A 114,127-nucleotide genomic window follows, 5' to 3' on the forward strand; every position below is an offset into this window, starting at 1 on the left:
ATGAAGACCTACAAGATCCTCCGCGACTGCCGCTTACGCGGAGACGGCGTTCACCAAGCCGTCCTCGGCGTGGCCCGACTGCACAACCTGGCCCTCGCCGGGTAGCCCCACCTGGACCAACGATCAGGCCAGCCCTTGCCCGACACCCGCTTACGGGACACCGTTTAGTCGTGCCATGCGACTGCATCGGACTTCCACGGGGCTGTGGAACCGTGCGCCTGCGGCCGGAGGAGCCCGCGTGGGTGGTCCGGACACGGATCGGACATCACCTGAGGCGGCGGGGGTAGAGGAGCTGGGAACGCGAAGAGCGCGTGCTTGGAAGGGGTTTCCATGAGCAATGCGGACAAGGCCAGCAACGCCGCCGACAAGATCAAGGGCAAGGCGAAAGAAGCCGTCGGCAAGGCGATCGGCAACGAGCGCCTGCAAGCAGAAGGCAAGGCCGACCAGGTCGCGGGCGACGTCAAGCAGGCCGGCGAGAAGGCCAAGGACGCGGCGAAGGACATTCTTGGGGACTGAGCCCCATTTCTGGCGAAGGCGGGTCATGGCATCGGGCTGCGGCCCGCCCTGCGCGTGCAGCCCCGGTTCGACAGCCGCGCCGTGCGGCAGCGGGCCGGTGAGACGGATGGCGCCTGGGCAGTTCGTGGGGGAGTACGTGGTCATGGATGACGCTGACGATCGAAAGCACGATTGGTGGGCGGCGCTGCGCCGCACACCGGTGGCCGTCTGGAACGATGACGTCACGGACTGGGCAGCTGCTCTGACCTACTACGCGGTCCTCGCCCTCTTCCCCGTCCTGTTGGTGATCCTCTCGGTTCTGGGGCTGACCATGCCCACGGCGACGCCCGAGGTGATCGACCGGATGACGCGGGTCGTACCGGTCACCTCCCGCGGGCTGCTGCGCAGCGCTCTTCTGCAGATGGCCGGACAGGCGTCCGCGGCATGGATGCTGGTCTTCTTCGGCGTCGTGGGGGCGCTGTGGTCGGGCTGCAGCTATCTGAGTGTCTTCCGCAGGGCCCTGCACGCGATCCACCACGCCGACGCACACCGGCCGGTGTGGCGCACCGCCCCGCGGATCATCATCACCGCGATCCTGCTGATCAGCCTGCTGCTCACCACCACCCTCACCTTGCTGCTGAGCGGCAGCCTGGCCAGGCGCCTGGGCCGTGCACTGAATCTGGGCACCGTTCCCCAGACCGCGTGGGACGCGCTGCGCTGGCCGGTTCTGGCCGTGGTGGCGATCGCGCTGGTGCTGGTGCTCTACCGCTCGGGTCCCGCTTCTTCGCGTCCGGTGCGGAGAATGGCGCCGGGCGGTGGTCTGGCGATCATGCTTCTGCTGACCGTCTCCTTCGGCTTCACCGTCTACGCCTCGCATGTGAGCACCTACTACCGTCTGTACGGCTCGCTGGCGGGCGTGGTGGTCTTCCTCGTCTGGTTGTGGCTGTCCAACCTGGCCCTCTTGATCGGCGCTCAGTTCAACGTGGAGCTGGCGAAAGCCGCCCCGCATCGGCCGACAGCGATCACCGCCTCCGCCTCGCCGACCCCACAGTCTCCGAGCTGAATCGTCTCTTTCCCTTCAGGGCCGTCCTCAGCGCACCGGCACTGTGGCAGGGCCCTGGCATTTGCCTGGTCCCTGGAGCGACCTGTGAAGGGAGCGGCGTCGGCCTCAGCTGTTGATTTCCTTGCGGTCGCTCCCGCCGCTGATGGCGATCTTGCGGGGCATGGCCTGCTCGGCGACCGGGATCCGCAACTTGAGCACGCCGGCCTCGTAGGAGGTGTCGATCTGCTCGGTGTCGAGGGTCTCGCCGAGGAACAACTGCCGCCTGAACGCCCCCGCGGGTCGCTCGGTGATCACCGTTTCCGTGTTGTCGCCGTACGTCGGCTTGCGTGTCGACCACTCCTCACGCGACTGCATCCTTTGGCCTACTACGTTTTCGGCCCTGTGGAGGACGATCTTGCGGCACTGCCGCGAGAGGGTTGATCCGTGCGAACAACCATCGGATACACCGTCGAAAGCATCGGCTACGTCGTGGGAGCGCAGGGGCTCGTCAGCTTCGTTTCGCGGACCTTCTTCGACACGGAGTGGGGCTGGATGCACAAGGTCGTCGACCTTCCGTCCACCGCTGACCTCGGCATCGTCGTCGTGGGGCTGGCGCTCATCGTGGGCGGGGTGAAGGCGCGGAATGCGCCCGAGCGTCAGGAGACCGCCTGACCGGCGGGCACTTCAGCCCGCGACGCCCATGTCCGTGTCGTAGCGGTCGAAGCCCCGAGGCCGCCGCCGCGTGACCCACGCTTACGGCGGGCCCGGCTCACGCCCCGGCCCCAGGACTGGCCGGTGCCGTCGTGCCCGGCGCCGGCCACTGACCTGAGCCAGATCAGCAACGCGGCCGCGGCCGCGGTGACCGTGCCGGGACAGACGTGCCCGCGCTTGTCGTAGCGGGTCGCCACGGCCCGGAACTGCTTCAACTTGTTGATCGCCCGCTCGACGGTGTTGCGTGCCTTGTAGCGGGCCCGGTCGAAAGGCTACCGGGAGCAAAGGCCAGAGCATCACCACCTGCTGACCGCCGGCCAAGCACGTGCCGCCGTCCCGCTCAGCGGCACCGGTGTGAAGCTCGTCAACCGGCCTCGACGCGTACCACCACGGAGTAGGAGCCGAGGCCGAGGAGGCGGTCTCCGGAGACGTCGCCGAGGGCTGTATACAGCGTGACGACCTGTCCGGTCGTGTCGTCGAAGGCGATGTCCTTGACGGTGCCGTGGGCGGTGCCGTGTTCGGTCAGGACGTGGTGTCCGACGGCGTCTTGGTGGGCGAGGAACCTTTGGTGGCCGGGATCGGTGGCGGCACGGAAGTGCACGATGACGGCGTCCCGCCCCATTCCTTCGACCGCGTTCCAGGCGATGGTCGTAGCGTGCTTCGGGGCTCCGGACAGGCGCAGGCAGGCGACGCTTCTGGTGCGCGCGTCGATGGTCAGGCCTTCCACCCGCCCCAGCGGCTCGGCCTCTTCGACGGTGATCACGGGAAGGCCCTGGGCCTGGGAGAACAGCATCATGCGTGGCCCCCTTCTCCGGTAGCGGACGCGTCGGCGTACGGCTCGGCGGTGTGCGCGCGGAAGGCTTCGACCTGGGCGCTGAAGCTGGGCAGGTCGTCGGCGACGAAGTGGCGGGCGTGCGCGGGGACCACCAGGGCCCGGCCGGAGACGGCCAGTGTCTCTCCGCGCGGGATGAACGCCTTCCGCTTCTGGTCGTCCAGGCTTTCGTTGGCGGCGATCTCGAAGCCGATCACCCGTCCACTGCTGCCGGCCTCGATCACGACATCCAGGACCGTGCCGATCTCCGTCCCCTGGTCAGTGAGGACGGGCGCGCCGATGACCTGGCCGCATTCGGCTTCGTCGGCTCCCACGACCAAGTCCCGGTTTCCCAGGGCTGTCTCGCTGAGGATCATCACGGCGGATGGTCCGATGGCGTGCACTTCGGAGAAGGGCAGGCTCCCCTTGAGGGGGCCGGCCAGCAGGCCGCGCCCGCTCAGGGTGAAGCCGGTGATCCGGCCCGCCTGAGCGTCGAAGACGGTGTCCCTGATCTGGGCGACGGCCTCGCCGCCCAGCGTCACGACCACGCGTTTGGTCAATTCCGAGGCCAGCATGAGTGCGATCACTGCCGACCCTCTCGACCGGGCCGGTGGCCTGGACGTACCGCGATCACCGTTCCGCTACGTCGTCTGGCCTGAACCGCCAACGTCGCCGCGGCGAGCAAGCTCACCACCGCGATGAGGAAGACCACCCAGTACCACCACTCCATCGCTGACCTCCTCGTACCGTCCGTCTTTGCCGTTCCGTCTTTGCCGTTGGCCGTCGTTCTGTCCGGCGGTCCCTGGGTTATCCGCTTGCCCGCGGTACGAGTTCGCACGCCTTTCGCGGTGGGAGTCGGCGGACCGGGTCACCCCTGGGAGTGACTCCCACGGGGCAGGCGTACGACAGGGACGACGCGCGCCGGTCTCCTGGTTCAGCAAGCACGGCCACGTCTTCGGTCAGGCTGCCGTAGTCCTCGGCCAGTTCCTCCGCGCTGGGGATGAGCGAGTCGACGAACGCTTCCGGCGGCAGCGATGCGGCCGAGCGGGCCAGGTTCAGCAGCCCCTCTTCACCCAGCCGCTGACGGCCCCGACCGGTTCGGCCCTCGAAGGGACCGTCGGTGAACAGCACGATGCTCATGACTGCGGACAACTCGAGCTCATGTACGGGCCATTCGGCAAGTCGGGGGGCGCGGTGGCCAGCGACTGGTGGGCCTCGGCCAGGGAACGCACCCAGGACAGGTACATCCCCGAAGAGCAATCGGCGACCAGCTCCTCCACCAGCAGGGCGTCCGCCTCGTCGTCCTCGATCAAGAGGATAGAAGGCTCTCGCTCAGCCCAGACCGCTTTCACCGTGGAGGAATTCAGACGCCGCGGATCAAGGCGTTCGCAGGGGGCAGGGCGAGTGGCCCAGCCCAGCCACCAGGGAAGTTCCCGTCGACGCATGCTTGGCGGGCGTGAGGGGCGCCCTGATTGAGTGGTCCGCCGGGGGGTATCTGTGGGTCTGCTGCGCCACACCTGGGGAGGTTGTGGCGCGGTCCCGGGCCTCTGTCTCGTCGTTTTCCCTGTACGACGAGCCAGGGGCCGTGCGCCGCCCTGCGCAGAGCGGCGCATCGGGAGCGGGCCGAGCTGAGGGACACCGTCGTTTGTGCGAAAGCGCTGCCGGTCACCGTCGGCGTACCCGTGCACCATCGACCTCGGAAGGGACTGTATGACGGACGTGGAGGTGGCGGACACCGACAGCAGCAGATCTCGCGGCCCCGAGGCGGCCTCGGTAGGGGCACGATGGCGGGCGTGGCTTCTGCAGGGGTTGAGTGAGCGGACGGCTCGTCACCCTGGCCCGCACCGTACGCCGCACCCCGAGCACGAGGGGCACCGGTGGTGGCGGGTGATGTGCCTGAGCGGCGTCGACTACTTCTCCACGCTCGGCTACCAGCCCGGCATCGCCGCACTGGCGGCCGGCCTGCTGTCTCCCCTCGCCACCCTGGTCCTGATCGCCCTGACCCTGTGCGGTGCACTGCCGGTCTACCGGCGGGTGGCGCGGGAGAGCCCCCACGGCGAGGGGTCGATCGCCATGCTGGAGCGACTGCTGCCGTGGTGGCCCGGGAAGATCTTCGTGCTGGTGCTGCTCTCCTTCGCCGCCACCGACTTCATGATCACCATCACGCTGTCGGCCGCGGACGCCGCCGCACACGTCGTGCAGAACCCCTTCGCCCCGCACTGGCTGCACCACGCGAACTTGGCGATCACCCTCTTCCTGGTCGGCGTACTCGCGGCCGTCTTCCTCAAGGGCTTCCGTGAGGCCATCGGCATCGCGGTGGTCCTGGTGGGCACCTACCTGGCCGTCAACGTCGTCGTGCTCGCCGTCGCCGCCAGGCACGTCGTCGGCCATCCAGTGCGGATCCACAACTGGATGGAGGCGATGACCGCGGCGCACAGCTCCCCGTGGGCCATGGCAGGCGTGGCCTTGCTGGTCTTCCCCAAGCTCGCCCTCGGCATGTCCGGCTTCGAGACCGGCGTCGCGGTGATGCCACAGGTCCAGGGCGATCCGTCGGACACCCGCGAGAAGCCCGAGGGCCGCATCCGCGAGACGCGCCGGCTGCTCACCACGGCCGCCGTCACCATGAGCTGCCTGCTCCTGCTGTCCAGTCTGACGACGACGATCCTCATCCCCCAGGACGCCTTCAAGAGCGGCGGACCGGCCAACGGCCGTGCCCTCGCCTATCTGGCCCACCAGTACCTCGGGGAAGCGGGCGGCACGGCGTACGACGTCGCGACCATCGCCATCCTGTGGTTCGCCGGCGCCTCCGCGCTCGCCGGCCTGCTGAACCTCGTCCCCCGCTACCTCCCGCGCTACGGCATGGCTCCCGAATGGACGCGGGCCGTACGCCCCCTGGTCCTGGTGTTCGCGGGGACGGCCGTCCTCATCACCGTCTGGTTCCACGCCAACGTGGACAAGCAGAGCGGTGCCTACGCGACCGGCATGCTGGTCCTGATGCTGTCGGCATCCTTCGCCTCCACGGTCGCGGCGCGCCGCCGAGGCCACCAGTGGGCAACCATGGGATTCGCCGTGGTCACAGCAGTTTTCGGCTACACCCTGGTCGCCAACGTCGTCGAACGACCCGACGGCATGAAGATCGCGGCAATCTTCATCGTGGCGATTCTGGTCACCTCCTTCGGCTCGCGCGTCCACCGGGCGTTCGAGCTGCGGGTCACGGACGTCCGTCTGGATGAGGAGGCGCGGCGTATCGTCGACCGGGCCGCCGCGGAGGGCCCACTGCGGCTGATCGCCCGCGAGCCGGACGAGGACCGCGGACAGTCCCGGGAGTTCACCTCGCAGCAGCTCACCTCGCCGGAGCTCAGCCGCACCGTCGTCAGTGGGCCGCCTCTCTTCCTCGAAGTATCCGTGCGGGACTCGTCGGACTTCACGGCCGACGTCGCCGTCCACGGCACGGAACAGGACGGAGTGGCCCGGCTGTGGGTGCAGGGCCCGACGGTGCCCAACACCATCGCGGCGATTCTTCTGGTGCTGCGCGACCGTACGGGTGAGTTGCCGCATGTGTACTTCAGCTGGTCCGAGGAGGGCGGGCCCGTCGGGCGGCTGCTCCGCTTTCTCGTCTTCGGCGACGGGGAGGTGGCGACGGTCACCCAGGAGGTGCTGCGCCGCGCCGAGCGGGACCCGGAGCGGCGGCCGCACGTCCACGTGAGCTGAGTTCAGCCGTCCTGGTGAGCGCGGAGGACGAGCATGGAGCGGGCCTCGACCTCCACCTCGCTGCCGCCCTTGATCAGCGGCCGGTACTCGGTGTACGGGATTGCGGTGTCCACTTCCACCGCCCACCACGGATCCAGCCCTTCGGGAACGGTGAAGCCGAGAGCCTGGCTGTGGGCGTTGAAGAGCAGGAGGAACGAGTCGTCCTCCACCCGCAAGCCCCGCAGGTCGGGTTCCGTGATGGCTTTGCCGTTGAGATGGACCATCAGGGACCTGGCGAAGCCGGTCTCCCAGTCGGTGTCGGTCATCTCGCGCCCGGCGGGCGTGAACCAGGCGATGTCCTTCACCGCCTCGCCGGAGGCGTGCGCCGCACGTCCACGGAAGAACCGCCGCCGGCGGAACACGGGGTGCTCGCGGCGCAGGGCGATCAGCTTCCGGGTGAAGTCGAGCAGTTCGCTTCCTTCGGCGACGTTCGGCCAGTCGATCCAGGTCAGGTCGTTGTCCTGGCAGTAGGCGTTGTTGTTGCCGTGCTGGGTACGGCCGAGTTCGTCCCCATGCAGCAGCATGGGCACGCCCTGGGAGAGCAGCAGGGTGGCGAGGAGGTTGCGCTGCTGACGAGCCCGGAGCGCGAGGACGTCCCGGTCGTCGGTGGGGCCTTCTGCACCGCAGTTCCACGAGCGGTTGTGGTCTTCGCCGTCGCGATTGTCCTCGCCGTTGGCGTCGTTGTGCTTGCTGTTGTACGACACCAGGTCGCGCAGGGTGAAGCCGTCGTGCGCGGTGACGAAGTTGATGGAGGCGTAGGGCCGGCGGCCGTCGCTCTGGTACAGGTCGGAGGATCCGGTGAGGCGGGAGGCGAACTCGCCCAGGGTGCCGCCCTCGCCGCGCCAGAAGTCGCGTACGGTATCGCGGTACTTGCCGTTCCACTCGGTCCACAGCGGCGGGAAGTTGCCGACCTGGTAGCCGCCGTCGCCCACATCCCAGGGCTCGGCGATGAGCTTCACCTGGGAGATGACCGGATCCTGCTGGACGAGGTCGAAGAACGACGACAGCCGGTCCACTTCGTGGAATTGGCGGGCCAGGGTGGCGGCCAGGTCGAAACGGAAGCCGTCGACGTGCATCTCGGTGACCCAGTACCGCAGCGAGTCCATGATCAGCTGCAGGGTGTGCGGGTGGTTCATCCGCAGGCTGTTGCCCGTACCGGTGGTGTCCCAGTAGAAGCGCGGATCCTCCTGGGAGAGACGGTAGTACGCCGCGTTGTCCAGGCCGCGCAGCGACAGCACTGGCCCCAGGTGGTTGCCCTCGGCGGTGTGGTTGTAGACGACGTCGAGGATGACCTCGATGCCCGCCGCGTGCAGGGCCTTGACCATCGAGCGGAACTCCTGCACCTGCTCGCCCCGCTGCCCGGACGAGCAGTAGGCGTTGTGCGGGGCGAAGAAGCCGAGGGTGTTGTACCCCCAGTAGTTCGACAGGCCCTTCTGCGTCAACGCGTGGTCGTGGACGAACTGGTGGACCGGCATCAGCTCCACCGCGGTGACGCCCAACGTGACGAAGTAGTCGACCATGGCCGGGTGCGCCAGCGCCGCGTACGTGCCGCGCATGGCCTCCGGGATCGCGGGATGCGTCCTGGTCATGCCCTTCACATGGGCCTCGTAGATGACCGTCTCGTGATACGGGGTGTGCGGCGGATGGTCGTTGCCCCAGTCGAAGAAGGGGTTCACCACCACCGACTTCGGCGCGTACGGGGCGGAGTCGAGGTTGTTGCGCCGGCCCGTGTGGCCGAAGTGGTACGGGAACAGGGCCTCGTTCCACTCGACCTCGCCCTCGATCGCCTTGGCGTAAGGGTCGAGCAGCAGCTTGCTCGGGTTGCAGCGCTCACCACGCTCGGGCCGGTACGGCCCGTGTACCCGGAACCCGTAGCGCCGGCCCGGACCGACGTCCGGCAAGTAGAGGTGATGGACGAAGCCGTCCACCTCTTTCAGCGGAACGCGCTCCTCGGCGCCGTCCTCATCGAAGACACACAGCTCCACACGCTTCGCTACTTCGGAGAACACGGCGAAGTTCGTCCCCGCACCGTCGAAGGTCGCACCCAAGGGCGCCATCTGACCCGGTCGCGGTCCTACCTCGATACTCTCCTGCCAGATACGCACGTCACGCCCCTCCCGAACACGGATGGTGGGCAGCCCCGCACTCGTTCGCTCCCTTTTGCCCGCGTCACCAGTGAGCATGCACGCGCATGCCCGCACGGCGAGGAGAGTGGCGCATACGAAGTCGCAGCACTTCGCGAGCCCCAGCGATTGGCCGGGCTGACCATGACCTACGCCCAAGAGACGCGCAGGAGTGGCGGTCCCTGCTCTCCAGCGCGAGGGTGGGGCATGTGGGCAGCAGCTGTTTCAGTGCGCTCGGGCTGCTGCCCGCAAGCTCTCCGGGGCAGCCTGAGGGACGGGAATTGCGGCGTAGCGTTGGCCAGATTCTTGTCCTGCCCGGTCTTGATCGGTCCTGTTGGTCAGAGCGGCGAGCGGCTACGAGGCACCCGCGCCAAGGGACTCACGACCCCGTACAGCTGGTTGAACGCGTCCCTCAGTACCGGGCGGTCTGGTGCTGCGGCGGTCATCAGTGTCTGTTCCAGGAGTTGCCGGCGGCGCTGACGCGTCGCTTCGAGCACACATGTACCAGCGCCCGTGAGGGAGAACTCGCCGGACGGGAGGCGCCGCACCAGCGTGCGCTGCTCCAAGCCGTCGAGGAACCGCGTCGCCCATGAGACGCTGACACAGAGATCTCGGGCAATCCGGTCAGGATCGGTTGGCCCGCCGCCCAGGATGAGCAGTACGCGCATCTGTTCCTCGGAAACCGTGAGGGCGACGTCCTCATGGGCCTGCTGCCACAACCTGATCATCGTTTCGGCGACATGTTGCGCGGCAGGACTCGCTTCGGCACGTTCGGGTTCCACTGACATGGCTTTCCCCTTCCTCGATGCCGTTGAGTACGCGCTTACCCGCCCGACGGGCCGTCAGCCCCGCCTCTCTGTTCGAAAAGGCCGTGAGCTGGGGCAGGAGGCAAATGAAATGTAGAATTGATCGGTCATCCAGGTGATACGGTCCTCGCGTGGAGGCCGGTATTTCTCTCATTACTCGAATTTCCGCCGAGGCAGCCTGCAAGGTCTGTCGCGGCATCTTCCGCTACAGCGCCGATGAGGCTGGCCGGAGAGGGGTGACGCCGCGGGTGTGAGTTGCCAGCGGGCGGGAATTCGCAGTGCAGTGCACCACAGACGTCACCCGACGACGAGAGCGAAAACCATGCTCGCCATCCTTTCTGCTGTCCTGTTCTTTATCGCCTTTTTGATCAACGCGGCGGATATCTCGACCAACCACACCTTCACCTCCACCAATCTCATGCTCCTGGGTCTCACTGTTCTGGCCCTGCACCTCGCCGGTCTGGGCGGCGGCTGGACCGTCCGCGGTCGCAGACGCTGAAGACCTCTCAGGGAAGAGGGGAGACCGCCAGGCCAGGGCTGCGGCTCGGCACTTCGATCACCACCGCCCGACGCGCGCTGAGGAGGGCTGCTCATGGCACGCAGCTACGGCACTCGCGCTCGCCGACGTGCGCGGGCGGCGAATGGATCGGTGCGGGGAATCCGGGGCACGGGTGGGCCAAGAAGTGGCGGGCAGAGGACGGGAGAACTCGGGATCATCCGGCCACGGCCTGTTGAACGCAGCGGGTCGTGGCTGCGGGCCGGCTTCTCTCCGGGCCTCGGTGCGACTCTGGCCTGGCTGCTGGTGCACACCGTTCTGCAGTCGGAGAGCTGCTGTCATTGTTCTTGGCCGCCGTGTTCGTCGCGATCGGCCTGGAGCCGCTGGTCGCCCTCCTGACCAGGCACCGCGTGCGCCGGGGCCGGGCGGATCTGATCGTGCTTCTCGCCTTCGTGCCGTGTCTGGCGGGGTTCGTCGCGCTCATCGCCCAGCCGGTCGCGGACGAGGTCGACTCGTTGTCGGCGGCGCTCTCCTGGGCATCTTCGGCGCTCTGGTCGCCGTACCGGCAGCCGTCGCCATCGGCATCCTGCTGGACGAGTACGTCTTCCCTCGCATCGACGCATCATGAGGCCGACCCCCTACCGCTGCGACGCCCCTGGCTCAGGCGTGGCTTCGGTGAGTTCGGGTTCCAGGCCCTCGCTCACGGGGGTGCGGTCGAGGCCGGTATCGGCACGCCACGCCTCGAAGGCCCAAGCGGTGCCGGCGACGACGGCCAGGCCGAGGAGCCAGCCGCCCAGAACGTCGCTGAACCAGTGCACGCCGAGGGCGACCCTGGTGAAGCCGACGCCGAGCCCGCTGAACACGGCGATGCACCAGCAGGCAGTCCGCCAGATCCTCGGTACCAGGGGCAGCAGCACCAGCAGGAAGATGGCGAAGGACGTGGTGGCCGTCATCGCGTGGCCGGACGGGAAGGAGTAGCCCGGCGCGTGTGCCACCGGATCTTGAAGAGCTGGTCGGGCACGCTCTACGACCGCCTTGACCAGCAAGCCGATCAGGCCACTGGCCACGGCGGTCACCGCAGCCCAGGCTGCCAGCCGCCATGCCCTGCGGTAGAGCAGCCACACGGTCAGGACCGCGACGGCCGAGCGGAGGGTGACGGGGTCCCAGACCTGGTCGGACAGCAGGTGCAGAACGCTGGTCCAGGCCGGGTGGTGGACGGCGACCTCGTGCAGGCGTTGCGCGGCGCCAGTGTCCATGCGCCGCAGGGGCTTCCACACTCCCTCGACCAGCACCAGGAGCAACCCGAACGGCACTGCGGCCAAAGCGGCGACGGCTGCGGAGGCGAGTAGTCGTACACCGAATCTGCGGTCGGCCTGTCGGCGACGTTCACGAAGCTGCAGCAGGGCGGCCAGCGTGCCCATTCAGACTCCCGGATCTTCTTGGATCGGGCCGGGACGCCGGCCGCGTGCAGCTTCCAGCTGCGCGGCGAAGGACAGTCCGAGGAACAAAGCGATCGAGGTCAGGTACGCCCATAGCAGCAGCGACATGAAGGCGCTGAGCGGGCCGTAGATGGTGTCGAAGGAGCCGCTCACATTGAGGTAGAGGCTCAGCAGCCAGGTCAGCGCCATCCACAGAACCAGGTACACGGCCGCGCCGAAGGCCAGCCAGGTGTAGCCGGGCTGTCGGCGGCGCGGGGAGCGCCGGAAGACGACGCTCGCGGAGATCAGGGCCAGCAGCATCCCCAACGGCCAGCGCAGGATGGACCAGGCCTTCCGGGCGCTGCCGCTGAGGTGGTAGACGGTGACTGCGGCCGAGGCGATGTCGTCGCCGGCGACCATGGCGACGAACCCGAGACCGAGTGGGAGCCCGGCGGTGAAGGACATCACCAGACCGCGCAGGTACTTGTGCTGGAAGGGGCGGTCGCGTTCGTTGCCGTAGATCCGGTTCGCGCCACGCTCGATCTGGCACATGGCGGTGGTGACGTTGACCAGCGAGAAGACGGCGCCGAACCAGAGGGCGACCTCGGCGCCGCCGCCCGACGCGTGGCGGCTGCGGTCGAGGGCGTCGTCGACGACGTCGGCGCTGGGGCCCTGGACGATCCGGTGGATCGTCAGTTCCGCCAGCCTGCCGACATTCTCCGTGTGCAGTGTGGTGGACAGGCCGACGAAGGCGATGGCCATCGGTATGACCGCGAGTACCGTCTGCAGGGCGAGAGCACGGGCGTGGCTGAAGCCATCAGCGTAACGGAAGCGGATGAAGGCATCCCGCAGCAGTGACCAGCCGCCGTAGCGGCGCAGCGCGGCCCAGGCCTCGTCGGCGGACAGTTCCTCTCCGCTCATGTCCCGCGTCTCGGGGACCTTCGTGGCGGTACCCATGTCAGTTGCCCCGATCCGGCAGCAGCATCGTCAGTGCACCCGGCCTGACCTCTGCAGTCAGGCGGCGCCCACGCGTCACTGGATCGCCGTCGAGTTCGCGGAGCTGGGGGGTGTCGAAGGTGATCTCGGCACGCCGGAAGGTGAAGAACTCCACGGGTCCGCGGTCCGCGCGGCCGTCCTCTTCCTCGGCGACGGCCGCGATCGGCGATGGTTCCGTGGCTTCGCCGCGCAGCAGTGTCCATACGGCGCGGATCCAGCCGCCGAGCCCCCGCGGGTCCAGGATCAGCAGGTTGAGCCGTCCATCATCGGGACGGGCGTCCGGGAGCAACGTCATACCGCCCTGTACGGTGCCGATGTTGCCGATGAGCACCATGCGAGCCGTACGGCGCAGGGCCGGCGTGTCATCCAGGCGGATGCTCAGGCTCATACGAGGGGTACGGAGCACGCGGAGAACCGCCACCGCATAGGCGGGCCAGCCCAGAACGGACTTGGTCCGGCCGCCGTCGTTGGCACGGTCCAGCATCGCGGCGTCGAGACCGGCGCCGGACATGGCGGCGAAGTGAGTGGCGGCCAGGCCGTCGCCCTCGATGCGGCCGAGGTCGAAGCGGTGGGGCGTACCGCGTAGCGCGGCATCGAGCGCGTCGGCGGGGGACAGCGGCAGGCCGAGGTTTCGGGCCAGCAGGTTGCCGGTTCCGCAGGGCACCAGGGCGAGGGGGACCTCGCTGCCCGCCAGGGCGTCGGCGGCTGCCCCAAGTGTGCCGTCACCGCCGCAGACCACCACGAGCGTCGCACCCTTGTGGACAGCGTCGGCGCTCTGGCCGCCGCCTGGGTCGTCGGCTGTGGTCTCCATGAACGCCGGTGCGTCATAGCCGTGCCGTTCCAGGACCCGCTGCAGGGCATCGCGGTCGCTCTGGTCCGTGAGTGTGGGATTGAAGATCACGGCCGCGTGACCGGGCTGCCGCTCCGAACGGTCGGCGACGGCGGGTCCCGTGGGGGCGGGGAACTTGGGGACGGGGGGAGCGGTCACGAACCCGTCCGGGAGCAGGGCACGCCCGACGATCAGCAGGGACAGGCCGCCGTTCACGAGACCACCCACGACATCGGTGGGGTGGTGCATGCCCCGGTACAGCCGCGCGACGCCCACCGCCACGGGGATGAGGAACAGCAGGCCGGCCACGCTTCTCCGCCAAGGACCGCGCAACCGGGAGAGCGCCAGCACCGCCAGGCCGCCGTAGAGCGCCGTGGCTGCGCCGGTGTGACCGGAGGTATAGCTGGAGGTGGGCAGAGAGCCGTCGAGACGGTGCACGTCCGGACGGTGACGATCGACCGCCACCGTGATGACCAGGAAGACGAGCGACTGCAACGACACGGCGAGGGCGAGGAAGCCGGCCTGCCGCCACATCGGCAGCTTGGGAATCAGGAGAAGACCCAGACAGCTCAAGAGAGCGACGGCGATCACCGTCGGGGTGTTGCCGGCCTCTGACGCGACCGAGGACAATTCGGTGAGCGGGCCCGTACGTATCCGCTCCAATCCCTCGTCGACCTTGTCCTCGACCGTCAGGGGCCACAGACCTCGGGCGGGACCGGTGATCAGCAGGCCGGTCCCCACCATCAACGCCGCCTGGCAGACGATCAGCGCGCTGATCCATCCAGCGGACCAGCCGATTCCACGCGGCACCGTGGCGCGACTGCTCCCAGCGACGCCTGCACGGTCCCCAGGTCTTTCCCCGGGCAAATCGGCAGGTCTCCCCGATACAGTGGTCGGCATCCGTACCCCCTGATCAACGTCTCACGGCATGTTCGGCTGGAGGAGGTCCTCCGGCTCACCGCCGTATGCCCGCTCAGCGCCGGAGCAGGCAGGCCTACGTCCGGTTCACGCCGCCTCGGGAGGTTGACCCGCCCGACTCGATGCCGTCGATCACCTGGCTCGTCGGCAGGGGTGATGCATGGACCGGATACTCGTGGTCGGAGAAAGCGACTGTCCCGGGATTCCCGCCGCCGGACTGGCCGACTGAACACAGTCATGGAAACCCATCCCCGGAAAGACCGCGCGCATCAGCCCCCGGCCCTCGCCTCTCGGAGGCGGCGGTGAACATCCGGCTACCCGGGCATTTGGGAATAGTCGCTTCCCTTTCCGAGAAGGACCAGTTGGTCGTCTCGCCGACGGCGCGGTAAGCGGCCGTCAGGTGTGAATCGAGCCGGCGCTGCTCTTCTGCCGGCTCGTCCAGCAGGGTGTGTACCTGATGAGCCGCTCGCATCTGCCGATGTCGGGCTGGCACTTGCCGCGCCCGAAACAGCCCACCCGAAGGGCGGAACCGGAGACGGCCGAAGAAGGGTATGTCGAGAGCGTGACTTTGCCCGAGGACTGGAGCAGAGGCGCTGACGCGTGGGTGGGTGCGCGACCGTACGCCGAAGTCGAACGCGCGCTGGACGACCTGGCGGTCCACGGCAGGATGCGCTCGTCGCAGTTCTTCATCGGGGCGGCCGCGGCATACGAGTGGGCCCTCGGGCGTATTGAGAATCCTCCAGTAACCGGTCGAGGCGGCCGGGGCACTCTCGATCTGCCTCAGCTGACAGCTGAGTTGGACGAGGCGGCTGCCATACTCGAAATCCCTGATGATCAGCCCGGTAGCCTTGACTTCCTGCGTGGGGTTCGGACGGCTCTTGCCTGGGTGTGCGGTGATGACCAGGTCTCGGTGACCGACAGGGCGCGAAGTTGATGACGAAGGGCTACGTTCGCAGGATCCCGCCAGGGTGAGCAGGACGCTGCCGCCGCGCGGTTCGCCTCAGCGGATCCGTCCCGCTGTCTCCGCAGAGGTGGTTGCCCGGCGCTTCAGGGTGACCCAGATGTCGGCGAACCGTTGGCGCAGGGCGTTGGCTGCGGGCGGTCGGCAGGCCCTGGTCTCCAAGGGGCCTGGCGGTGCCCGCTGCAAGCTCGGGACGGGTCAACTGCGTTTGCTGGAGGCGGTGTTGGATGCCGGTTCGGCCGCTGCGGGCTGGCGCGACCAGTGCTGGACTCTGGCGAGGATCGCCGAGGTCGTGCGGCGTCGGTTCGGCGTGGAGTACACCCTGGCCGGGCTGGACCTGCTGCTGCACCGCATCGGCTCGAGCGTGCAGGTTCCCTCCCGCAAGGCGGCCGAGCGCGACGAGGAGAAGATCGCCGCCTGGAAGGACGAGCGGTGGCCCGTCATAAAAAGACCGCGGCGGACCTGGGCGCCTGGCTCTGCTTCGAGGACGAAGCCGGCCAGGGGCTGAGGCCGCCCAAAGGCCGCACCTGGGGCCGCCGAGGCCACACGCCTGTCGTGCGGGTCACCGCCGCGGGCACCAAACGCGTCTCCATGGCGGCGCTGATCTGCATCAAGTCCGGCCATCGGTCCCGGCTGATCTACCGCATCCACCTCGACCGCGGCCAGGCCAAGGGCCGGCGCAAGGGCTTCACCGAGACCGACTACGCCCGCCTGCTGGATGCCGCACACCAGCAGCTCGGCGGACCGGCCATCCTGGTCCGGGACAACTTGAACACGCACGTCAGCCGCAGAATGCGGCAGCTGATCGAGGCGCGATTATGGCTGACCGTCTACCAACTGCCGCCGCATACACCCGAGTTCGACCCTTCTAGACTCCGGCACGGTCGAAGGGGCGGTCATGTGTTCACGTGACCGCCCCTTCGCGTGTCCGGTTCTTGCTCTCGTTGCGTCCCTGTCCGCCGCTCAGCGGTTGCCGCGCACATGCCACGCGTGCGGAGGCGTTCGACCAGTCTGAGTGTGGTCGCACTGGTCAGCGCAGCTCGGTGTTGAATCCGCACACCCAGCTGAGCGCCGCGTGGATCCCGCGCAGGTAGTCCTTGCTGTCGGGCGGCTCGGTGGGTGTCTCCAGCCGGACTGTCGCCGCGTCCAGTTCGGCGGTCAGCAGTGGCAGGTCCGGGGCACAAGGAATCCCCCGGACCGTGACTGGCGAACTTTCAGAACGTCCCAGGGCCCACTCGAATGCCACGGCTCCTCCCGTTCGAAACTGCGACGAGCCCGTACCCTGGCCTTCTGACAGGTCGTTGAGTGCGATTTCGACATCGACGCGCTGGCGTACCCCCACGGGTGGGGCCTCGCTGTCGCCGTTGTCGTCGCTGCTCACCCCGCTCCATTTATACCAATTCGCCCACGGGGGAGGCCCGCTCTGCGGGACTACGGCATGAAGCGCCACGTGAGATCGGCAGTTCATGTCAGTGGGCCGGGCTGGTTGGTGTTTTACGACCGCCGGCGTGTTATCGCAGCCTTCGCGCCGCCGATGCGGCCTTCGGCTTGACCGAGGGATGCGCGATCCCCAGAACGGCCGACAACGGCAGTGAGAGGGTGCGAGCGAGTTCCCGCAGTTCGTCGTCGGTGGGATGGATGGGGCCGTTGGCACCGTCTTCTGCGAACGCCTTGACCCGAGGTGTACGAATGCCGGTCTGCTCGGCAACGGCCTGGGCCGTCAAGTGGCGGCGGCGCATCGTTTGCTGGATCAGCTGCGCGAGATCGTCCATCTTCTCTGTCCCGTCCGGTCAGCCACTTGAAGGCCCGGCTCGCGGAGATCGTGGAGCCGCTGCCGCCGGCCCCTGTGACATCCCTGATTCGCTGGGCCGTCCCAGCCTGGAGTGATTTTGCTGTGCTGACGCCTACCCTCGGCGCTGTCAAAAACGCCACGGTCACCCGAACGACTGAGGCCGACGGCTCACGTGACGATGGTGCAGCCCTTCGTCTGGCCGGCAAAGCACCTGAACTCGACGGGCGACACATGAGACGGGCTGCTGGGTGGTAAACGCACTCCCACGGCTTGGGAGCCAGGCGCGACCGTCCGTACCGCGCCGAGGGTGCTCCCGCCGCGCAAATTGTGCGCGAACAAGCGAACGCCGCACGCCGATCGGCGTCATCTCCCTCTACTACACGCTGCCTGCGCAGGTGACATCGCCGCAGCTCGCGCAGGCGCAACGTGCCGCCGAGGTCGCCTTGGACGCACTGCTGCGCTGGCGACACGTACACGCGAGCACAGGCTGCCAGCGCCCAGTGTGGAAAACGGACATGCGTGCGGCTCGCTGGCACCGCATCCACCAGGCTGCCGGGTGTGTCGCGGCACGCGAAGACTGCTCCACGGCGGAGGCGTTGGCCTGGCTGCAAGCAGTCAGTGCGCGTGACGGTCTGTCGCTGCTCGAAGTGGCGGACGGCCTCCTGCAGCCCTCCACCGAGTCAGAGCTCGGCCTGCCGAGGCAGGATGACCGAGCCACCGAGACGGTCTGCCGCGCGTAGCGCGTTTCGTCATCTCGGCGTGGCCGACGTGGGCGAGGTTCCCTCCCGTCAGGGTCATGCCGGGCAAGTTCTCCCCAACGGGTGCACCACCGATGCCCCGGCAGGACGCTGCAGCGTGGTCCACGTGGTCGTCACGGACCTGTTTCCGTGGGCGCGGCAAGTGAGTGGCCGGGGAGATCGTCCGCTGTGGGGCGGTACACGGTCAGCGCCTCGTCGAGCTTGTCGAGGACGAGGGCAGGAGGAGCGTCGGTCACCTCACCGTCGTAGGCGATGCAGGCCTCCTCGGGCAGGCCGGAGATCACAAGACGCTTCGGCGTTGCCGCCGCGTAGAACGGTGTCCGCGCCAGTCGGCCGACGCACGCTGCTGCCAGAAGGCGAGTGCGGGCGAAGCGGCCGGCATGGGCGACCCGCACATCGAGCATGCCGTCGGCCAGGTCGTGGCGTCGGACGGGTGCGACGCCGACGCTGCGGTACACGCCGTTTCCCGCGAAGAGCAGCCACAGCGACCGGCGGTGGCCGTTCACCTCAACCTGGATGGGCCCGGCCTGGCGCAGAATCCGGGTGACCCCGAGGAGGGTGGCCGGGGGACCGCCGATCCTTGGGGACCAACGCTCGCGCAGCCGTACCAGTTCCGGATAGACGCCAATACTGAAGGTGTTGAGGAAGTAGGTCGGATCAGCGTCGCCGCTCGCTGCCCGCAGCGGCCTGATCCGGCCGACGTCGGTGCGTACGGCACGGCCTTGCACCACTGCGGTGCAGGCGTCGGCTACCGTGTCGAGGCCCAGATCGGCGGCGAAGTGGTTGAACGTACCGCCGGGGAGCACCATGAGAGGTACGTCGGCCGCGAGCGCAGCGGTCGCGGCCGCGTTCACGGTGCCGTCGCCTCCGCACACTCCCAGCGCGCCGCCCCGGCGTGCAGCCTCCCGGGCCGCCTTGGCCAGTACCTTGGACAAGGGCCCGGCCTCCTCGTCGTAGAACACGACCTCAGCGCGCGGCAGCAACGCTCTCAGCTGCCTGATGGGGTCCGCCAGCTGAGGCTGACTACCGGAGGACGGGTTGGCGACGACGATCAGTCCCTCCCCGTCGGGCAGTGCGGGGACGTCCGCTCGTGGCCTGGCCGGCGGCGGCATCTGCGAGCGGGAGGGGACCAGTCCGCGCACCGCATAGGCCGCCCCCACCCCGAGAGCCGCACCAGCCAGGACATCGCCTGGATAGTGGACCCCGGTGTAGACGCGGGAGAAGGCAACCGATGCGGCCAGCGGAGCCAATGCGGTGCCCAACCGCGGTGACTCCAAGGCGACGCCTGCCACGAACGCGGCGGCCGAGGCAGCGTGCCCGGAGGGGAAGGAACTGGTGAAGGGCTGACGGGGCAGATGCCGTACGACTGGCACCGAGTCCAGTAGGGGCCTGGCCCGGCCGACAGAGCGTTTGCCGATCGTGTTCACCGTGACGGAGGCCATCGCCAGCGAGGTCACCCCGCGGACGGCGGCCCGACGGCCGCGCGCGCCACCAAGAGCCCACATACCGAGGGCAACCACGCCCCACAACAAACCGTGGTTGGCGCTCCGGCTCAGCCTCGGCAGCACCGATTCGGCTGCCGGCCACTGACGCGCAGCCACGCTCTGGAACAGCGACTGGTCGGCGGCGCGCAGGAGACTCCTGATGCGGGGCCGGGCTCGATCACTCATGGACCCCCTCTACCCCACGGAGCGCCGCGCACCCGTCACGACCGCTGTTCGCGTCACTCGGTCTCCGCCGACAGCGCCCTGCGGCTGTTTTCCGAACCAGCACGGCCTGTCATCCGCGTACCCCTGGCGCAGAAGGCCAGACGCCGGATCACTCTTGTGGCGTGTCCCCCGCTCGGGTCGGCCCGCCAGGCGGGGGCGCTCGATTCTGCTGGTGAGTGGACCGCAGGCGTTGGGTGGGGGCGGTGCAGGCCCCGGACACTGCCACCCGTGATCGATCGTGTCCTGCCGACAATGCGTGCGGCAGTACAGGCGTCTGGCCCGTCACCACGGGGGGAAGTGACGGGCCGGCCGCGAGGCGCCGCGTCACGATCCTTTGACGCGGTCAGCCCTCGAATGCCCTGGAGCGCGCCGCTCAATCAGGCTCTCCATAGAAAGGGCCAAAGCCAAGGCCGAGCAGGCTGTTGGGAAGGCCGTGCCAAAGGTTGCCCATGCCCTCGGCAAGGAGGTAACGGAAGCCAAAGGCGCAGCTTCGGAGGCCCGGGGCAAGGCTCGCGATCTCAAGGAGAGGTCGAAGGGCGGCGTCAGGCACTGACGACGCGACCGGGCCGTCACCCCGGGGGCGTAGCCGTACAGGCGGTACACCTGTGACGACCCGGATGCGCGCCGACGGGGAGCGGTGCCGCCAGCTCCCCGCCGGCGTTCATGAGAGGGCCGGTCGGCCGTTTACCTCTCCGGACGCGCCCTTGTCCGCCGAGGAGTTGTGTGCTGCCGTCGTGCCGGAGAGGGCTGTGAGCAGGGCGCATAGCTGCCCCAGGGCGTCCTGGAGGATGCTCTGATCGGCTCCGGTGTCAGTGAGGGCCTGTCGGAGCAGGTGGCGGCGGTGCTCGCGAGTGGCTTGGAGGAGCTTCTCGCCGCTGGCGGAGAGGTGGATGGTGACCAGGCGGCCGGACGCCATGCGCTCGATGAGGCCGCGCTGGTCGAGGCGATCACACAGGCGGGGCGCAGATGAAGGGCTGGTGCCGAGCGCCTTCGCCAGACCGGTGAGGTTGTGGTCGGAGCGTTCCAGGGCAACAAGGTTCGCATCTGCTGATCCGACACATCAGGCGCGATTTCCAGGTGGGCCTGTCACCACAATTGGATCATGGACTCGGCGACGCGTTCGGCCGCCTCGACGGCGTCTGCGGGCTCGGGTTCGTGGGACATCGGGCCCTCCCTCCTGGAAGCGGAGCGTGAGAGTGCTCCTGCCCCGAGGAGCAGACAGAAACCGGATGCCGGACGCGATGTCCGGCATGTGAACATGCGTTCCTGTGGCTTCTCCGATCGGGGCAACAGGTAGCGCGGCAGGTCCTGGTCGCGGCTGTCAGCACGGCGCTTGGGGCCCGAAGGCGGTGGCCGGATGCCGCGTCGGATGGGTCGAGGTCTGCTCCGCGCAGCGCAGCCAGGTACGCAGTATGGGGCCGGTCGGCGGAATGTCGCGATGGCACGGGGTCGGACCGGCCGGCCACCTGGCGCTACCCGTGCGCATCTCAACATCACAGATTGCCCTCATGGGCGATGTTTGATCCGGTATCGCCTCATCAGGCGAACATCTATCACCCTGGCGCGGGAAGCCGAGAAGCGACGAGCCATCCGATACCCAAGCATGGAGGAACAGTGATTGACCCCGGTAAGAGGGCAGACATCAGCGCACCCCGGCGTTTGGTACTCCGCAACCGCTCGGACGCTGCGGCGAAGGCGCGCCAGGTAACCCGGCGGTTCGTGCGCCGGCTCGCTCCTCCGGTCGACGATCGGGCCGCCCAGGACGTGGATCTCGTCGTCACGGAACTCGTGACGAACGCGGTGCGGCATGCCCGCGGTACGACCTGCGTCCTGAGTCTCGACGCGCGGCCGGACGCGGTCGAGGTGACCGTTCTCGACTCGGACCCCGAACCGCCTCGTCCCCGGCAACCGGACTTCAGCGGACGCTTGGGTGGATTCGGCTGGCCCATGATCCGTCGTCTGGCCAGAAAGGTCACCATGGTCCTGGTCCCCAACGGCAAGGCCGTCTGCGCCCTCGTCCCCAGGTGAATCAGCCTGCCCTGCGCAAGCGGCCGACCCCCGGGATCGTGCTGGTCAGCCCGGTTCGCTTCGGGAGCCGCACAACCAGCTCAGCGCGGCACGTAGGCCGCGCAGACAGTCGGTGCTCGTCTCCTCCAACTGGGCCGTGACCGCGTCCAATTCGGCGGTAAGCACTACTAGGCCGGGTACACCCCGCCCGCCCAGGGCGGTGGCAGGGGAACTCTGGTTCTGGATCACTTTTGGTGCCAGAGCCACGGAGGGTCACCACCACCGCGATCGTGAACGGTCGTGACCCACGAGCTGCTCCAGGACCTCTGGCTTCACCAGACACCGACGTCGCGGTCAGCGCCGTTCGCTGATCCGCGAGGGTGCCAGCCTGCGCGCCATCGGCCGGCGACTGGGCCTGGCCCGCGGCGCCATTCGCCGCCTGGCTCACGCCTCAGACCCGGACGAACTGCTGGTCGGCCGCTGGACGGGACGCTGTTACATCCAGAAAATACCCTTGACCCCTACCTCCTGGGGGGCAAGGGGTCGCAGGTTCAAATCCTGTCGTCCCGACTTTTCGAAGTCGCAGGTCAGGGGCCGTTTCAGAGGAGATCTGAAGCGACCCCTTGATCATTCTTGGGGACCGCTTGGGGACCAGTGCATTTTGAAGGGGCTGTGGCGCAGCTTGACCCGGTCAAGGTGCGCTGCGTGGAGGCTTCGAACTGGTGGGGGACGAAGCCGGCGCGTAGTTCGCGCAGGTCCGGGATGGGATGTGGTTGTAGAGGGTTGCCGGGGTCGGGCAGGACGCTCGCGGGCGGCGCGGATCGGCACCGCGGTGATCGAGGACGCCTACGGGCGTGCCAGCCCGTGACGGTCGGCCCAGTCGTTGATCGCCGAGGCCAGCTCCTCGGGGCGGTCCTCCGGGGAGTGGTGGCCGGCCAGGCCGTGGCGGGAGACCTCCAGGCACGCGATGTTCTCCTCGCACCAGGCCACGGTCCCCTGGTCGGTCATCGAGCCCGGTCCCGGCTCGAACGCGGCGAGCAGTTTGGGGACTTCGGGGCTGGCGGCCAGCCAGGCGTCGTACCGCTCGATGCGGGCCACGACGTCGGCGGGCTCGGCGTCCAGCGGCATCATGCGCGTCCACGCCAGTACCGGGCGGCGGCTGTGCGGGGTCGGGAAGGGGCGGCGGTAGACCTCCAGGTCGGCAGGGTCGAGCGGGGTGGCGAGTGTGTCCGGGAGCCCCTCGATGAACAGCGACTTCTCCAGGATCATCTCCTCGCCTACCCCGGGGGTGCGTAGGAGAGCGAACAACTTCCGCCCGGCTGCCGGGAATTCGTCGCCGACCAGCGGCTTGATGATGGTCTCCGTGAAGGCGAGGCCGCGGACGGTGCCCGGGAGGCGGGCGGCGCGGTCGAAAGCGAGCGCGCCGCCCCAGTCATGGCCGACGAGGACGGCGTCGGTAAGGCCGAGGGCGTCGAACCACGCGTCGAGGTAGCGGGCGTGGTCGTCGAAGGAGTAGGCGAGGTCGGGCTTGCCGGAGTCACCCATGCCGATGAGGTCGGGGGCCAGAAGGCGGCGGCCGGGCGCGGCCACCCCCGGCATGACGTTCCGCCACAGGTGGGAGGAGGTCGGGTTGCCGTGAAGGAAGACGAAGGGCAGCCCGTCGGGGTCGCCGGACTCGCGGTAGTAGAGGGTGGAATCGAGGACGGGGAGGGTGGGCATGGCGTGTCACTTCGCTTTCGATACGGGGGATTCAGAGGTTGAGGTTCAGGACGCGGTCGATGGCGATCTCGACGACGACCAGGTCCAGCGGGGTGGGCGGGTCCGCGCGGTAGCGGACGGTATAGCGGCGGACCGCCTCGGCCAGATGAGCGGGGGCATCGGTGACGGCGGCCCGGCCTTCGAGTGTGATCCAGCGGAAGCCGTCCGCCTGACAGAGCGCCACACGGGCCGCCGGGCCGGCCGCCTTCACGTTCCGGGCCTTGCGGGCCCCCGCTCGGGTGGTCACCCGGACCAGGCCGGTGGCCGCGTCGAAGGTGAAGCGGACGGGGGTGACGTGCGGAGTGCCGTCGGGACGGAGGGTGGTGAGGGTGGCCGTGTGCGGGAGAGTGAGGAACGCTCGTGCGACGGACGAAAGTTGGAAGGTGGCGCGGCTCACTTCTTCTTCACGCCCTCGTTCCAGATCAGCTTGGCGATGTTCGGCTTCACGGCCGTGGTGATGACGCCCATGGCCGTACGGACGTACCGCCGCTCCGTCATTTCGCGCAGCATGCTCGCGGCGAGGTCGGCACGGGCGGTGAAGACGCCGTCGGCGCTGGTCTCGGCAGTGTGGTAGTCCGTGACGACGGGGTGCTCGAACAGGCCCGAAGGCCGGACGAAGGTCCAGTCGAGGCCCGTCTGACGGATCACGGCCTCCATGCGGCGCATGTCCTCGTGGAGGGTACGGCCGAGACGTCGGTTCACCAGCGGGTCGAGCACATGGTTGAAGAAATGCGCGCCGGTAGGGCGCCAGTTCGGGTCGGCGATGCTGGAGCTGACGGCGAGCAGCCGCTTGACGCCGTGGCGGGCCATGGCCCCGGTGATGACGGTGGCGCTCGCGGAGTACGTGGTGATGGTCCCCTTGCTGAAGCGCGCGCCCAGCGCGGAGAGGACGGCGTCCGTGCCGTCGATCGCGGCGTCGACAGCCGCCGGGTCGGTGGCGTCGGCGACGGCCACGGCAAGGCCGGGCCGCGCTGACAGGGAGCCGGGTCTGCGGGTCACGGCGACGACCTCGTGGCCGGCGGCCAGGGCCTGCTCGGTGAGGCGGCGGCCGGTCGGTCCGTTGGCGCCGAAGACTGCGATACGCATGGTGTCGGGTCATCCCTTCGTGTGGTAGCGGGAACGCCCTTGACTGTGCTGCTCACTCAACGCAGGCTCAACGCTGATGAATAACGCCGTCCCTGCCCCCGCCCGCACCCGAGGCCGCCCCCGCGGCAACCCGCCGACCCGTGAGTCGATCGTCTCGGCGGCCCGTTCGCTGTTCCTGGAGCACGGCTACCGGAGCACCACCCTGCGCGCGGTGGCCGGGGCCGTCGGAGTCGACCCGGCGCTGATCGCGTACCACTTCGGCTCGAAAAAGGGCCTGTTCGCGGACGTGATGCAGTTCCAGTGCGCCAATGCGCTGGCGGTGGACGACGTCCTCGGCGGCGATCCGGCCACCCTCCCCGACCGCCTGATCGACGCGGTGACCGACCTGTGGGAGGACGCCGACTTCCAGCAGCTCACCATCCAGGGCGACGAAGCCGCCGAGGTGATCCGCGAATACCTGGAACGCGAGCTGCTGGCCCGGCTTGTTGAATTTCTCGGCGGCCGGGACGCGACCGCCCGCGCCACGGCCGTAGTGACGATCCTCGGCGGCCTCATCTACACCCGCTACCTCAACCCCCTCCCCACCCCCGCCGCCCTCACCCCGTCCGAGATCCGTCACAGCCTGACCCCGGCGCTGCGCGCGGTACTGGCCCCGAGGCTACGCGCCGCGGCGCCCACCACTGCCGGCCGTCGGGGCTCGCCGACCTCGGGCGGAGGCGCCGTCCGCCAGGGCGGCTTCACAGGCCGTAACAGCCATGTCACCGCCGAGAAGAAGCAACAGGTCGACAAGGAAGCAGGGGCAGAGAACCGCTGAGCCAGTGGCTGGTTACCGCCCTTGTCCAGAGCGGATCCGGCGAGTTGGCCCAGCCCGGCAGGCACGGTCTTCCGTTGCGGTGGTCAGCGAATTCGACACTCCATGATCACCGGGAGCCGTGCCTGCGCGACTACCTGCCGATCCATCACCATGGCGCCTGGGTGCCCGGGTACGACCTTCGCATCGTTAATGATGTTGGTCGGCCGAGCAGCTCGCCCAGCTTCTCCGATCAGGCCTTTGCGGATCCATGACGGGGCGGTGGGGTTGTCGGCCGGTGGAAACGGGGCCGGCCGGTCCCGCGCACCAGCGCTGGGCGAGGCGGGTGGTGTGGCCGGTCCCGTTGACGGCGATCACGTCATCGGCGCGGTCGTCCTGGCCGACCGTCACCACCCGCGGCCCCGAACCGCAGAGGTGAGGCCGACGACGACGCCCGTGATCACAGTGACGGCCTGCACGACGGAGGCCCCGTCCGAAGCTGGGGTGTGACCGAGATGCGCGCCAAAGGGGCAACGAGATGATCTTGAAGCCCTGAGCGCCCGTCGCCTCTGCCAGCGGCAGAACACCAGCCGGACCGGGCTCGACGATCACTACGGTCCAGTCTCATGACGACGATTACGACGCGTACAGTCGCGTATCCGGCCGACGGTTTGACGATGATCGGGCACCTCGCGCTCCCGGCCGGTGTCGACCGCCGGCCCGCGGTGCTGCTCGGACCAGAGGGCATGGGGCTCAGCGACGTCGAGCGCCGCCGGGCCGATGCTCTCGCCGAGCTGGGATATGTGGCGCTGGCCTTCGACCTTCACGGCGGGCGCTATTTGGGCGACCCCGAGGAGATGCTGGCCCGTTGCCTGCCGCTGCTCGCTGATCCCGACCGGATGCGGGGCATCGGCCATGCGGCGCTTGACGTGTTGCGCGCCGAACCGCGGACCGACCCCGGCCGGATCGCCGCCGTCGGGTACGGCACCGGGGGCGCCGTCGGGCTGGAACTCGGGCGCGGCGGCGTCAGCCTGCGCGCGATCGGGACAGTCAACGCACTGACCACGGGCCGACCGGGCGAGGCGGCGCGCATTCGCTGCCCGGTGTGGGCCGGGGTCGGGTCGGAAGACCCGATCATGCCGCCCGCGCAACGGAACGCGTTCACCGCTGAGATGCAGGCCGCGGGCGTCGACTGGCGCCTCACGGTCTACGGCGGCGCCTTGCACGCCTTCCACCACCCGCCGGTCGGCCACCCTGTGGTCCCCGGCGTCGGCTACCACCCACGGCACGCGCAGCGAGCCTGGCGCGACGTCGTCGACCTGCTCGCCGAGTGCCTGCCCGTGACGGAGGATCTGGGGCAGGCCCCAGGTAAGCATGCTGGCGCCGGGCACTGACAGTCCCCTCCCCTCAAGTCCGCACAGCAGAACCGCATTCGGGCGGATGCTCCATCGCGGAGACGTGGAAGACCTCTACCCGCAGAACAAGCGAGGGAAGATCACTGCCAAGGGCGGGGCGACCGAGTGGATTCACTGGCAGTCCGGCACCGCCCAGCTACTGCCCCGGCTCATCGCCCGCCGTACGCGCGGCCCGCTGTTCCTCACAGACCGCAAGGCCCCGGCCGGAACACCGACGCTCGACGTGTGCCCGGAGACCGGCCGGGCCCGGCTCTCCTACCGCCGCGCTGAGGAGATCTTCGAGGAGAACACCCGGCTGCTGGCCAACCCCCTCGCCTCACCCGAGGACATCGAGGACCTGGACGGCTGGACGCTTTACCGGCTCCGGCACAGTGTCCTGACGCACGACGCGGAGGACGGCACCTCTACCCCGATGCCGCTGGCCCGCTCCCGCCACGCCTTCGTCCGATCCCTGGAGCGGTATGCCCGACCCGGCGTCGACTCGGTCGCCCGGCACGTCGCCGAACGCGACCCCGCTGCACGCCGCCGCACGTAAGCGGATCAGGGCTTCAAGATCATTCGTTGCCCCTTTGGCGCGTATCTCGGTCACGCCCCAAGCTGATCGCGTCGACATGGCTGCACGCCTGGTCATCGAGCGCCACTTGCTTCGACGCGGGGTCGCCCGTGGGTGTCTTGGGTGGGTATGCCGTGTTCGCGAAGTGTGTTCAGCGCGGTTGTGTGGTTGACGCCGAGGTGATCGCCGACTCGCGCCTGGGACCGGCCGAGGTTGTAGAGGTGGATGGCGTCGTCGACCTGCTCGGGCGGGAGCCCGCGGCAGCGCATCGGCACGCCGTGTCGGTGGAGGATGTTGCGCACGGTGGCCGGCGCCTCGCGTAGCAGGCTCGCCGCGCCCTTGCCGGAGCCCAAGAAATTCGGGGCAGCCCCTCGATCGTTCGTACGGGCGCGGAGCGCGCCGCGCACCGAGGGCGACGTCCGCGGCCGATTCCGCCCCGTTGACGGCCCGGCCCGCAAAGCCGGCAGCGGGCATCGATCGCGACGCCGTCACCGTCGCCACCCACAACTCCTCACCCCCCCCCGTGCCACCGAGTGCATGGCTTTCGGGTGTCCGCCGGTCAACGGGACCGGCGTGCTCCGGCGGGCAGGGCGGCCGCGGAACTACTGTGGATGCGCATGAGCCCCTCGTTGCCGCTGGACGCCGTGCCCCGTCTGGCCGGCGCGGTCGCCCTCGGAGCCGTGGTCGGCGTGAGCGTCGGACTGACGACCCGGCCGCCGCTGGGGGCGCTTGCCGGGATCGCCGCCACGCAACTGGCCTTCGTCCTGGCGGGATGGATCGTGCTGTGGCCCATGGACGCCACGGCCACCCACCGCAACGCCCGGCGTGAGGACCTGCGGCCCTTCCTGGAGGAACTCGTGGTCGTGGCGGTCGCCGCGTGCGGACTGCTCGCCATCGTGCTGCTGCTCCTGATCGGCACGTCCGACACCGGCCACATCGGCGCCGCGACCGCCCTGTCGGGGGTGTTCCTGTCCTGGGCCGCCCTGCACCTCATGTACGCCACCCGCTACGCCTACGACTACTACACCGCCGGCGGAGGCATCGACTTCAACTCCGACCGGCCGCCGGCCTACCGGGACTTCCTCTACTTCAGCTACAACCTCGGCATGACGTACCAGGTGTCCGACACCTCCGTGTCGAGCACGGCCATCCGGTCGATCGTGCTGCGGCACACCCTGCTGTCGTACGTCTTCGGCACCAGCATCCTCGCGAGCGCCATCAGCCTCGTCGTGCAGCTCGTCACCGGCTGACGTCCTCGCGCGGATCCGCCGTGGACACAGCACGATGGGAAGAGGGACGCACGGTCCCTGGCGTGCCGGATGGAACCGCACCTGATGAGGAGGCCGGGTCGTGCCCGAGTCGCAGGCCGTGATCGTCGAACCGGCCAGAGCCGCCGTCTTCCTCGTGGTCACCGTCGCGGAGGGCTGTGAGGAGACCGTCCGCGACCTGCTGGAGGACGTCTCCGGGCTGTGCCGCTCCGTCGCCTTCCGGGCCCCCGACGACGGGCTCACCTGCGCCGTCGGCATCGGTTCGGCGGCCTGGGACCGGCTCTTCGGCGGTCCGCGGCCAAGGCACCTGCACCCGTTCGTGGAACTGCACGGCGCACGCCACCGTGCCCCGGCCACCCCGGGGGATCTCCTCTTCCATGTGCGCGCCCGCCGTCTGGACCTGTGCTTCGAACTGGCCTGGCAGATCACCCGGCGGCTGGGCGCGGCGGTCACCGTCGTCGACGAGGTCCACGGCTTCAAGTGCTTCGACGAACGCGACCTGCTCGGATTCGTCGACGGCAGCGAGAATCCCGGGGGACGGCGCGCGACCGACGCCGTGTTCATCGGCGACGAGGACCCCGGCTTCCGCGGCGGCAGCTATGTGGTGGTGCAGAAGTACCTGCACGACATGGCGGCGTGGGAGGCCCTGCCGACGGAGGAGCAGGAGAAGGCCATCGGGCGGACGAAGCTCGCCAACATCGAACTCCCCGAGGACGCCAAGCCCGCAGACTCCCACGTGGCGCTCACCGTCATCACCGACGACGACGGCGACGAGCGCAAGATCGTACGCGAGAACATGCCCTTCGGCACCCTGGGGGCGGCCGAGTTCGGCACGTACTTCATCGGCTACGCGCGCACTCCGGACGTGATCGAGCACATGCTGAGGAACATGTTCCTCGGGGACGGGCACGCGGCGCACGACCGCATCCTCGACTACTCGACGGCCGTCACCGGATGCCTGTTCCACGTGCCGACGGCGGCCTTCCTCGACGACCTTCCCGCTGCCCCCGACTGAGCCTGCGGGGTCAGTCTCGGGCCGCCCACAGGCCGCGCACATGGCCGAGATGCCGGGTCATGATCTCCTGTACGGCCTTCCCGTCGCGCTCCAGCAGCGCGTCCAGGAGCTCCAGGTGCTCCTCGGCCGAGGCGAGCAGACGGCCCGCCTCGACCAGCGCCGTGAGGCCGTACAGGCGCGAGCGCCCCCGCAGGTCCGCGACCACCTCCACCAGGTGCGCGTTGCCCGCCAGGGCGAGCAGGCCCAGGTGGAAGCGGGTGTCGGCCTCGACATAGGCGATCAGGTCACCGGCCGCGGCCGCGGTGACGATCTCCCGGGCCGCCGGGCGCAGCGCCTCCAGACAGACCCGGTCGGCCGTGCGGGCCAGGTCCACCACGGTGGGGATCTCGATGAGAGCACGAACGTGGGTGTACTCGTCCAGTTGCCTGTCGGAGACGGCGGTGACCCGGAAGCCCTTGTTGGGCACGGTGTCGACCAGCCCCTCCTTGGCCAGGTCCAGCATCGCCTCGCGCACCGGCGTCGCCGAGACGCCGAAACGGCCGGCGAGCGACGGTGCCGAGTAGACCTCGCCCGGCCGCAGCTCGCCCGCGATCAGCGCGGCCCGCAGCGCTTCGGCGACCCGCTCGCGGTAGCTGCTCCGGCGGCCGCCCAGCCGGGGGAGCGCGGGCGCGTCCGCATCCTGCGGCTTCTGTGCCATGTCACGCATCATCGAAGTCTAGAGGACGAAACCCTCGGGGAACGGATCGGCCGGATCGAGCAGGTACTGGGCCGTGCCGGTGATCCAGGCCCGGCCGGTGAAGCTCGGCAGGACCGCGGGGAGGCCGGCGACCTCGGTGGTGCCCAACAGGCGCCCGGTGAACCGGGTCCCGATGAACGACTCGTTCACGAACTCGGCGTGCAACGGCAGTTCACCCCGCGCGTGCAACTGGGCCATGCGCGCGCTGGTGCCCGTGCCGCAGGGCGAGCGGTCGAACCAGCCGGGATGGATGGCCATCGCGTGCCGGGAGTGGCGGGCGGTGGCACCGGGCGCGTACAGGTGGACGTGGTGGCAGCCGCGGATGGACGGATCCTCCGGATGGACCGGCTCCTCCTCGGTGTTGATCGCCGCCATCAACGACAGCCCGGCGGCGAGGATGTCGTCCTTGCGGGCACGCTCGAAGGGCAGGCCGAACTCCTCCAGCGGCACGATGGCGTAGAAGTTGCCGCCGTAGGCGAGGTCGTACGTCACCGTCCGCCCGTCGGCGAGCCGTGCCGTGCGGTCCAGTCCGACGCTGAAGGACGGCACGTTGCGCAACGTGACGTTCGTGGCGGCACCGTCCTCGACCGCCACCTCCGCGACCACCACGCCGGCCGGGGTGTCCAGCCGGATGGTGGTCACCGGCTCCACCACCTCCACCATGCCGGTCTCGACGAGCACGGTCGCCACGCCGATCGTGCCGTGCCCGCACATCGGCAGGTAACCGGAGACCTCGATGTAGATCACCCCCCAGTCACAGTCGGGGCGGCTCGGCGGCTGCAGGATCGCGCCGCTCATCGCGGAGTGCCCGCGCGGCTCGTTCATCAGCAACTGCTTGACCGGGTCGCGGTGTTCACGGAAGTACAGCCGCCGCTCGTTCATCGTCGCACCGGGTACGGTGCCGATCCCGCCGGTGATCACGCGGGTCGGCATGCCCTCGGTGTGCGAGTCGACGGCGTGCAGGACGAGCTTGCTGCGCATCTGGGGTTCCCTTCCTGTCGTCCGGTGCCCGGTCCGCCGCCCGCTACCCGAGCCCCGCGGCCACGGCCTTCTCGGTGGCCGCGCGGACCGCTGCCTCCTGCTCGGGCAGCAGCGGTTCGCGCGGCGGGCGCACCGGGCCGCCGTACCGCCCGACCACGTCCATGGACAACTTGATGGCCTGCACGAACTCCACCTTCGAGTCCCAGCGCAGCAGCGGGTGAAGCTGCCGGTACAGGGGGAGCGCCGTGCCGAGGTCCCCGGCCACGGCGGCGCGGTACAGCTCGGCCGAAACCCGGGGGAGCGCGTTGGGGTAGCCGGCCACCCAGCCCTTGGCGCCGGCCACGGCCAGCTCCAGCAGCACGTCGTCGGCGCCGATCAACAGGTCCAGCTCGGGGGCGAGTTCGGCGAGCCGGTAGGCGCGCCGGACGTCGCCGGAGAACTCCTTGACGGCATGGATGTGGCCCTCGGCGTGCAGCCGCGCGAGGAGCTCGGGGACGAGGTCGACCTTGGTGTCGATCGGGTTGTTGTACGCCACCACCGGCACGCCCGCCCTGGCGACCTCGGCGTAGTGGGCCAGCACCGACCGCTCGTCGGCACGGTAGGCGTTGGGCGGCAGCAGCATCACGGCGCCGCAGCCGGCCTCGCCCGCCTGCTCGGCCCAGCGCCGGGCCTCGGCGGAGCCGTACGCGGCGACACCCGGCATCACCCGTGCGCCGCCGATCGCCGTCACGGCCGTCTCCACGACCTTGGCGCGCTCCTCGGGAGTGAGTACCTGGTACTCGCCCAGGGAGCCGTTGGGCACGACGCCGTCGCAGCCGTTCTCGACCAGCCAGGCGCAGTGTTCGGCGTAGCGGTCGTGGTCCACCGAGAGGTCGGCGCGCAGCGGAAGCGCGGTGGCGACGAGGACACCGCGCCAGGGGCGGTTCTCCGGAAGGGTCATGACAGTCCCCAATCCAATAGGGTGTGACATATTACTGAGCTTCTAGGTGGTCCGCCCGAATTTCGGGAGCGGGCGTCGGCTTTCGGGGGCGTTCGTCGGGTCTCGGGGGCGGCGGGCACCGGGTCTCGGGAGGGTGCGGCAGGACCTGTGAGCGTTCGTCAGGTCCTGATCGGGGGGTGTGCGTCAGGTCATGGAAGCGTTCGTCGGTCCGGGTTCGTCCTCGGTCAGTCCGGCTGGTCCTCAGGCAGCCCGGCCAGCACTCCGAGCGGCACCGGCCGGGCGAACGGCCGTCGTCCGGGTGTGAACGGGCATCCGGCCAGCCCGGCCACCGCCGGGCCGCACATCCGGCCCTGGCACCAGCCCATCCCGGCCCGGGTGAGCAGCTTCACGGTGCGTACGTCGCCGGCCCCGAGCGTGCCGGCGGCGGTGCGGACCTGCCCTGCGGTGACCTCCTCGCAGCGGCACACCACCGTGTCGTCCCTGATCCGGTCGGGCCAGCCTGCGGGCGGGACGTACACGGCGTCGAGCGCCGCGAAGAACTCCCGCTGCCGGGTGCGGGTCCGGGCGGCCGCGGCCCATCGGCGCGGGTCGGGCGCCGTGCCGTGCAGCCGGGCGGCGACCGAACGGCCGGCGATGTGCCCCTCGGCGAGCGCCAGGGCCGCGCCGCCGATCCCGGTGGCCTCCCCGGCGGCCCAGACGCCGGGCGCGTCGGTGCGCTGCTCGTCGTCGACCCGGACGTCCGTCCCGGACAGGGCGCAGCCGAGGGTCTCGGCGAGGTCGGTGTGCGGCAGCATGCCGTGCCCGACCGCGAGGGTGTCGCAGGGGATGCGGCGCATGCTGCCGGGAGCCGGACGCCCGTCCCGGCCGAGCGCGGCGACGGTGACCGCCTCCAGCCGGTCGGTGCCGTGCGCCTCCACGACGGTGTGCCGGGACAGCGTCCGCACTCGGTGCCGTAGCAACTGCGCCGCGTACCAAGCGCCTTCGGCGATCTTGCCGGGCTGTGCCGCCAGGGCGGGCGCCCGTCCCAGCAGAGCCTTCGGGTCGGCGGACTCCACCAGCGCGGCCACCCGGGCGCCCGCCGCCGCGAGTGCCGTGGCCACGGGCAGCAGCAGGGGACCGGTGCCGGCGACCACGGCCGTACGGCCCGGCAGGACCAGCCCGCCCTTGAGCATGGCCTGCGCTCCGCCCGCGGTGACGACACCGGGGAGTGTCCAGCCCGGGAAGGGCAGCACCTGCTCGTAGCCGCCGGTGGCGACCAGGACGGCGTCGGCGCGGACGGTGACCCCCTCGTCCTGCGCGGGGCCGCGCAGAGCGTGCACCGCGAAGGTCCCCGGGCCGCCTTCCGCGCACCAGACATGGTGATCGGCCAGATGCGTGATGCGCCCGGTGCCGGTGTGCCGGTCGAGTCCGTCGCGCAGCCTTTGCCAGGTGCGCCACTGATGGTGCAGGGCCTGCGGTCGGCGGGCGCCGAAGGCGGCGGCGGGCTGCCGGTAGAACTGCCCGCCCGCCTGCTCGGCCGCGTCGAGGAGGGTCACGCGCACACCCCGTGCCGCGGCCGCCAGCGCTGCGGCGAGTCCGGCCGGGCCCGCCCCGACGACGGCGAGATGCGGTCGCTCGGTCGCCGTCATGGCGAGCTGTGCTCGTTCGGCCGGCGTCATGGCGGGGTGTGCCTCTTCGGTCGTCGTCATGGTGAGGTGCGCTCGATTTGGCGTCGGCATGGCGGGATGCGGCCGCTCAGTCATCGTCCCGTCCCGTTCCCTCCTGTGTGACGATCACGTCGCCCGGCTGTACGGGCACCAGGCAAGCGCGTTGGTTCGCCCGGCCGTTGACCGTCACCAGGCAGTCGAAGCACACCCCGATCCCGCAGAACACCCCGCGCGGCCGGCCTGCGCCGCGCGTGCTGCGCCAGGCGGTCACCCCCGCCGCCCACAGCGCGGCCGCGACCGTCTGGCCGGGCAGCGCCTCGACGAACCGGCCGTCGAGGGTGACGGTGAACGGTGCACCGGGCCGCGCCCGGGTCAACTCGAAGGGATTCACGGGATGTCGCCTCCGCTCGCCGGACGAACTTCGCCCGTCCCGAACCGGTCCGGGCGGAACGGTTCGGGATCCAGATCGGCCGTCTTCCCGGTCAGCGCCTGCGCGATCAACTGCCCGGTGCCGGTGGCCAGTCCGATGCCCGCGCCCTCGTGGCCGCAGGCGTGATACAGGCCGGGCACCCGGGGGTCGGGGCCGATCGCCGGGAGGTGGTCGGGCAGGTAGGGCCTGAAGCCCGCGTACGTGCGCAGGGCGCGCACCTGTTCCAGGAAGGGGAACAGCCCGATCGCCCCGGCCGCCAGCGCCCGCACGGCCGGAAGCGACAGCGAGCGGTCGAAGCCCACCCGTTCCCTGGTCGCCCCGATCAGGACGGGTCCGGCGGCCGTGCCCTCGACGACCGGTGAGGCTCGCAGGGCGGCCGAGTCGCTCGCCACGTCGGACACGTAGTCGGCGGCGTACACCTTGTGCCGGACCATGCGCGGGAGCGGCTCGGTGACCAGGACGAAGCCGCGCCGGGGCAGGACCGGGAGGTGAACGCCCGCCAGCGCGGCGAGGTCGCCGCCCCAGGTGCCCGCCGCGTTCACCACCGCCGGGGCATGGATCTCGCCGTGGTCGGTACGGACGCCGAGCACGGCGCCGTCCGCGGTGCGCAGCACCCCGGTCACGGTCCGGCCCGTGTGCAGCCGGGCGCCGCAGGCGCGGATCAGATGGGCGGCGGCCAGGGCGGGCATGACCTGCGCGTCCTGCGGATAGTGCACCCCGCCCGCCATACCGGGCGCCACATGCGGTTCCAGCTCCCGGAGTTCGTCCTCACCGACGGGACCGGCCATGACCCCGGCGGCCTGCTGTGCCTCGGCGAAGGCGAGCAGCGCGCCGAGTGCGCCGGGCGTCGAGGCGACCACCAGGCCGCCCTTGGGCTCGTACTCGACGGCCGCTCCCAGTTCGTCGGCCAGCTCCGCCCACAAGCGGGCGGAGAGCAGGGCGAGTTCGAGCTCGGGGCCGGGCTCCTTGTCGGAGACCAGCAGATTGCCCTCGCCGGCGCCGGTGGTGCCGCCGGCCACCGGTCCCCTGTCCACCACTCTGACGTCGAGGCCGGACCGCGCGGCGTACAGAGCGCACGCGGCGCCCACCATTCCGGCCCCCACGACCACGACATCGCAGGTCAGTCGCTTCGCCACATCAGTACTATGTCACATGTCGCACAGTCTGAGGAGGCCCCCGCGCGCGCTTCGTCACCCGCCCGGAGTCCCAGGCGTGGACACCCCCTTGACGGCGCACCACCTCGGATCGACACTCCAGGGAGGGAATCCTAGTGAACAGGTAGGGAACCATGGTGCGCCTCAGAGCGGTCACCGGTCGAGCCGGCCGTACGCCGTTGCACGCACCCCTTCTCACCTCCCGCCTGCACATCGATCTGCTGCGCGTCTGCAGCGCGATCAGCCCCTGCCACTGAGCCGCGCTCGCCACAGCAGCGCCCGCCGCGCAGCCGTGCCCGCCGCCGGGCCACGCCCGCCCTGGAACGCCCGGCCTGGGCCCCCTGCGCCCGCCGAGCCCGCCCGTCCCGAGCGCCGAGCAGGGAAAGTCCGGCGCACCCACCGTCCGACGACGCTTCCGCCGCGCACCGTGCGCGCGCCCGCAAACGGGGGAGACACATGTCCACCACTCCGCTCGCCGCCGTTCCGTCCGCCCACGGCACCGCCCCCGTCTTCCGGGGCCGGATCGGCCGGGACGCGCGCAGCGGCCACTACCCCGTGCCGCACCGCTACCGGCTCCATCTGTCCACCACCTGTCCCGACGGACTGCGCCTCGCCATCGGCCACCGCCTCCTCGGCCTCGACGACAGCTGCCCGGTCACCTTGCTGCCCGCCGTCCCGGACTGTCCCGGCGGCGGTCACGCCGCCCTGCGCCCGCTGTACGAGGCGAGCGCCCACCACCACACCGGGCCGGCCCTGGCGCCGGTGCTCAGCGACGACTGGTCCGGACGCATCGTCAGCAGCCACGCCCCGGACATCCTGCGCGACCTGGACCGCTTTCCCCGGGACGGCCGCCCCTCCCTGTATCCGTGCGGCACCGAGAGCCAGATCGAAGCCGTCGAACGGCTCTGCGCCGATGACATCCAGGAGGCCGCGCAGCGCGCCGGACGTGCCGACGCCGACCCCGCCGAGCGTGCCGCCGCGCTCGGTCTGCTGCTGGACACGCTCGACAGGCTGGACCGGTACCTGACGGGGGAGGAGTACCTCGTCGACGGCCGGCTCACCGCCGGTGACATCGAGTTGTGGGTGTCCCTGGTGCAGCTGGACACCGTCCACCGGTTCCACCTCGACGCCTCCGCCGTGCACCGCATCGCCGGGCACCCGGCACTGTGGGCCCACGCCCGGCGCCTGGCCGCCCACCCCGCCTTCGGCGCACAGCTCGACCTCGACGGCATCGCCCGCCGCCACCACGGCCACTGCGAGGGACTGGAGGCCGCCGGAGCCGCCGTCCAGATCCTGGACTGGACGCGCCACGCCACGAACGGCCCGGACTCTTCCCTCGGCTGACAGCGGATCAACGGGGAATCAACAGCGCATCAGGCACGGTCCGTCGCGCGAACGTCTTGGGGTGTGCGAGCCGCTGTCCGCGGGCTGCGCGTGCGAGAACGCATGTGGCCGTGGCGCATGTGGCAACGGTGTGTGGGGCAACGGCGCATGCGGCAGAGGCGTGGATCCTGCGGTCGAGTCGTGGAGCGTGCGGCACCGGAGCCGAGCGTGCGGCAGTGGAGGAGATCGCGCGGCAGTGGAGCCGAGCGTGTGGCAGTGGAGGAGATCGCGCGGCAGTGGAGCCGAGCGTGTGGCAGTGGAGCCGAGCGTGTGGCAGTGGAGCAGATCGTGCGGCAGCCCGGGAACACCCGGCGCCGCCCGCGCGTTTCGATTGTGACGAGATCCGCCAGGCGGGCGCCGACCGGGCCCGCCGCGCCCGAGCGACGGAGGTGACGGCCGTGATACGCGTCCACTCGCTGCACGTCCCGCAGCCGTACCGCTCCGTCCGTCTCCACTCACGGCCGCACATAGACCTCCAGCGTGTGGCCGGCGCGCTCTGTCGCCCCTGACCGCGCTCGGTCGCTCTCGACCGTGTTCTCGTCGGCGCTGACCGCGTTCTGTCAGCACTGACTCCTTCCCGGCCTTCGGTCCGGGGCTCTTCCCGCCGCGCTCGCCCGCCGCCGACGCCTGCCCGCGAGCCGGTGTTCCCCTTCGGACATCCAGGAAGGCACCCACGTGTCCGCAACTTCCGCCACCCCTCTGCACCTTGCCGTCGCCCTGGACGGCACCGGCTGGCATCCGGCCTCCTGGCGCGAACCGGTGGCCAGGCCCCGGGACCTGTTCACCGCCGGCTACTGGGCCGACCTGGTCGCCGAGGCCGAGCGCGGCCTGCTCGACTTCGTGACCATCGAGGACGGCCTCGGCCCGCAGTCCTCGCGCCTCCTCGGCCCCGACGACCGCACCGACCAGGTCCGCGGCCGCCTGGACGCCGTACTCGTCGCCTCCCGCATCGCACCGCTGACCCGCCACATAGGCCTGGTGCCGACCGTGGTGGCGACGCACACGGAGCCGTTCCACATCTCCAAGGCCGTCGCCACCCTCGACTACATCAGCGCAGGCCGGGCCGGACTGCGCGTGGAGGTCAGCGCGCGTCCGGACGAGGCAGCACACTTCGGCCGCCGCACGATCCCGGCGTTCGACGCCTGGGACAGTCCGTCCGCCAGGGAGCTGCTCACCGAGCTGTTCGACGAGGCAGCCGACTACGTCGAGGTGGTCCGTCGGCTGTGGGACAGCTGGGAGGACGACGCGGAGATCCGCGACGCGGCCACCGGCCGCTTCGTCGACCGCGACAAGCTGCACCACATCGACTTCGAGGGACGGCACTTCAGCGTGAAGGGGCCCTCCATCACGCCCCGTCCGCCCCAGGGACAGCCGCTCGTCACCGCCCTGGCCCACGACACCCCGGCCCACCGGTTCGTCGCCCGCCAGGCCGACATCGGCTACATCACCGCGCACGACACCGACCGGACCCGTGCCGTCGTCGCCGGGATCCGGGCCGAGCAGGCCGCCGCCGGCCGCGCCGGCCAGACCCTGCACGTCTTCGGCGACCTCGTCGTCTTCCTCGACGACGACCCGGCGGCGGCCGCGGCCCGCCGTGAGCGCCTCGACGCCCTCGACGGGCAGCCGTACGCCGGCGACGCCCGGATCTTCACCGGCACACCCCTCCAACTCGCCGACCTGCTGGAGCAGTTGCGGGAGCCGGGTCTCAGCGGCTTCCGGCTGTGGCCCGCCGTGGCCGGCCACGACCTGCCGCGGATCACCCGGCACCTCGTGCCCGAACTCCAGCGCCGGGGCCTGTTCCGGCAGGCCTACGAGGCGGCCACCCTGCGCGGCCTCCTCGGGCTGGCCCGCCCCGCCGACCGCTACTCCCCCAGGCTCTCGGCTTCGCTCGAGCCCGGGGGGACCCCCACCGCCACCGCCTGAGCCGGAGGAACGCCCGACCATGAGCAAGCCGCTGAAGCAGATCCACCTGGCCGCCCACTTCCCCGGCGTCAACAACACCACCGTGTGGAGCGACCCGGCCGCCGGCAGTCACATCGAGTTCAGCTCCTTCGCGCACTTCGCCCGCACCGCCGAACGGGCCAAGTTCGACTTCCTGTTCCTCGCCGAGGGGCTGCGGCTGCGCGAACAGGGCGGCCGGATATACGACCTGGACGTCGTCGGCCGCCCCGACACCTTCACCGTGCTGGCGGCGCTCGCGGCCGTCACCGACCGGCTCGGACTGACCGGCACCATCAACTCCACCTTCAACGAGCCCTACGAGGTGGCCCGCCAGTTCGCCAGCCTCGACCACCTCTCCGGCGGCCGCTCCGCGTGGAACGTGGTCACCTCCTGGGACGCCTTCACAGGTGAGAACTTCCGCCGCGGCGGCTTCCTGCCGCAGGAGGAGCGGTACTCCCGCGCCAAGGAGTTCCTCGCCACGGCCAACGAACTGTTCGACTCCTGGCGGGGCGACGAGATCCTCGCCGACCGGGCCACCGGTACGTTCCTCGCCGACGCCCGGGCCGGCGCCTTCACGCACCGGGGGCAGCAGTTCGGCATCCACGGCCGGTTCAACGTCCCGCGCGCCCCGCAGGGGCGCCCGGTGATCTTCCAGGCCGGCGACTCCGAGGAGGGCCGCGAGTTCGCCGCGTCGAGTGCGGACGCGATCTTCAGCCGGTACGCCACCCTCGCGGAGGGCCAGGCCTTCTACACGGACGTCAAGGGGCGCCTCGCCGCGTACGGCCGCCGGCCCGACCAGCTGCTCGTCCTGCCCGCGGCGACGTTCGTCCTCGGCGACACCGACGAGGAGGCCGCCGACCTCGCCCGCGAGGTGCGCCGCCGGCAGGTCAGCGGCGCGACCGCCATCAAGCACCTGGAGTTCGTCTGGAACCGGGACCTGTCGGCGTACGACCCCGAGGGCCCGCTGCCCGACGTCGACCCGGTGGTGAGCGAGGAGCACATCTCCCGCGGGCGCGCCCAGGTGCGGATGTACCGCGACCCGATCGCCGTCGCCCGCGAGTGGCGGCAGCTGGCCGCCGCCCACGACTGGTCCATCCGGGACCTGGTCATCAACACCGGCAACCGGCAGACCTTCGTCGGCTCCCCGGCCACCGTCGCCCGGACCATCAACGACTTCGTGCAGGCGGACGCCTCCGACGGGTTCATCCTCGTCCCGCACATCACCCCCGGCGGCCTCGACCCCTTCGCCGACAAGGTCGTCCCGCTGCTGCAGGAACAGGGCGTCTTCCGCGCCGACTACGAGGGCACCACCCTGCGCGACCACCTGGGCCTCGCCCACCCCGACGCCGCGCCCGACGCTGCCCCGGACGCCGTCGCCCGCACCCAGCGGGCCGCCTCGTGAAGTCCCCCGACGCCATCCGGATCGTCGCCCGCCCGGATTCGGCTGCGGGCATCCAGGGACGAGGACGGACCGTGCTGCCGGCCCCCGCCCATGCGAAAACGCCGTCCGCGCGGACGGCGAACGGCGTACAGGCGTGGTCGAGGGACGTCTCCCTCCCCCGAAGGCGACGTCCCTCGGCCGCACCCCCGGTGCCGGACTGTGGCCTGGAAAGCCAGACTGCCGCCCCGGAGGACCGTTCGCCTGAGTCGAGGGCTACTCAAGTCGCCCTGTATCAAACCTGAGTAGGCGCACTCCTCTTGGTGTGACGACCTACGAACAGGACGCGAAGACCCTGGAGCTGCCCTGGCCCTTCACCGGCCGGGCGGACGAACTGGAGCTGGCGCGCAGGTGGCTGGCGGCCGGCCGGCCCGGCATCGTGGTGACCGGACCGGCCGGCAGGGGCAAGACCCGCCTGCTCACGGAGGCGCTGCGGGGCACGGACTGCGCCCGGGTGACCGGGACGCCCGAGACCCGGGGTCTGCCCTTCGCGGCGTTCGCGCACCTGTTGCCCGACACCGTCTCGCTGCACCGCGCCGTCCAGCTCCTGTCCGGCGTACGGCTCCTCGTCGTCGACGATGCGCACCTGCTCGACGAGGCTTCCGCCGCGCTCGTCCACCAGCTCGCCGTGCAGGGCCGCACCCGCCTCGCCGTGGCCGCCACGGACGGGGTGCCGGCACCGGGCGCGGTGTCCCGGCTGTGGACGGGAGAACTGCTGCCGCGCCTCGCCCTGGAGACACTGCCCCGCGAGGACACCGCCCAGCTGCTCACCGTGGCCGGCCTGGAGCCGCTCACCATGAGCCGGCTGCACCGGATGTGCCGGGGCGATCTGCGGCTGCTGCGCGATCTGCTGGACGCGCTGCGGCGTTCCGGGGGACTCGCCCGCGTCCCGGAGAGCGGTGAGTGGGCCTGGCACGGCCCGGTGCCGGTCACCGCGGCCGTCCGCGACCGACTCGCTCCCGCCCTGGACCGTCTCGACGCCGCCGAACGGGAGACACTCGACCGGCTCGCCTTCGCCGAGCCCCTGCCGCTCGCGCTGGACGGCCTCGACCTCGACGTCCTCGAACGCCTGGAGGCACGCGGCCTGATCCACGCCGACGACCGGGGCTCGGTCACCCTCGCCCACCCTCTGCACGGGCCGGCCCTGCGCGCCGGCGCCGGCCGACTGCGGGCGCGGCGGCTGACCCGCACGACGATGCGGTGCGGAGCCGCTCTGGTGGCCGAACAGGCCTCCCTGACAGCCATGCTGGCGGAACAGGACGTGCGGGCCGTGCCGGCGCCGGTGGGGGACTGGCTGCTGGCCGAGGGCCTGCCGGTGCCCGCCGGGTACGCCGCCGTACGTGCCCGGTGCGCCCGGCTGCGCGGAGAGCTGCGGGAGGCGGTGGCCTGGGCACGGCAAGGGTTGCGGGCGGCGCCGGAAGACGTGTGCTGCCGCGCCGAACTGGAGTCGGCTGCAGGGCAGTTGGGTGAGATCACCGGGACGGACGTATGGGCCGCTGCCGCCCGCGGCGACATCGCTGGAGCCCTGGCCCGGATCCGCGGGGACGACGCGTACGCGCTCTACGACGCCGTACGCCTCGCAGCTCCCGAGCGGGTCGCCGGGCGGCTGCCCGCCGACGGTGTCTTCGCCCGGCACGCCGAGGCGCTCGTCCGGACAGACGGGCCCGCGCTCGACCGGGTGGCAGGGGCGCTGGCGGAGCGGGGCTTCCTGCTCTTCGCGGCGGAGGCCCATGCCCAGGCGGTCCGTGCGCATCGCGACCCGCGCGCCGCGCGTCTCTCCCGTACCCGTGCGGTCGCGATGGCCCGTCGCTGCGACGGTGCCCGCACGCCGGCGCTGGCCGGGCTCGCCCTCGGTGATCTCACCGCGCGGCAACGCCAGATCGTCACGCTCGCGGCGTCCGGGCTGAGCAACCGGCAGATCGCCGAGAGGCTGACGCTGTCCGTCCGGACCGTCGGCAATCACCTGTACAGCGCCTACACGCGGCTGGGCGCGAGCGATCGTGGTGCCCTGCCGTGGCTGAGCGACTTGCCCGAGGCCGAGTCGGCGTAGTTCTGCGGGGCCTGGAGGGGCCGGTTACTGCGGGTTGTTGGTCGGCTGCGGGTGTGTGGTGGCTGGTTGCGCAGTTCCCCGCGCCCCTTTTGAGGGCGTTGTCGGTCGAGGGCGTGTCGTCCGTTGCCGGTGTGTGGGGTGGTTGGGCGCGCAGTCGCCCGCGTCTATGTGGGTGTGCCGGCGGTGGAGGTGTGCCGTTCGCGTGCGTGGGTGCGTGGGGGTTGCGGAGGGGCATGGCGATGCGGTCCCGCCGATCTTGCGTACGTGCCGTCCGCTGCATGGACGCTCCCTCACGTGCAAGGACGCCGCTCACGTGCAAGGGCGGCCCCTCGCGTGCAAGGGCGGCCCCTCGTGTGCATGGGCGCCCCTTCGTGTGCAAGGGCGACCCCTCACGCTGCTCCGAATGCCGCGAAGGCCCAGCCCGTTGCCTGGTGGACCGCGTCGCCGGGCTGGGCGGTGCGGGCGTCGCGCAGGGCCTCGGCCAGGGACAGGCCCGCGTCGAGGCCCTTGTGCAGGGCGAGCATCAGGGGCACCACGGCGGCGTCGTTGACGGGCGCGCTGCTCGCCACGACCCCGGCCGTGCCCAGCGGCAGCAACGCTGTGACCAGGCCGAGGAGTTCGTCGGCGCCGACCGAGGCGAGGCGGGCGGTGTCGCAGCTGGAGAGGATGATCCGGTACGGGCTGCGGGCGAGACGCTCGAAGTCGTGCACGATCAGCGGGCCGTCGGCCATGCGCAGGGCCGAGAACAGGGGACTGTCGGCGCGGAACGTGCCGTGCGCGGCCAGGTGCGCGAGCGCCGCGCCGTCGAGCTCCTCCAGCACACGGGGCACCTCGGCAGCCGCGCCCTCCAGCACGGTCGCGGTGCCGTACCGGTCGGCCAGTTCGGGCACCTCCGCGCCACCCGTGGCCAGGCCCGGGCCGCGTACCAGGACGGGCCGGCCACCGGGCGGCGGCTCGGTCTCCCGGGCCCGCAGCCAGCTCCCCGCCGACGGCGACACGCTGAGCACCCGCTCCCGCAGCGCGGGCAGCAGCGCCCACGGCACCCGGTGCAGCGCGCCCGGAGGCACGATCACCACCGGCCCGGACCCGAGGTGGCGGACGGCATCACCCAGCAGGAGTTCCTGCAGGCGCCGCCCCGCCGCCTCCACCAGCGGCAGCCGTGCCTCGCCTCCCGGATGGGCGAGCCGCCGCAGCCCGGCCTGTACATGCTCGGCCTCGGCCACCGCCTCCGCGAGCGTGCCGCCCGCGAACCGCCGTACCCGCCCCTGCCCGCACAGGAGGATGTGCACCTGACCGTCCACGACGGCCAGTTCGGCCAGCCGCGCCTCGCCCAGCCGGTCCAGCAGGCGGCCGGTGTCGAAGCGGTCGCCGTAGCCCGGGGTGTCGGCGTGCAGATGGTGGGTGCGGGAGCGGATGTCCCGTTCCAGCCGCCGCTGTTCGCGCTCCAGGGCCGGAACCGGACGGCCCTCCCGCCGGGCCTCCGCGGCCCGGGCCGCTATCTCCCGGTAGGCGGTGAGGCTGCGCACCAGTGCCGGATCGGCGGGCGGCCGGGTGGGCGGCGCGGACAGCACGGTCGCCCGCCAGCGCTCACTCCATTCCAGCAGCCGCCGCGGGCTGCCGTGGGCCAGGCTCGCCGCCTGCGCGAGCGCGGCCAGTTCGGCGCCGTGCGCGGTGGCGCGGGCCCGCAACTCGGAGGCGCCGAGCGTCATCCGGTGGTCGTCGAGCACGTCCAGGCCGCGCCGGCAGGCATTCAGCACGCCTCGCCCGGAACCGGCCGCACGGGCCCGCAGCGCCTGTGCGGCCCAGCCCGTCATACGGGCAGGCGGGGGACCGCCGTGCCGGCTGCGGGCGGCCACCGCCAGATGGCACTCCGCCTCTTGCGTCCGGCCCAGGACGAGCGCGATCCGGCCGGCCAGCAGCGAGGCCTCCGCCGCGGCCGGCGAACCGAAGGAGGCCAGCCGCTCGGCGACCGCCGCCGCGTCCGCGACCAGCCGCCCCGACCGGCGCCCGGCCGCCACCCGGGCCTCTATGAGCACCAGCCGGGCATGCGTCTCCCACCAGGACCGCCGCTGTCCCGCGAACAGCCGTACGGCGAGGGCGGCGCGGGCGATGGCGGTGTCCGGGTCCCCGGTCGAGCGGGCGGCCCGCGCGGCGGCCAGCAGCAGCTCGGCCTTGCGGGTGGACTGCCCGCCCATCCGGTCCAGCTGCGCGATCGCCGCGTCCGCCTCGGCGAGCGCCTCCGGGGCGAGCCCCGCCACCATCAGCACCTCGCAGCGCCGGGCGGACAGCACGAACGTGGGCGTGCCCAGCTTGGCGTACCGCTCCTCGGCCTCGTCGAGCAGCCGCAGCGCCGCCGGGATGTCGCCCGAGCGGAACGCGGCCAGGCCCCGGCTCTCCACCGCGTCCGCCTTGTCGTGCTCCTGGCCGGTGGTCTCCCACAGCCGCTCCGCCGCCGTGAAGTCCGCGTCCGCCCGGTCCACCGCACCCACCGCCAGATGCACGGTGGCCCGCAGCGTCAGCGCCCGCGCGGTCCAGATGTCGTCGCCGGCCTGCCGCAGCACCGGAAGCGCCCGCCGTACGTCCTCCAGCGCCTCCCGGTGGCGCCCCAGCACCCACCACACATAGGCCCGCCGGTACAGCACCCGCGCCCTGGTGTGTCCGCTGCCCCGCGCGACCCCCCGCTCGAAGGCGGCCAGCCCCTGTCGCGTGCGCCCCGCGTGCACCAGTGCGACCCCCAGGGTCGCCAGCACGTCCGCCTCCCGCTCGGCGGATTCGGCTCGCGAGGCCAGGTCCCGGGCCCGCCGCAGATGCCTGAGGGCGATCCTCAGGTCGCCGAAGTCCCGCTGCCAGATGCCCAGTACCTGATGGGCCACGCTGGCGTGCAGCGGCGACGGACGGCTGTGCAGTACCTGTTCCGCGCGCGCCCGGGCCTCGCCCGGGTCGGCGAAGACCATCGGCAGCAATTCGAGTACCGACTCGCTTCCCGCTGTCACTCCTCGCATGGTAGTGGCCTGCGTAAATCCGTCACACGGGTTCTCCGTCGTCTCCTCGGGCTGTACCGGCCGGACCCGCGCGCTGTATCAATCGGTCGTCGGGCGACTCTGACTGACGAACACCGCATCAGGGGGAGGACACACCATGGCACCTCGGCGATTCCATGAACAGTTCCATCACATCCAGCGCGCGATGCCCGACGTCCCGCTGGCCATGGGACCGGACGACTCCGCGGGGTTCCTCTACGAGAAGGGTGTCGTCCTCGCCCGCGACGGCGAGGAGGCCCGCCTGGTCGAGGAGACCGTGCGCACGCATTTCACCGACACCCGCGGACTCGTCCCCGACCACGTGGCCCGGACGGGCCCGGACACCAACCGCACCGGCGTCACCCGCATCCGGGTCGGCGACCCCGCCGAGGGCGAGGACGTCGTGCCGCACGCCCTGCGCGCCCTCGCCGAGGCCGAGGGACGGCGGCGCCGCACCCTGGTCAGCCGCAACCACGTCGTGCACATCGCGGTCAACGCCTGCCCGGGCGACGAGCCGGTGCCCGTACCGCGCAGCGAGCCGCCCAACCCGGCGGCGGCCGAGGACCCGTACGACCCTGACACCGCCGTCGGCGTCCTCGTCATCGACACCGGCCTCGTGCACGACCACGCGTCCTACCCGCTCCTCGCCCACACCACCGGCGACGCCCAGGTGGAGGAGACCGGAGCGGGCGGGGTGCTGCGGCAGTACGTCGGACACGGCACGTTCATCGCCGGGATCCTCGCCGCCGTCGCACCCAACACCGACATCACGGTGCGCGGCACGCTCAACGACGCGGGCGCCGTCCTGGAGTCGGAGTTCGGCACCAGGCTCTTCGAGGCCGTCGACCAGGGCGGCTGGCCCGACATCCTCAGCCTCTCCGCGGGCACCTCCAACGGCTCGGCCGACGGTCTCATCGGCCTCGACGCGTTCATGGAAGAACTGCGCGACCAGGGCACCCTGCTGGTGGCCGCCGCGGGCAACAACGGCAGCGACGCCCCGTTCTGGCCCGCCGCCTACGCCACACTGCCCGAGTACGAGGGCAGCGTGCTGTCGGTCGGCGCGCTGCGCGGGGACGGCGCGTCGGGCGCCTGCTTCAGCAACCACGGCCCCTGGGTGCGCGTCTACGCCCCCGGCGAGCGCCTGACCGGCGCCCTCACCGGCTTCGGCACACCGGTGCCCTACGTCTACCAGCACTCGACCTACGACGCCTGCCGGTACGGCTCCGACTACGCCTGCACCTGTCGGTACCCGCGCCACACGGGCGTGTTGAGCGAGGCGGGGGAGAGCACCGGGGCCAAGCCGGACCAGGTGATGTTCGACGGCCTGGTGCAGTGGAGCGGCACCTCCTTCGCCACCCCCGTCGTCGCCGGCCTGGTCGCCGCCCACATGGTGGCCCACAAGGAGCGCGACCCGCGCGCCGCCCGCACACAACTGCTCGCCTCCACCACGGACTCCGCCGAGGTGCGCGGGGTGCACGTCCCGGCGCTGCGCCCGCCCACCTGGCGTCCGGTTCCGGTCATGATCCCGGAAGTGCCCGCATGAGGGCCGGAATCCTCTGCTCCACGGCGTACGATGACGTGCCGTACACGAGGGGTGGAGCCGTGGACCGTACAGAGGTCGGCGCGCTGGTCCGGTCCGCCGTCGACGGCGACGCCGCGGCCTGGAAAGCGCTGGTGGAAGGGTTGAGTCCGCTGGTGTGGTCGGTCGTGCGCGCGCACCGGCTCTCCGATGCCGACGCACACGAGGTCTACCAGACCGTGTGGTTCCGCTTCGCCCAGCACCTGGGCCGCCTCAGGGAACCCGACAAGGCGGGTGCCTGGCTGGCCAGTACCGCCCGTCACGAGTGCCTGAAGGTGCTCAAAGGTCTGACGCGGCTGACACTGACCGACGACCCGGAGGTGCTCGACCGGGCCAGCGACGAGCGGACGCCGGAGCAGACGCTGATCGACTCGGAGGAGGCGGCGGTGGAGGCCGAGCGCATCCGCCGGCTCTGGCAGGAGTTCGAGGCCCTCGGCGACCGGTGCCGAAAGCTGTTGCGGGTGCTGATGTCCTCGCCACCGCCCAGCTATCTGGAAGTGTCGGCCGCGCTCGGTATCGCGGTCGGCAGCATCGGTCCGTTGCGCCAGCGTTGTCTGCGCCGGCTGCGGGCCCGGATGGACGCACGGGGGGCGGCATGAGCGGCATGGACGGCAACGGCGTTCCCGAAGCGGACTTCGACGCGTCCGGGGTCGACGGCGATCTGCTGGAGGAGGAGCTGCGGCAGGCGGCCGACGTCCTGGATCCCGTCCCCGTCGAACTGCGCCAACTCGCGCTCGATGCCTACGCGTTGCACGACCTGGACGCCCGGATCGCCGAGCTGACCTTCGACTCGCTGGTGGATGCGCTGCCGGTCAGGGGAGTGCCGGACGCCCCCCGGATGCTGACGTTCCGCGCCGGCGGGCTCACCGTCGACGTCGAGGTCACCGGCGAGGGGCTGATCGGCCAGGTGCTGCCGCCGCAGTCGGCACGCATCGAGGTGCTGGGCGGCCCGCAGACGGCCCGCGCGGTCACCGTCGACACCCTGGGCCGCTTCACCAGCGACGCGCCGCCCGCCGGACCGTTCGCGCTGCGGCTGCGGACCGGCGGAGAAAAGATCGTCACGGAGTGGCTGCGGGCATGAGTCCGCTCACCCGGTGGGCGTGAGTTCGCTCAGCCGGTGGGCATGAGTCCACGCAGCCGGTGGGACCGAAGCCGCTTGCCGGGTGGGCGGGACCGGGCGAGGACCGCACCGGTGCAGTGGTGCGGGATGTACCGCAGCAGCTCGTCCAGGACCGGACCGCGGGCATCCGGACGGGTACGCATGCGTTCCATCAGCTCGGGCCGGGTCAGTATCAGGAACAGCATCTGCCCGTTGTGGTGGGTGACTGCCTCGCCGCCGATCTGTCCTGCGGGAGTGTTCTGGGCAGAGGTCTGCCGACGTGCGGTCGCGTGACAGGGGAAGCGGGGCGCCACGGCGTCCGGCGGGCCCGAGTGGGGGCCGGAAAGGTGACCGGCGCACGGTGGGCAGCGGCGTCCGGCGGGGCTTGCGCGCGGGAGCCCACGAGCGCGACCGGTGCGTGCCGGGTCGGCCCCGTCCGGCGGGCCTGCGCGTCCGGCGGGCCTACACGGCGTCCACGAGGGCGGTCAGGGCGGCGGCCAGCCGCTCCAGACCCGGCCCGGCGGGCCCGCCCGGCTCCGTCATGTACGTGTCCCGACGGATCTCCACCATCAGGGCGCTGACCCTCCGGTCCCGCCCGTAGTACTCCAGCGGTACGTAGGTCCCGCTGAACGGGCTGTCCAGACCCGTCTCCCCGCATCCCGCCAGCGCCGCACGCGCCGCCTCGGTCAGCTCCGGCGGCGTGTGGAAGGCGTCCGTGCCGAGACACACGGCGGGCCGCGGCCCCGCCCCGTGCAGCTCGTACGGCAGCGGCTCGGCCGGATAGGAGTGCACATCGATCACCACGGCCCGCCCGGTCGCGGCGAGCCGCCCGGCCACCGCCTCGGTCATCGCCTGCGCGTACGGCCGGAAGTACCGCTCGACCAGCGGCCCGGGATCCGTCTCCGCGGGACGCAGCTCGGCCCGGTGAGTGGTGCGGGTGTACACGGCCCCCATCCCCACGGCGAGCATCTCCTCCCGCTCGTCCGGAAACCGCTCCGGGTCCACCACCAGCCGCGACAGCCGGTTGACGAACCGCCAGGGCGTGATCCGGGCCGCCCCGGCCGCCCGTTCGGCGATCCGGCCGGTGTGGGCGTCGGTGATGTGGTCCAGTTCGCGCCGGAGCGCTTCGTCGTCGAGCAGGATTCCCTCGCGCACGTCGTGAGGTATCTCCCGTGCGCCGTGCGGCACGTGCAGCAGGACCGGCGACTCGGCGGCGCCGGGAAGGAGTTCGAACGCGGGGACGGGCTCGGTCACGGGCTGCTCCAGGGGCGTGGTCGGTGGCGTCGCGCAGGATCAAGGTGTCACATCGTCACCGGGCGAGGTCGGGAGAGGGCCGGCGCGGACGGGCGAAGACGGGAGAGGGCGGGCGAAGACGGGCGGGAGTGTGCGCGCCCGGACATGGCTGCGCCCCGGCCGGGTGTACCGGCCGGGGCGCAGTCCTGCTCACGGCTGCGGCTCGCGCGCCGCAGACGCAGGCGTCAGCGTCAGATCAGGGACGCGAGGGTCTCGTTCCAGGTGGCCGACGGGCGCATGATCGCGTCCGCCTTGGCCTTCTCCACCTGGTAGTAGCCGCCGATGTCGGCCGCGGAGCCCTGGACGGCGATCAGCTCGTCGACGATCTTCTGCTCGTTCGCCGCGAGGGTCTCGGCGAACGGGGCGAAGGCCTTGGCCAGGTCGGCGTCGTCGGTCTGCTTCGCCAGCTCCTGCGCCCAGTACAGGGACAGGTAGAAGTGGCTTCCGCGGTTGTCGATGCCGCCGAGGCGACGGGTCGGGGACTTGTCCTCGTTGAGGAAGGTCGCCGTGGCGCGGTCGAGGGTGTCGGCGAGGACCTTGGCACGGGTGTTGCCGGTGGCCGTCGCGTACTGCTCGAAGGAGGGGACGAGCGCGAAGAACTCGCCGAGCGAGTCCCAGCGCAGGTAGTTCTCCTTGACCAGCTGCTGGACGTGCTTCGGCGCGGAGCCGCCGGCGCCCGTCTCGAACAGGCCGCCGCCCGCCATCAGCGGGACGACCGACAGCATCTTGGCGCTGGTGCCCAGCTCCAGGATCGGGAACAGGTCGGTCAGGTAGTCGCGCAGGACGTTGCCGGTGACCGAGATCGTGTTCTCGCCGCGGCGGATGCGCTCCACCGACAGCTTGGTCGCCTCGACCGGGGACAGGATCTTGATGTCCAGGCCCTCGGTGTCGTGCTCCGGAAGGTACTGGCGGACCTTCGCGATCAGGTTGGCGTCGTGGGCGCGGCCCTCGTCCAGCCAGAACACGGCCGGGTCGCCGGTGGCGCGGGCGCGCGTGACGGCCAGCTTGACCCAGTCGCGGATCGGGGCGTCCTTGGTCTGGCAGGCGCGGAAGATGTCGCCGGCGCCGACCGGCTGCTCGATGAGGACGTTTCCGGCCTCGTCGACCAGGCGGACCGTGCCCGCGGCCGCGATCTCGAAGGTCTTGTCGTGGGAGCCGTACTCCTCGGCCTTCTGCGCCATCAGGCCGACGTTCGGCACCGAGCCCATGGTGGACGGGTCGTAGGCGCCGTTGGCCCGGCAGTCGTCGATGACGGCCTGGTAGACACCGGCGTAGGAGGAGTCCGGGATGACGGCGAGGGTGTCGGCCTCCTGGCCGTCCGGGCCCCACATGTGACCGGAGGTGCGGATCATCGCCGGCATCGAGGCGTCGACGATGACGTCCGAGGGGACGTGCAGGTTGGTGATGCCCTTGTCGGAGTCGACCATGGCGAGGGCCGGGCCCTCGGCCAGCTCCGCGTCGAAGGACGCCTTGATCTCGGCGCCCTCGGGCAGGTTCTCCAGGCCCTTGAGGATGCCGCCCAGACCGTCGTTCGGGGTCAGGCCGGCCGCGGCGAGCGTCTCGCCGTACCGCGCGAACGTCTTCGGGAAGAAGACGCGCACCACATGGCCGAAGATGATCGGGTCGGAGACCTTCATCATCGTCGCCTTGAGGTGCACGGAGAACAGGACGCCGTCCTGCTTGGCGCGGGCGACCTGCGCGGCGAGGAACTCGTTCAGCTGCGCGGCGTGCATCACCGAGGCGTCGACGACCTCGCCCGCGAGGACCGGTACGGACTCCTTCAGGACGGTGGTGGTGCCGTCCTCGCCGACCAGCTCGATCCGCAGCTTGCCGGCCTCGGAGACCACCACGGACTTCTCGGTGGAGCGGAAGTCGTTCTGGCCCATGGTCGCCACATTGGTCCGGGACTCGGTGGTCCAGGCGCCCATGCGGTGCGGGTGGGTCTTGGCGTAGTTCTTCACCGAGGCAGGGGCGCGGCGGTCGGAGTTGCCCTCACGCAGCACCGGGTTCACGGCGGAACCCTTGATCTTGTCGTAGCGGGCGCGGATGTCGCGCTCCTCGTCGGACTTCGGGTCGTCCGGGTAGTCCGGCAGTGCGTAGCCCTTGCCCTGCAGCTCGGCGACGGCGGCCTTCAGCTGCGGGATGGACGCCGAGATGTTCGGCAGCTTGATGATGTTGGCCGAGGGGGTCTTGGCCAGTTCGCCCAGCTCGGACAGCGCGTCGGGGATGCGCTGGTCCTCGTTCAGGTACTCCGGGAAGACGGCGATGATGCGCCCGGCCAGCGAGATGTCACGGGTCGTGACGGGCACACCGGCCTGCGAGGCGTACGCCTGGATCACCGGCAGGAACGAATGCGTCGCCAGGGCCGGGGCCTCGTCTGTGTAGGTGTAGATGATGGTCGAGTCAGTCACCGGGTGCTCCGCTCCACGTCTGCAACATTGCTCGACATCAAGATATCTCGTGAGCGGGTTCGGCTCGACAGGGGTCCTGGCTCGAAAACGTGCCACCGGGGTGCAGACGAGTCGCGGATCTTGTAGAACCCCGTCCCGGATCTTGTACAACCCTGCCCCGGATCTCGTGGTCATGACAAGCGAATCGCCCACTGACCGGCGGCCGGACCCGACCAGCCGGCCGCCCGAGCGAAAGCGGACCATGAGATATCGCACCAGAGTGACGGCCCCGGCGGCCGCCCTGATCGGTACGGCGGCGGCCCTGGCCACGGGGGGCACGGCCCCGGCCCTGGCGGCCACCCGCACACGCCCGACGGACCCGGACCCGAGCCCCGGCCCGGAGACCCTCGGCGACCCCGTCTTCCCGGCCCTCGGCAACGACGGCTACCGGGTCCGTGCCTACCACCTCGACCTCTCCTACGACGCCACGGCCCGGCGCGTGGACGCCGTCGCCACCCTCAGGCTCCGCACCACCCGCGCGCTGAGCCGTTTCTCCCTCGACGCGCTCGGCCTGGACATACGGGCCGTGGAGGCCGACGGCTGCGCTGCCTCGTTCGAGCAGGCCGACGAGAAACTGCGGATCACCCCGGCGCGGGCGCTGGAGGAGGACTGTGCCGTCACGGTCCGCGTCGAGTACTCCGCCGACCCGCGCCGCACCCTGACACACACCGCCTGGGTGCCCACCCCGGACGGCTTCGCGATCTGCCCCCAGCCGAACTCCGCGCACACCGTCTTCCCGTGCAACGACCACCCCTCGGACAAGGCCGGCTTCAGCTTCCGCATCACCGTCCCGAACGGGCTGCGCGGCGTGGCGAACGGCCTGCTCACCGGTGTCGAGGCCGTGGACGGGGACCGCACGGCGTACTCGTACCGCTCGCTCGCGCCGATCGCCACCGAACTCGTCCAGATCACCGTCGGCGACTACGTGGTCAAGGACCGGCAGGGCCCGCACGGCCTGGCCCTGCGCGACGTGGTCCCCACCGCCCGCGCCGCCGCCCTGGAGCCCGCCCTCTCGCTGACGCCCGCCCTGGTGAGCTGGCTGGAGGACCGCCTGGGCGCCTTCCCGTTCGAGACGTACGGACTGCTGCCGTGCAACTCCGACGACCCGAACGCCTTCGACTTCACGGGCCTGGAGACCCAGACCCTCACCCTCTACAAGCCGAACTTCCTCCTCCAGGAGGAGAAGAAGATCGGCTCGCACATGATGCACGAGCTGGTCCACTCCTACTTCGGCAACCTGGTCAGCCCCGCCACCTGGGCCGACCTGTGGCTGAACGAGGGCCACGCCGACTTCTACGGGCTGCTGTACCGCTACGAGCGGGGCTGGGCCGACTCGCTGGGCCTGACCACGATGGAGGCCCGGATGAAGGACACCTACGCCCGTGGCGACCAGTGGCGCCACGACTCGGGCCCGGTGGCGGCACCCGACGCGGCCGACCTCTTCGACAGCCAGCGCTACCTGGGCGGCGTGCTCGTCCTGTACGCCTTCTGGCAGCTGGTCGGCGAGGACGCCTTCCACGCGGTCGAGCGGACCTTCCTGGAGCGCTTCCGGGGCGGCTCGGCATCGACGGACGACTACATAGCCGTCGCCTCGCACGTCACCGGCCAGGACCAGTCGGGTTTCCTGCGTGACTGGCTCTACGGTACGAAGACCCCGCGCATGCCCGGCCACCCCGACTGGACGGTGAACCCGGTCGCCTCGTCCCTCGCGGCCCCGCACAGCCACCGGAGCGGCCACTGGCACGAGAACTCGGCCACCCTCTGACGGGCGGTGGCGGGCGGAGCCCTGCCCGGCTCCGCCCGCCACCCGTCACGGCAGCAGGCGACGGGCCCGCGGGCAGCGGACGGCTCGACTCCGTCCGGGCGCACCGGATCGCCCCGTCCGGACGAACCCCGCTCACTGCTCACCGATCCCTCGCCTCCGATCTCCGATCCCTGACACCTCCAGCTGCCTGACCCCTGGCCCCTGACCACCGTCACCTGGTACCTGCTTGCTGATCCCCGCCCGGTGATCTTCGAACTTCCGGTCTCCGATCCCCGATCCCGCCACGTACCGCCCGGCCGCTCGTTGCTCCGGTCGGACCGGGTGTCGCCGTGGGAGGGAAGGGCGCGGGCATGGGTTTGGGCTTCGTCAGCCGCCGGGGTTTTCTGGGGGCCTCGGCCGCCGGAGTGGCCGGGGCCGCGTCATCGAACGCTGCCGCGGCCGTCACAGCCGCCGTGGACGGTCGGCGAGCAGCTCGTCCCGGGGAGCGCGTCCTCACCTATCACGAGACGACCGGCGGCTCGGTCACCGCCTGCCGCGACGGCTCGGTGGTGGTCGCCGAGGTGCAGGGCGTCCTGTGGCACGTCCCGCGCGACGGCGGAACGGCGCGGCAGCTCACCCACTGGTCACTGGAGGCGACCCGTCCGGCGCTGTCGCCGGACGGGGAGCGGCTCGCCCTGTGCGGATACCGAGGGGGCGCCTTCCACCTGTGGGCGATGCGGACGGACGGCGGGGAGCCGAGGCAGCTGACCGACGGGCCGTGGGACGACCGCGGGGCGGCCTGGTCACCGGACGGGACACGGATCGCCTTCTCGTCCGAGCGCGGCGGCGACGCCGTAACCGGCAGCTCCTTCGGCCTGTGGACCCTGGAGGCGGACAGCGGCCGGCTGGACCGGCTCACCGGCGGTGACTTCGAGGACTACGACGCGGTGTGGTGGCCGGACGGGCGCTCGCTGGTCTGTGTCCGGGCCGCGCACCGGCCGGGCGGCGGCAACGACGGCGGACTCCGTCTGGTCCGGGTGCCCGCCGCCGGCGGCCCGGCGCAGGTGGTGCGCACGGTGACGGAGGGCCGCCTGCTGTGCCCGTCCGTCTCCCCGGGCGGGCGGATCGCCTACCTGCACCTGTCCGGGACGGGCGACTCGTCGTCCCAGCCGCCCACGGGCGCGGCGCTGATGGTCGACGGGCACGTCGTCACGGCGGACGAGGACCTCGCGGCGGCCCCGCCGTGCTGGCTGGACGAGGACCGGCTGCTGTACGTCGCGGACGGCCGCATCCGCGTCCGTACCCTGGCCGAACCCTCCGTCACGGACGTGCCGTTCACCGCCCGGACGACGGTGCCCCGGCCCCGGTGGCGGCCCAGGACCCGGGCGCTGGGCTCCCCGGCCCAGGACCCGGTGCGCGGCATCCATCTGCCGGCCCTGTCGCCGGACGGGAGGCAGGTGGCGTTCGCCGCGCTGAACGCGCTGTGGCTGCTGCCGGTCGACGGCGCGCCGCGCAGACTCCTGCAGGGCGAGCCGGTCCACTACGTCCAGATGCCCGCCTGGGCGCCCGACGGTCGGAGCCTGCTGTACTGCACCGACCGTGACGGTCTGACCGCCGTGCACCGGCTGGGCCTGGAGGACGGCGAGGACCGGCTGCTGGCCGGCGGCGGGCGCCTGCACCCGGCCCTGTCGCCGGACGGTTCCCGGCTGGCCTGCCACGACGTCGTGGGGAACCTGCTGCTGCGGGACGTGGCGAGCGGCCAGGAGCGGGTGATCGCCCGGCCGCTGGCCACCGATGGGCCGCCCGGGGCCCCGACCTGGTCGCCGGACGGCCGCTACCTGGCCTTCTGCGACCGCAACCGGCTCAACCACCGCTTCCGCGAGGGCTATCACCTCATCCGCGTCGTCGACACCCGCACCGGCGCCGAGAAACGCCACCTGCCCGCCGCGCACCAGTCGCTGTCCGACCGTGTCGCCGCCGGACCGGTGTGGTCGCCCGACGGCCGCTGGATGGCGCTGGTCGCCGAGTCGGTCCTGTGGCTGCTGCCCGTCCGTGCCGACGGCACCCCCACGGGACCCGCCCGGCAGCTCACCGACGAGCCGGCCGACCACCCCAGCTGGTCCGGTGACGGGCACACGCTGCTGTACCTGTCCTGCGGCCGGCTGCGCCTGATGTCCCCCGGCTCCGCACCCGGCGGCGCGCGCACTCTCGCCGCCGGGCCGCCCGTCCGCCCGCGCCCGGCGACGCGCCGCGAGAAACTGCGGATCCACGCCGGGCAGCTGTGGGACGGCACCGGTGCCGCTCCCCGCCACGACGTCGACATCCTCGTCAGCGGCGACCGCATCACCGCGGTGGAGCCGCACCGCACGCGCCGCCCGGGTCATCGCACCGTCGACGCCTCCGGACGGACCATCGTCCCCGGCCTGTTCGACAGCCACACCCACCCCTACAACGCCGTCTACGGCGCCCGGCAGGGCCTGACCGCGCTCGCCTACGGCATCACCACCACCGTCTGCCTGGGCGGACCACTGTACGAGGCGGTCCGGCTGCGCGAGTCGGCCGCCACCGGGCACGGCCTGGGCCCGCGTCAGCTCGCCTGCGCGGAGCTGATCGACGGCTCCCGCACCGCCTACAGCATGGGCCGGGCCCACCGCACCCGCGCCGGTGTCACCCGCACCTTGCAGCGGGCCGCCGCCCTCGACGTCGACTTCGTGAAGACCTATGTCCGTGCTCCGGGCGAGGTCATGGCGCAGGCCGCCGAGGCCGCGCACCGGATGGGCGTGCCCTGCGGCAGTCACCTGTGCTCGCCGGGCCGGGCGGCCGGCCAGGACCTCACGACCCATCTGCAGGCCACCCAGCGCCTGCCCCACGGGCACGCCACGACCCCGCTCGGGCACATCCACCAGGACCTCGTCCAGCAGTACGCCGACGGCACCTTCGCCCTGGTCGTCACCCCGTTCACCGCACAGGTCCTCCTGGGCGCGGATCCCGGGCTGGCCGACGATCCGCGGGTGGGCCGTCTCATGCCGCCGTGGGACGTGGCCGCCGTACGCGCACGCGCCAGGGCCGAGCCCACCGCCCCTCAACTCCACGCCCTGGCCGTGGAGATGGCCGACTACCGGCGGCTGACCGCCCGGGGCGCCGTGCTGGCGGTCGGCACCGACGCCCCGCTGGTCCCCGTCGGCCTGTCCCTGCATCTGGCCCTGCGCGCCCTGCACGCCCACGGGTTCAGCGTGGCCGAGGCCCTGCACTGCGCCACGTCCGTGCCGGCCCGCCTGTTCGGCCTGGACGGCGACGTCGGCACCGTCCAAGCGGGCAGGCTCGCCGATCTGACCGTGGTGAACGGCGATCCGTTCACCGATGTCGCCACGCTCGTCGACACCCCCCTGGTGGTGCGCGCCGGCGTCGTGCACCGGCAGAGCGATCTGACCGCCGTGCACGGGGACCGCGACCACCCTTCGCCCCGGGACACCACCTGGCTCGATGTCGCCCACGGCCTGCGGCGCGGGTCGTGCTGCGACACCGGCGGGGGCTGACCCGCAGGGGCGGGGGCCGGCCCCCGCGCCGGCTAGTCGGCCACCGACGACCGCGACGGCACGTCCTCGCCGGTGCGCTGCTGCGGGATCACCAGCGAGCCCTGCTGCAGCGCCACCGTCCTGGCCGGGGCCGGGATGTGGATGCCCTCCTCGCGGTAGCGGCGGTGCAGCCGCTTGATGAACTCGTGCTTGATCCGGTACTGGTCGCTGAACTCGCCGACGCCGAGGATCACCGTGAACCCGATGCGCGAGTCGCCGAAGGTGTGGAAGCGGATGGCGGGCTCGTGGTCCGGGACGGCGCCGGCGATCTCGGTCATGGTCTGCGCGATGACCTCGGACGTGACGCGCTCGACGTGGTCCAGGTCGCTGTCGTAGCTCACGCCCACCTGCACCAGGACCGTCAGCCGCTGCTCGGGCCGGGTGAAGTTGGTCATGTTGGTCTTGGCGAGCTGGCCGTTGGGGACGACCACCAGGTTGTTGGACAGCTGGCGGACCGTCGTCTGGCGCCAGTTGATGTCCACGACGTAGCCCTCCTCGCCGCTGCTCAGCCGGATGTAGTCGCCCGGCTGGACGGTCTTGGAGGCGAGGATGTGGACGCCCGCGAACAGGTTGGCGAGCGTGTCCTGGAGGGCGAGGGCCACCGCCAGACCGCCGACGCCGAGGGCGGTGAGCAGCGGCGCTATGGAGATGCCGAGCGTCTGCAGCACCACCAGGAAGCCGATCGCCAGGACCAGCACCCGGGTGATGTTGACGAAGATGGTGGCCGAGCCCGCGACGCCCGAGCGGCTCTGGGTGACCGAGCGGACCAGGCCCGCGATCACCCGGGCCGCGGACAGGGTGACCACGAAGATCAGCCACACCTGGAGGATCTGGTTGACGTGGTGCTGGACGGTCCTGGTCAGCGGCAGCACCGCGGCGGCCGACGCCGCGCCGCCCGCGATCGCCGCCCACGGGACGACCGAGCGCAGCGCGTCCACGATGACGTCGTCACCGCTCCACTTGGTCCGCTTGGCGTGCTTGGCGAGCCAGCGCAGCAGCATGCGGGACAGGAAGGCCAGCACCAGACCCGCGGCCAGGGCGATACCCGCGAGGACGAAGTCGTCCAGGGTCAGTGCGCGGTTCACCCCTCACCCCCGGGGCGGAAAGTTGCTGCGGAGAGCCTGCTGTGAAGTCTCGTCACGTTGTCACCTGCTCGATGTGCGGAATGTGCGTTCGCGCCGCCGACCGGGTACCCGGCCCGGCGCGAACGCTCATCCTGCCGCATCCGGAACGCCAGTTCGTACCAGGACCGGCGCCGCGGACGCTCGGTCTCAGACGATGCCCTCCGCGAGTTCGGCCTGGTCGCGGTCGTCCCCGTAGGCGGTGGTGGTGGGCGTGCCGTACGCACGACGGGCGACGTACCACCAGACGCTGGCCAGGACCAGGACGACGACGAGTGCGACGGCCGCGTAGTTCATCGTGTCGACGGTGACCGGCGAGGACTGCGGCAGGCAGAACAGCACCGTCACGCAGGCCACCCAGATCACCGCGATCCAGCCGACCGGTCTGCTCCACCGGCCCAGGTTCCAGGGCCCCGGCCGGAAGCGGTCGCCCGCGCGCAGCCGCAGCAGCACCGGGATGGCGTAGGCGGGCGTGATACCGATGACGTTGATGGCGGTGACCGCGCCGTACGCCGTCGCCGAGTACAGGGACGGCAGCGCGAGGACACCGGCGACGATCACCGACAGCCACACCGCGGCGACCGGGGTCTGGGTGCGGCTGCTGACCTTGCGCCACAGGTGCGAGCCGGGCAGGGCGCCGTCCCGGCTGAACGCGAAGACCATGCGGCTGGCCGCGGCGACCTCCGCGTTCCCGCAGAACAGCTGGGCGACGATCACGACGAGCAGCAGTGCGCTGGCCCCGCCGGTGCCGAGGCCGTCGAGCAGGATCTGCGCGGGCGGCACGCCGGTGGCGGTGGTGCGCGTGGCGTCGTAGTCCTGGATGGCGAAGGTGAGACCGGCGAGCAGCACGAAGCCCGCGATCCACGACACCCAGATGGACCGTACGATGCCGCGGGCCGCGGACACCGAGGCGTTGGAGGTCTCCTCGGAGAGGTGGGCGGAGGCGTCGTACCCGGAGAACGTGTACTGGGCGAGCAGCAGGCCGATCGCCGCCACATAGAGCGGGTTGGACCAGCCGGTGTCGTTGACGAACCTGGTGAAGACGAAGGACGGCGACCGGTGGTGGTCCGGGACGAACGTCAGAGCCCCGACGATGACGGCGACACCGGCCAGGTGCCACCACACGCTGAACGCGTTGAGCAGGCTGACCAGACGGACGCCGAACAGGTTCAGCACCCCGTGCAGCAGCAGGATGGCGCAGAAGATCAGCATCGTCCTGCCGGGGGTCGGCTCGAAGCCCCACTGGAGATTGGCGAAGGCGCCGGTGAACAGGGCGGCGCCGTAGTCGATGCCGGCGATCGCGCCGAGCAGACCGAGCAGATTCAGCCAGCCCGTGTACCAGCCCCAGCGCCGGCCGCCGAGCCGGTCGGCCATGTAGTACAGGGCGCCCGAGGTCGGATAGGCGCTGGTGACCTCGGCGAGCGCGAGGCCGACGCACAGCACGAACAGGCCGACGCCCGCCCAGCCCCACAGCATCACGGCGGGCCCGCCGGCGCCCAGGCCGAAGCCGTAGAGCGTCATGCAGCCGGACAGGATCGAGATCACCGAGAAACTGATCGCGAAGTTGCCGAAGCCGTCCATACGACGGGCCAGCACCGGGCGGTAGCCCAGCTCGCGCAGCCGCTGCTCCTCGTCGTGCTGCGGCCGGCCGGGGGAGTGCGACGGATCTGGAGCGGGGGACATGCGGAAACCTCCAGGGAAGCGGAAGGGAGAGGGGCGTCAGGGGTGGGGGTGTCCGGCGGGGCCCGAGTCCTCGTCGGTGTGGCAGCGGTCCCTGGCCTGCACGAAGACCTCCACGGCACGGGTCCGGTCCGGGGTGCGGTACATCCAGGGCGGGGGAGTGGCGTACGGGCCGATCGCGTCGAACACCCGGGCCGCGTCCGGGAAGCGGTGGGCGCCCCACAGGGCGTGGGCCAGGTGGTTGAGGTCCAGCAGGGAGTGCTCGGCGCGCGGCGCCCGGTCGAACCAGGAGCGCAGCGCCCGCTGTGCCTCCCGGGCCGCGTCCTCGGCGACCCAGTGCAGGTCGAGCGCCACGTCGTGTCCGCTGCCGCGCCGGTAGCGCTCGACCCGTACGTACAACGGCAGCAGGTGGACCGCCGAGGCGGGGGGCGCCGAGGCGGCCGCCCACTGGGCGTAGCCCGCGGCCTCGGCGAGCCGGTCCGAGGTGGCGATCGCGTACAGGAACTGGAGCATGCGGTGGTGGGCCTCGCGGTTGTGCGGGTCGCGCCGGCACGCCTCGGCGAGCAGTCCCCACGGGCCCGGCGGCAGCATCGGCTCCGGCGCCGCCGCCCGGTGCTCCTCCCAGCGCTGCCCGGGATCGAGCTGGGCCAGTGCCAGCAGGCACACCCAGGGCACGGGGTCCTTCGGGGCGGCCTCGGCGGCGGACTGGGTGGCGTCCCACGCCTCGATCCACAACTCATGCGTGCGGCGGTGCCGTTCGCGCCGCGCCCGCAGGGCCCGCTCCACGCCGACCCGGGCGTGCATCACCGCGGCGGGCACGCTGTGCGGCTCCTCCGCGCGCCAGGCCCGCACCACGTCGGTGCCGGCCGCCGCGGCCGCGAGGACCTGGGTGCGCTGGGTCCACAGCCACCAGCCGGAGGTGTCCGCGAGCAGGGTGCGCATCGCCATCCAGCGGCCGGTGCGCAGATCCTGCAGGGCGGAGCGCAGGGCGTTGTCGTGACCTGCGGGGTCGTAGGAAGGACGGGGTCCTCCTCTGGCCATCAGCTGCCCGCCCCGGTCCGGGGGTGGACGGGCAGGGTGGCGCGGTGAGGTAACAACAGCCCTCCTCTGGGCCTTGACCGAGGGGTCTCGTGGGGGATCGGCGGTCACTATAGGGGCGGAGGTTCGGGACCTGCCATTGTTGGCAACTCAACTGTCCACATGGACAGTTGAATCCTTCACGGACATCCGGCCGGGCCGTCGCCGAGCGGCCGGCCCGGCAGCCGGCGGCGGTGCTTGACTCCGGTCACGGGCCGACGGCAGGCTGTGCGCGGTGATCTTCCGAGGGACCGGACACATGGGCGGGAGGGTGCGATGACGGGGCCGGTGCTCGCCGTCGACCAGGGCACCTCCGGCACCAAGGCCCTGGTGGTCTGCCCCGAACGCGGTGTGCTCGGCACCGGGTTCGCCGCCGTACGCCCCCGCCACCTGCCCGGCGGACGGGTCGAGGTCGATCCCTCCGAGCTGTACGCCTCGGTCCTGGACGCCGGCGGGCGCGCTCTCGCCGAGGCCGGCGAGGACGTCGTGGCCATGGGCCTGGCCAACCAGGGCGAGACCGTCCTCGCCTGGGACCCGGGCAGCGGCCGGCCGCTCACCGACGCGCTCGTCTGGCAGGACCGGCGCGCCGCGACCGTCTGCGACGAACTCGCCCCGCACGCCGAGGAGTTGCGACGGCTGACCGGACTTCCCCTGGACCCGTACTTCGCCGCACCCAAGATGGCCTGGATCCGCCGCCACCTCACCCGCGAGGGGGTCGTCACCACCTCCGACGCCTGGCTGGTCCACCGCCTCACCGGCGCCTTCGTCACCGACGCGGCCACCGCCGGCCGCACCCAGCTCCTCGACCTCGACCGGGCGCAGTGGTCGCCGTGGGCGCTCGACACCTACGGGCTGTCCGGCGAACGGCTCCCGCGGGTGGTCGCCAACGCCGAACCGGTGGGCACCACCGCGGCGTTCGGCCCCGCCATCCCGCTCACGGGCCTCGTGGTCGACCAGCAGGCGGCCCTGCTCGCCCAGCGCATCACCGGGCCCGGCGGCGCCAAGTGCACCTACGGCACGGGCGCGTTCCTGCTCGCCCACACCGGCGGCACAGCCCGGCGCGGCACCTCCGGCCTGGTCAGCTGCGTCGCCTGGCAGCTCGCCGGAGACACCGGCTACTGCCTCGACGGGCAGGTCTACACCGCCGCCTCCGCCGTGCGCTGGCTCACCGACCTCGGCGTCATCTCCTCGGCCTCGGACCTCGACCCGGTCGGCGGCTTGGTGCCCGACAGCGGCGGGGTCACCTTCGTCCCCGCCCTCGCCGGGCTGGCCGCCCCCTGGTGGCGCGGCGACGTGCGCGGCTCGCTGACCGGGCTCGGCCTCGACACCGGACCGGGACACGTGGTGCGCGCCCTGTGCGAGGGCCTCGCCGCCCAGGTGGTGGAGCTGGCGGAGGCGGCCGCGGCCGATCTCGGCACCCCGCTCGACGCGCTGCGCGTCGACGGCGGCCTGACCCGCTCCGCGCTCCTCATGCAGACCCAGGCCGACCTGCTGCAACGGCCCGTCGAGGTCTCCGCGCTGCCCGACGCCACCGCCCTGGGCGCCGCCGCCCTCGCCCGGCTCGGCGCGGATCCCGCGCTGGGCTTGCCGGACGCCCTGCCCGACTGGAAGCCCGCCGCCGTGTACGAACCCCGCATCCCGGCCGACCGGGCCGCCGAACGCCTCGCCCGCTTCCGCAGCGCCCTCGCCGCGCTGCTCGGCTCATGACGGTCACCGCCGAGGGGCCGCTGCCCGCGCAGCCCTACGACGTGACGGTCGTGGGCGCCGGCGTCGTCGGCTGCGCCGTCGCCCGCGAACTCGCCCGCCACCCGCGTCTGCGCATCGCCCTGGTCGAGGCACAGGACGACGTCGGCCAGGGCACCTCCAAGGCCAACACCGCCATCCTGCACACCGGATTCGACGCGACCCCGGGCTCCCTGGAGGCCCGGCTGGTCCGTGACGGCTCCCGGCGGCTCGCCGCCTACGCCGCCGTCTCCGGCATCCCCGTCGAGAAGGTCGGCGCCCTGCTCGTCGCCTGGGACGAGGACCAGCTGGCAGCCCTGCCACGGCTGGCCGAGAAGGCCGGGCGCAACGACTGCCCGGACACCCGGCTCCTCGACGCCGGCGGACTGTACGCGCGCGAGCCGCACCTCGGCCCCGGCGCGCTCGGCGCCCTCCACGTGCCCGGCGAGAGCATCATCTGCCCCTGGACGACGACCCTGGCGTACGCCACCCAGGCGGTCCGCGCGGGCGTCGGCCTGCATCTGAACACCCGGGTGCGGGACATCGGGCGGAGCCCGCACGGCCATCGCCTGACCACGACCCGGGGCACCCTGCACACCCGCCATCTGGTCAACGCGGCAGGCCTGCACGCCGACACCCTGGACCGGGCCCTCGGCCACGAGGACTTCACCGTCACCCCGCGCCGCGGCCAGCTCCTCGTCCACGACAAGCTCGCCCGCCGCCTGGTGAGGCACATCCTGCTCCCCGTCCCGACCGCCCTCGGCAAGGGCGTCCTGGTCGCCCCCACCGTCCACGGCAACGTCCTGCTCGGCCCCACCGCCGAGGATCTGGACGACAAGCGGGCCACCGGCTCCACCGCCGAGGGCATCGCCCTGCTGCGGGAGAAGGGCCGCCGCGTCCTGCCCGCCCTGCTGGACGAGGAGGTCACCGCCGTCTACGCCGGGCTGCGCGCGGCCACCGAGCACGAGGACTACCGCATCACCGCACACCCCGACCAGGCGTACGTCACCGTCGGCGGCATCCGCTCCACCGGTCTGACCGCGTCCATGGCCATCGCCGCACACGTCGTGCGGCTGCTGGCCGGCACCGGGCTCGACCTCGGGCCGGTCCGGGAACCGGAGCCCGTGCGCATGCCCAACCTCGGAGAGGCCTTCCCGCGCCCGTACCAGCGCCCCGAACTCATCGCGGCCGACCCGGAGTACGGCACCCTCGTCTGCCACTGCGAGCGCGTCTCCCGCGGCGAGATCCGCGACGCCCTCGCCAGTACGGTCCCGCCGCGCACCCTGGACGGCCTGCGCCGGCGCACCCGGGCCCGCGCGGGCCGCTGCCAGGGCTTCTACTGCGGGGCGTCGCTACGCCGCCTGTTCGAGGAGCCCCGCCGGTGACCGCCGAGCCCGCCGTGCGTCGACACCCCGGGAGGCTCGCCGACGAGGGCCGAGTGCGCCGTGTGTCGGCTGGTGGGGGAGGTTGGCTGATGGGGGTGGGGTTCGCCGTGCGTCGGTGGTTCGAGGGGCCGGCCGGTGACCGTCGAGTTCGCCGTGCGTCGGCCGGCTGGGGAGGCCCGCCGATGATGGCCGAATCCGGCCTACGGCGGCTGTTCGTGGAGGCTTGCCCAGGAGCTCGCCCATGACCGTGGAACCCGCCGTGCGCCGGGTCGATGTGCTCGTCGTCGGCGCCGGTCCCGCCGGACTCGCGGTCGCCGCCCGCCTGGCCGCCGCCGGTGCCGGCCGGGTCGAGGTGTTGGAACGGGAGGCGCGGCCCGGAGGAGTGCCACGGCACTGCGCACACGGCGGCTTCGGCACCTGGCTGCACCCGCTGACCGGCCCCGCGTACGCCCGGCTGGTCACCGAGGGCGCCACACGTGCCGGAGCCGTGCTGCGGACCGGTGTGACGGTCCTGGACTGGGCGGGCCCGCGCACGCTCACGGCCGTCGGCCCGCAGGGCCCGGAGACGATCGACGCCGGGGCGGTCGTCCTGGCCACCGGCTCCCGCGAACGCCCCCGCGCGGCCCGCCTGGTGCCCGGCACCCGGCCCGCCGGCGTCTACACCACCGGCGAACTCCAACAGGCGGTGCACTTGTTCGGGCAGTCCGTCGGAACCCGGGCGGTGGTGGCCGGGGCGGAGAGCGTCTCGTACGCCGCGGCGGCCACCCTGCGCACGGCCGGCGTCGCGGTCGCCGCCCTGGTCACCGGACATGCCCATGCCCAGGTCCCGCGTCTGCGCGCGCAGTCGGCACGCCTGGGCCACCGCATCCCGCTCCTCACCCATGCCGCCGTCACCGAACTCCTCGGCCACGGCCGTCTGTCCGGCGTCCGGGTCCGCCACCGGGACGGTCGCACCGTCACCCTGCCCTGCGACACGGTCGTCTTCACCGGCGACTTCGTCCCCGACGACGAACTCGCCCGCCGGGCCGCCATCGCGCTGGGCACGAGTGCGCACACCACGCGTCCGGGCGTCTTCGCGACGGGCGCCGTGCTGCGCCCCGGACAGCGCGCCAAGGCGGCGACGTGGGACGGGGCGGAGACGGGCGGCGCTGTGCTGGAGTGGCTCACCGAAGGGGAGTGGCCGCCCCGGACGGCCGCCTGAGCGCTCCCGGCCGCACCCTGCCCGAGGGGCCCCTGGCGTCGCGGTCTCGGCGGCCCCTTGCCGGAGGGCACCCTGCCGTCGTGGTCACGGCCGCGCCCTGTCCGGTGTCGTCCGGTTGTCGTGGTCCGGGCGGCCCCACGTCCGGCGTCATCCGGCTGTCGTGGTCCGCGCGGCACCGCGGTCGGTGCCGTCCGGCTGTCGTGGTCCGGGCCGCACTCTCTGCGGTGTCGTCCTGCGTTCCTTGTCCCGGCGGCGGTCTGTCCGGCCGATTCCGGCGGGCGCGGCGCGGCCGGGCGGGGTCGCCCGGCTCACGCCTGGGTGAAGGACCCGTGCCGCCCGGCGCCCCCGGCGAACCGCGCCGCGCCCTCCAGCCCCTCCGCCAGCACCTCCATGCCGTGGCGGAGTTCGCCCCGCATCGCGTTCTCCTCGTCCAGGCCGTCCTGATCCAGTACGGAGGCCCGGTCGCCGCGCAGACAGGCCTGCGGGAAGCGGGCGACGGCCGCCGCCAGTTCCTCGGCCTCGGCGCGGGCGCGGCCGCTGGGCACGAGACGGTTGGCGAGGCCGATGTCGTAGGCCTCGCGGGCCGGGACCGGGCGGCCGGTCAGGATCATGTCCATCGCCCGGCTGGTGCCGATCAGCCGCGGCAGCCGTACCGTGCCGCCGTCGATCAGCGGCACGCCCCAGCGGCGGCAGAACACGCCGAAGACGGCGTCCTCCTCGGCGACCCGCAGATCGCACCACAGGGCCAGTTCGAGTCCGCCCGCCACGGCGTGCCCGGCGACGGCGGCGACGACCGGCTTGGACAGCCGCATCCGGGTCGGCCCCATCGGGCCGTCGCCCTCCTCGGCGACCCGGTTGCCGCGCTCGCCGCCCATCGCCTTCAGGTCGGCGCCGGCGCAGAAGGTGCCGCCCTCGCCCCACAGCACCGCCACCCGGGCGTCGTCGTCGGCCTCGAACTCCCGGAACGCGCGCACCAGGTCCGCGGCCGTGGGGCCGTCGACCGCGTTGCGGACCTCGGGACGGGACAGGACGATCGTGGTGACGTGTTCCTTGCGTTCCACGCGGACCGGCACGGCAGGTGCTCCTTCTGAGGGGCGGCTCGGAGGGCCACTCTCCCTCAGATGACCTTCAGCCGCACCAGTGCCCCCAGCGTCAGCGCCCCCGGCACCAGCGGCACCCAGACGGTGATGATGCGGAAGGCGAGGACCACCGCCGTGGCCACCGCCACCGGAGCGCCGGCCGCCACCAGCGCCACGATCAGCGCCGCCTCGACGGAGCCGAGCCCGCCCGGCGTGGGCACCAGCGCCACCGCGACCGTCGCGGCCAGGTACGCCAGGGCCATGTGCGCCGGTGGCACCGTCAGTCCCAGCGACCGTCCGACCGCCACCAGACCGGCGGCCTGCAGCGCCGGGAAGGCCAGCGAGCCGCCCCACAGCGCGAGCGCCCGGGCCGGTCGGGTGTGCACCGAGCGGGCCTCGCCCAGAGCGGTGCGCACGAAGCGGACCACGGGCGTGCGCAGGCGTCGTACGAGTGCCAGCGCGGCCACCGCCACCGCCGGCACCGCGCCCGCGACGATCAGGAGCGGTCCGGCGGCCCCTGCGGGGACCAGGGTGCCGGGCTGCAGCGCGTCGGGGAAGGCGAGCAGCAGCGCGGCCAGCAGGCTCAGCCGGCCGACCGACTCGGCGAGCAGGTACAGGGCGAGCGCGGCGGAGGAGCGGGCGAGCGGCACCCCGCACACGGTCATGAACCGCAGGTTGACCGCCCCCGCACCGAGCCCCGTCGGCAGCAGATGGTTCGCCGAGCCCGCCGCGAACTGTGTGGCCAGCAGCCGCCACCGGGGCAGCGGCTGGACGACGGCGCCCTGCCGGGTGACGGCGGCCGCCACCCACGTCAGACAGGTCGCGCCGGCCGCCGCCAGCAGCCAGGGCCACGAGGCGGTGCGCAGATGTCCGAAGCCCTCGGCGAGCACGGACCGGTGCCGCACCGCGACGATCGCGACGAGCAGGAGCGGAAGCAGGCACAGGATCTGCCGCACGGGCAGGCGCCGGGCGAGCCGGGTGAGGCGTCCCTTGTGGAGGCCGGGGAGATGTACCGCTGTCACAGTGCGAGAGGTTTTCCGCGTCGTGTGAGCGGCGGGTTGCGGGATCGCGGACGGCGCCTTACGGGCGGGCAGCGGATGAGAGGGAGACGTCATGGAAGCCTTCGGGTGCGGGGATGCCGAGGGGGGTGAAATGGCGCGGACATTGACCTCAACGAAGCTTGAGGTCCTACGTTCTCTCCCATGAGCATGGAGACCACCGCATGGACGCAACTGCACAGCGTGATGACCGCGCAGCAGGAACGCCGTCCCTTCGCCCGCGCCACGCTGCGCCGCATCGCCGCCTTCGCCCGCCCGCACCGCGCGGGCATCGTCCGCTTCGTACTGCTCGGGGTGGTGACGGCACTGCTCGCCGTCGCCACCCCCGTGCTCGCCGGCCGCGTCGTCGACGCGATCGTGGCGGGCCGGGACTCCGGGACGGTCGTCCGGCTCTCCCTGCTCATCGCGCTGGTCGCGCTCGCGGAGGCAGGGATCGGCATCCTCGGCCGGCGCCTGTCGGCGACGCTCGGGGAGGGACTCATCCTCGACCTGCGCACGGCTGTGTTCGATCATGTGCAGCGCATGCCCGTCGCGTTCTTCACACGTACTCGTACGGGAGCGCTGGTCAGCCGTCTCAACAATGACGTGATCGGCGCCCAGCGGGCGTTCGCCAACACCCTGTCGGGCGTGGTGACCAACCTGGTGACCCTGGTGCTGACCCTCGCGGTCATGCTCACCCTGTCCTGGCAGATCACCCTGCTCGCGCTGGTGCTGCTGCCCGTGTTCGTGCTGCCCGCCCGCCGCATGGGCAGCCGGATGGCCCGGATGCAGCGGGAGGCGGCCGCGCTCAACGCAGCCATGGGCACTCGGATGACCGAGCGCTTCTCGGCGCCCGGCGCCACCCTGGTCAAGCTGTTCGGACGGCCCGAGGAGGAGTCGGAGGAGTTCGCGGCCCGGGCCCGCCAGGTGCGTGACATCGGGGTGCGCACCGCGACCGCCCAGTCGGTGTTCATCACCTCCCTCACCCTGGTCTCGGCCCTCGCCCTGGCCCTGGTCTACGGCCTCGGCGGCTGGTTCGCGCTGCACGGCACCCTGGAGGCGGGCGCGGTGGTCTCCCTCGCGCTGCTGCTGACCCGGCTGTACGCCCCGCTCACCGCGCTCGCCGGAGCCCGGGTGGAGGTCATGAGCGCGCTGGTCAGCTTCGAGCGGGTCTTCGAGGTGCTGGACCTCCAGCCCCTCATCGAGGAGAAGCCGGACGCCGTCGAGGTGCCCGCGGGTGCGGTCGCCGTCGAGTTCGAGGACGTCACCTTCTCCTACCCCGCCGCCGACCAGGTCTCGCTCGCCTCCCTGGAGGAGGTCGCCGCGCTCGACACCCGCGGCGGCGCCGAGGTGCTGCACGGCATCTCCTTCCGCGCCGAACCGGGCCGGACCGTCGCTCTGGTCGGCTCCTCCGGCGCCGGCAAGTCCACCATCGCGCAGCTGCTGCCGCGCCTGTACGACGTCGACGGCGGCGCCGTCCGCATCGGCGGGACCGACGTCCGCGACCTGACCGCCGCCTCTCTGCGGGCCACCCTCGGGATGGTCACCCAGGACGGCCACCTCTTCCACGACTCCGTGCGGGCCAACCTGCTGCTGGCCCGTCCCGCCGCCACGGACGAGGAGCTGTGGGACGCCCTCGGCCGCGCCCGCCTCGCCGAGGTCGTGCGCTCTCTGCCCGACGGCCTGGACACGGTGGTCGGCGAGCGCGGCTACCGGCTCTCCGGCGGCGAGCGCCAGCGCATGACCATCGCCCGGCTGCTGCTGGCGCGCCAGCGGGTGGTCATCCTCGACGAGGCCACGGCCCACCTGGACAACACCTCGGAGGCGGCCGTCCAGGAGGCGCTCGCCGAGGCCCTGGAGGGCCGTACCGCCGTGGTGATCGCCCACCGTCTGTCCACCGTCCGGGCCGCCGACCAGATCCTCGTCGTGGAGGCCGGCCGGATCGTGGAACGCGGCACCCACGAGGAACTCCTCGCGGCGGGCGGCCGTTACGCGGAGCTGCACCGCACGCAGTTCGCCCAGCGGAGCGGTGAGGTCTCGGCCCTCTGACCGGCGGTCCGCCCGTGGCCCGGCCCGGCACCGGGCCACGGACAGTCGGCCGGTACACGTTCATGACCGTTGTCCAACCCCTTGACGTCTGTGGTCCGGACCTTTAACTTCACGCCTTAATCAAAGACTTCCGGATGCACTCAACGCCCCTTCTGCACACCTGTGTTGGCCTGCGTCCGGCATCCCCCCACCCGAAAGGCCGCCCCGCATGGCCAGACCACTTCCCGCAGCCGTCTCGCTCGCCGCCCTCTCCCTCGCCACCGGCCTGCTCACCGCCTTCCCGGCCCAGGCCGCCACCGGCGGCATCACCGGCCTGGCCGGCAAGTGCCTGGACGTCGCCGGGGCCAACTCCGCCGACGGAACCGCGGTCCAGCTCTACGACTGCAACGGCACAGCCGCCCAGCAGTGGACCGTCGGCAGCGACGGCACCGTCCGCGCCCTCGGCAAGTGCCTCGACGTCACCGCGAACTCCACCGCCGACGGCGCGAAGGCACAGCTGTGGTCCTGTACCGGCGGGGCCAACCAGAAGTGGACCGTCACCGCCGCGCACGACATCGTCAACCCCCAGGCGAACAAGTGCCTGGACGTCACCGACAACTCCTCGGCCAACGGAGCCCGCGCCCAGATCTGGAGCTGCAGCGGCGGCGCCAACCAGAAGTGGAACGCGCCCTCGGCCGACGGCGGCACCACTCCGTCCGCCCCGATGGCCGTGGCCCCCTACCTCTACAACGGCTGGGGCAGCCCGCCGGACCCGAGCACGATCACCCAGGCCACCGGCGTGAAGTGGTTCACGCTCGCCTTCGTGCTCAGCAACGGCTACTGCAACCCCCAGTGGGACGGCAGCCGCCCGCTGACCGGCGGGGCCGACCAGCAGACCGTCAGCACCGTGCGGGCCAACGGCGGCGACATCATCCCGTCCTTCGGCGGCTACAGCGGCAACAAGCTGGAGAGCTCCTGCTCCAGCGCGGGCGAACTCGCCGGCGCCTACCAGAAGGTGATCAACGCCTACGGCCTCAAGGCGATCGACATCGACATCGAGGCCGACGCCTACAGCAACCCCACCGTGCAGCAGCGCACCGTGGACGCGCTCAAGACCGTCAAGGCGAACAACCCGGGACTGAAGGTGTACATCACCATCGGCACCGGCCAGAGCGGCCCCGACACCAGCCTCATCAACCGGGCCGCCTCCTCCGGGCTGACCGCCGACGCCTGGGCGATCATGCCGTTCGACTTCGGCGGCGCCGGACAGAACATGGGCAACCTCACCACGCAGGCCGCCGAGGGCCTGAAGAACGCGCTGAAGAACGCCTACCACTACAGCGACGACCAGGCCTACCGGGACATGGGCATCTCGTCCATGAACGGCATCACCGACAACAACGAGACCGTCACGGTGAACGACTTCCGGACCATCCTGGCCTACGCCCAGCAGCACCACCTGGCCCGGCTGACCTTCTGGTCCGCCAACCGCGACCGCCCCTGCACCGGGGGCCCCGCCGACAGCTGCTCCGGCGTTTCCCAGTCCGCCTGGGACTACACCCGCGTCTTCGCCGGCTACACCGGCTGACCCCTCTCGCCTCCGGTCCTTCTGCAAGGAGAACCCGTGCCTCCCCTCTCCCGCCGCGGCAGATCCACCGCGGCCGCGCTGGTCGCCGTGGCGGCCGCGTCCCTGCTCACCGTCGCACCCGCGCGGGCAGCGGCCTCCGCCCTGCCCACCGGCCTGGCCACCGTCATGAACGCCGCGAGCGGCCGGTGCCTGGACGCCAAGGCGGCCGGCACCGCCAACGGCACCGTGGTGCAGCAGTACGCCTGCAACAACACCGCCGCCCAGCAGTGGAGCTTCACCGCTGCCGGCGACGGCTACGTCCGGATCGGCAACGCCAACGCCACCGACCAGGTCGTGGACGTCGCCGACGTCTCCACGGCCGACAACGCCCAGGTCCACCTGTGGACCTACGGCGGCGGCGCCAACCAGCAGTGGCTGCCCGTGGACGACGGCGGCGGTGCCTTCCACTTCGTGAACCGGAACAGCGGCAAGTGCCTGGACGATCCGGGCGCCTCGCTCGCGGACAGCGTGCAGTTCGTCCAGTACACGTGCAACGGCACCGCCGCCCAGCGCTTCCAGGTGGTCCCGGTGGCCCAGTCCACGAGCGATCCCGACCTCGGCCCGAACGTCGTCGTCTTCGACCCGTCGATGTCGTCCTCGGCCGTCCAGGGCAAGCTGGACACGATCTTCAAGCAGCAGGAGACCAACCAGTTCGGCTCCCAGCGCTACGCCGTCCTGTTCAAGCCCGGCGCCTACAGCGCGGACGTCAACGTCGGCTTCTACACCCAGGTCGCGGGCCTCGGACTGACCCCCGACGCCGTGTCGATCAACGGCGCGGTGCATGCGGAGGCGGACTGGTTCCAGGGCAACGCCACGCAGAACTTCTGGCGCGGCGCCGAGAACCTGTCGGTCAACCCCGCGGGCGGCAGCGACCGCTGGGCGGTCTCGCAGGCGGCGCCGTACCGGCGGATGCACCTGCGCGGCAACCTCGCCCTGGACGACGGCGGCTGGTCCAGCGGCGGCTACCTCGCCGACAGCAGGATCGACGGACAGGTGAACTCCGGCAGCCAGCAGCAGTGGCTGACCCGCAACTCCCAGCTGGGCAGCTGGACCGGCTCCAACTGGAACATGGTCTTCGTCGGCAGCCAGGGCGTCCCGGCCACCACCTTCCCCCACCCCCCGTACACCACGGTCGCGCAGAGCCCGGTCAGCCGCGAGAAGCCGTTCCTGTACGTCGACGGCAACGGCGCCTACCAGGTGTTCGTGCCCTCGGTGCGGTCCGGTTCCACCGCGACCAGCTGGACGGGCGGCAGCCCCTCGGGCAGCTCGCTGTCCCTGGACACCTTCTACGTCGTCAAGCCGGGCGCGACCGCGGCCCAGATCAACGACGCGCTCGCCGCGGGCAAGAACCTCCTGGTCACCCCGGGCGTCTACCACCTGGACCAGACCCTGAAGGTGACCCGGCCGGACACCGTCGTCCTCGGTCTCGGCCTCGCCACCCTCGTCCCGGACAACGGCATCACCGCGATGAGCGTCGCCGACGTCGACGGTGTGAAGATCGCCGGCCTGCTCCTCGACGCCGGCACCGCCGGCTCGAAGACCCTGCTGGAGGTCGGTCCGGCCGGCTCCGGCGCCTCCCACGCCACCGACCCGACCTCCCTGCACGACGTCTACGTCCGCGTCGGCGGCGCGGGCGTCGGCAGGGCGGGCACCGGCATCGTCGTCAACAGCAACAACGTCATCGGCGACCACATGTGGATCTGGCGCGCCGACCACGGCAGCGGAGTCGGCTGGACCAGCAACACCGCCGACACCGGACTCACCGTCAACGGCGCCGACGTGACGATGTACGGCCTGTTCGTGGAGCACTTCCAGAAGTACCAGGTGATCTGGAACGGCAACGGCGGCCGCACCTACTTCTTCCAGAACGAGATGCCCTACGACCCGCCGAACCAGTCGGCCTGGATGAACGGCTCCACCCAGGGCTACGCCGCCTACAAGGTCGCCGACTCCGTCACCAGCCATCAGGCCTACGGCCTCGGCAGCTACTGCTACTTCAACGCCGCCCCAGGCGTCACCGCCGCCCACGCCATCGAGGCACCCGACACCCCGGGCGTCCGCTTCACCAGCATGGTGACCGTCTCCCTCGGCGGCACCGGCACCATCAGCCACGTCGTCAACAGCACGGGAGGACCGTCGAACTCGGCCACCAACGTGGCGAACCTCGTCGGCTATCCCTGACGGACCCCGCCTGGCCGTCTTCCGATGTGCCCCGATATCCACGGTTGTGCCGGATATCGGGGCACACTGGTCGCAGACGCGCGGAAGGGGATCGCGGACGTGACCGGTCTGACCTGGGAGTACGAGGGCTACCAGCCCGCGCAGCAACGCCTCAGAGAGTCCCTGTGCACCCTCGGCAACGGCTACCTGGCCACCCGGGGGGCGCTGCCCGAGTGCACGGCGGACGACGTGCACTACCCGGGCACCTACGTGGCCGGCTGCTACAACCGGCTCACCTCCCAGGTCGCCGGACGCCGGGTCGAGAACGAGGACATGGTCAACCTCCCCAACTGGCTGCCACTGCGCTTCGGCCCGGCCGGTCAGGACCTCCTCACCCCCGACACCGCCCCCGTCGCCGAGCACCATCAGGTCCTGCACCTCGATCCGGGCGTACTGGAGCGCCGCACCCGCTACCGGCTCGGCGCGGGCGGCACACTCCTCGTCCGCCAGCTCTGTCTCGTCCACATGGCCGACCCCCATCTCGCCGCCCTGCGCACCGACTTCACCGCCGACGACTTCACCGGAGAACTGGACGTCGAGGCCGCGCTCGACGGGAGCGTCACCAACGCCGGGGTGGCCCGCTACCGCGACCTGGACGGCCGGCACCTCACCGACGTCGAGACGGGCAGCGCCCAACCCGGCACGGCGTGGCTGCACTGCCGTACCCGCACCTCGGACATCGGCATCGGGCTCGCCTCCCGGCTGGACGCCCCCGCCCCCGTGTCCGACGCGTCCGAGGGGCGGCAGGCCGTGCAGCGGCTGCGGCTCGCCCTGACGCCCGGGCGCACCGTCACCGTCGACAAGACCGTCGCCCTGCACACCTCCCACGACCCGGCCATCAGCGACCCGCGGTGCGCCGCGCTCGACCGGGTCGCCGCCGCGCCCGGCTTCGACGAGCTGCTCGCCTCGCACAGCACGGCATGGCAGCAGCTGTGGCGACGGGCCGAACTCGACGTCCCCGGCGAACCGGGCCGCATCCTGCGCCTGCACCAGTTCCACGTCCTGCAGACCCTCTCCCCGCACACGGCCGACCTCGACGTCGGCGTGCCGGCGCGCGGACTGCACGGCGAGGCGTACCGCGGGCACGTCTTCTGGGACGAGCTGTTCGTCCTGCCCTACCTCAACCTCCACCTGCCCGAGGTCTCCCGCGCCCTGCTGCGCTACCGGCACCGGCGCCTGGACGCCGCCCTGCACGCGGCCCACGAGACGGGCCGCCGCGGCGCCCTGTACCCGTGGCAGAGCGGCAGCGACGGCCGCGAGGAGACCCAGGAGCTGCACCTCAACCCCCGCTCCGGGCGCTGGCTGGCCGACCACTCCCGGCTGCAGCGGCACGTCGGATCCGCGGTCGCGTACAACGTGTGGCAGTACTGCGAGGCCAGCGGGGACACCGACTTCCTGCACACCGAGGGCGCCGAGATGTTCCTCCAGATCGCCCGCTTCTGGGCCGACTCCGCCGTCTACGACGACCACCTCGGCCGGCACCGCATCCGGGGCGTGGTCGGCCCCGACGAGTACCACGACGCCTACCCGGAGGCGTCCGAACCCGGTCTGGACGACAACGCGTACACCAACGTCACCGCCGCCTGGGTGCTCAGCCGCGCCCTGGAGCTGCTGGCCCGGCTGCCGGAGCCGCGCCGCCGCGAGGTCACCGAGGGCACCGGCCTGGTACCGGCCGAACTCGGCCGCTGGGAGGAGGTGTCCCGCACCCTGCACGTGCCCTTCCACCAGGGCGTCATCAGCCAGTTCGAGGGCTATGGCGACCTCGCCGAGCTGGACTGGGACGGCTACCGCGGGCGGTACGAGGACATCCGGCGCCTGGACCGGATCCTGGAGGCGGAGGGCGACACCGTCAACCGCTACCAGGCCTCCAAGCAGGCCGACGTCCTGATGCTCGGCTACCTGTTCTCGCCGGCCGAACTCCGGGCGCTCTTCGCACAGCTGGGACACCGCCTCGACGAGGAGACCTGGACGGCGACGGTCGACTACTACCTGCACCGCACCACGCACGGTTCCACCCTCAGCGGCCTGGTCCACGGCTGGATCCTGGCCCGCGCCCGCCGCGCCGACGCCTGGGGCTTCGTCCAGGAGGCCCTGCGCGGCGACATCGCCGACGTGCAGGGCGGCACCACCGGCGAGGGCATCCACCTCGGCGCCATGGCCGGCACCCTCGACCTCGTCCAGCGCTGCCTCACCGGCCTGGAGACCCGCGACGGACTGCTGTGGCTCGACCCCGTCCCGCTTCCGGAACTCTCCTCCTACGGCCTCTCCCTGCGCTACCAGGGCCACTGGGGCGTCCATCTGCGCCTGCTCTCAGGCCAGTTGGAGGCCGCCGTACCGGCCTCCTCCGGCCGCGCCCCCATCGACATCCGGCTCCCGGACCGGGTGGTGCGCATCGGGCCGGGGGAGCGGGTACGGATGCGCCTGCCGGACTGAACGGGGTCTCGACGGGCGACGGCCGCCGGGCCGAGGATGCTGCTCACGCGGTGCCGGCGCCCCCACGGGAGCGGAGACGAGGAGATGCGGCAGATGCTGCGCGCACTGGCGGTCGACGACGAGGAACCCGCGCTCGCGGAGCTGCTGTACCTCCTGGGCGAGGACCCGCGGGTCGGCACCGTCGTGGCCGCCCTGGACGCCACCGAGGCGCTGCGTCTGCTCGAACGGGCCAGGACGGTCGGCCCGGACGGGCCCGGGGCCGTCGACGTCGTCTTCCTCGACATCAACATGCCGGGCCTCGGCGGACTGGACCTCGCGGAACTGCTCGGCGGGTTCGCGGCCCCGCCGCTCATCGTCTTCGTCACCGCCCACGAGGACTTCGCGCTGCGCGCGTTCGACCTGAAGGCCGTCGACTACCTGCTCAAGCCCCTGCGCAGGGAGCGCTTCGCGGAGGCCGTACGGCGCGTCGCCGAACTGACCCGGGCGGGGCAGGCCCCGGCCGACCCCTTGGACGACCAGGTCCCGGTGGAACTCGGCGGCGTGACCCGCTTCGTCCCCATCGCCGACATCACCTACGTCGAGGCACAGGGCGACTACGCGCGCCTGCACACCCCGCTCGGCAGCCACCTGGTGCGGATCCCGCTGTCCGCACTGGAGGAGCAGTGGCGCTCCCGCGGGTTCGTACGCATCCACCGTAGCCGTCTGGTGGCCCTCGGCCGCATCGAGGAAGTGCGCCTGGACGGCGGCAACATGACGGTCCGGATCGGCGACCGGATCCTCGCCGTGAGCCGCCGCAACGCCCGGGAGCTGCGGGATCGGCTGGCCCGCCGTGCCCAGGGCGCGGCCGGCGGACCGCGGTGACCCGACAGGCTCTCCCGAGCCACCGCACCGGGGCTGTGGCGAGCGTGTGCCGAACCTCGTCCGGCGTCTACCTCACCTCCGGCCTGCTGCGTACACTCACCGCAACAAGGTGATCACCGTGGCCTGAGGGAGTGCGTCATGGGTGCGGAATCCGTCCCGCGCAGGGAGGTGGTCACCGGACAGCCCCGCACCGGCCGCGGCCGTCCTCCCCGGCCCCGCCCGCCCGCAACAGGCTCCGCCGCACCGGCCGACGACACCGCCGTCACCGCACTGATGCGCCGTCAGCTGCGCGCCGCCCTCACGGCCACCGCGCTGCTGGTGGTCTCGCTGGGACCGCTCCCCGTGCTGTTGCGGCTGCTTCCGGTCACGGACACCCGGCAGGGCGTCCCGCTCGCCGTCTGGCTCGTCCTCGGCGTGGCCCCGTATCCGGCGCTGCTGTGCGCGGGCGCCTGGTACGTGCGCCGGGCCGAGCGCAACGAGGGTGACGTGACCGCGCGTTGAACCAGACGTACGGAATCGCCGGTGTGTCGGCCGTGGTCCTCGCCACGGTGCTCGTCGGCGCGCTGGGCCTGCGCATCTCGCGCACCACCTCCGACTTCTACGTCGCCTCGCGCAGTGTGCCCCCGCGGCTCAACGCCTTCGCCGTCAGCGGCGAGTATCTGTCCGCCGCCTCCTTCCTCGGCGTCGCCGGCCTTCTGCTCGCCCACGGTTCCGACATGCTGTGGTACCCGATCGGCTACACCGCGGGCTTCCTGGTCCTGCTGGCCTTCGTCGCCGCCCCGCTGCGCCGCTCGGGTGCCTACACGCTGCCGGACTTCGCCGAGGCGCGGCTGGAGTCCCGCGCCGTCCGGCGGATCGCGAGCATGCTCGTCGTCGGCGTCGGCTGGCTCTATCTGCTGCCCCAGCTGCGCGGTGCCGGACTGACGCTGCGACTGCTCACCGGCGCACCCAGCTGGTTCGGCGGCCTGGTCGTCGCGGCGGTGGTCACCGTGGCGGTGGCCGCCGGGGGCATGCGCAGCATCACCTTCGTCCAGGCCTTCCAGTACTGGCTGAAACTCACCGCCCTGCTGGTGCCCGCCGTGTTCCTGCTGCTCGCCTGGCGCTCCGACCACACCCCGGCCCCGGTCTGGGACGAGCGGCCCGTCTTCCAGCGCTCCACCCAGGTGCGCATCGACCGGCCGCTCACCCTCACCGCGCAGGAACCGGTCCGCGTCACCGCGGCCGGCACGGTCGACGGCCGGGCCCGGCACGGTGAATCCCTCACCCTGGACGCGGGCACCCACCGGATCGGCACCGGGACCACCCTGCGCTTCCCGTCCGGCGCCCGCGTGCCCCTGCCGGGCGACGGCGGAACCGGCAGTGCCCCGCCGGGCTGGACGAAACCGCTGTCGGTCGGCCGTGAACAGCACGGCCTGTACGCCACCTACGGGCTGATCCTCGCCACCTTCCTCGGCACCATGGGCCTGCCGCACGTGGTGGTCCGCTTCTACACCAACCCCGACGGCCGCGCCGCCCGCCGCACCACCGTGGCCGTCCTCGGCCTGCTCGGCGCCTTCTACCTGCTGATTCCCCTCTACGGCGGGCTCGGCCGGCTCTACGCCCCCGACCTGCTGCTGACCGGCGACACCGATGCCGCGGTCCTCGTCCTGCCGCAGCGGCTGATCGGCGGAGCGGGCGGCGACCTGCTCGGCGCCCTGGTCGCGGGCGGCGCCTGTGCGGCGTTCCTGTCCACGGTCTCCGGGCTCACCATGTCCGTCGCGGGAGTGCTCGCCCAGGACGTGCTGCCGACTCTGGGCATCCGGCACTTCCGCCTCGCGACGCTGCCGGCGATCGCGGTCCCGGCCGCCGCCAACGCCGTGGTCGGCGATCTTCCGGTGGCCGACGCGGTCGGCCTGGCCTTCGCCGTGTCCGCCTCCTCGTTCTGCCCGCTGCTCGTCCTCGGCATCTGGTGGCGCGGCCTGACCCCGCCCGGCGCGGTCGCCGGACTCCTCCTCGGCGGCGGCTCGGCCCTCACCGCGGTGACGGTGACCATCGCCGGCGGTGCCGGCTCAGGCCGGCTGCACACCCTCCTGGCCTGGCCGGCCGTCTGGTCGGTGCCCGTGGGGTTCGCCGCGATGGTGCTGATCTCCCTGGCGACCCGGGACCGCGTCCCCGCGAGCGCCACCGCCACCATGGCCCGGCTCCATCTGCCCGAGGCACTGACCGGCCGCCCCGGCCCGAGCACACCGTGACCGGCCCCGCCCCGGGCGACTGTGTCGTGACGGACTCCGCGTCGTGACGGACTCCGCGTCGTGACGGACTCCGCCGCGACGGCCGTTGCCGCCTCCGGCCCTGCCGCCTCCGTCTCTGCCGCCACCGGTCCGGCCGCGGCCGGACCGTCCCGGTCCGCACGGGCCGTCCGGCACGGCACCCACCCGGAACAGCGCGCATGACCGCACTCGGCACCGTCGTCCTCGCCCTCGCCGGCCTCGCGCTGTTCGCCCTCGGTGCCGCCCTCGGCCATGCCGGCGCCCGCCGCCAGCAGGAGAACCCGGCCGGCCCCGGCACCCCCGTCGAACGGGCCACCTTCCACACCCTGCACACGGCCTCGCTCGCCGCCCCGCCCCTGCGCGCCGGCCTCACCCCCGACACGGCCCGCAAGGCGGCCAAGCGGCTGCGTCCGCTGCTCGGCACGGTCGCCCTCGCCCTCACCGACGAGGAGTCCGTGCTCGCCTGGGACGGCGTCGGCGACCACCACCGCGAGGAGGCCGAGGCCGGCCTCGCGCACGCCGTCCGGGCCGGCGGCACCCAGACCTTCGCGCTGTCCTGCGACAACGACACCTGCCCCGTGCGCTGGGGGGTCGTGGCCCCGCTCAGCGTCGACGGCCGGGTGACCGGCACGCTCGCCGCGTTCGGCGACCGGGAGTCCGCCGTCATGGTCCGGGCCGCCGAGGAAGTCGCCCGCTGGGTCTCCGTCCAGCTCGAACTCGTCGACCTGGACCGGGCCCGCTCCAGTGCGATCGAGGCCGAGATCAGGGCCCTGCGCGCCCAGATCTCCCCGCACTTCGTCTACAACTCGCTCGCCAGCATCGCCTCGTTCGTCCGCACCGACCCCGAGCGGGCCCGCGAACTCCTCCTGGAATTTGCCGACTTCACCCGCTACTCGTTCCGCCGGGACGGTGACTTCACCACCCTGGCCGAGGAACTGCGCTCCATCGAGCAGTACCTCGAACTCGCCCGGGCACGCTTCGGCAGACGCCTCGAAGTGACTCTGCGGATCGCCCCCGAGGTGCTGCCCGTCACCCTCCCGTTCCTCTGTCTGCAACCCCTCGTCGAGAACGCGCTCAAACACGGCCTGGAGGAGTCGGCGGACCGCAGACGCATCACGATCACCGCCGAGGACGAGGGCACCGAGGCTCGGGTCGTCATCGAGGACAACGGCGTCGGCATGGACCCGCAGCGGCTGCGCGACCTCCTGCGCGGCAGGGGCGGCCCGTTGGCCGGCATCGGCCTGAACAACGTGGACCTGCGACTGCGCCAGGTCTACGGCGACGACCACGGCCTGGTCATCGAGACCGCAGTGGGCGCCGGTACGAAGATCACGGTACGCGTCCCGAAGTTCCGCCCCGGCATCCGCCCGGCACCGCCCCCGGCGTGAGAGAACGGAAAGCCGGACGGGCATGGGCATGGGCATGGGCATGGAAAGGGATATGGATATGGATATGGATAGGGACAAGGGTGCGGACAAGGCCAAGGAAACGGCCGAGGACAAGGCCAAGGAAACGGGCAAGGACAAGGCCACGGACGCGGACTTGGAGGCTGCCGCCGCCGACCGCGCGCTGACCCTTCTGCGTACCTGCGGCGCCGCGGACATCGCCCACCCCGGCGGCACCCTGCTCGCACACCTGACACGCGTCCGGGCCCGGCTCGCGACGTGGGAGGCCCGACCCGCCCTCCGGCTCGCCGGTCTGTGCCACGCCTTCTACGGCACCGACGGCTTCGCCACCGCACTGCTGCCCGTGGACCGCCGCTCCGACCTCGCGGCGGTGATCGGCCCGGAGGCCGAGGAGATCGTCTACCTCTACGCCTCCTGCGACCGCAAGGCCACCTACCCGGATCTCGCCCGGCCGAACGCCACCTTCCACGACCGCTTCACCGGCCGCGCCCACGTCCTCGCGCCGCGTGCCCGCCGCGACTTCGCCGAGCTGTCGGCCGCGAACGAACTCGACCTCGCCCACATCGACCCCGCCTTCCGCACCCGGTGGGGCCCCGGCCTCCTCGCCCTCTTCACCCGTCTACAGGACCTGCTGAGCGCCGGCGCATGGCTCGACTGCCGCACGGTCCTGGCGGCGGCCGCCCCCTGAGCCCCGGCGGCGCGGCTCCCCTCCGGAACACCGGCCGGTGTCTGCCCGGCTCCCGGACACACGGGCGTGCCCGACCCTTCACCGGGTCGGGCACGCCCTGCCGTGTCACGGTCCTACGCGGTGCCGAAGGCCACCAGATGGCCGTCCCGGGTCCCCACGTAGACCCGGCCCCCGTCGGTGGCGGGGACCACGAACTTGGCCGCCGTGCCGATAGAGAAGGAGCGGCGCAGGTGCATGGTGCCGTTGACGGGCACCGCGTCGTAGACCCGCAGCTGGCCACCGACACCGCCGGCCCCGGAACCGGACCAGACGACCCAGACCAGCGCGGAGCCGCCGGCCGTTCCGTTGGAGGTGACCGCAGGCGAGCCGGAGGCGTACCCGAAGCCCTCGTTGCTGACGCCGACGCTGGTCAGCCGCGCAACGCCCGCGCTGTCGACGCCGAACTTCAGCGCGCGCAGCGGCACATGGGTGTTCCCGGAGGAGCCCACGGTGTACACGTAACCCCCGCCCCCGCCCCAGACCGCGGGATGACCCCAGACACCCTCGAACGGTCCGGCCATGCTCACCGGCTTGTCGGTGCCGTTCGGGCCCTGCCCCATGCCGCCCAGGTTGTCCCGGTCCAGCAGGAAGACCCGGCCGTCCTTGCCGACCTGGACGAGCAGGTGCGGGTGCGTGGGGGTACCGAAGCCGTCGGGCAGCGCGACCGGACCGCCCGATCCCAGATCGGTGTCGCCGTGGTCCAGGGTCCGGTTGTTCGTCGGGCTGAAGAAGTCACGGGCCGAGAGGGAGCCGTTGCTGTTCACTCCCAGCCGGACCACCGACTCACCGAAGTGGCCCGCCGGCTTGTTGCCGGGGCCGGGGCCGGGCGAGGAGCCCGTTCCGGCGCCGTTGCCGGTGGTGAAGAAGATCCGGCCGGAGCCGTCGGAGACCAGCCCGCCGCCGCTCTGCCAGATGCCGGCCTCCTGGGTGTCGGAGCCGGCCTCGGTGGACCACAGGGTGAGGCTGCGGGTGGAGACGTTCACGCCGGCCACCTGGCCGACGAACGGACCGGTGTCGCAGTAGGAGGCGAAGCCCGCGTACACCGAGCCGTTCAGCAGCAGCAGGCCGGGGCGCTGCGCGGCGGTGAACGAGTTGAACGGGTGGCCGGGACTGTTGGTCGGGGTGCCCTTGATCTTCACCGGCCAGCCGGCGCGCTCGGCACCGGTGGACGCGCTCATCGCGTGGAAGTACCAGCTCGGGTGCTGGACGTCCGGCCCGTCGTCGACCTTGCTGGTGAGGTAGACGGTGTTGGACGAGGGGTCGTACACCGGGGTGGAGGTGATCCCGGTGTGCGGCGCGGGGTCGTTGCAGTTGACCGCCGACGTCGGCCAGGCCGCGCCCACCTGCCGGGTCCAGTTCGTGGTCCCGGTGACGGCGTCGATGCCGTAGACGTAGTTGTTCTCGGTGGCGACGACCACGTTCTTGCCGGTGACCAGCGGCTGGGCCAGGACCGAGCCGTTCACGGGGGTGGACCAGCGCCGTCCGAAGCTCGACGAGGACACCTTGGACGGCGACAGGTTCGGCTCGTTCGAGTCCCATCCGGTGCGCTTGTTGTTCACCGAGATGGTGGATTCGACGGCCTGCGCCGGAGCGACGATCCCGAGCAGCAGGAGACCCGCCACCGCCGCCGCCCTGGCCCTCGGCCTCAGCAGTCCCCGCCCTCCCTGTCCTCCCGGTCCGCCTTGCCCTCCTCTTCCTTGCCGATGGGTCGGTGAAGTGACTAGCGCCATGTGATTCACCCTTGTCTCCGGTTGCGTGGACGCCGACGTCCGGCCGAGGGTCATTGTGATGACGGGTCGTCAGATCGTCGGCGTGCGAACCGGGGGCACGGCGGGGGATTCATTCCCCGGGAGCAACGAAGACGGGCTCCGGGCGCTTCTCGGACAGGGCATCGGGGAGCTGTTCCCGGTCGAGGACGGGGCTGTGACGGGCCACTGGGGTGATCCACGGAGGCAGCGGCACCCCCCGGCGGCGCGGGTCCGGGGAACCGGCCCCGGATCCGCGTTCAATCGCGCCAGAGAACCGATTCACCGGGCAGGAGAGGGCTCACGGACGCGGCCCCCCGACCACTGCCCGCAGTGCCTGAGGGAGAGTGCAATGAACGCCAAGACGGCCTTGCCGACACCGTCCGGCCCCTACCTGGACGAAGGGCTGCTGCCTGCCGACTTCTACGGCTACGAGGAACTGCTCTCGGACCGGGAACGGGAGAAGGTCGAGTCCGTCCGGGAGTTCCTGCGCACGCAGGCCGCCCCGATCGTCGACGACTACTGGGCCCGGGCCGAATTCCCCTTCCAGCTCGTGGAGGGCTTCGGGAAGCTGGGCCTGCTGGACTGGGCCGACCCGGACTCCTCGGAACACAGACCGAGCAATCTCCTCACCGGCTTCCTCGCCATGGAGCTCGGGCATGCAGACGCGTCCACGGCGACGTTCTTCGGCGTGCACTCGGGCCTGGCCATGGGCACGATCCTCGGCTGCGGCTCCGACGAGCAGAAGAGCCGGTGGCTGCCGGCGATGAGCCGCTTCGAGAAGATCGGCGCCTTCGGGCTGACCGAACCGCACGGCGGCTCCGACGTGGCCGGCGGCCTGCAGACGACCGCGCGGCGCGAGGGCGACACCTGGATCCTCGACGGAGCCAAACGGTGGATCGGAAACGCGACCTTCGCCGACCTGGTCGTCATCTGGGCCCGCGACGTGGAGACGCAGCACGTGCTGGGCTTCGTCGTGGAGAAGGACACCCCCGGGTTCACCGCGACGAAGATCGAGAACAAGATGGCGCTGCGGATCGTGCAGAACGCCGACATCGTGCTGGAGGGCTGCCGGGTTCCGGAGGCCAACCGGTTGCAGAACGCGAACTCGTTCAAGGACACCGCCAAGATCCTGCGCCAGACGCGCAGCGGGGTGGCCTGGCAGGCGGTGGGAGTGATGTTCGGCGCCTACGAGATCGCCCTGCAGTACGCGAAGGAGCGCGAGCAGTTCGGGCGCCCGATCGGAGGCTTCCAGCTCGTGCAGGACCTGCTGGTGAAGATGCTCGGCAACGCCACCGCATCCTGCGGAATGGTGACGCGCCTGGCCCAGCTGCAGGACGCCGGGGTCTACCGCGACGAGCAGTCCGCACTGGCGAAGGCCTACTGCACCGTCCGGATGCGCGAGAACGTGGGATGGGCGCGGGAGCTGCTGGCCGGCAACGGCATCGTCCTGGACTACAAGGTCGGCCGCTTCGTCGCCGACGCGGAGGCCCTCTACTCGTACGAGGGCACGCGGGAGATCCAGACCCTCATCGTCGGGCGAGCCGTGACCGGCGGCCTGAGCGCCTTCGTGAGGTGACGACCATGACCGTCGAATCCGTCTTCACCGGCCTGAAGGTCCTGGACGCCTCCAGCTTCATCGCGGCACCGGCCGCCGCCACCCTGCTCTCCGACTTCGGGGCGGACGTCATCAAGATCGAGCCGCCGGGCAAGGGCGACCCCCAGCGCATGCTCAGCTCCGTGCCGCCCAGTCCCCGGGCCGAGGCCAACTACAGCTGGCACCTCGCCAACCGCAACAAGCGCGGCATGGTGATCAACCTGAAGTCTCCGGCGGCCACCGAGGTCCTCAAGCGGCTCGTCCAGTGGGCCGACGTGGTGATCACCAACTTCCCGCACGGCACGCGCGAGAAGCTGCACCTCGGCTACGAGGAGGTCTCGGGCTGGAACCCGGCCGTCGTCTACGCCGACATCACGGGCTTCGGCGACGCGGGTCCCGACGCCGGGCAGCCGGGCTTCGACCTGACCGCCGCCTGGTCGCGCAGCGGGCTGCTGGCCTCCACCCGGGACGCGGGGGCCCCGCCGACGGTGCCGGTCTGGGGCAGCGGCGACTACATGACGGCGATCGCGATCTACGCGGCGATCGTGACCGCCCTGTACCGCCGTGAACGGACCGGGCTGGGGGCCAGTGTGGGGACGTCGCTGCTCGCCACGGGCATCTGGGCCACCGGAACCCTGGTGGCGGGCGCCCTCGCCGACGGCACGCCGTTCCAGCTGCACGACCGGAAGGCACCGGCGAACCCGCTGATCAACCCGTACGAGACCGCGGACGACGAGTGGTTCATGCTGGTCGCCTCCCCCACGCACTGGCCTGGCCTGACGCGGGCCATCGGGCACCCCGAACTGGTCGCGGATCCCCGCTTCGCGGACGTCGAAGGCTTCGTCAAGAACGCCGCCGCGCTGGCCGAACTGCTCGATGCCGAGTTCCGTTCACAGCCCTTCGCCCACTGGAAGGAGGCCCTGACGCGCGAGCGCGTCACCTACAGCCTCATTCAGACGCCGGAGGAGGCCGCACGGGATCCTCAGCTGCGCGCCAACGACATCGTCGTGCCGCTGGAGGGGGTGCGGGGCCTGGAGTACACCGTCAACAGCCCGGTCAACGTGCGGGGCGTCGAGAAGGTCCCGGCGAAGCGGGCACCGGACCTGGGCGAGCACAACGACGAGGTCCTCACCGAGCTGGGGTTCGGCCCCGCGGACATCGCCGAGCTGCGTGCCCAGGGAGCGATCCCCGGCCCGGCGGACGCGGGCGCCCCGGGCTGAGCACGGCGCACAGAACGGGATGAGTCCGGCGCCCGGAACGGGATCAGCACCGTGCACGGAAAGGGATGATCACGGTGACCGGAGCAGCCGGCGCGGTGCTTCGCCGACGCCACGACGGCGAAGCACCGAGCCGACCGGTGTCCGCCCCAGGACCATGGCGGCGCACCGCGGAGAGCACGCGGCCGCCGCACCGGATCGTGGGGGATGCCGCCTGCTTTCGGGGACACCGGGGCACACGCGCCGCGGATTCAGCCCCTGACGGTCTCGTTGTCCAGCGTCGAACCGGCGTCGCGCTGTCTCGGCATGGCCGCGAGCGCTCGCACCGCCATGCCCGCCCGGTGCTCGTCGGCCGTGGCGCACAGCGCGCGGGCCGCGTCGTTGAAGCGGACGACGGACGGCGGGTCGGAGGGGCCCAGCAGGTGCAGCTTGAGCTCGGTGCGGGCCTCGGCGTACCTGTCCTTCTCGGGCTCGCGCACGGACTCCAGCAGGGCCGGTATGCCGGAGGCGTCCGGAGTCAGAACGGCACCTGCCCGGACCGTGGGGAAGGTGTTCCGGAAGTCCTGCTCCGCAAGGCCGCTGGTGTTGGCGACGGCGTACGGCTTCTCGCTCTCCAGATAGTCGGAGATGACGCTGGAGACATCGCTGATCAGCACGTCGGCCACGTTGAAGCAGGCGTAGACGGTCGGCCGCGCCCCGGTGACGGTCCGGTGCTCCCACGCGGGGAAGGAGGCCCAGTACGCGGCCTCCCAGGAGGCGGTCGCGGCGGCCACGGCCGCGGCCCGGCCGGGCTCCGGGACCGTCTGGAGCAGCATCCGCTCGGTGTCGTCCGCGCCCCTGCGGGAGGCGGTCGTGGTCAGGCGGTCGAGTTCGGCGGTCCGGTGGGCCAGCTCCGCCGCCGCGGCGGTCGCGGGCCGCTCATCGGCGTGCTCCGCGGCACGTTGGACGTTCGCGGCGCGGATCATCTCCTGGATCCGGGCGTTCGCGGCTCCCGCCCGGGGAACGACGGATCCGGTCAGCGGGTGCGGCTTGTACAGGAGCCGGACGCCGGGATCGGCCAGGAGGGTGCGCACGATGTTCTCGCCGGCCTCGATGATCGAGGTGTTGCCCGGGTTGCCGTCCCAGCCCTCCCACGTGGGGGCGTAGAGAACCGTGGTGTACGGACCCGTGGGCGCGCCGGCGTGGGGCTCGATCACGTCGAGCTGCGGCCGCCCGATCTCCACGACGTCCCTGTCGTCGACACCCACGTTCGCCAGCGCATACCGTTGCCGCGCCGCGGGACCGGCCACCCACACCTCGTCGTACGCCTTCGCGTACGGGTTGCAGCTGGACAGCTTGTCGCTCTCGCCGTGGTTGACGAACGCGTGCTTGATGGTGGGGATCCGCAGCACCTGCGAGGTCTTCCCCGAGTTCGACGGGTGGATCAGCATCTTCAGCGTGGAGTGCTCCAGCATCATCAGGTCGGCGACCTTCGGCAGGCACACGACCGGGATGTCGGTGGACGCGATCTTCTTCACCATGAAGCGCTCACGCAGCACGATCAGCGGGCGGCCCTCCAGCCGGGCCAGCGGCTCCAGCCACATGTTCGCCTGGTAGGCCGAGCTGGTGCCGCCGGAGAAGTACATGCCCACTGTCGGCCGGTACTCGTCGAGCCAGCTCTCGAACCACTCCATCGCCTGCTCGCTCGTCACGGGCCGGCGTCCGGGCAGCAGCCGCAGCAGGAGCATGCCGACGGCCACCACCGCGAGGGCGGCGGACAGGGTGATTCCCGCGGCGGCCCACCAGGCCGAGGTGCCCGTCGCGGTGGCCAGCAGGCCGGCCGTCGAGGGCAGAGCGAACACGAGGAGCCGCAGCCCGGCCCGGTGCATCAGCAGCGCCGGGGGAGCGGAGCTCAGCCGCAGCGGCGAGGCGTCGATGTTGCGCGTCACCACGGGCAGGGTGCGGGTGCGGCGGACGAGGATGGCAACCGCCTGGCAGGCGAAGTGCAACGCGTAGAAGACCAGCAGTCCGCAGACGAGGGCCAGGTACTTCGTCTCGTAGTCCTGTTCCTCGATGCGGATCAGGCCGGTCACCATCACAAGGTCCCGGATGACCTGGCGCACGAACACGGTCGCGTGCAGCTTCCCGAGGGCCGTGGCCATGCCCCGCTGCCAGCGGTGCAGCGCGAAGTCCGCCGCCAGCCCGACGGTGGTGGCGGCCACGAGCAGGGGGACGCTGGGGAGGAAGGCACCTGCTGCCTGAGCGGCGAACGACAGCGCGAGCACCGTGGGCAGAAGGAGGCGTGCCGCTGCGGTCAGCAACCTAGCGGGCAAGGGCGATGGTGACACTTCGCGGGCTCCAGGCAACTCAACATCCCCGGGCACGGACTTGCTGACGGGCGCGATCAGGTGGCCGCGGGCCGGAAGCCGACACGTACGGATGTTCTCTTTTCAACGAGGTGGGGGGACTTTACATGCTCCTCCGTGTGCTTGGCACCAGGGGTGACCTGGAACGGAGTGGGCGGACGCCTTCCGTCCGCCGGGAACCCGACGGCCCCCCTGTGCGGACCGGACCGGCCGTCCCGCGGAGACCGTCTGGCCGAGGGGGATACGCAACGGCATATATCGCCCCGTTGCGGGACGATCCCGGCCGGCGCCCAGCCCTCGGCCAGGTGGACCCCGAGGAGGCAGTGGCCCTGTCACCCTCCTTGTGCTCCGCTCACGGGGTCGAGCGCACGATCACGAGCGACCCCTCGTACGTCGGCTGGTCGCGCAGGTGGCCGAATTCCTCGTCCCAGGCCCCGGACGCCAGGGGGCCCGCAGTGACGGGCGCACTCCTCGATCCGGTGCGGTGCACGCTGTTCTGCGGCAGCCCGGGTCCGCTGTCGGGATCCCGTTTCGAGGGGCCCCCGTGGTGGCGTCGGGATGGGGGCCGGTCTCGGTGACGCGGCCCCCCCGCACTGGTCCATCAGGCAGGTCCTGCACGCTTCTGGACCACGGACTTGGCATCCAGCGCTTCGAGCAGCTCGCGAGCATTTTGGGCATGGGTGGCGTAGTCGGCCATGGGACCTCCCCTGTCGATGCTGCGCAACAGTAGCCATCACGCGTGGCCGGCGGGGTCCGCATGGGTGAGGCAGCCACCGTCGCCGACGGGCTCGGGCGTCCACGCCGTGCTTTCGCCGCGCACGGGGGCGACGCGGAGCAGCCCGCCGACTACGAGGAGCCGCTCACGCCCTGATCCGTCGTGTCCGCGTCGCGCAAGGCCAGCCACACCCGGTCGCGTGTGAAGGGCAGTTCGGTGAAGCGGATACCGGTCGCGTCCCGCAGGGCGTTGGCGAAGGCCGGGGCGACCGGGTTGAAGGGGCTCTCGCTCATCGACTTCGCGCCCAGGGGGCCGATGGCGTCCGCGGTCTCCATGAAGTGGACCTCGGTGCGCGGGATGTCGGCGTACTGGGGGAGTCGGTAACGGCGGAAGGCGGCCGTCTCGACCTCGCCGCGCGCGTCGATGCGGACGTTCTCGAAGAGCGTCGAGCCGAGCGCCTGCGCGACCCCGCCCTCCACCTGGCCGCGGCACTGCATCGGATTCATGACCTTGCCCGCGTCGGCGGCGTGCACGCTGCGCAGGATGCGGATCTCCCCGGTGCCGGGGTCGACCGCGACCTTGAACCACTGGGCGTTGAAGGCGACCGAGCGGGGGGTGCCGCCGAAGTTCCCGTCGGCGGCGCACTCGACGCCCACCGCGCGGGCGGCCGCGTACACCTCCTTGAGCGTCAGGCGTCCACCGGGATGCAGTACGGCCTCGTCCGCGAGCCGGCACTCGGCGCGCGGGACGCGCAGGTGCGCGGCGGCGAAGTCGAGGAGCATGTCGGCGAGGGCGCGGGAGGCCCGCAGGGTGGCCTTGCCGGCGACGACCGTGCCGGTGGAGGCGAAGGCGCCGGTGTCGTGCCGTACGACGTCCGTGTCGGACTGGCGGATGGTGATCCGGTCGACGGTGGTGGCGAGTTCACCGGCGGCGATCTGCCGGTGCACGGTCGTGGTGCCGTTGCCGAACTCGGCGGTGCCCACCGCCAGATCGAAGGTGCCGTCGGGCAGCAGGGTGGCCCTGGCGTCGGCGATGTGGCCGCCGGGCGGGCCGGTCGCGATCATCGCCAGGGCCGCGCCCTCGCCCACCAGCCAGCCCTCCGGTGCCGGCCGGCCGGCACCGGTCTCCGCCTGTGCCCGGCGCACGATGCCGATGCACTGGTCCAGTCCGTAGCTGGCGATGTGCAGGTCCTCCTCGTGGCCGCCCGGGGTGACCATCGTCTCGTCGGCGCCGATGACGTTGCGGGCCTTGAACTCCAAGGGGTCCAGGTCCAGCCGCCGGGCCAGCTCGTCGAAGGCCGACTCGACGGCGAACATCACCTGTCCGAGCCCGTATCCGCGGAAGGCGCCCGCCGGGACGGTGTGCGTGTACACCGAGTAGGCGTCGACCTTCTTGTTCAGGGCGCGGTAGATCGCCATCGACTCGCCGACGCTGTGGAACATCACGGCCGGCCCGTGGTTGCCGTACGCGCCCGTGTTCGCGACGACGCGCAGCTGGAGGGCGGTGAGGGTGCCGTCGCGGCGCGCACCCGCCTTCAGCCGGATGGTGAAGGGATGGCGGGTGGTCGCGCCGTAGAACTGCTCGGCGCGGGTGTACTCCAGTTTCACCGGGCGGCGCAGCCTGAGCACCGCCAGCGCGACGACGTCCTCGACCAGCATCTCCTGTTTGCCGCCGAAACCGCCGCCGACCCGGCCTGCCATCACCCGGACCTGCTCCAGCGGCAGGTCGTACAGCGTGCACAGGGCGCGACGCGTGAGGAACGGGGTCTGCGAGCTGGTGCGCACGGTGAGGCGGCCGTCCTCGTCGAACCAGGCGACGGCTCCGTGCGTCTCCAGACTCGCGTGCTGCCCGCGCTGGGTGCGGAAGGTGTCCTCGTAGACGACGTCGGCCTCGGCGAAGCCGGCCTCGATGTCGCCGATCTCGCCGTGCGCCTCGCCGACCACGTTGTTCGCGGGGCGGGAGATCCGGTGGGTCTTCGCGTCCTTGTCGTGGACCACGGGCGCGCCGGGCCGCATGGCGTCCTCGGGGTCGAGGACGGCGGGCAGCACCTCGTACGTCACCTCGATCCGGCGGCAGCCCTCCTCGGCCGCCCCCTCGCTGTCGGCGACGACGGCCGCGACGCGCTGGCCGATGTACCGGACCGTGTCGTCGAGGACGCGGGTGTCGGCCGGGTCCTCCTCGGGGTGCTCGTGGCGAGCCGTGGAGAAGTGCCGTTCCGGGGCGTCGTGGTGGGTGAAGACGGCCTGGACGCCGGGAACGCGCAGCGCGGCGGAGGTGTCGATCGCGACGATGCGGGCGTGGGCGTGCGGGGAACGCAGTAGCTTCATGTGCAGCAGGTCCTCGACCTCGATGTCGAAGGTGTAGCGGGCGGTCCCGGTCACGACCTGGGGCCCGGCCGGCGCGGGCAGGCTGCGGCCGACGGACTCGCCGGGCGCCGGCTCCTCCACGTTCTTGACCCCGCGGACGGCGTCCTCGATGGCCCGGTAGCCGGTGCACCGGCACAGGTTGCCCTTGAACGCCCCCGGCAGGTCCGCCAGTTCGTCCTCGTCGAGGGCGGCCGTGGTCATCAGGAAGCCGGCCGTGCAGAAGCCGCACTGGAAACCCTGTGCGTCGAGGAACTTCTGCTGGACGGGATGGAGTTCACCCTCGGGCGAGGCCAGGCCCTCCACCGTGGTGACCTTGTGGCCGTCGGCGCGGAAGGCGGGGTACAGACAGCTGTGGACCGGCCTCCCGTCGACGTGGACCGTGCAGGCACCGCAGTCGCCCTGGTCGCAGCCCTTCTTCACGCCGAACCAGCCGCGGTCGCGCAGATAGGTGCGCAGACACTGGCCCGGGCGGGGCTCCTCCTCGTGGGACCGGCCGTTGACCTCGACCTTCATCGTGCCTCCTGGTGTGCCAGCTCCCGGCGGATCTCCTCCGCGTACCGGTACGTCATGTGCCGCCGCCACTCGGGCAGCCCGTGGATGTCGTCGAACCACTCGTCGTCGGCGACGGCGGCAGCGATCGCCTCCCGCAGCCCCGCAGCCGTCGGCGGGAACCACAGCCGGATCGGCCGGACCGTCGCAGCGGTGAGCGTGACCGCGAGGGAGCCGTCAAGGGGGTCGAGCGTGCCGATGATCAGCACCCCGGAGCGGCCCAGCCCGTACAGCGACGCCTGCCGGAACGCCGTACGGCAGGCCAGGTTCCGGGCCGGCAGGGTGACGGAGCGCAGCAGCTCGCCCTCCGCCAGCACCTTTCGGCCCGCTCCGGTGATGAAGTCGGCGACGCGCACCCGGCGGCGTGCGCCGTCCTGCGCGATCAGCAGGCACTCCCCGTCGAGAGCGGCCGTGAGGGAGATCATCGGGCCGGCCGGCAGACCGTTGCAGAGGTTCCCGCCGACGGTGGCCATGTTCCAGATCTTGAAAGAGGCGAGGAACGCCCGGCAGCACTGCTCGAAGAGCGGTCCCGCCTCGGCGGCAAGATCCTTCGCGAACCGGGACAGCTCGGCGATGGTGCAGGTGGCCGCGATCTCCAGGGAGCCGTCCGGGCGCTGCTGCACGGGGGTCCAGCCGGTGCGGCTGAGGTCGATCAGACGGCGCAGGTGCGGCTGCGGCTCGGAGAACAGATACGTGCCGCCGCCGAGCCAGCCGTCGCCCGGCCGCCAGGGCGCCGGGTGCCGGGCGTCCCGGATCTCCACCACCGTGTTCAGGTCCATGACCGCCAGTGAAGCAATGCGAACCGGCCAAAACGACTGGTTCCCAGCACGGAAACGACGGGCGGCCCGCCCCGATACTTGGTGAATCAACCAAGAGGCATACCGCTCGTCTCATCTGGCACTTACGATGCGAGGACTCGCACGCACCTGGTGAATGTGAGATGCCGGGTGTCAGGCACCGCCACCCGGCAGCCGTACGAGGAGCCGGAACCCATGCACGTCGAACACCTTCTGCAGGACGAGTCCCTCGGCCTGCGCCTGCTCTGGGCCGAGGACGCACTGCTGAGGCAGGAGATCAGCGGCGTCACCGTCACCGACCTGGAGGACCCGGCCCGTTTCGTCCGGCCCGACGAGGTCGTGCTCAGCGGACTCGTCTGGTGGAGCCCGGAGGGGGGAAGGGGCAAGGCCGAACGCTTCGTCTCCGGGCTGAAGGACGCGGGCGCCGCCGCGCTGCTCGCCGGTGAGGAGACCCACGGTTCGGTGCCCGACGACCTCGTCGAGGCATGTGCACGGCACGGGGTCCCGGTCGCCGGCGTGCCGGCCCACGTGATGTTCCGCGAGATCACCGACACCGTGTACCTGCGGCAGTGGGGCGGGCTCAGCCGCCACCACGCCCTGCCCGAACACGTGCGGGGCCGGCTGAACCGGCTGGTCGCACAGGACGCCGACCCGGCCCTGATTCTCGCCGGCGCCTTCGCGCATCTCGACCGGACCGCGGCCTACCTCCTGACCCCGACGGGCCGGACCGTCGCGGTCACACCGGGCGCGGACCCGCTCCCGGCAGGCGAGGCCGCCGCCCTGACCAAGGGCGACAGCGGTGTCCTGGGCAGGGGCGACACCGGTGTGACGGTGCCCGTGGAGGCGGACGCGGTCACCCCCTACGAACGCTGGTGGCTGCACCTGCCGGACGGTGCGGCCGCACCACCGCGCCTGCTCCACGAGATCACCGGCGTCCTGGGCCGCTGCCAGGAGGCGCTGATCCGCCGACGGGCCGCCGAGCACCAGAGAGCGGACGAACTCGGCAGGCTGCTGACCTCTCCGGAAGCCGGCGACGTGGCGGCCGTGGTGCGGGCCTGCGGTCTGCCGGCTCAGGGCCCGTACCTCGTGGTCGTGGCCGACACCGGCGCCCGGCACGAGGGACTGGCGGAGGGCGCGCTGACAGAGGCGGTCGCGCACACGACGCCGGCGTTCGCCGCCGTGGGACGCCTGCCCGACGGGACCGCATTCGCGGTCGTACCCGAGGACACCGCCGCCCCTCTGGCCGCGGCCTGGCCGCCGGTGGCCGCGTGCGAGCCCGGCTCCCCCCTGCACGGCGGGCTCGCCTCACCGGTCGGCGAGGCGACCGGACTGCCGGGTGCCCTGGCCGAGGCCCGCTACGCCCTGGCCTCGGCACGGGCGAAGGGCGCCGGCACCTCGTCCCTGGCGGACGCCACGTCCCTGACCACGCTGGACACGCTGCTCACCGGCATTCCGGCCGAGGTCCGCACCGCCTTCAGCCGCACCGTGCTCGGGCCGCTGCTCGACACCCGGAGCGCCTCAGCCGCCGCGCTGCTGGACACCTTGGAAGTGTTCCTCCTCCACGACGGCTCCTGGGCCCGCACGGCCGAGGCGCTGCACGTGCACGTCAATACGGTTCACTACCGGATCCAGCGCATCGAGCACTTCACCGGCCGTGACCTCTCCCGCCTCCGGGACCGCCTGGACCTGTGGGCCGCGCTGCTGTGTCGCGCGGAGCCGAGCACCACAGCGTCCGCTACGACCGCTCGACCTGTACGCTCGTCGACTTCACCCGCGCGATGACGGTGACCCCGACCGCCAGCCCCAGTTCGTCCACGGCTTCCCGGGTCACCAGGGACACGATCCGGTGCGGACCGGCCTGGATCTCCACCCGGGCCACGACGTCGTCCGCCCGCAATGCCGTGACGATCCCCGTGAGTGCGTTGCGCACAGAAGTCGGGGGACCGGCCGCCCCGCCCCGCTCGTCCTCGCAGGAGCGCTCCCGCACGAACCGCGCCAGTCCCACGCCGTCGATCACCCGGTTCCCCGAGCCGTCCCGCCCCATCGGCAGCCGGCCCGCATCCGCCCATCGGCGCACGGTCTCCGGACTGACTCGCAACAGGCGCGCGGCCTGGCCAATGCTGTAGGTCGGCACCCTCGAACCCTAGTGGTCCCCCTTCCTCGCGAAGGCCGTGCCTGCCGCTGCGCCGGCCGGTGTGCCTCGTCGCGCTCGCCCGGGAACGCCGCCCGGGCGGCAGCCGCCTGCTCTGCCCCGGCGGTCGGACCACCCCGGCCCCCGAGGCGGTCGGACTCACCCCCGCCCGCCTTCTCGGCCCCCGCGGTCCTGAGCCGGGGCCGCGGCTCAGTCACCGCGATGCCGCGACGGATGCCGCGGTGAGTCTGTCCACGGCCGCCGCGACCGCCTCGGGACTGGAGATCATCGTCAGGTGCCGGGCGCCGGGTATGAGCGTCGCCGGCGGTGCGCCGATGCGCCGGGCGGTCTCCCGCGGAGTCTGCTTGCCGAACACGTCGTCCTGGGCACCGAACACCACCGACTTGGGCAGGTTCACCCCGGCGAGTCGGGCCACCCGGTCCGCGGGCAGACCCGGCACGCCCGCGGCCAGCATGCTCCACAGCGCACTCTCCGCGCCCGGCACCCGGAGCGGGCGTCGCCACTGATCCAGACCGGCGGCATCCAGCCGTGGACAGGCAGGCCCGCACTGTGCGTCGTACAGGCTGCGGATCACCGCCTCGACGCCGAGCCCCAGCCGCAGCAGGCTGGTGCGGTACGGGTCGATCAGCACGTACTTGAGGGCCGGCGGCGGCCCGGCACCCGTGTCGAGGGCGTCGCCGTCGAGGAGCATCACGCCGCCCAGCCGGCCAGGGGCCCGCAACGCCGCCTCGGTGACCACGGCGGCTCCGCTGGAGTGCCCCACCAGCAGCGGGCGTTCGCCCGGACCGCCGAGGTGCACGGCGTCCAGGAAGCCCAGGAGCTGACGGGCGAAATGGTCGGCGGTGTACGGGCCGTGGCGTTCGCTGTATCCGTTGCCCGTCAGGTCGAGCGCGTACACCCGGTGGTCGCGGGCGAGCAGCGGGGCAAGGCGCGACCAGGTGTCCACGGATTCGAAGGCGCCGTGCACCAGGACGACCGGAGGGCCCGCCGTGCCCCAGGTCTGGTAGCGCGTGCGGATGTCGGCGGCCTGTACGTACCTGAGCCCCCGCGGTGGCGCGGCGCGCCCGGCCGTGACGCCGTTGTAGACGAACGAGGCCGCCGTGACGGCCACGAACACCACGGCACAGCCCAGCGCGCCGCGCCGCAGCCACCGCCGCAGCCGGGAACGGGGTGGCCGGTGCGTGCGCTCGGCAGGGAGCGACGGCGGAGCGGATGCCGCAGGGGCGCCCCCGTCTCCTTCTCCGTCTCCATCTCCGGGTTCGGCTCCGGCGTGGCGAAGATCAGCTGTCACGGGCCACAGCATGGCCCAGGGCACACCCGCGGTCATCCTGCGGGGGGAGCCATCGTGACTACTACGCAGGGTGTACGGGAGTGCTCCCAGGCCGCCGCGCGTGCGGAGGCCGCCACGCCGTGCGCCCCGAGGCGGAAGTGCGTGCGGAGGGCCGCCCTGCGTGCGCGGGCAGAAGTGCGTGTGGAGGCAGAAATGCGTGCCGAGGCGGTCATGACTGTGGGTGTGACGTGGGTCGCTCTGTGGCAGTAAGTGCCCGAAACGGGCGGCAAACGGGCGACCTGGGCGGCGAAACGGGCACGGCGGGCTTCGCGATGCCCGTTTCCCAGCTGCGCACACATGCTCATGGCATGTGCCCTTGTCCGGTGTCGCGGACGCGAAACTTACCTGGGGTAATGACCTGTGACGTGGGAAGTGGGGATTCGCTCCGGCGTGTATGGCGGCCGGTTCGTCGCGCGAGGCAGCGCCTGCGCCAGCAAAAGGAGAAGCGGGATTCCGCTTTTGATAACCACAATCGGAGAGGGTGGAACGGGCCCTGTCCGCTCCGATACCGTTGGCTCAGTCACGGGGGCGCGGGTTCGGTATTCGACTCGCTTACCGCAATCCGCCCGCGCAACCGGTCGGGCTTTCGGAGCGTCTTCTCTTGACCGCTGCATCGAGCCCGGCGCCCGCCCAGAGTCCATGGGATCCATGGAAAGGGGGACTAGACTCAGTGGCTCACGATGCAGGTTCCAGTACTTCCAGGCATGCCGTCCGGGCTGCCCCATGGAGACCGGGTCGGGCCGTTGACCGCATGAAAAACCGCGTCGGGCCTGCCGCCCTGCGATGCTCGCCTTATGTGTCGCGGACCTCGACCCCGGCCTGGGTCTCATCAATGCCGAAAGAGTGTTGTCGTCGCGTGTTTCCACGTGTCCTCGCACCCATGACCTGACCAGCCTTCTCGGCGCACGGCCATTTCGCAATTCGGTTCGCCATCGGCAGGGTGATGCGTGGCGTGACAGATGCTGTCGCGCCGGACGGCGCTGAAGCCGCATCGCCCCTGCCGGGCGCTGGCGCCCACGAGGCGCTGCCCCGCTGCCGCTCCTGCGGGCGCGGATCCCTGGGGGCGTCACCTGCAAGTCTTCCGTCATCCAACTCGCGGCGCGGCCTGGGCTCGGCGGACAGGGGCGCGAGCGGCAGGCCTCGTCGGCGCCGCGCAAGCGCCACGTTTCCCGCCCGGTCGTTCTCGCCGCCCGGGGGCGCGTCGCCGGCACGACGGCGTGGTGCGCATGCCGTGTGAACCCTGACACGTCCGGTCGGTGAGGTGTTTTCGGCCTGGCGTGCCGTAGATTTTCGCCAGCGGGCAGAGGTAAAGGCTTGCGCATGCGGGGATTACGTGTGGCTTGAAATTAACGGTCACATGACTGGCGAGTGCCGGTGAATGCGCTTGCCGTTTGCTTTCCCGTCTCTGGAGGTGCGCCCCGGGCGCTTGTGTCGTACAGGTAGGCGGCGTTGCTCTGAAGGGCAGGGGTGTTGCCCCAAGGGGCGGAGGGGGCTCTTCACGGGTCCTTGACGGTGCCGTGAGCTGGAAGTTCGTGTGGTGGTTCCGTGTGTCTGCGTGTCTTGATTTCGCGCCCGCTCGCCCGTGGCGGACACTGCTCGCCCGGGGGTGCCGGGTCAACGCGGCACGCCGTAGTTCGGATCGAAAAAGTCTTTGGTTGACAATTTCTGGATCATTGGTCTTGACTTGCGACCGTTGTCGCGGCGGATTGGCTTGGAAATACTCCGAGCCAATTCAGGCCAGTCATGTATGAGCCATGCATGGTGTCATGCATGCGTTCAGTTCTAATGGACGACTGACGAGGGCAGAAGCTGCCATGTGCGAATTGGCGCGAGTGGACACAGACACTGTCGCCGTCATCGGGGTCGCACCCGCGGCACCGGTACGAGCGGAATCGGACGCAGGGGCATGGGCCGAACTGACCGGCGTGCCCCTGCCCGCGAGCCGGACAGCCGAACTGGAGTCGGCGTGGAGAGCCTGCGAGGACGCGGGCATCAGCGCCGACCGGGTGGACATCGATGTCCATCTGGCCGCCGAGGGCGCGGCCGGGGGCGACGCGGCCGAACTGGCGGGCGCGTTAGGCCTCTTAGGTCTCTTAGGCCGGTCCCGGACCGGGCACGACCCCGTCGCCGAAGCCGTCGCCGCCGTACAGTCCGGTGACTGCGCCCTCGCCCTGGTCGGGGCGGACGGAGCCTTCGCCGTCCTCGCACGCACGGACGCCCCGCGAACCGCGGCCTTCGCCTACCGGCTCGACACCGGCCACGCATGGCCCGAGAGCGTTCCCGCCCTCGTGGAGGCCGCGCTGCGCGCGGGACGCCCCGGGCCCGGCCGCACCGCGCCGGAGGGACCCGCCGTCCCGGTCACCCTGTCCGCACACAGCCAGGACGCGCTGCGCGCACGGGCCGCCGACCTGCACACCCTGCTCCAGGCCGAGCCGAACCTGCCGCTCGCCGACATCGCCTACTCCCTCGCCACCACCCGGCCCGCGCTCGGCCGGCGCGCCGTGTTCGTCGGCGGGGACCGCGCGCGGCTGGCCGACGACCTGCTCGCCTTCAGCCAGGGCGGCCTGGCCGTGCCGGGGCTCGCGACCGGAACGCCCGCGCGGGCCGCGGCGGACGACCTCGCCTTCGTCTTCCCCGGGCACGGCCCGCAGTGGCTGGGCATGGCCGACGAACTCCTCACCGCGTCACCGGTGTTCGCCGAGCACCTGCACGCCTGCGCGGACGCCCTCGCACCGCACGTGGACTGGCCCGTGATGGACGTGCTGCGCGGCACCGCGGACAAGCCGTCCCTGGACCGGCCGGACGTGGGGCAACCCGCGCTATGGGCGATGATGGTGGCCCTGTCCGCGCTCTGGCGGTCCTGGGGCGTGCGGCCCGCCGCCGTGGTCGGCTCCAGCGTCGGCGAGATCCCGGCCGCGACCGTCGCGGGCGCGCTGTCCGTCGAGGACGGCGCCCGCGCCGTGGCCCTGTTCAGCCAGGCACAGGTGCACCTGCTCGAACGCGGTGTGATGCTCTCCGTGCTGGCAAGCGCCGACGAGGTGCGCGAGCGGCTGACCCGCTACGACGGGCTCGACCTGGCCGCCGTGCACGCCCCCGGCTCGGTCCTGGTCTCCGGCACCGAGGACCAGGCCACCGAACTCCTCGCCGAACTGGCCGCGGCCGGCATCAGGGCCAGGAGCATCGCCATCCGCCTCGCGGCACACGGCCGCCAGGTCGACTCCGTGCTCGACGCGCTGCGCGCCGGCCTCACCCCGATCACCCCCCGCCCGACGGACGTGCCGGTCTACACGGCCACCACGGGTGCCAGGGTCGACCCGCTCGATCTCACCGCGGACCACTGGTGCCGCAACCTGCGCCACACCGCCGACTTCGAGCGCGCCACCCGCGCCGTGCTGGCCGCCGGACACCACCTGCTCCTGGAGCCGAGCCCGCACCCCGTCCTCACCCGGGCCGTGCAGGAGACCGCCGAGGAAGCGGGCGTGGCGGCCACCGTCGTCGGCACGCTGCGCAGGGACCACGGCGGCGCCGACCAGCTGACCAGTGCGCTCGCCGAGCTGCACGCGCACGGCGTACTCCCCGACTGGGACGCGGTGTTCGCGGGCCGGGACGCCCGCGCCGTGCCGCTGCCCGCCTACCCGCTGCACGCGGCCCCCGCGGTCGCCCCCGCCCCGTCGCTCGCCGACCGGCTCGCGGCCGCCCCCGACCGCCGCACGGTCCTGATCGACCTGGTCCGCGCGCAGGTCGCCGCCGTCGTCGGCGGGAGCGCGCCGTCCGAGGCCGATGCGGACGCGCCGCTCCTGGGACTGGGCATCGACTCGGCGGGCGCCGTGACCCTGCGGAACCTGCTGAACGCGGCGACCGGCCTGAACCTGCCGGTGTCGGCCGTGTTCGACACCCCGACGTGCCGGGGCCTCGCCGAGCACATCGACCGGGTCCTGACCGGCGCCCCGGCCGAGGACGACGAGCCGTCGGCCCTCGCGGCGGCCGGTGACGACGAGCCGATCGCCGTCGTGGCCATGAGCTGCCGCCTGCCCGGCGGCGTGCACAGCCCCGAGGACCTGTGGGCGCTGCTGTCCGAGGGCGGCGAGGGCGTCACCCCGTTCCCCACCGACCGCGGCTGGGACCTGGACGGGCGCTACGACGAGGACGCCGAGCGGGCCGGCGGCTACTACCAGCGCGAGGCCGGATTCCTGCACGACGCCGACCGGTTCGACCCGGAGTTCTTCGGGATATCGCCGCGCGAGGCGCTGGCGATGGACCCGCAGCAGCGGCTGCTCCTGGAGATCGCCTGGGAGTCGATCGAGCGCGCCGGCATCGACCCGGCTCAGCTGCGCGGCAGCCGGACGGGCGTGTTCGTGGGCGCCATGACCATGGACTACGGCCCGCGGCTGCACGAGGCGCCCGCGGACCTGGAGGGCTACCTCCTCACCGGCAACACCGCGAGCGTCGCGTCCGGCAGGCTCTCGTACACCTTCGGGTTCGCGGGCCCCGCGCTCACCGTCGACACCGCGTGCTCCTCGTCGCTGGCCGCCCTGCACGTGGCCGTGCAGTCGCTGCGGCGCGGCGAGTGCCCCCTCGCGCTCGCGGGCGGCGTCACGGTCATGCCCTCGCCGGGCATGTTCGTCGAGTTCAGCAGGCAGCGCGCGCTCGCCCCCGACGGGCGGTGCAAGGCGTTCTCCGCAAGCGCGGACGGCTTCGGCCTCGCCGAGGGCGCCACGATGGTGGTCCTGGAGCGCCTGTCCGACGCACGGCGCAACGGGCACCCCGTGCTCGCCCTGATCAAGGGCACCGCGGTCAACCAGGACGGCGCGTCCAACGGCCTCACCGCCCCCAGCGGCCCCGCGCAGCGCCGGGTGATCCGACAGGCGCTCGCCGACGCGGGCGTCCCGGCCGCCGAGGTCGACGCCGTCGAGGCGCACGGCACCGGCACACGCCTCGGCGACCCGATCGAGGCGGACGCGCTCCTTGCCACCTACGGCCGGGAGCACCCCGCCGACCGGCCGCTGCTGCTCGGCTCGGTGAAGTCGAACATCGGTCACACCCAGGCGGCTTCGGGCGTGGCGGGCCTGATCAAGATGGTCCTCGCGCTGCGGCACGGCACGCTGCCGCGGACCCTGCACATCACCGAGCCCACGCCGCACGTCGACTGGTCGTCCGGCGCGGTGTCGCTGGTCACCGAGACCACGCCGTGGCCGCAGGTCACGCGCCCGCGGCGGGCCGCCGTGTCCTCGTTCGGCATCAGCGGCACCAACGCCCACGTCGTCCTGGAGCAGGCACCGGACGAGGTGGTGGCCGACGAGCCGCCGGTGTCCGGGCCGACTCCTTTGGTGCTGTCCGCCCGCACGGAAGACGCGTTGCGTGCCCATGCGGCTCGACTCGCCCCTTCCGTCGAGCAGTTGGGCTCGGCGGCTGTGGCTGATGCTCTGCTGTCGCGGTCGGTGTTCGATCACCGGGCCGTGGTGGTGGCCGGCGGTGCGGATGCGTTGACGGCGGTGGCGCAGGGCGCCGAGTCCGCCCGCGTGGCGGTCGGTGTCGCGCGCCCTGCCGGGAAGGTGGCGTTCGTCTTCCCCGGTCAGGGGTCGCAGTGGCTGGGGATGGGGACGGCGCTTGCGCAGTCCTCCCCGGTGTTCCGGGCCTCCATGGGCGCCTGCGCCGAGGCGCTTGCCCCCTATGTGGACTGGTCGTTGTGGGACGTCCTGGACGACGCCGACGCGCTGGAGCGCGTGGACGTCGTGCAGCCCGCACTGTTCGCGGTGATGGTGTCGCTGGCCGCGCTGTGGCGTTCGTACGGTGTCGAGCCGGACGCGGTGGTGGGACACAGTCAGGGCGAGATCGCCGCCGCGCATGTCGCGGGCGCTCTGTCGCTGGAGGACGCCGCACGGATCGTGGCCTTGCGCAGCCGGGCGATCCTGGCGCTGTCGGGGCTGGGCGGCATGGTCTCGCTCGCGGTGACGGTCGACGTGGCGCGTGAGCGGATCGCCCGCTGGGACGGGCGGATCTCGGTCGCGGCCGTCAACGGCCCCGGTTCGGTGGTCGTCGCGGGCGACGCGGACGCCCTCGACGAGCTCATGGAGTCCTGCGCCGCCGATGACGTACGCGCCCGTCGGGTTCCTGTCGACTACGCGTCCCACTCGCCCCACGTCGAGCGGATCCAGGCCGAGTTGGCGACCCTGCTGGCCGGAGTGGAGGCCACGGCCGCGCAGGTGCCGATGCTCTCCACCGTCACGGGGGAGTGGCTGACCGGGACCGAGGCCGGTGCCGACTACTGGTACCGGAACCTGCGGCACACCGTGCGGTTCGAGGACGCCACGCGCGGTCTCCTGGAGCACGGCGTCGGCACGTTCGTCGAATGCAGCCCCCACCCCGTCCTCACCTTCGGCGTGCGCGAGACGCTGGACGCGACCGGGCGCGACGCCATCGTCGTCGGCACCCTGCGCCGGACCGACGGCGAGCTCGACCGGTTCCTGCTCTCGGCCGCCGAGGCGTACGTCGAGGGCCTGCCCTTCGACTGGCGCGCCCTGGTGCCTGCCGGGCGACATGTCGACCTGCCGACGTATCCCTTCCAGCGCACGCGCTACTGGCTCGACGACACGGCCCGCCCGACGGCGGGCGGCGACCCCGCCGTTGAGGAGTTCTGGTCCGCGGTGGAGCGCGGCGACCTCGCCGCCACGCTGGACGTGCCCGCCGACGCGCCGCTGACCGACGTCCTGCCCAGCCTGGCCGACTGGCGCCGCCGCAGGCAGGAGCGGTCCGCCGTCGACGCCTGGCGCCTGAAGGTCACCTGGCGTCCGCTCACCGCCGCCACCACGCCGGTCCTGACCGGCACCTGGCTCGTGGTCGGCTCGCCCTCCGAGGCGGAACACCCGTGGCACACGGCGGCCGTCGAGGCCCTGCGCGCCCACGGCGCCGACGTCCTCGAAACCGACGGCTCGGCCGAGTCGCTGCGCGCCCTGGACGTCGTACCCAGCGGAGTCCTGTCCCTGCTCGCCCTGGACGAGAGGACCGACCCCGCCGCGCCGGACGTCCCGCGCGGACTCTCCGGCACGCTGGCGCTCGTGCGGGCCCTCGGCGACGCCGGGATCGGCGCGCCGCTGTGGCTGGCCACGACGGGCGCGGTGTCCGTCGGACGCTCCGATCCGCTCACCAACCCGACGCAGAGCCAGGTGTGGGGCCTGGGCCTGAGCGTCGGCCTCGAACACCCGGACCGCTGGGGCGGCATCGTCGACCTGCCCACCACCCCCGAGGGCAGAACCTCGACGCGCCTCGCCGCCGTGCTCACCCGGCCCGGCGACGAGGACCAACTGGCGGTCCGGGCCTCCGGTGTCTCCGTACGACGGCTGACCCCGGCCACCGCGCCGGCGGCCGCCACCGCATGGCGCACCGGCGGCACCGCGCTGATCACCGGCGGCACCGGCGCCATCGGCGGGCACGTCGCCCGCTGGCTGGCGGGCAACGGCGCCGAGCACATCGTCCTGACCAGCCGCAGCGGAGCCGGCGCGCCCGGCACGCGCGAGCTGGAGGCCGAGCTGACCGCGCTCGGCGTCCGCACCACCGTCGCCGCCTGCGACGCGACCGACCGCGCCGCGCTCGCCGGCCTGTTCGCGCGGCTCGACGCCGACGGCACGCCCGTGCGCTCGGTGTTCCACGCCGCGGGCGTCGTCGTGTCCAAGCCGCTTGCCGACACGGACACCGAGGACCTCGCCCACGCCCTGGCGGCCAAGGCCGTCGGCGCCGCCCACCTCGACGAACTGTGCGCCGGGCGCGACCTCGACGCGTTCGTCCTGTTCTCCTCCGGATCCGCGGTGTGGGGCAGCGGCGAACTGGGCGCCTACGGCGCGGCCAACGCCTACCTCGACGCCCTCGCGCAGCGCCGCCGCGCCGACGGCCTGCCCGCCACCTCGGTGTCCTGGGGCATGTGGGCGGGCGAGGGCAAGGGCATGGTCACCGACGACCTCGACGACCGACTGCGCCGCAGGGGCATGCGCCCCATGCGGCCCGAACTCGCCATCGGCGCGCTCGCCACCGCCCTCGCGGCGGACGAGACGACCCTGACGGTCGCCGACGTCGACTGGCCCCGCTTCGCCCCCGGCTTCACCGCGGCCCGCTCCCGCCCGCTGATCAGCGAGATACCCGACGTCGTGGCACTGGCCGCGCGGGACGAGGCGGAGCAGCCGGCCCCGGACGGCGCCCTGGCCGACCACCTCACCGCACTGGGCGAGGCCGATCAGCACCGGCACCTGCTCGACCTGGTGCGCGGCCACGCGGCCGCGGTGCTCGGCCACGACGGCCCCGAAGCCGTCACACCCGACCGGGCCTTCCGCGAGCTGGGCTTCGACTCCCTCACCGCCATCGAGGTGCGCAAGCGCCTCAACGCCGCCACCGGCACGCGGCTGCCCACCACCGTCGTGTTCGACCACCCGACGCCGGAAGCGCTCGCCCGCCACCTGCACTCCGTGGTCCTCGGCGAGCGGCAGACCGCCGCACCGGGCCGGACCGTGACCCGCGAGGCCGACGAGCCGATCGCGGTCGTGGCGATGAGCTGCCGCTACCCCGGCGGCGTGCGCGGACCCGAGGACCTGTGGTCACTCGTCCTGGACGGACGCGACGCCGTCGGGCCCTTCCCGGACGACCGGGGCTGGGACACCGACCGGCTGTACCCGGCCGACGCTCAGGCCCAGGGCCGCAGCCGCACCCTGGAGGGCGCCTTCGTCGACGACGCGGGCGGGTTCGACGCGAACTTCTTCGGCATCGCCCCGCGCGAGGCGCTGGCGATGGACCCCCAGCAGCGTCAGGTCCTCGAACTGGCCTGGGAAGCCTTCGAACGGGCGGGCATCGACCCGACGTCCGTGCGCGACAGCCTCACCGGCGTGTTCGTCGGCGCCTCGCCGCAGAGCTACGCGGGCACCCTGGAGCAGGCGACGCCCGAGATGGACGGCTACCGGCTGACCGGCGACGCGTTGAGCGTCGTATCGGGCCGGATCGCCTACACGCTGGGCCTGCGCGGCCCCGCCGTCACGGTCGACACCGCCTGCTCGTCCTCGCTGGTCGCCCTGCACCTCGCGGTGCAGGCGCTGCGCTCGGGCGAGTGCTCGATGGCCCTGGCGGGCGGCACGGCGATCATGGTGACGCCGACGGCCTTCGCCGAGTTCAGCCTGCAGGGCGGCCTGGCCCCCGACGGCCGGTGTAAGCCCTACGCCGACGCCGCCGACGGCGTCGGCTGGGGCGAGGGCGCGGGCCTGATCCTCCTGGAACGGCTCTCCGTCGCCCGGGCGGCCGGCCACGAGGTCCTCGCCGTCGTCCGCGGCTCCGCGATCAACCAGGACGGCGCGTCGAACGGCCTGTCCGCGCCCAGCGGCCCCGCGCAGCAGCGCGTCATCCGCGCGGCACTCACCAACGCGGGCCTCACCGCGTCGGACGTCGACGCCGTCGAGGGCCACGGCACGGGCACCCGGCTCGGCGACCCCATCGAGGCGCAGGCCCTGCTCGCCACCTACGGCCAGGACCGCCCTGCCGACCGGCCGCTGCTCCTCGGCGCACTGAAGTCGAACATCGGCCACACACAGGCCGCGTCCGGCATCGCCGGCGTCATCAAGATGGTGCAGGCGATGCGGCACGGCGTCCTGCCGCGCACCCTCCACCTCGACCGGCCCTCCCAGCACGTCGACTGGTCCACCGGCGCCGTGGAACTGCTCGCCGAGCACCGGCCGTGGCCCGAGGCCGGCAGGCCGCGGCGGGCCGCCGTCTCCGCGTTCGGCGTCAGCGGCACCAACGGTCACGTCATCCTCGAACAGGCCGAGCCCGTCGCCCCGGCCCGGGCCGACGAACCGGACGGCCGGCCCCTCGTCTGGGCCCTGTCCGCCCGCGACACCACCGCGCTGCGCGCACAGGCCGCCCGCCTGGCGGCCGCCGTGGACGAGCGGCCCGGGCTCTCACCGGTGGACGTCGCCGCGACGCTCGCGTCCGGACGGGCCGCCCTCGACCACCGCGCGGTCGTCCTCGGCACCGGCACACCCGAACTGCGCGCCGGACTCGACGCGCTCGCCGAGGGCACCGACGCCCCCACCGTGGTGCGGGGTGCCCCCGACGGCGGCAGGCTCGCCGTGCTGTTCTCCGGCCAGGGCTCCCAGCGCATCGGCATGGGCCGGAGCCTGTACGAGACGCACCCCGTGTTCGCCGACGCGCTCGACGAGGTGTTCGCCCACCTCGACCCGCTCCTCGCGGTGCCGCTGCGCGACGTCGTCTTCGGCGACGACCAGGCCGCACTGGACCGCACCGAGTACGCGCAGCCCGCGCTGTTCGCCGTCGAGGTCGCCCTGTACCGGCTGTGGGAGTCCTGGGGCCTGCGGGCCGACGCGCTCGCGGGCCACTCGATCGGCGAACTGGCCGCCGCGCACGTCGCGGGCGTCTTCTCGCTCCCCGACGCCTGCGCGATCGTCGCCGCCCGCGGCGCGCTCATGCAGGCGCTGCCCTCCGGCGGCGTCATGGTCGCGGTGCAGGCCACCGAGGACGAGATCGCGCCGGAGTGCTCCGACCACGTCGGCATCGCCGCCATCAACGGCCCGAACTCCCTGGTCCTGTCCGGCAGCGCCCGCGAGGTCATCGACCTCGCCGACCGCCTCAAGGCGCAGGGCCGCAAGGTGACCAGGCTGCGCGTCAGCCACGCGTTCCACTCGCCGCTGATGGAGCCGATGCTCGCGGAGTTCCGCCGCGTCGTCGAGGGCGCCACCGCCCATCCGCCCACGGTGCCGATCGTGTCCACACTCACCGGCGCGCCGGTCGATGCCGACCAACTCGCCTCGCCCGACCACTGGGTACGGCACGTGCGCCGGCCCGTGCGGTTCGCCGACGGCGTCACCGCACTGGTCGCGCAGGGCGTGACCACGATGGTCGAGGTCGGTCCCGGGAGCGCTCTCACCGCCATGGGTCAGGACAGCGCCCCCGACGCGGTGTTCGTACCGACGCTGCGCTCCGAGCGGCCCGAGCCGGACGCGCTGGCCCTCGCCGCCGCGCACCTCCACGTCCGGGGCGCCCGGCTCGACCTGGCCGCCGTCCTCGGCGGCCGCGGCAGCCGCGTCGACCTGCCCGCCTACGCCTTCCAGCACGAGAGGTACTGGCTGACCGCCGCCGTCGCCCCCGCGGGCGACGGGGCGACGACGGCCCTCGGTGTCGCCACCGGCGACCACCCGCTGCTCCGCGCCGCCGTCGCGCTGCCCGACTCCGACGGCGTCGTCTTCACCGGCAGGCTGTCCACCCGGGTACAGCCGTGGCTCGCCGACCACGGCGTCGGCGACCGGGTGCTGTTCCCCGGCACCGGGTTCCTCGACCTCGCCCTGCACGCCGCGGGCCACTGCGGCCTCGACACCGTCGAGGAACTGACCCTGCACGCCCCCCTGGTCCTGCCCGAGCGCGGCGGCCTCGCCCTGCGCGTCACCGTCGGCGCGCAGAGCGACGACAGGCGCGCCATCCGGGTGCACTCGCGGGCCGAGGACGCCGACCGGGACGAGCCGTGGACCGAGCACGCCACCGGCACGCTCACGACGGGCGACGCCCCGGCGACCGAGCTCGCCGACTGGCCGCCCCAGGGCGCGACGCCGATGGACGTCGACGACGTCTACGACCGTCTCACCGAACTGGGCTACGGCTACGGGCCCGTGTTCCGTGCGCTGCGGGCCGCCTGGCGCCACGGCGACGACGCCTACGTCGAGGTGGCCCTGCCGGACGGCACCGGCGGCGACGGCTTCAGTGTGCACCCGGCGCTGCTCGACGCCGCGCTGCACGCCCCCGTGCTGCGCGCCCTCGACGAGACCGGCGGCGGGCCCCGGCTGCCGTTCAGCTTCACCGGGGTACGGCTGCACGCCGTCGGCGCCTCTACGCTGCGGGTGCGCTGGTCGCCCAAGGGCAAGGACGGCATGGCGCTGGCCGTCGCGGACCCGGCCGGCCGACCCGTGGCGAGTGTCGACTCCCTGGTCATGCGACCGGTGGAGCTGCGCGGGCTCGCCGCCCGGAGTGCGGACTCCCTGCTCGCCCTTGAGTGGACGCCCGCCGAAGCGACCGGGGACAGCACGCCCGGTCTCGCCGTGCTCGGCGACGGTGACCTCGGCGATCTCGGCGTCGACGCCCCCACCGTCCGCGGCTTCGGCGCGCTCGACGGCGTGACCGACCTGCTCGCTGCCTGCCCGCAGCCGTCCGGCGACCACGGGAAGGCGGCGCGCGAGGCGGTGACCTGGGCGCTGACGCTCGCCCAGGACTGGCTCGCCGACGAGCGGACCGTGCACAGCCGCCTGGTGTTCGTGACCCGCGGCGCGGTCGACCCCGTAACGCCCGACCCGGCCCAGGCGGCCGTGTGGGGTCTGGTGCGGTCGGCGCAGACCGAGAACCCCGGCCGGTTCGCCCTGGTGGACCTCGACGGCACCGCGGAGTCCGCCCGCGCCGTACCCGCCGCGCTCGCCTCCGGAGAAACCCAACTCGCCCTGAGTACCGGGGAGATGACGGTGCCCAGGCTGGCCCGCGCGGCCGCCGACGCCCCGCTCGCCCCGCCCGCCCACGGCCCGTGGCGCCTCGACGCCCGGCCGCGCGGCTCCCTCACCGGCCTCACCCTGGTAGCGCACCCCGACGCCGCCGCGCCCCTTGCACCCCGCGAGGTCCGCATCGCCGTCCGTGCGGCCGCAGTGAACGTCCGGGACACCCTGATCGCCCTGGACCGCCACCCCGCCACGGCCGGACTCGGCAGCGAGGCCGCCGGCGTGGTGACCGAGGTCGGCGCGGACGTGACCGACCTGGCGGTGGGCGACCGCGTCCTCGGCCTCGTCAGCCAGGGCTTCGGGCCGCTCGCCGTCACCGACCGCAGGCTCCTCGCCCCGATACCCGCCGGGTGGTCCTTCACCCGCGCCGCGTCCGTGCCGGTCGCGTTCCTCACGGCCCACCACGCCCTGCGCGACCTGGCGGTGCTGCGCCCGGGCGAGTCCGTACTGGTGCACGCCGCCGACGGCGACATCGGCCTGGCCGCCGTACAACTCGCCCGGCACTGGGGCGCGGAGGTGTACGCGACCGCGAGCCCCGCCGAGCGGGACACGGTGCGGGCGGCCGGCGTACCCGACTCGCACCTGGCGTCCTTGCACGACGACGACTTCGTGGGGAAGTTCACCGCCCAGACCGGCGGCCGCGGCGTCGACGTGGTGCTGAACCCGCGGACGCGGGACTTCGAGGACGGCTCCCTGGAACTGCTGTCCGGCGGCGGGCGGTTCATCACGCCCGGCGCCGCCGACGGCCGCGACCCGGCCGGCCTGCCTCCCGGCGTCGGCCACGCCACGTTCGACCTGACGCGGCCGCACCCCGACCGCCTCCAGGAGATGCTCGTCGACGTCCTCGCCCTGTTCGAGGCGGGTGTGCTCAGCCCCCTGCCGGTACGCACCTGGGACGTCCGCCGCGCTCCCGAGGCGTTCCGCCATCTCGACCGGGCCCAGCACGCCGGCAAGGCCGTCCTGACCGTGCCCGCACCCTTCGACCCGGACCGCCCGGTCCTGGTGACCGGCGGTCTCGGCACCCTCGGCGCGCTGGTGGCCCGCCACCTGGTCACCGACCGGGGGGTGCGCAACCTCGTCCTGGCCGGACGCAAGGGCCTGGCCACCGACGGCGCCGGGGAACTGTGCGACGAACTGGCGGCGCTGGGTGCCCAGGTGACCGTGGTCGCCTGCGACGTGGCCGACCGCGCGTCGGTGGCGGCGCTGCTCGCCTCGCTGGACCGGCCGCTCGGCGCGGTCGTGCACACCGCGGGCGTCGTCGACGACGGCGTGCTGGAGTCCCTGACACCCGAGCGGATCGACCGCGTCCTCGCCCCGAAGATCGACGGCCTGCTCCACCTGGACGAGCTGACCAGGGACGCCGACCTGTCCGCGTTCCTCGTGTTCTCCTCCGCTGCCGGACTCCTCGGCAGCGCGGGCCAGGCGAGCTACGCGGCGGCGAACGCCGCCCTCGACGCCCTCGTGCGCCGCCGCCAGGCGCTCGGCCTGCCCGGCGTCTCGCTGGCCTGGGGCATGTGGGCGGCCGCGAGCGGCATGACGGCCGGGCTGGAGGCGGGCGACCGGGCCCGGCTCGGCCGCTCCGGCCTCCGGGAACTGCCCACCGATGAGGCGCTCGCGCTCCTCGACGCCGCGGCCGAGGACGGCCGCGCCGTACTCGCGCCGCTCCCGCTGGAGACCGCCACGCTGCGCGCACAGGCCGCGAACGGCACCCTGCCGCCCCTGCTGCGGAGCCTGGTCCGCGCCCCCGCCCGCACCGCCGCGCCGCCGCCCCCCGTCGCCACCGCGTCGTTCGCCGACACCCTCGCGGGCCAGTCCGTGGCGGACCGCGAACAGACGGTGCTCGACCTGGTGTGCGCCCAGGTCGCGGCCGTGCTCGGCCACGCCGCCGGCACCGAGGTCGACCCCGGCCGCGGGCTGCGGGACCTCGGCTTCGACTCGCTGACGTCGGTGGAACTGCGCAACCGGCTCACCGCGGCCACCGGACTGCGGCTGCCGTCGACACTCGTGTTCGACCACCCGACGCCCGCCGCGATCGCCCGGCACGTCCTCCCCCTGCTCGCCCACACCGGGACCGAGCCGGAGACCGACGTGCTCGACCAGCTCGAACAGCTGGAGAACGTGCTGCTCGCCCTCACCGACGACGGCACCGTCACCAAGGCGGACCTGCGGCTGCGCGCCCTGCTCGCCCGGTGGAGCGAAGCCCGGTCCGGGGACACCGGCGAGGACGCCGGCTCCGACCTCGACTCGGCCACCGACGACGAACTCTTCGGCTACCTCGACAACGAACTCGAGACCTCGTGACCGGGCCGGCCCGCGTCGACCTCTTCTGCACCGCCGTAAGGAGCGCACGCTAAATGGAGAACGAGAACAAGCTCCGCGACTACCTCAAGCGGGCCACCACCGACCTGCGCAACGCCCGCCGGCGCCTGCGCGAGGTCGAGGAGCGGGAGAACGAGCCCATCGCGATCATCGGGATGAGCTGCCGCTACCCCGGTGGCGTCGCCTCACCGGAAGACCTGTGGCGACTGGTCGCCGACGGCGGGGACGCCGTGGTGGAGTTCCCGGCCGACCGCGGCTGGGACACCGACGCGCTCCACGACCCCGACCCGGAGCACGCGGGCACCTCCATCACCCGCCACGGCGGATTCCTCCAGGGCGCCACGGAGTTCGACCCGGCGTTCTTCGGCGTCAGCCCGCGCGAGGCGCTGGCCATGGACCCGCAGCAGCGCCTGCTCCTGGAGACCTCCTGGGAGGCGTTCGAACGCGCGGGCATCGACCCGGCGCAGGCCAGGGACTCCAGGACCGGCGTGTTCGCGGGCGTCATGTACAACGACTACGCGACGCGGCTGCCGCAGGCCCCCGACGGGTTCGAGGGCTACCTCGCCAACGGCAGCGCGGGCAGCATCGCCTCCGGCCGCGTCGCCTACACGCTCGGCCTCGTCGGGCCCGCCGTGACGGTGGACACCGCCTGCTCGTCGTCCCTGGTGGCCCTGCACCTCGCGATGGTGGCACTGCGCCGCGACGAGTGCTCCCTCGCGCTGGCGGGCGGCGCCACGTTCATGTCCACACCGCGCACGTTCGTCGAGTACAGCAGGCAGCGCGCCCTGTCCGTGGACGGCCGCTGCAAGGCGTTCTCCGACAGCGCCGACGGCACCGGCTGGGGCGAGGGCGTCGGCATGCTCCTGGTGGAGCGGCTGTCCGACGCCCGCCGCAACGGCCACCCCGTCCTCGCGGTCGTCCGCGGCTCCGCGGTGAACCAGGACGGCGCGTCCCACGGCCTGACCGCGCCGAACGGCCCGTCCCAGCAGGCGGTGATCACCCAGGCGCTGGCGAGCGCGCGCCTGACCGCTGCCGACGTGGACGCCGTCGAGGCCCACGGCACCGGCACCACCCTGGGCGACCCGATCGAGGCACAGGCCCTCATCGCCACGTACGGCCAGGACCGGCCCGCGGACCGGCCCCTGTGGCTGGGGTCGCTGAAGTCGAACATCGGCCACGCCCAGGCGGCGGCCGGGGTCGGCGGCATCATCAAGATGGTCATGGCGATGCGGCACGGCGTGCTGCCCAGGACCCTGCACGTCGACGAGCCGAGCAGCCACGTCGACTGGTCGGCGGGCGCCGTGGAACTGCTGACCGAGGCCCGGGAGTGGCCCGAGACCGGCGAACCGCGCCGCGCGGGCGTGTCCTCGTTCGGAGTCAGCGGCACGAACGCCCACGTCATCCTGGAACAGGGACCCGCCGCCGACCCGGCACCCACCGAGGCCGGCGGCCGGCAGGCCGGCGCCGTCACGCCATGGGCACTGTCCGCCCGGACCCCCGACGCCCTGCGCGCCCAGGCCGGCCGCCTCCTGTCCGCCCTGCGGGAGACCGACGAGTTCGACGCGGCGGACGTCGGCTTCTCCCTGACCACGACGCGCGCCGTGTTCGAGCACCGCGCCGTGCTCCTCGCCGAGGACCGGGAGACCACCCTCGACCGGCTCGCCGCCCTCGCCGAGGGCCGCGGCGGTCCGGGCGTCGTGGTGGGCGAGGCTGCGTCCCACCGGCTGGGCTACCTGTTCTCGGGGCAGGGTTCGCAGCGCCTGGGCATGGGGCGCGAACTGGCCGCCCGCTTCCCGGTGTTCGCCGAAGCCCTCGACATGGTGCTGGACGCGTTCGAACCGCGGGTGCGCGAGGTCCTGTTCGGCGAGGACGCCGACGCCCTGGACGCGACCGGGGTGACGCAGCCCGCGCTGTTCGCCGTCGAGGTGGCGCTGTTCCGCCTCCTCGAAGCATGGGGCGTGCGCCCCGACGCACTGGCCGGACACTCGATCGGCGAGCTGGCCGCCGCGCACGTCTCCGGCCTGTGGTCGCTCGCGGACGCCGTCAAGGTGGTGTCGGCGCGCGGTGCCCTGATGGAGGCGCTGCCCGGGGACGGCGCGATGATCGCCGTCCAGGCGTCCGAGGCCGAGGTCATGCCCGACCTCCCGGACGACGTGGACATCGCCGCGGTGAACGGCCCGGACTCGGTGGTGGTCTCGGGTGCCGCCGCCGATGTGGAGGCCGTCGCGGCGCGGTGGCGCGAGGCGGGCCGCAAGGTGACCCGGCTGCGGGTCGGCCACGCGTTCCACTCGCCGCTGATGGACCCGATGCTGGAAGAGTTCCGGCGGGTGCTGGAGGGCGTGTCGTTCGAGGCGCCCGCGATCCCGATCGTGTCGACGCTGATCGGCCGGCTGGCCATGCCCGAGGAACTGGCGTCGCCCGAGTACTGGGTGCGGCACGTGCGCGAGTCGGTGCGGTTCCACGACGCGGTCGCCGCGCTGCGCGAGCACGGCGTCGACGTCTTCGTGGAGATCGGTCCCGGCGGCGTACTGTCCGGCCTCGGGCAGCTCAACGCCCCTGAGGCGGCCTTCGTCCCCGCCCTGCGCGGCGACCGGCCCGAACTCGACGCGCTGACGACCGCCGTCGGCCAGTTGCACGTACGCGGCGTCGCGGTGAACCTGGCCGCCTGCTTCGACGACGGCGCCCGGCGGGTGGACCTGCCCACGTACGCCTTCCAGCGCGAGCGCCACTGGCTGGACGCCCCGGCCGCGGACGCGGCCACCGAACCGATGTCGCCGGTGGAGGCACGGTTCTGGGACACCGTGGAAGAGGGCGACCTCGGCGACCTCGCCCGCACGCTGGGCGTGTCGTCCGACGACCCGCTGAGCGCCGTGCTGCCCCGCCTGTCCGCCTGGCGCAGGAAGCAGCGGGACCGCTCCACCGCCGACACCTGGCGCTACCGGATCGAGTGGCGGCCGGTGACCACCGGGAGCCGGCGGCTGGACGGCACGTGGCTGGTCGTGGCGCCGACGGGTGAGGAGCAGGCCGGTTGGGTGCGGGACGCGCTGGTCCGCAACGGTGCCGAGGTGCGGGTCCTGGAGGTGGACCCCGAGGCGGCCGACTGGGCGGAGCACCTGGACGGGCTGTCCGCGCCGAGCGGTGTGGTCTCGCTGCTGGGGCTTGCCCCTGCGCACGGCCCGGACCGTCCGGCCAGTCCGGACGGCCCGGGCGTGCCCGCGGGTCTCAGGGGCACGATCGGCCTGCTGCGGGCGCTCGGTGACGCGGGCGTGTCGGCTCCGTTGTGGTGCCTGACGTCGGGTGCGGTGGCGGCGCGCCCGGGCGATCCGGTTGCCGGGTTCGAGCAGTCGGTGGTGTGGGGGCTCGGCCGGGTGGCCGCGCTGGAGCAGTCCGGCCGTTGGGGCGGGCTGGTCGACCTGCCGGACACCCGGGACGACGCGACCGGCGACCTGCTGGCCTCGGTCCTCGCCGGCGCGGGTGACGAGGACCAGATCGCCGTACGTGGTCAGGAGGTCCTCGGCCGCAGGCTGGTGCCCGCGCCCGTGGGCGACGCCCTCGTGGAGGGCTGGACTCCGCGCGGCACGGTGCTGGTGACCGGTGGTCTGGGTGCCCTGGGCGGGCATGTGGCGCGCTGGCTGGCGGCGCGCGGGGCCGAGCA

At 72.3% G+C, this 114,127-nt stretch carries 77 protein-coding genes, 1 tRNA gene and 5 pseudogenes; 45 read left to right on the forward strand and 38 right to left on the reverse strand.

Annotated elements, in window-relative coordinates; translation table 11 throughout:
* The 3 genes and pseudogenes from ACFZCP_RS40100 to ACFZCP_RS40110 all read left to right on the forward strand — a co-directional run.
* Nucleotides 1-105 (forward strand): annotated as a pseudogene (locus tag ACFZCP_RS40100) (IS5/IS1182 family transposase); the annotation flags it as partial.
* 225 nt (nt 106-330) lie between these two features.
* Nucleotides 331-516, forward strand: coding sequence for a CsbD family protein (locus ACFZCP_RS40105; protein ID WP_391439991.1), 186 nt, complete (start codon nt 331-333; stop codon nt 514-516).
* 142 nt (nt 517-658) lie between these two features.
* On the forward strand, nt 659-1,558 hold the full coding sequence (locus ACFZCP_RS40110) for a YhjD/YihY/BrkB family envelope integrity protein (RefSeq protein WP_391439996.1): 900 nt from the start codon (nt 659-661) through the stop codon (nt 1,556-1,558).
* 105 nt (nt 1,559-1,663) lie between these two features.
* On the opposite strand, the pseudogene ACFZCP_RS40115 reads toward ACFZCP_RS40110, so the two are convergent.
* Nucleotides 1,664-1,858: pseudogene (locus tag ACFZCP_RS40115) on the reverse strand (Hsp20/alpha crystallin family protein); the annotation flags it as partial.
* 123 nt (nt 1,859-1,981) lie between these two features.
* Between ACFZCP_RS40115 and ACFZCP_RS40120 the strand changes: the two are divergent.
* Entirely contained in the window at nt 1,982-2,209 is a 228-nt protein-coding gene (locus ACFZCP_RS40120) for a hypothetical protein (protein ID WP_391440000.1), read from the forward strand.
* A 211-nt stretch (nt 2,210-2,420) separates the two neighbouring features.
* Here the strand turns inward: ACFZCP_RS40120 and ACFZCP_RS40125 are convergent.
* The 4 genes and pseudogenes from ACFZCP_RS40125 to ACFZCP_RS40140 all read right to left on the reverse strand — a co-directional run.
* Nucleotides 2,421-2,517, reverse strand: a pseudogene (locus ACFZCP_RS40125) (IS5/IS1182 family transposase); the annotation flags it as partial.
* Nucleotides 2,518-2,612: 95 nt separating this feature from the next.
* Nucleotides 2,613-3,044, reverse strand: coding sequence for a hypothetical protein (locus tag ACFZCP_RS40130; protein ID WP_391440003.1), 432 nt, complete (start codon nt 3,042-3,044; stop codon nt 2,613-2,615).
* A complete protein-coding gene (locus ACFZCP_RS40135; protein WP_391440008.1) occupies nt 3,041-3,646 on the reverse strand; it encodes a PRC-barrel domain-containing protein in 606 nt (201 codons plus the stop codon). Before ACFZCP_RS40135 ends, ACFZCP_RS40130 begins: the two co-directional genes overlap by 4 nt.
* A 220-nt stretch (nt 3,647-3,866) precedes the next feature.
* Complete coding sequence (locus ACFZCP_RS40140) at nt 3,867-4,319, reverse strand: SpoIIE family protein phosphatase (protein WP_391440014.1); 453 nt, start codon at nt 4,317-4,319, stop codon at nt 3,867-3,869.
* A 450-nt stretch (nt 4,320-4,769) separates the two neighbouring features.
* On the opposite strand from ACFZCP_RS40140, the gene ACFZCP_RS40145 reads away from it, so the two are divergent.
* Entirely contained in the window at nt 4,770-6,770 is a 2,001-nt protein-coding gene (locus ACFZCP_RS40145; RefSeq protein ID WP_391440017.1) for an amino acid transporter, read from the forward strand.
* 2 nt (nt 6,771-6,772) lie between these two features.
* Here the strand turns inward: ACFZCP_RS40145 and glgX are convergent, their stop codons facing one another.
* Together glgX and ACFZCP_RS40155 are read right to left on the reverse strand one after the other, a co-directional pair.
* On the reverse strand, nt 6,773-8,866 hold the full coding sequence (gene glgX, locus ACFZCP_RS40150; RefSeq protein ID WP_391440022.1) for a glycogen debranching protein GlgX: 2,094 nt from the start codon (nt 8,864-8,866) through the stop codon (nt 6,773-6,775).
* A 404-nt stretch (nt 8,867-9,270) separates the two neighbouring features.
* Nucleotides 9,271-9,720 (reverse strand): MarR family transcriptional regulator, encoded by a 450-nt coding sequence (locus ACFZCP_RS40155; protein WP_391440027.1) that lies wholly within the window; start codon nt 9,718-9,720, stop codon nt 9,271-9,273.
* A gap of 340 nt (nt 9,721-10,060) precedes the next feature.
* On the opposite strand from ACFZCP_RS40155, the gene ACFZCP_RS40160 reads away from it, so the two are divergent.
* Nucleotides 10,061-10,237, forward strand: coding sequence for a hypothetical protein (locus ACFZCP_RS40160; protein ID WP_391440033.1), 177 nt, complete (start codon nt 10,061-10,063; stop codon nt 10,235-10,237).
* A gap of 635 nt (nt 10,238-10,872) precedes the next feature.
* Here the strand turns inward: ACFZCP_RS40160 and ACFZCP_RS40165 are convergent.
* Genes ACFZCP_RS40165 through ACFZCP_RS40175 form a run of 3 tightly spaced genes read right to left on the reverse strand, consistent with a single transcriptional unit; the run spans nt 10,873 to nt 14,377 of the window.
* On the reverse strand, nt 10,873-11,655 hold the full coding sequence (locus tag ACFZCP_RS40165; RefSeq protein ID WP_391440037.1) for a phosphatase PAP2 family protein: 783 nt from the start codon (nt 11,653-11,655) through the stop codon (nt 10,873-10,875).
* Nucleotides 11,656-12,609, reverse strand: coding sequence for a YhjD/YihY/BrkB family envelope integrity protein (locus ACFZCP_RS40170; protein ID WP_391440040.1), 954 nt, complete (start codon nt 12,607-12,609; stop codon nt 11,656-11,658). It abuts the gene before it with no gap.
* A gap of 1 nt (nt 12,610) precedes the next feature.
* Nucleotides 12,611-14,377, reverse strand: a complete 1,767-nt coding sequence (locus ACFZCP_RS40175) for a diacylglycerol kinase family protein (protein WP_391440047.1) — start codon at nt 14,375-14,377, stop codon at nt 12,611-12,613.
* 475 nt (nt 14,378-14,852) lie between these two features.
* On the opposite strand from ACFZCP_RS40175, the gene ACFZCP_RS40180 reads away from it, so the two are divergent.
* From ACFZCP_RS40180 to ACFZCP_RS40190, 3 genes are all read left to right on the forward strand, one after another.
* Nucleotides 14,853-15,329 carry a hypothetical protein gene (locus tag ACFZCP_RS40180; RefSeq protein ID WP_391440051.1) on the forward strand — a complete coding sequence of 159 codons (477 nt, stop codon included), beginning with the start codon at nt 14,853-14,855 and terminating at the stop codon, nt 15,327-15,329.
* Nucleotides 15,330-15,456: 127 nt separating this feature from the next.
* Complete coding sequence (locus tag ACFZCP_RS40185; RefSeq protein ID WP_391440055.1) at nt 15,457-15,864, forward strand: winged helix-turn-helix domain-containing protein; 408 nt, start codon at nt 15,457-15,459, stop codon at nt 15,862-15,864.
* Nucleotides 15,789-16,268, forward strand: coding sequence for a transposase (locus ACFZCP_RS40190; RefSeq protein WP_391440058.1), 480 nt, complete (start codon nt 15,789-15,791; stop codon nt 16,266-16,268). The genes ACFZCP_RS40185 and ACFZCP_RS40190 overlap by 76 nt, the downstream gene beginning before the upstream one ends.
* Before the next feature lie 118 nt (nt 16,269-16,386).
* Here ACFZCP_RS40190 and ACFZCP_RS40195 read toward each other — a convergent pair whose 3' ends face one another.
* Together ACFZCP_RS40195 and ACFZCP_RS40200 are read right to left on the reverse strand one after the other, a co-directional pair.
* Complete coding sequence (locus ACFZCP_RS40195) at nt 16,387-16,737, reverse strand: hypothetical protein (protein WP_391440063.1); 351 nt, start codon at nt 16,735-16,737, stop codon at nt 16,387-16,389.
* A 130-nt stretch (nt 16,738-16,867) separates the two neighbouring features.
* Nucleotides 16,868-17,128 (reverse strand): XRE family transcriptional regulator, encoded by a 261-nt coding sequence (locus tag ACFZCP_RS40200; protein WP_391440066.1) that lies wholly within the window; start codon nt 17,126-17,128, stop codon nt 16,868-16,870.
* A gap of 535 nt (nt 17,129-17,663) precedes the next feature.
* Here ACFZCP_RS40200 and ACFZCP_RS40205 point away from each other — a divergent pair.
* Nucleotides 17,664-17,888: an ANTAR domain-containing protein gene (locus tag ACFZCP_RS40205; RefSeq protein WP_391440377.1), complete on the forward strand. Its 225-nt coding sequence runs from the start codon at nt 17,664-17,666 to the stop codon at nt 17,886-17,888.
* Between the two features lie 131 nt (nt 17,889-18,019).
* Here ACFZCP_RS40205 and ACFZCP_RS40210 read toward each other — a convergent pair whose 3' ends face one another.
* Nucleotides 18,020-19,576, reverse strand: coding sequence for a phosphatase PAP2 family protein (locus tag ACFZCP_RS40210; RefSeq protein ID WP_391440069.1), 1,557 nt, complete (start codon nt 19,574-19,576; stop codon nt 18,020-18,022).
* Between the two features lie 700 nt (nt 19,577-20,276).
* The gene (locus ACFZCP_RS40215) at nt 20,277-20,642 is read right to left on the reverse strand and encodes a MarR family transcriptional regulator (RefSeq protein WP_391440387.1); all 366 of its coding nucleotides are present in this window, start codon (nt 20,640-20,642) and stop codon (nt 20,277-20,279) included.
* Between the two features lie 632 nt (nt 20,643-21,274).
* On the opposite strand from ACFZCP_RS40215, the gene ACFZCP_RS40220 reads away from it, so the two are divergent.
* Both ACFZCP_RS40220 and ACFZCP_RS40225 read left to right on the forward strand, forming a co-directional pair.
* Nucleotides 21,275-21,643 carry an ATP-binding protein gene (locus ACFZCP_RS40220; protein WP_391440392.1) on the forward strand — a complete coding sequence of 123 codons (369 nt, stop codon included), beginning with the start codon at nt 21,275-21,277 and terminating at the stop codon, nt 21,641-21,643.
* A gap of 464 nt (nt 21,644-22,107) precedes the next feature.
* Nucleotides 22,108-22,192, forward strand: a tRNA-Pro gene (locus ACFZCP_RS40225).
* Between the two features lie 276 nt (nt 22,193-22,468).
* On the opposite strand, the gene ACFZCP_RS40230 is transcribed toward ACFZCP_RS40225, so the two are convergent.
* Genes ACFZCP_RS40230 through ACFZCP_RS40240 form a run of 3 tightly spaced genes read right to left on the reverse strand, consistent with a single transcriptional unit; the run spans nt 22,469 to nt 24,466 of the window.
* On the reverse strand, nt 22,469-23,341 hold the full coding sequence (locus ACFZCP_RS40230) for a haloalkane dehalogenase (protein ID WP_391440073.1): 873 nt from the start codon (nt 23,339-23,341) through the stop codon (nt 22,469-22,471).
* Between the two features lie 31 nt (nt 23,342-23,372).
* Entirely contained in the window at nt 23,373-23,777 is a 405-nt protein-coding gene (locus ACFZCP_RS40235; protein ID WP_391440076.1) for a TIGR03618 family F420-dependent PPOX class oxidoreductase, read from the reverse strand.
* Nucleotides 23,774-24,466: an NAD(P)H-binding protein gene (locus tag ACFZCP_RS40240; RefSeq protein WP_391440080.1), complete on the reverse strand. Its 693-nt coding sequence runs from the start codon at nt 24,464-24,466 to the stop codon at nt 23,774-23,776. Before ACFZCP_RS40240 ends, ACFZCP_RS40235 begins: the two co-directional genes overlap by 4 nt.
* A 76-nt stretch (nt 24,467-24,542) precedes the next feature.
* On the opposite strand from ACFZCP_RS40240, the pseudogene ACFZCP_RS40245 reads away from it, so the two are divergent.
* The 5 genes and pseudogenes from ACFZCP_RS40245 to ACFZCP_RS40265 form a co-directional block, all read left to right on the forward strand.
* Nucleotides 24,543-25,130: pseudogene (locus ACFZCP_RS40245) on the forward strand (TetR/AcrR family transcriptional regulator); the annotation flags it as partial.
* 752 nt (nt 25,131-25,882) lie between these two features.
* The gene (locus ACFZCP_RS40250; protein ID WP_391440083.1) at nt 25,883-26,650 is read left to right on the forward strand and encodes a dienelactone hydrolase family protein; all 768 of its coding nucleotides are present in this window, start codon (nt 25,883-25,885) and stop codon (nt 26,648-26,650) included.
* Nucleotides 26,651-26,696: 46 nt separating this feature from the next.
* Nucleotides 26,697-27,206, forward strand: coding sequence for a site-specific integrase (locus ACFZCP_RS40255; RefSeq protein WP_391440086.1), 510 nt, complete (start codon nt 26,697-26,699; stop codon nt 27,204-27,206).
* Between the two features lie 635 nt (nt 27,207-27,841).
* Nucleotides 27,842-28,474 (forward strand): DUF1345 domain-containing protein, encoded by a 633-nt coding sequence (locus ACFZCP_RS40260; protein WP_391440091.1) that lies wholly within the window; start codon nt 27,842-27,844, stop codon nt 28,472-28,474.
* Nucleotides 28,475-28,574: 100 nt separating this feature from the next.
* On the forward strand, nt 28,575-29,507 hold the full coding sequence (locus tag ACFZCP_RS40265) for a Dyp-type peroxidase (RefSeq protein WP_391440093.1): 933 nt from the start codon (nt 28,575-28,577) through the stop codon (nt 29,505-29,507).
* Between the two features lie 10 nt (nt 29,508-29,517).
* Here ACFZCP_RS40265 and ACFZCP_RS40270 read toward each other — a convergent pair whose 3' ends face one another.
* From ACFZCP_RS40270 to ACFZCP_RS40295, 6 genes are all read right to left on the reverse strand, one after another.
* Entirely contained in the window at nt 29,518-30,216 is a 699-nt protein-coding gene (locus ACFZCP_RS40270; protein ID WP_391440096.1) for an FCD domain-containing protein, read from the reverse strand.
* Nucleotides 30,217-30,222: 6 nt separating this feature from the next.
* A complete protein-coding gene (locus ACFZCP_RS40275; RefSeq protein ID WP_391440100.1) occupies nt 30,223-31,224 on the reverse strand; it encodes a proline racemase family protein in 1,002 nt (333 codons plus the stop codon).
* Nucleotides 31,225-31,267: 43 nt separating this feature from the next.
* Nucleotides 31,268-32,164, reverse strand: a complete 897-nt coding sequence (locus ACFZCP_RS40280; protein ID WP_391440105.1) for a dihydrodipicolinate synthase family protein — start codon at nt 32,162-32,164, stop codon at nt 31,268-31,270.
* A gap of 224 nt (nt 32,165-32,388) precedes the next feature.
* Nucleotides 32,389-33,792 (reverse strand): FAD-dependent oxidoreductase, encoded by a 1,404-nt coding sequence (locus ACFZCP_RS40285; protein ID WP_391440395.1) that lies wholly within the window; start codon nt 33,790-33,792, stop codon nt 32,389-32,391.
* A 106-nt stretch (nt 33,793-33,898) separates the two neighbouring features.
* Nucleotides 33,899-34,201 carry a 2Fe-2S iron-sulfur cluster-binding protein gene (locus ACFZCP_RS40290; RefSeq protein WP_391440112.1) on the reverse strand — a complete coding sequence of 101 codons (303 nt, stop codon included), beginning with the start codon at nt 34,199-34,201 and terminating at the stop codon, nt 33,899-33,901.
* Nucleotides 34,198-35,376 (reverse strand): FAD-dependent oxidoreductase, encoded by a 1,179-nt coding sequence (locus ACFZCP_RS40295; RefSeq protein ID WP_391440116.1) that lies wholly within the window; start codon nt 35,374-35,376, stop codon nt 34,198-34,200. The genes ACFZCP_RS40290 and ACFZCP_RS40295 overlap by 4 nt, the downstream gene beginning before the upstream one ends.
* Before the next feature lie 152 nt (nt 35,377-35,528).
* Here ACFZCP_RS40295 and ACFZCP_RS40300 point away from each other — a divergent pair, with 152 nt between their 5' ends.
* The 6 genes from ACFZCP_RS40300 (at nt 35,529) to ACFZCP_RS40325 (ending at nt 42,206) form a co-directional block, all read left to right on the forward strand.
* On the forward strand, nt 35,529-35,651 hold the full coding sequence (locus tag ACFZCP_RS40300; protein WP_362682188.1) for a putative leader peptide: 123 nt from the start codon (nt 35,529-35,531) through the stop codon (nt 35,649-35,651).
* Between the two features lie 199 nt (nt 35,652-35,850).
* Nucleotides 35,851-36,738 (forward strand): glutathione S-transferase C-terminal domain-containing protein, encoded by an 888-nt coding sequence (locus ACFZCP_RS40305; protein WP_391440121.1) that lies wholly within the window; start codon nt 35,851-35,853, stop codon nt 36,736-36,738.
* A 437-nt stretch (nt 36,739-37,175) separates the two neighbouring features.
* A complete protein-coding gene (locus ACFZCP_RS40310) occupies nt 37,176-37,286 on the forward strand; it encodes a putative leader peptide (protein ID WP_391440124.1) in 111 nt (36 codons plus the stop codon).
* Between the two features lie 166 nt (nt 37,287-37,452).
* Complete coding sequence (locus tag ACFZCP_RS40315; RefSeq protein WP_391440142.1) at nt 37,453-38,700, forward strand: LLM class flavin-dependent oxidoreductase; 1,248 nt, start codon at nt 37,453-37,455, stop codon at nt 38,698-38,700.
* Between the two features lie 19 nt (nt 38,701-38,719).
* Nucleotides 38,720-40,120, forward strand: a complete 1,401-nt coding sequence (locus tag ACFZCP_RS40320; protein WP_391440162.1) for an NtaA/DmoA family FMN-dependent monooxygenase — start codon at nt 38,720-38,722, stop codon at nt 40,118-40,120.
* A 301-nt stretch (nt 40,121-40,421) separates the two neighbouring features.
* Nucleotides 40,422-42,206, forward strand: a complete 1,785-nt coding sequence (locus tag ACFZCP_RS40325) for a LuxR C-terminal-related transcriptional regulator (protein ID WP_391440173.1) — start codon at nt 40,422-40,424, stop codon at nt 42,204-42,206.
* Nucleotides 42,207-42,595: 389 nt separating this feature from the next.
* Here the strand turns inward: ACFZCP_RS40325 and ACFZCP_RS40330 are convergent, their stop codons facing one another.
* A complete protein-coding gene (locus ACFZCP_RS40330; RefSeq protein WP_391440179.1) occupies nt 42,596-45,208 on the reverse strand; it encodes a CHAT domain-containing protein in 2,613 nt (870 codons plus the stop codon).
* 136 nt (nt 45,209-45,344) lie between these two features.
* On the opposite strand from ACFZCP_RS40330, the gene ACFZCP_RS40335 reads away from it, so the two are divergent.
* From ACFZCP_RS40335 to ACFZCP_RS40345, 3 genes are read left to right on the forward strand one after another with little or no spacing between them, the layout of a single operon-like run.
* Nucleotides 45,345-46,769 carry a S8 family serine peptidase gene (locus ACFZCP_RS40335; RefSeq protein ID WP_391440184.1) on the forward strand — a complete coding sequence of 475 codons (1,425 nt, stop codon included), beginning with the start codon at nt 45,345-45,347 and terminating at the stop codon, nt 46,767-46,769.
* The gene (locus ACFZCP_RS40340) at nt 46,766-47,404 is read left to right on the forward strand and encodes a sigma-70 family RNA polymerase sigma factor (protein ID WP_362682163.1); all 639 of its coding nucleotides are present in this window, start codon (nt 46,766-46,768) and stop codon (nt 47,402-47,404) included. The genes ACFZCP_RS40335 and ACFZCP_RS40340 overlap by 4 nt, the downstream gene beginning before the upstream one ends.
* 5 nt (nt 47,405-47,409) lie before the next feature.
* Nucleotides 47,410-47,886, forward strand: a complete 477-nt coding sequence (locus ACFZCP_RS40345) for a hypothetical protein (RefSeq protein ID WP_362683245.1) — start codon at nt 47,410-47,412, stop codon at nt 47,884-47,886.
* Between the two features lie 92 nt (nt 47,887-47,978).
* Here ACFZCP_RS40345 and ACFZCP_RS40350 read toward each other — a convergent pair.
* The 3 genes and pseudogenes from ACFZCP_RS40350 to ACFZCP_RS40360 all read right to left on the reverse strand — a co-directional run.
* Nucleotides 47,979-48,149 (reverse strand): annotated as a pseudogene (locus ACFZCP_RS40350) (cytochrome P450); the annotation flags it as partial.
* 217 nt (nt 48,150-48,366) lie between these two features.
* Nucleotides 48,367-49,158, reverse strand: a complete 792-nt coding sequence (locus tag ACFZCP_RS40355; protein WP_391440196.1) for an N-formylglutamate amidohydrolase — start codon at nt 49,156-49,158, stop codon at nt 48,367-48,369.
* A 230-nt stretch (nt 49,159-49,388) separates the two neighbouring features.
* Nucleotides 49,389-51,608: an NADP-dependent isocitrate dehydrogenase gene (locus ACFZCP_RS40360; protein ID WP_391440203.1), complete on the reverse strand. Its 2,220-nt coding sequence runs from the start codon at nt 51,606-51,608 to the stop codon at nt 49,389-49,391.
* 241 nt (nt 51,609-51,849) lie between these two features.
* On the opposite strand from ACFZCP_RS40360, the gene ACFZCP_RS40365 reads away from it, so the two are divergent.
* Both ACFZCP_RS40365 and ACFZCP_RS40370 read left to right on the forward strand, forming a co-directional pair.
* The gene (locus ACFZCP_RS40365; protein WP_391440209.1) at nt 51,850-53,412 is read left to right on the forward strand and encodes a M1 family aminopeptidase; all 1,563 of its coding nucleotides are present in this window, start codon (nt 51,850-51,852) and stop codon (nt 53,410-53,412) included.
* 350 nt (nt 53,413-53,762) lie between these two features.
* Nucleotides 53,763-56,927 carry an amidohydrolase family protein gene (locus tag ACFZCP_RS40370; protein ID WP_391440216.1) on the forward strand — a complete coding sequence of 1,055 codons (3,165 nt, stop codon included), beginning with the start codon at nt 53,763-53,765 and terminating at the stop codon, nt 56,925-56,927.
* 32 nt (nt 56,928-56,959) lie between these two features.
* Here ACFZCP_RS40370 and ACFZCP_RS40375 read toward each other — a convergent pair whose 3' ends face one another.
* The 3 genes from ACFZCP_RS40375 to ACFZCP_RS40385 all read right to left on the reverse strand — a co-directional run bounded on the left by ACFZCP_RS40375 (nt 56,960) and on the right by ACFZCP_RS40385 (nt 60,808).
* Nucleotides 56,960-58,051: a mechanosensitive ion channel domain-containing protein gene (locus ACFZCP_RS40375; RefSeq protein WP_391440223.1), complete on the reverse strand. Its 1,092-nt coding sequence runs from the start codon at nt 58,049-58,051 to the stop codon at nt 56,960-56,962.
* Nucleotides 58,052-58,237: 186 nt separating this feature from the next.
* Nucleotides 58,238-59,770 carry an amino acid permease gene (locus ACFZCP_RS40380; RefSeq protein WP_391440228.1) on the reverse strand — a complete coding sequence of 511 codons (1,533 nt, stop codon included), beginning with the start codon at nt 59,768-59,770 and terminating at the stop codon, nt 58,238-58,240.
* Between the two features lie 36 nt (nt 59,771-59,806).
* The gene (locus ACFZCP_RS40385) at nt 59,807-60,808 is read right to left on the reverse strand and encodes a hypothetical protein (protein WP_391440232.1); all 1,002 of its coding nucleotides are present in this window, start codon (nt 60,806-60,808) and stop codon (nt 59,807-59,809) included.
* A gap of 312 nt (nt 60,809-61,120) precedes the next feature.
* On the opposite strand from ACFZCP_RS40385, the gene ACFZCP_RS40390 reads away from it, so the two are divergent.
* The 3 genes from ACFZCP_RS40390 to ACFZCP_RS40400 all read left to right on the forward strand — a co-directional run bounded on the left by ACFZCP_RS40390 (nt 61,121) and on the right by ACFZCP_RS40400 (nt 65,152).
* Nucleotides 61,121-62,551, forward strand: coding sequence for an FGGY family carbohydrate kinase (locus tag ACFZCP_RS40390; protein ID WP_391440236.1), 1,431 nt, complete (start codon nt 61,121-61,123; stop codon nt 62,549-62,551).
* Nucleotides 62,548-63,951 carry an FAD-dependent oxidoreductase gene (locus ACFZCP_RS40395; RefSeq protein ID WP_391440242.1) on the forward strand — a complete coding sequence of 468 codons (1,404 nt, stop codon included), beginning with the start codon at nt 62,548-62,550 and terminating at the stop codon, nt 63,949-63,951. Before ACFZCP_RS40390 ends, ACFZCP_RS40395 begins: the two co-directional genes overlap by 4 nt.
* Before the next feature lie 241 nt (nt 63,952-64,192).
* Entirely contained in the window at nt 64,193-65,152 is a 960-nt protein-coding gene (locus ACFZCP_RS40400) for an FAD-dependent oxidoreductase (protein ID WP_391440247.1), read from the forward strand.
* Between the two features lie 308 nt (nt 65,153-65,460).
* Here ACFZCP_RS40400 and ACFZCP_RS40405 read toward each other — a convergent pair whose 3' ends face one another.
* A complete protein-coding gene (locus tag ACFZCP_RS40405) occupies nt 65,461-66,225 on the reverse strand; it encodes a crotonase/enoyl-CoA hydratase family protein (protein ID WP_391440253.1) in 765 nt (254 codons plus the stop codon).
* 44 nt (nt 66,226-66,269) lie between these two features.
* Entirely contained in the window at nt 66,270-67,253 is a 984-nt protein-coding gene (locus tag ACFZCP_RS40410) for a lysylphosphatidylglycerol synthase domain-containing protein (protein ID WP_391440257.1), read from the reverse strand.
* 180 nt (nt 67,254-67,433) lie between these two features.
* On the opposite strand from ACFZCP_RS40410, the gene ACFZCP_RS40415 reads away from it, so the two are divergent.
* The 9 genes from ACFZCP_RS40415 (at nt 67,434) to ACFZCP_RS40455 (ending at nt 80,780) form a co-directional block, all read left to right on the forward strand.
* Nucleotides 67,434-69,317 (forward strand): ABC transporter transmembrane domain-containing protein, encoded by a 1,884-nt coding sequence (locus ACFZCP_RS40415; protein WP_391440266.1) that lies wholly within the window; start codon nt 67,434-67,436, stop codon nt 69,315-69,317.
* Nucleotides 69,318-69,525: 208 nt separating this feature from the next.
* Nucleotides 69,526-70,884, forward strand: a complete 1,359-nt coding sequence (locus ACFZCP_RS40420) for a lectin (RefSeq protein WP_391440273.1) — start codon at nt 69,526-69,528, stop codon at nt 70,882-70,884.
* 36 nt (nt 70,885-70,920) lie between these two features.
* Nucleotides 70,921-73,104 (forward strand): RICIN domain-containing protein, encoded by a 2,184-nt coding sequence (locus tag ACFZCP_RS40425; RefSeq protein ID WP_391440282.1) that lies wholly within the window; start codon nt 70,921-70,923, stop codon nt 73,102-73,104.
* 99 nt (nt 73,105-73,203) lie between these two features.
* Nucleotides 73,204-75,576, forward strand: a complete 2,373-nt coding sequence (locus ACFZCP_RS40430; protein WP_391440290.1) for a glycosyl hydrolase family 65 protein — start codon at nt 73,204-73,206, stop codon at nt 75,574-75,576.
* Nucleotides 75,577-75,669: 93 nt separating this feature from the next.
* Nucleotides 75,670-76,437 (forward strand): LytTR family transcriptional regulator DNA-binding domain-containing protein, encoded by a 768-nt coding sequence (locus tag ACFZCP_RS40435; RefSeq protein WP_391440299.1) that lies wholly within the window; start codon nt 75,670-75,672, stop codon nt 76,435-76,437.
* A 138-nt stretch (nt 76,438-76,575) separates the two neighbouring features.
* A complete protein-coding gene (locus tag ACFZCP_RS40440) occupies nt 76,576-76,938 on the forward strand; it encodes a hypothetical protein (RefSeq protein ID WP_391440304.1) in 363 nt (120 codons plus the stop codon).
* The gene (locus tag ACFZCP_RS40445) at nt 76,935-78,668 is read left to right on the forward strand and encodes a cation acetate symporter (RefSeq protein WP_391440308.1); all 1,734 of its coding nucleotides are present in this window, start codon (nt 76,935-76,937) and stop codon (nt 78,666-78,668) included. Before ACFZCP_RS40440 ends, ACFZCP_RS40445 begins: the two co-directional genes overlap by 4 nt.
* A gap of 197 nt (nt 78,669-78,865) precedes the next feature.
* Complete coding sequence (locus ACFZCP_RS40450; RefSeq protein WP_391440314.1) at nt 78,866-80,074, forward strand: histidine kinase; 1,209 nt, start codon at nt 78,866-78,868, stop codon at nt 80,072-80,074.
* A 181-nt stretch (nt 80,075-80,255) separates the two neighbouring features.
* Nucleotides 80,256-80,780 carry a DUF6817 domain-containing protein gene (locus ACFZCP_RS40455; RefSeq protein WP_391440405.1) on the forward strand — a complete coding sequence of 175 codons (525 nt, stop codon included), beginning with the start codon at nt 80,256-80,258 and terminating at the stop codon, nt 80,778-80,780.
* 113 nt (nt 80,781-80,893) lie between these two features.
* Here the strand turns inward: ACFZCP_RS40455 and ACFZCP_RS40460 are convergent, their stop codons facing one another.
* Nucleotides 80,894-82,441 (reverse strand): PQQ-binding-like beta-propeller repeat protein, encoded by a 1,548-nt coding sequence (locus ACFZCP_RS40460; RefSeq protein WP_391440318.1) that lies wholly within the window; start codon nt 82,439-82,441, stop codon nt 80,894-80,896.
* A 475-nt stretch (nt 82,442-82,916) separates the two neighbouring features.
* On the opposite strand from ACFZCP_RS40460, the gene ACFZCP_RS40465 reads away from it, so the two are divergent.
* Both ACFZCP_RS40465 and ACFZCP_RS40470 read left to right on the forward strand, forming a co-directional pair.
* Entirely contained in the window at nt 82,917-84,143 is a 1,227-nt protein-coding gene (locus ACFZCP_RS40465; protein ID WP_391440324.1) for an acyl-CoA dehydrogenase family protein, read from the forward strand.
* Between the two features lie 5 nt (nt 84,144-84,148).
* Nucleotides 84,149-85,381 (forward strand): CoA transferase, encoded by a 1,233-nt coding sequence (locus ACFZCP_RS40470; RefSeq protein ID WP_391440329.1) that lies wholly within the window; start codon nt 84,149-84,151, stop codon nt 85,379-85,381.
* A 248-nt stretch (nt 85,382-85,629) separates the two neighbouring features.
* Here the strand turns inward: ACFZCP_RS40470 and ACFZCP_RS40475 are convergent, their stop codons facing one another.
* The 3 genes from ACFZCP_RS40475 to ACFZCP_RS40485 all read right to left on the reverse strand — a co-directional run bounded on the left by ACFZCP_RS40475 (nt 85,630) and on the right by ACFZCP_RS40485 (nt 92,132).
* A complete protein-coding gene (locus ACFZCP_RS40475) occupies nt 85,630-87,690 on the reverse strand; it encodes a hypothetical protein (protein ID WP_391440334.1) in 2,061 nt (686 codons plus the stop codon).
* Nucleotides 87,691-88,569: 879 nt separating this feature from the next.
* Nucleotides 88,570-91,317, reverse strand: a complete 2,748-nt coding sequence (locus ACFZCP_RS40480; RefSeq protein WP_391440337.1) for a molybdopterin cofactor-binding domain-containing protein — start codon at nt 91,315-91,317, stop codon at nt 88,570-88,572.
* Nucleotides 91,314-92,132, reverse strand: coding sequence for an FAD binding domain-containing protein (locus tag ACFZCP_RS40485; protein WP_391440342.1), 819 nt, complete (start codon nt 92,130-92,132; stop codon nt 91,314-91,316). Before ACFZCP_RS40485 ends, ACFZCP_RS40480 begins: the two co-directional genes overlap by 4 nt.
* Before the next feature lie 213 nt (nt 92,133-92,345).
* Here ACFZCP_RS40485 and ACFZCP_RS40490 point away from each other — a divergent pair, with 213 nt between their 5' ends.
* A complete protein-coding gene (locus ACFZCP_RS40490; protein WP_391440348.1) occupies nt 92,346-93,932 on the forward strand; it encodes a helix-turn-helix domain-containing protein in 1,587 nt (528 codons plus the stop codon).
* On the opposite strand, the gene ACFZCP_RS40495 is transcribed toward ACFZCP_RS40490, so the two are convergent.
* Together ACFZCP_RS40495 and ACFZCP_RS40500 are read right to left on the reverse strand one after the other, a co-directional pair.
* Complete coding sequence (locus ACFZCP_RS40495; protein ID WP_362682076.1) at nt 93,886-94,284, reverse strand: helix-turn-helix transcriptional regulator; 399 nt, start codon at nt 94,282-94,284, stop codon at nt 93,886-93,888. The two genes, ACFZCP_RS40490 and ACFZCP_RS40495, sit on opposite strands and share 47 nt — an antisense overlap.
* A gap of 211 nt (nt 94,285-94,495) precedes the next feature.
* Nucleotides 94,496-95,593 carry an alpha/beta fold hydrolase gene (locus ACFZCP_RS40500; RefSeq protein WP_391440363.1) on the reverse strand — a complete coding sequence of 366 codons (1,098 nt, stop codon included), beginning with the start codon at nt 95,591-95,593 and terminating at the stop codon, nt 94,496-94,498.
* 1,871 nt (nt 95,594-97,464) lie between these two features.
* On the opposite strand from ACFZCP_RS40500, the gene ACFZCP_RS40505 reads away from it, so the two are divergent.
* The gene (locus tag ACFZCP_RS40505; RefSeq protein ID WP_391440367.1) at nt 97,465-110,454 is read left to right on the forward strand and encodes a type I polyketide synthase; all 12,990 of its coding nucleotides are present in this window, start codon (nt 97,465-97,467) and stop codon (nt 110,452-110,454) included.
* Nucleotides 110,455-110,507: 53 nt separating this feature from the next.
* Nucleotides 110,508-114,127, forward strand: a 3,620-nt coding sequence (locus ACFZCP_RS40510) for a type I polyketide synthase (protein ID WP_391440370.1), incomplete at its 3' end; no start/stop codon positions are given.

The organism is Streptomyces sp. NPDC007971 (assembly GCF_042958635.1).
Classification (GTDB): domain Bacteria; phylum Actinomycetota; class Actinomycetes; order Streptomycetales; family Streptomycetaceae; genus Streptomyces.

Excerpts from the sequence above, each read along its gene's own strand:
- ACFZCP_RS40105 (WP_391439991.1), top strand. The coding sequence starts at position 331 with ATGAGCAATGCGGACAAGGCCAGCAACGCCGCCGACAAGATCAAGGGC.
- ACFZCP_RS40110 (WP_391439996.1), top strand. The coding sequence starts at position 659 with ATGGATGACGCTGACGATCGAAAGCACGATTGGTGGGCGGCGCTGCGC.
- ACFZCP_RS40130 (WP_391440003.1), bottom strand. The coding sequence starts at position 3,044 with ATGATGCTGTTCTCCCAGGCCCAGGGCCTTCCCGTGATCACCGTCGAA.
- ACFZCP_RS40145 (WP_391440017.1), top strand. The coding sequence starts at position 4,770 with ATGACGGACGTGGAGGTGGCGGACACCGACAGCAGCAGATCTCGCGGC.
- glgX (WP_391440022.1), bottom strand. The coding sequence starts at position 8,866 with ATGGCGCCCTTGGGTGCGACCTTCGACGGTGCGGGGACGAACTTCGCC.
- ACFZCP_RS40155 (WP_391440027.1), bottom strand. The coding sequence starts at position 9,720 with ATGTCAGTGGAACCCGAACGTGCCGAAGCGAGTCCTGCCGCGCAACAT.
- ACFZCP_RS40160 (WP_391440033.1), top strand. The coding sequence starts at position 10,061 with ATGCTCGCCATCCTTTCTGCTGTCCTGTTCTTTATCGCCTTTTTGATC.
- ACFZCP_RS40165 (WP_391440037.1), bottom strand. The coding sequence starts at position 11,655 with ATGGGCACGCTGGCCGCCCTGCTGCAGCTTCGTGAACGTCGCCGACAG.
- ACFZCP_RS40170 (WP_391440040.1), bottom strand. The coding sequence starts at position 12,609 with ATGGGTACCGCCACGAAGGTCCCCGAGACGCGGGACATGAGCGGAGAG.
- ACFZCP_RS40175 (WP_391440047.1), bottom strand. The coding sequence starts at position 14,377 with ATGCCGACCACTGTATCGGGGAGACCTGCCGATTTGCCCGGGGAAAGA.
- ACFZCP_RS40180 (WP_391440051.1), top strand. The coding sequence starts at position 14,853 with ATGAGCCGCTCGCATCTGCCGATGTCGGGCTGGCACTTGCCGCGCCCG.
- ACFZCP_RS40185 (WP_391440055.1), top strand. The coding sequence starts at position 15,457 with ATGTCGGCGAACCGTTGGCGCAGGGCGTTGGCTGCGGGCGGTCGGCAG.
- ACFZCP_RS40200 (WP_391440066.1), bottom strand. The coding sequence starts at position 17,128 with ATGGACGATCTCGCGCAGCTGATCCAGCAAACGATGCGCCGCCGCCAC.
- ACFZCP_RS40205 (WP_391440377.1), top strand. The coding sequence starts at position 17,664 with ATGCGTGCGGCTCGCTGGCACCGCATCCACCAGGCTGCCGGGTGTGTC.
- ACFZCP_RS40210 (WP_391440069.1), bottom strand. The coding sequence starts at position 19,576 with ATGAGTGATCGAGCCCGGCCCCGCATCAGGAGTCTCCTGCGCGCCGCC.
- ACFZCP_RS40230 (WP_391440073.1), bottom strand. The coding sequence starts at position 23,341 with ATGCCCACCCTCCCCGTCCTCGATTCCACCCTCTACTACCGCGAGTCC.
- ACFZCP_RS40240 (WP_391440080.1), bottom strand. The coding sequence starts at position 24,466 with ATGCGTATCGCAGTCTTCGGCGCCAACGGACCGACCGGCCGCCGCCTC.
- ACFZCP_RS40250 (WP_391440083.1), top strand. The coding sequence starts at position 25,883 with ATGACGACGATTACGACGCGTACAGTCGCGTATCCGGCCGACGGTTTG.
- ACFZCP_RS40255 (WP_391440086.1), top strand. The coding sequence starts at position 26,697 with ATGCTCCATCGCGGAGACGTGGAAGACCTCTACCCGCAGAACAAGCGA.
- ACFZCP_RS40260 (WP_391440091.1), top strand. The coding sequence starts at position 27,842 with ATGAGCCCCTCGTTGCCGCTGGACGCCGTGCCCCGTCTGGCCGGCGCG.
- ACFZCP_RS40270 (WP_391440096.1), bottom strand. The coding sequence starts at position 30,216 with ATGATGCGTGACATGGCACAGAAGCCGCAGGATGCGGACGCGCCCGCG.
- ACFZCP_RS40275 (WP_391440100.1), bottom strand. The coding sequence starts at position 31,224 with ATGCGCAGCAAGCTCGTCCTGCACGCCGTCGACTCGCACACCGAGGGC.
- ACFZCP_RS40280 (WP_391440105.1), bottom strand. The coding sequence starts at position 32,164 with ATGACCCTTCCGGAGAACCGCCCCTGGCGCGGTGTCCTCGTCGCCACC.
- ACFZCP_RS40285 (WP_391440395.1), bottom strand. The coding sequence starts at position 33,792 with ATGACGGCGACCGAGCGACCGCATCTCGCCGTCGTCGGGGCGGGCCCG.
- ACFZCP_RS40300 (WP_362682188.1), top strand. The coding sequence starts at position 35,529 with ATGGTGCGCCTCAGAGCGGTCACCGGTCGAGCCGGCCGTACGCCGTTG.
- ACFZCP_RS40305 (WP_391440121.1), top strand. The coding sequence starts at position 35,851 with ATGTCCACCACTCCGCTCGCCGCCGTTCCGTCCGCCCACGGCACCGCC.
- ACFZCP_RS40320 (WP_391440162.1), top strand. The coding sequence starts at position 38,720 with ATGAGCAAGCCGCTGAAGCAGATCCACCTGGCCGCCCACTTCCCCGGC.
- ACFZCP_RS40330 (WP_391440179.1), bottom strand. The coding sequence starts at position 45,208 with ATGCGAGGAGTGACAGCGGGAAGCGAGTCGGTACTCGAATTGCTGCCG.
- ACFZCP_RS40335 (WP_391440184.1), top strand. The coding sequence starts at position 45,345 with ATGGCACCTCGGCGATTCCATGAACAGTTCCATCACATCCAGCGCGCG.
- ACFZCP_RS40340 (WP_362682163.1), top strand. The coding sequence starts at position 46,766 with ATGAGGGCCGGAATCCTCTGCTCCACGGCGTACGATGACGTGCCGTAC.
- ACFZCP_RS40345 (WP_362683245.1), top strand. The coding sequence starts at position 47,410 with ATGGACGGCAACGGCGTTCCCGAAGCGGACTTCGACGCGTCCGGGGTC.
- ACFZCP_RS40365 (WP_391440209.1), top strand. The coding sequence starts at position 51,850 with ATGAGATATCGCACCAGAGTGACGGCCCCGGCGGCCGCCCTGATCGGT.
- ACFZCP_RS40370 (WP_391440216.1), top strand. The coding sequence starts at position 53,763 with ATGGGTTTGGGCTTCGTCAGCCGCCGGGGTTTTCTGGGGGCCTCGGCC.
- ACFZCP_RS40380 (WP_391440228.1), bottom strand. The coding sequence starts at position 59,770 with ATGTCCCCCGCTCCAGATCCGTCGCACTCCCCCGGCCGGCCGCAGCAC.
- ACFZCP_RS40385 (WP_391440232.1), bottom strand. The coding sequence starts at position 60,808 with ATGGCCAGAGGAGGACCCCGTCCTTCCTACGACCCCGCAGGTCACGAC.
- ACFZCP_RS40390 (WP_391440236.1), top strand. The coding sequence starts at position 61,121 with ATGACGGGGCCGGTGCTCGCCGTCGACCAGGGCACCTCCGGCACCAAG.
- ACFZCP_RS40395 (WP_391440242.1), top strand. The coding sequence starts at position 62,548 with ATGACGGTCACCGCCGAGGGGCCGCTGCCCGCGCAGCCCTACGACGTG.
- ACFZCP_RS40400 (WP_391440247.1), top strand. The coding sequence starts at position 64,193 with ATGACCGTGGAACCCGCCGTGCGCCGGGTCGATGTGCTCGTCGTCGGC.
- ACFZCP_RS40415 (WP_391440266.1), top strand. The coding sequence starts at position 67,434 with ATGAGCATGGAGACCACCGCATGGACGCAACTGCACAGCGTGATGACC.
- ACFZCP_RS40420 (WP_391440273.1), top strand. The coding sequence starts at position 69,526 with ATGGCCAGACCACTTCCCGCAGCCGTCTCGCTCGCCGCCCTCTCCCTC.
- ACFZCP_RS40435 (WP_391440299.1), top strand. The coding sequence starts at position 75,670 with ATGCTGCGCGCACTGGCGGTCGACGACGAGGAACCCGCGCTCGCGGAG.
- ACFZCP_RS40440 (WP_391440304.1), top strand. The coding sequence starts at position 76,576 with ATGGGTGCGGAATCCGTCCCGCGCAGGGAGGTGGTCACCGGACAGCCC.
- ACFZCP_RS40450 (WP_391440314.1), top strand. The coding sequence starts at position 78,866 with ATGACCGCACTCGGCACCGTCGTCCTCGCCCTCGCCGGCCTCGCGCTG.
- ACFZCP_RS40465 (WP_391440324.1), top strand. The coding sequence starts at position 82,917 with ATGAACGCCAAGACGGCCTTGCCGACACCGTCCGGCCCCTACCTGGAC.
- ACFZCP_RS40470 (WP_391440329.1), top strand. The coding sequence starts at position 84,149 with ATGACCGTCGAATCCGTCTTCACCGGCCTGAAGGTCCTGGACGCCTCC.
- ACFZCP_RS40480 (WP_391440337.1), bottom strand. The coding sequence starts at position 91,317 with ATGAAGGTCGAGGTCAACGGCCGGTCCCACGAGGAGGAGCCCCGCCCG.
- ACFZCP_RS40485 (WP_391440342.1), bottom strand. The coding sequence starts at position 92,132 with ATGGACCTGAACACGGTGGTGGAGATCCGGGACGCCCGGCACCCGGCG.
- ACFZCP_RS40490 (WP_391440348.1), top strand. The coding sequence starts at position 92,346 with ATGCACGTCGAACACCTTCTGCAGGACGAGTCCCTCGGCCTGCGCCTG.